The following is a 115,343-nucleotide window of genomic DNA, read 5'->3' as shown; positions in this document are numbered from 1 at the left end:
AATATATAAGATGAATATACCACAAGTAACAAAACTAAATAATGGTCTGCGCATAATAACTGAGCGAGTGCATGAAGTTGATTCCGTAGCTTTAAATATACGAATTGGTGTTGGTAGTAGAGCTGAAAGCGCAAGTCAAAATGGAATATCTCATTTCCTAGAGCACATGGCTTTCAAAGGAACGAAAACGAGGACTGCATTTGAAATTGCAAAAGCTTTTGATGATATAGGTGGAGCCTTCAATGCCTGCACCGGTAGAGAAAGCACCAGTTATTACGCAAAGGTTCTTAAAAAAGATATAAAGACTGGCATTGATATATTAATAGATATATTAATGAATTCTACATTTCTAGAGGATGAATTGGAACACGAAAAGGGTGTTGTAATACAAGAGATTTTTCAAACTAATGATTCACCGAGCGATATCATTTTTGATAAGTATTTTGAAGCAGCTTATAAAGATCAACCATTTGGTAGGTCAATCTTGGGTACGCAAGATACTGTCAAATCTTTTACTCGAGCTCATCTAGATAACTACATAAATGAGCATTACTTTGGCGAGAACATTATATTTGCTGTTGCAGGAAATGTTGAACATGAGGAAGTTGCTCAATTAATCAAAGACTTTCTCTCAAAGATTCATTCAAAAGAGCTGAAAAAAAGCGAGAATGCAAGTTATACCGGTGGTGAGTATTTAGAACATCGTAAATTAGATCAAGTACATTTATTAATTGGTCTACCTAGTGTTTCTTGTGATGATAATAGATATCACACATTCAAAGTTCTTGATGCCATACTGGGAAGCGGAATGTCATCACGCCTATTTCAGGAAGTAAGAGAAAAGCAGGGTCTTGCTTACTCCATTTACTCATTCAACTCTAGTTATGCTGATACAGGAATGCTCTCCATTTTTGCCGGTACAGATAGTAGTAATCTAGATAAGCTTTTAAAATCCATAACGACAGAGCTAAAGAAATTGTCCACAGACGATCTGAAGGAAGAAGAAGTAAATAGAGTAAAAGAGCGAGTAAAATCCCAAATTTTAATGTCACGCGAAAGTGTTAGCTCGCGTGCTGAAACGTTAGGACACTACTACGGCAACTATAATAAATACATCAGTAAAAACGAATTAATAGAAAAAATTAGTGCTGTTACTATTTGCGATATAAAAAAAGCAGCAGAAGAATTGCTATCTCAGCATGAAAAAATTACTTTAGCTACGATTGGAGAAATTAATTCACTGCCAAGTTACGATAAAGTGGTTTCTATGCTTAGTGTACTTTAGTTATGTTGCTTATGCTCACTAAAAAGTTCAATGAATGGTTGCAAAATTCTTTCTATAAAAAGTTTGCTTTCTGGTTCATCGTATATACCACTAATCATTTTATTGAAAGTTTTTTCGCTGTTTTGTAAAAATAAATAGCTTTCTACTGATTGCACAATAGACAAGGCAGTTAAAATTCCTCCTGTCACTAAACAAGAAGCTATAGCAGGTACAGTACCCACTGCAATTCCAGTTGCGATCAATGATAAACCAGCTAAGGGTGTAAAGGCTGAAACGCAAAACGCTATTTGATGTTTTTCTTTATTTTTAACCATAAAATGCCTCACAAAATTATATTTCTAGTATACCCGTATATATACGGTACTGTCAAGTTTTTAAAGAAGATTAAAAAATGCAACGCACATTTACAAAATATGAACTAGGTATATAATTCACAATGCAACGGTATTTCACTAATCCAATTATTTTTTTCCTGATCTAGCCTATCATTCAATATTGCTTGTCTTATTGATTCCATCAACTTATTCATGAAGAAAACATTGTGAATGGTAACGAGTGTGTAAGCCAGCAATTCCTTCGCTTTTAGTAAATGGTGTATATAGGCTCTTGAATGTTTTCTGCAAGTAAAGCACAAACAGTCATTTTCAATTGGGTTATCATCTAGTTCGAATCGTTGATTTCGCAAATTAATATGCTCTTTACACTTTGAAGAAATAGAATCTCTGTTTTTTACTTTAACAAGTGCGCCACCATGTCTTGCGAGGCGAGTTGGATGCACGCAATCAAATGTATCAACTCCAAGCTCTACTCCACGAAAAATGTCTACAATTCCACCAATACCAAGCAAATGAGTAGGCCTATCTTTTTTTAAATGTTCCATAGTAAAGGAAATTACATCATACATCTGCTCTTTACTCTGACCAAGCGATCCACCTATTGCTTGACCAAAAAACGGCAAGTTGTTGATAAAATCACAACTTTCTCCACGTAAATCTTGATACACTCCGCCTTGGCTAATTCCATACAGTGCCTGTTTGCCATTATTATTTTTTTCAAACTCATTTAAAGAACGTTCAGCCCATCTATGGCTCATGAGCATTGATTTTCTTGTGTATTCTTTACTGACATGGAATGGAGTACATTCATCTAAAACTAGGATTAAATCTGCACCTAATTTTTGTTGAATTTGTATAGACTTTTCAGGAGTTAGACAATAAGTTTTACCATTTATGTAAGAACGAAAAATTGCCCCATCTTCGTTAATTTTGATCAGAGTTTTTTGCTTCTGTCTTATTCCCTTTATTTCTTCCGAAATTGACCCGTGCCCTAAACTAAATATCTGATATCCACCAGAATCAGTGAGCATTGGTCCACTCCATCCCATCATCTTGTGCAAGCCACCAAGTTTTGCCACAGTATCCTCTCCAGGTTGAAGCATTAGGTGATAAGTGTTGGAAAGTATTATCTGAGTACCTGCTTCTCTGATTTTTTCGATATCTGCAGCTTTAATGGCAGCTTTGGTTGCACAAAATATAAATGCTGGTGTTTCTATGTTTCCATTTTGAGTTTTAATTGTGCCAACTCTTGCAGAACCTGATTGCTTGGTTATCCTAAACGAAAACTTTTCCATCTATTTGCTTGAAAGCTCTGCTATGATATTTTCCGCTTTTTCAGGAGTGAGATTTTCATAAAAGTCATTATTGATCTTCACCACAGGGGCATTAACGCATGCACCAAGACATTCAACTTCCTTTAAAGTAAATAGATTATCTTTAGTAGTTTCACCGATATTGATTCCTAGTTTCTTTTTAAAGGTATTTAACACTTCTTCACTATTGCACAACCAGCAAGGAGTTGTTCTACAAATTTGTATGAGATATTTACCTACTGGTTTTAAATTATACATGGTGTAAAAATTTGCCACTTCATATACACGAATATGTTGAATATGAAGCATGTCAGCAACGCAGCGCATGGCAGATTCAGGAACCCATCCGCATTGTTCTTGAACCAGGTATAGTAAAGGCATGACGGCACTACCTTCTCTACCTTTAGGATACATCTCTATAGACTTTTTCGCTTTTCTGAGATTGTCTGATGTAAAACTAAACTGTTCTTCTTTCTCTTTCATCTAATAAGGTTCGTGTAAATCTCAACAAATTATACTTGAAGAGTTAACAATTGCAATTGTTGGTTTTTTGAGCTCTACAATATTATATCTGTAGAGTGGTATTGCTCGTGCACTCAATTTGTGAATTCTTTACTGCTACTCATTTTCCATATTTCGCTTTGCAGATTATAAATATATTAATTTCTTAATTTTAGTTAAAATTTTCATTGACATTAACACGCAGAAATAATCATAATAGCATTTATTAAGATTTTAAATATAATTATGTCTATATTAAGTAGATTATTTGGAGTTAATACAACTATACTGAAAGTTAAAGAAGCGATAGGTTTTAATCCAAAAAACGTAGGGTTGATTGAAGGAAATGGAGTTACTTATGGACTCAGCTATCAAGATAACGGCAATGGAAGCAGTAGAGTAAAGTTACTTATTAGCTCACTATATCAATCAAAAACATACGAGTGTGATACAGGTGTCAACGTAGCAAATGAATTTAAGGGCCAATTATCTCCCACACTAATAGAAAATTCAGCTGAAGTAGATAAAGTTGGAGTTATCTTTCCTACAGAAGAAATTAACCAAGAAGGAAAAAAATACATAAAAAGTTTAATATTTAACACTTATAAAATTCAACATTCAACTAATGCACCCTCAGTTGAGCATTCAGGAAAAGTAAAATTACAAAAAAACATTAATAACCATAATGATGCAAGTAAAGGCAATAGCTACTTTCAACCAAAAGAAGTGAAAGTTGGTAATGTTGTTGTAGTTGCTCATAATTTAAAGGATCAAGCTTTAGTTTCTTGGTATTTACAATCAGACACGAATGGAAAATTTAAAGCTTTATCTGGAGTAAACGGCATCATAGAAAGAAAATTATTCAAGTTTAATAATCCAGGGCAATTAGTATTGGATGAAAATACGATACTTTATACGCAGATAAAGACTACTAAAAACCAAGAAGTAAGAACAAATATTTTTAAGTTCGATATGGCCAAAGTGGTTGAGGATCTAAAAAGTGGAAAGAAAGATGAATGTTTGCTTAGTAAGAAAGGATGCCAATTAAATATAGCACCATCTACTATCTATAATCCAGGAAAAATAAACTTTTTACAGTATGTAAGACGAACTGAAGGTGATGATTTAGTTGCTTTTCTTGCGAAAAAACAATCTTCTAATACGCAAGAATTGCCTTTAGCAAGGCTTGCTAAGAGAGGACCAAAATCAAATTTTACTGTTTGTGAATGTGAAGATCCTATAGAACAATTGTATGTTAAAGACAATGGCCAAGGAGGTTTTATCGTCACTGCGGTCAGTGGAGAGAGTATTATAACTTTTAATAGAGAGAGCTCTGAAAAATCTTCTGAAGCAACGATAGTACCGATAAGCAGTATCAAAGCTCTCAGTGATTTTGTTAATATCATTAACGGCCAATTGATGCCTAGTATTATTTCCAGCAGTACTGTGGCTCCTATAACTGTTACAGAGATGGTTGTGACTTCTAAGAAAACGATGACTGCTGCAATTACTAGCACAACAGAAACTGACACTGTAAAGACTACCAAATTAACAACAGAAGCATCAACTATCATTGTACCAACTTCCACAATGAGTAAATCTTCAACAGAGTCAACAACTCAGGCAAGCACAGTAACAGTGGAGTCAAAAACAGTAGCATCAACTACCACTGCACCTACTTCTACAACGAGTAGGCCTTCAACAGAGTCAACAATTCAAACAAGTACAGTAACAGTGGGGCCAACAACAGTAGCAAAAACAACTACTACTCCACAAGCGATCACAGTTGCTACAACGTCAACTAGTGCACCGATAGTAAATTCAGAAGCTGAGACAAGTACTGTAAAATCTATAGCCGCGACTGTTGAGTCAACTTTTACAGCAAGCAGTACTACGATGAGTAAGCCTTTAACAGAATTAACAACTAAGATGAGTACGTCATCAGAACCAACAACAGTAGCTGAAACTATTGCGACTTCACAAGCAACTATGATTACTACAATGCCAACTAATGCGCCAACAACAAACTCAGAGAAAAATATACAAACATTGTCCATTATGCCAAGTACTAGAACAAAAGCAACAACTCCTCTGTTCACTACAACTTTACTTCCTCAAACTACTCCTTCACCACAGCCCGCTCAGCTTGCTATAGAGTCTAATAGGGCAGGAATGATAGGTGGGTCTTTGCTTGGAGCGATAATAAGTATTGCTGGAATTATAGGATTCATAGCATACAAATATGTTAAAGGTCGTAATGCTGCTCTTGTGTTAGAACTAACTAATTTCAATGATAGAAGGCGATCATCTTCAAGTGGCAATAGCGATGAAGAAATTTTTATCGCTAATAACAGAATGAGACATATATCTATGCGAACTATGGATCAATCTGAAACAGTGCTAAACAGTATATCGGTGGAGAGTAGTAATCGTTCAAGAAGTAGCTCATCGTCTTCAAGCGGTGGAACAGGGTCTTGACTGACTAAGCTAGAATCTAAAAGTGAAAAAAGCTTATCTTGGGATAGCGATGATGTACCGAAATATCACCTTTAGCTATTTGTCTGAATGTTTTTAGTATGTAGACTGTTAGGAAATTTTCTTTTGCTTTTGTGATTTTAATGTTAAAGTATAATTCCTAGGTGCAATAAGTAGCTGCTATTGTGTGATAAACACAGCAGAGGAAAGTCCGAGCTCCAAGAAAAGGTAGTGACGGGTAACGCCCGCCGGAGGTAACTCCAGTTATAGGGCTACAGAAAATTACCGCCTAAATATTATTAGGCAAGGGTGAAAAGGTGTGGTAAGAGCACACCATAACAATGGCAACATTGGTAGTCAAGTAACCAACACTAGGAGCAAGATTAAATAGAAGTAGATTCTATGTTTTTCTCATATCTACTCGGGTAAATCGCATGAAGTAAATGGTAACATTTACTCTAGATAAATAGCTACATAAACAGAACTCGGCTTACATTTCACCTAGGCAATGCATGAATGTCAGCCATACTATGTAAATGTATCAAACATTTCACATACCCTGTACGCTCAATTTGACCACCTATATTCCTTTTACTTCTTGGCTTATCTCTTTTTTTATTTCCTTTTGAACTTAACAAAGCTTGAATTTTAACCGAGCTTTTCCTTTAACTCGTCATTCTCTATCTCTAAAGCCTTACTTTCTTACCTATAACTTTTTAGCTCCGCTTCCAACTTTTCTATCTTTTGTTGCAAATCTTTGTAAAGTTCTAAAAGACTGACCACGTTACCTCACTTTTAGGATTAGTTTTTATCTTACTAAATCTACCTTTTCGCTTCTTCAATCAACAAGTAAATAAAGCATTTCATGCGCTGTCCTTCACTTGTTCTGCTTGATAGTCACTACTGCTTTCGCTTATATTAGCACTAGAGTATTCTTCATCGTCAACATACTCTTTTAGAACATATCCTTTACCCCAAACGGTTTCTATGTGGCTTATTCCATCATTTGCACTTTCAAGTTTTTTACGTAATTTACACATAAAAACATCAACTATTTTGTTGTCTGAAGGTTCGTCCAAGCCATTGTAAAGATGGTTTAAAAACATTTCTTTTGTCAACACTGCTCCTTTACGCAATGCCAGCAATTCTATCATGGAATACTCTTTGTTAGTAAGGTGAACTGTTTTGCCTTTTACCTCAACAATTCTGTGATCAAAATTGATATTCATATTACCAATATTTATCACTGATTCAGGATGACCTTTAGTACGTCGGACTATGGCCTTAATTCGAGCTAATAATTCGCTCTTGTGAAATGGTTTGGTTAAGTAATCGTCGGCACCATACCCAAGTCCTTTAGCTTTATGGTTGGCAGCGGATATACACGAAAGTATTAAAACAGGAACTTTGATTTTTGCACTTCTTAATCTTAACAGTATATCATATCCATCAATATCACCAGGCAGGTGTATATCTAGAATAACTAGATCGTAATAGTCTCCACCCGAGGAAACCATATTATTGTTATAATCTTGTGCAGAAGTAACAACGTCGCAAAAATGTCCATCAGAAGTTAAGGCATTAACTACAGTCCTTGCACTTACTTGATCATCTTCAATTAATAATATACGCATATTTTACACCCCATAAATAATTTATAATTTTAGTAATATATATAACCAAGGAAAGTAACAAATCAAATTTTTATTAATGAATAATAGAAATTACACTTATTAATTAATAGTTAATGTGTCGTTCCAAAATTATACAAATAGATCTAAAATACAATAGATATACTATAATAATACTATTTTTAGTAAATATTGAATAGAAGCTATTTTTATTAAAAGAATACTTAGGTTAATAGATATTTGAACTATTTTATACTTTTATGTTATATTTTTAATTTACTTATTCTACAGTTTTAAATTATAAGTAATACTTTCAGGAATATTGAGTGATAATATCAGTTTTAGGTGCTGGCGCATGGGGTACAGCAATTGCGATTTCATTAAGTAGTAAGAAAAATGTAATTTTGTGGACTCGCAATAATGCCATGTTTGAATCAATTAAAGAGAAAAGAGAAAGTGACAAGCTACCTGATTGTCCAATTTCTGATAATGTGTCAGTAAAATTAGCTATTGAAGATGCAGTGAATGCTTCAGTAATAATTCTAGCTGTTCCCACTCAGTCTCTAAGGGAGATATGTCATCAATTGAATGATTGTAACCTAAAAAAAAATGTAGCAATAATTTTGGCTTGTAAGGGAATAGAAAAATCTACATTAAAATTACCTAGTGAAGTAGTCAATGAAGTTTTACCTAATAATCCTCTTGCTGTTTTTTCTGGTCCTAGCTTTGCTATAGAAGTTGCAAGAAAATTACCATATTCGATGGTTCTTGCATGTCAAAATGAAGTATTAGGTTTAAAATTAGTATCAGAGCTACAGCAAGAAAATATTAAATTGTACCTTAGTAGCGATGTTATAGGAATACAGGTTTGTGCAGCGTTAAAGAATGTTTTTGCTATAGCATGTGGGGTTGTTCTAGGTAGGTTTGGGTTTAATGCTCATGCAGCATTAATTACGAAAAGTATGAGTGAAATTAAGGCTTTATACTCAGCAAAAGTTGGTGACGGCAATGTAGATATAAATACACTACTTGGACCAGCATGCTTAGGCGATTTGGTTGTGACATGCACATCATTAAATTCAAGAAATCTATCTTTTGGATCTAAAGTAGCTAATAGTAATGGTTCTAGTGCTCAGCAGATTTTATCAGAAGGTAAATCGGTAATTGAAGGTTTTAACACTGCTAAGTCTGCATTTGATTTAGCAGAAAAGCTAAAGATAAAAATGCCCATATGTGAAGCGATCTATAGATTGCTATATGAAAATACTTCTATAGAAGATACTATTTCTGTTCTTGTAAATTAGTTTTATATTTCGGTATATTGTGAAATTTTTATATAAATTAATATCAACATGGTGGCTATCTGGCACGGTAAAACACATGCCAGGTACTATAGGCAGCTTGGCTGCTTACCCAATTGTTCCTATATTACTCAATGACAGAATTTTAGGTACAGCAATTATTTTTTTTTATTCTTAGTTGGATTATGGTCTACAGGCAATTATATACAACATTACAAAGCTCCGCATGATCCAAAAGAGGTAGTAATTGATGAAGTAGTTGGTCAATTGCTGACAGTACTTCTAGTTTCAATATTATTAGAACAAGAAATGAATAGCTCTGTATTATTGGTGTGCTTTTTCTCCTTTAGGTTTTTTGATATAATAAAAGTGTGGCCTATAAATTTGATTGATAAAAATACAAAAGGTCCTTTAGGTATTATGCTAGATGATGTTGTAGCTGCAATTTTAGCCTTTGTTTTTATAGGAGCCTTTTATTGTTTATTCTTGTTTTATGCAGAATAAAAAAATTTGTTATTCAAGCTTAATTATTCAGAACCTAAAGGATTATATACTTTATGCAACGAATTTGTCCAAGTGGGAAATATATGACGAATTTGATAATGTTATATTTACAGTAAATGGTACCAGAGAATCGTTATTTAATTTTGTGTTTTGTGAAGATCAATGTACTGAGCTTTCCATATGCAGAACTCTAGATTATCTCAAAGCACGAAATATAGAAGCAACATGGATAATAAGTCCACGTATAAAAATAGGAGGTATTTTAGAAAAATGCGAAATAAAACACGTTAGCACACCAAAAAAAGTTTTACTCAATATAAAAGATTATTTTTTGCCTGATGATGTTGTTCCAAATTTGAAGTTCAATGTTGTAAATAGTAGTGAGCTCTTAGAGCAATTAGATTTACACACTTCTAAAATTTTTTGTCATAGAATTAGTATTGTTAGCACATTTTTTCGCCAATTATCGAATTATGATGATAAGAGCTCAAGGTTAAGATTTTTTCTTGTAATGCTAAATAACGAAATTGTTGGAACATGCGGTCTTTATATTCAAGACAGCATAGCTGGTTTTTATAGCGATGGAGTTTTACCAATTTACAGGGGTCGTGGAATAGGAACTCAAATGGTTCTAGAAAGAATAAAGATAGCTAGGCAATTTGAATGCAAATACATAGTAGCACATTGCATGAAATCTTCTGTAAACCTTTATAAGAGATTAGGCTTTAGGGTATTAGGCAATCTTCACTTATATACCTCTTCAGTACAATCTCTTTGCTGAGAGGTACAAATTTTTATATTTGTTTTAGAATACTATGTTTTTTTTGTATGAAATAGTTTTACTACTAATTCTAGTATTCTTCTTTTTCTCATATTCTAAATTAAAAATTAGTAATAAAATTAAGGACTTACAACATCAAAATGTTATCATAAATAATTTAATAGATACTGTGAATGATGGATTTTATATTTGGGACGCAAAAAAACGTATAGAAAAATTTTCTCCCAATTTACTAGTTTTGCTTAATACTGTTTTTTATTCATTTAATGAGTTTGTAAATTTTTTTGAGCAATCAGAAAGCTTAATTAAAAGTTTTGCTGAGGCAAAGGAAATAAATAAATCTTTTACTCTAGATTTAAAGTCAAAAGACAGTGAGGTTTATTGCACATGTTATGGTAAAAGCATAATAGATTATTCTAATAATGTGATTGGTGTGTTGTTATGGATAAGGAATATCTCCGATTATAAGATAAAAGCTAATGAACTTGAATTAGAAAATAGTAAGCTTATGCGAGAATTGGAGAACTATAAAAAAATTTTTGACTCTTTACCATTTCCAATACTGAAGCACAATAAGAATAAAAAAGTAAGGTTTTATAACTTATTTTATGATAAATATATAGGCAGCTCTAAAAAATTTACTGTTGCGAGTGGCTCCTATAACGTAAAACCAGGAGAGTGTGTAATAACTTACAAGAATGAACCTAAGGTTTTTAATTTTGTTGAAGTTCCAATGCAAAATTCTAATAGCATAGTAATGTATGGAAAAGATATTAGTGATGAAAAAAAATTACATACTGAGCTAAGCAATTGTTTAGCTGCACAAGAAAGTTTGCTTGAGAAGCTATCGATTGCTGTAGCGATATATAGTAAGAATCAAAAGCTAAAATTTTATAATAATGCTTTTATAAAAACTTTTCAGTTTGATCCAAAATTTTTGGAGTCTTATCCAACTTATCACGAGATTATGCTTCACCTATTTGAATCTAAAAAGCTTTTAGGAAAAAAGGATTTTCAAACTATTAATAATCAAAGACATGAGTTGTTTAAAAGATTACTGGAATCATATGGTGAAACAATACATTTCATGAACGGAAGAACGTTTAGAGTATTAACAATACCCTATGCTTCAGAGGGTCTACTATTTTCTTACGAAGAGTGCCAGAAATAACACTCAAATTCCTTCTCTCTCTACCATAAGCTGTTTTACTTTCGCTATCGCTTTTGCTGGGTTAAGCCCTTTCGGGCAGGTTTTTGTACAATTCATTATTGTATGACAACGATACAACTTAAATGGGTCATTTAAAGAAGCAAGTCTTTCTTCTTTCTTATTATCACGACTGTCAGCAATCCATCTATAAGCTTGCAGTAATGTCGCTGGCCCTAAAAATTTATCACCATTCCACCAATAGCTTGGGCAACCAGTAGAACAGCAAGCACATAGTATACAATCAGACAGACCATCCAATTTTTTTCTATCTTCAGGAGATTGAAAGTATTCTTTATTTTGCAAGGCAGATTTATCTGTTTGTAACCAAGGTTTAATCGATTTGTATTGCTCATAAAATTGGCTTAGATCTGGAACTAGATCCTTTACTATATACATATGAGGTAGTGGATATATTTTTACTTCACCTTTTATATCATGTATAGATTTAGTGCATGCAAGAGTGTTGGTACCATCAATATTCATTGCACAAGATCCGCATATTCCTTCTCTGCAAGAGCGTCTAAAAGTTAAGGTTGAATCTATTTCATCCTTTATTTTTATTAATACATCAAGTACCATAGGGCCACAATTATCCATATCGATAAAAAATGTGTCTATTCTTGGATTTTTATCATCATCAGCAGACCAACGATAAATTTGAAATCTTCTAATATTTTTTGCTCCAGTAGGAGTAGGATAAACCTTGCCCTTTTTATTAACTTTAGAATTTTTTGGTAAAGAAAACTGAACCATATTGCTTACCTTTTACAGCTAAAACCCCTTTTTTGTAAATAACATATTTTGGTATTATCTACCATACTTTTCCTTTTCAAATTCAAGCAAAGCTAAAATCTTCCTCTCTAAACTTTTCATTATAATTTCTTCATCTTCTTTTTGATGATCATAGCCAAGTAAATGCAGCAATCCATGAACTAACATGTGTGCAGTGTGAGTGAGGATAGATATACAGTACTCATGAGACTCTCTTTCTATTGTATCTACTGCAATTGCTATGTCTCCTAGATCACATTCACTAGATAACTGTTCGCATGGAAATGATAGTACATTAGTTGGCTTATCTATTTCTCTAAACTTGAGATTAAGTTGATGTAGCAAATTATCATCAGCGAGAGCTATTGATATATTTGGTTTATAATGATCTATTTTTAATTCTTTTAGAGAAGCGTTAATAATATTTAATACAAAACTCTTTGGCTCCTTAGTAATACTATGCCACCTCTTATCAAGAATATTTACTTCTAACATGAATAAAGCACCATAAAGGACATTATCCCATCACTTGACATTGGAACCCAAAAAAGAAGAATTATAGACCATCGTATCATACACACAACTATACGAATATTGTACACTAGAAGTATGTCACCCCAGTGCTCCGATATTGGAATCCAGGAATTCTTATTAGACATTAGGTGAGTGAATATAAAAGCTATATTAAAACACAACATTTTTAATGTGGTTGTATTACAGCTGGATTCCAGTGTCAAGAACTGCTTTGTGTTTGATGAAAAATCGGCTACTTCGAAACAAACACTCATACAGCTGTATGTTGTGTGCTGAGGTAATATTGTTTGGAAACTGAAACAACAGGTATTACACATCACTCATCCTTATTATTTCATTCCACTCAGTCTCTAAAACTGGAGAAACTGATAAACGTGATTGTTTTAATATAACCATATTTTTCAAAAGTGGGTTTTGTTTTATACTGTTTAACGTCACTTGGTTACTTAAAGGTTTCAAAAGTTTTACATTCACTAGTCCAAATTTGGAATTATAAACATGATAATACTCCTTTAATACTTCAACTATTCCAAGTATAACTCTTTCTTTACCTGTATGATAAAAAAATGCAAGATTGCCTAATTTCATAGCTCTCATGTAATTTTGAGCTTGATAATTGCATACACCATTCCACTGCGTCACCTGCTCCTTTCCCATTTTTTGCCACGAGTATTCACTTGGCTCTGACTTGAGTAGCCAAAATTGCATTATTTTTTTCTTCTTAAATAAGCTGGTATATCATAAACATTGCTACCCCACTTAACTCTTTCGTTTGTTTGCTCAGTTGAAGCATATTCTTTTGTTTCTAATATTGGAATTTGATTATAAGGCCATTTAAAATTTTTTTCCTCTGCTGGGATCTTGTTTTGATTAACAGATGAATTGTCGTTACAGCTATCAATGCCAGTTGCAAGAACAGAAACTCTAACTCTTCCCTCCATCGCCTGATCAAAAGTGGCACCAAATATTATATTTGCATTTTCATCCACTTCTTCACGCACTCTATTGGCTGCAGCATCAACTTCAAATAGAGTCATATCTCCACCACCAGTAATATTAATCAATATTCCTTGCGCACCTTTCATTGATACATTATCAAGTAATGGATTAGATATCGCAGCCTCTGCAGCACTAATTGCCCTATCTTCTCCTTCTGCCTCTCCAGTACCAATCATTGCTTTACCCATCTCACTCATTACTGTTTCTATATCAGCAAAATCAAGATTAATCAGTCCTGGCATTATCATCAAATCAGTTACTCCTCTTATGCCAATATGCAGAACATTATCGGCGAGTTGAAATGCGTCAGCAAATGTAGTTTTCTCGTTAGCAATTCTAAATAAATTTTGATTGGGAATGACAATAAGTGTATCTACGTATTTTTGCAACTCTTCAAGTCCAAGCTCTGCAATGCGCATACGTCGCACACCTTCAAAACCGAACGGCTTAGTTACAACTCCAACAGTCAGTATCTTTTTTTCTTTTGCTCCTTTATCTTTAACTACCGCTCTTGCTTCTCTGGCTGCTTTTGCAATTACCGGTGCAGCACCTGTTCCAGTACCACCACCCATCCCTGCTGTGATAAAGAGCATATGGCTATCTTTTATATGCTCCATAATTTCATCAATTGATTCTTCTGCTGCACCTTTACCAACATCAGGCAAGGCACCAGCACCAAGGCCCTTAGTTAAGTTGATACCAAGTTGAATTTTTTTATCACATAATGACTTCTCTAACGCTTGAGCATCGGTATTTGCTACAACAAAATTTACCCCTTGCAAATTGGATTGGATCATGTTGTTTACAGCATTTCCGCCAGCACCACCCACTCCCACAACGGTAATCCTTGGGTGTAATACAGGTAGCTCTGGTAAACTAAGGTCGATTGACATTTAAATTTTACTCAAATATTAGTGAATTCACTTGATAACAAGTTACTGCTTTTTTAACAATATGCAAACATTTTTCATTTTGATATATGAAAATAGTAAACAAGATTTACTTATTCTTAACATTATTAATCAGTAGATGTAATGATTAAAGACTTTCAAATAACACTGCTTAAGATGTAAAAAAAAATTGTAAAAAAGGGATAGAAGCCTACCCCTTTTTATTGGAAGTTGCTACTAATTAAGCAGTATGTGTTGGTTGCTGGACCCTAAGTATTTCTTGAATTGTACCTACTTCTATCTTACTACTTGGTTCTTTATCCGCAACTAATTTACTTACTTTTTCAATCTGACCTCCCTTACCACTTTTTTTATATGCAAGCACAGGTGCAGTTATTAAAGCTGCTACTGCAGCAAGAACTACCAAACTAGCAATGAGTGGATGAGCAACTGCAAATGCAGACATTGCAGTAATAGCAGGACTAACAAGTGCTGCAGCTTTTGTTCCAACTGTACCAACAAAAGTTGCATAAGCTGGACTTAAAAAATAAGCAGCCGTAAGCGAAGCTACTGCTGCAATTGCCACAAAAGTGGCAGCTGTTTTATACGGATGTTTTGTTACAAAACCATAACCCTGATTATAAACTTCTTTAACTTTACTTTTGATTGTTTCTACTGTCGGCATAACTGTACTCCTAAAATATTAAAATTTCACTAATCGTAGTATATGGCAAAAAAAAAGTTTTCTGTCAAGCAGATTAACTTATTTACACATTCTTATTCTGTAATTCAGCGCTTCTGCAATGTGTGCTCTTTTTATTTCCTTACTTTTCGCAAGATCTGCAATGGTTCTTGCGACTCTTAATACACGTGTATAGCCTCAATTGGAAATATAATTTTCTTTCAGTACGTATTTTAGCAATTCTAACCCTTCCTGATCTGGTTCAGTGAATTTATTTAATACTTCACCACTGACTTCTGCATTGCAACGAATATTAAATTTACTATAACGCTCAGTTTGAATTTTTCTCACTGCTATCACCCTTCCTCTTATAACCTCGGTACTTTCTCCCTCCACAGAGATTTCAGGAGAAAGTATGCTAAAGTTTGGCATTTCAATTCATATGTCTATTCTATCAAGCAATGGTCCTGATATTTTGTTTTTGTAATCTGTGACACACTTTGGAGCTTTGTTGCATGATCTACTTGCATCACCTAAGTAACCGCACCTGCAGGGATTCATTGCAGCTATAAGTTGAAAATTAGCTGGATAAGTAATGTGAGCATTTGCACGTGCAATAGTAACTTTTCTATCTTCAAGTGGTTGACGTAGAGAATCAAGCACAAGCCTTGGAAATTCAGGTAGCTCATCAAGAAATAACACACCATTGTGAGCCATGATGATTTCCCCAAGCTTTGCATTTTTCCCTCCTCTTATCATCGCTGACATCGAGCATGAGTGATGAGGTTCACGAAAGGGACGAGTTACTTTAAATGTTTCGTTATCGGCTTTTGTTATGCTAGAGATAATATTAAAATCAATCATCTCCTGCTCAGTCAAATCAGGTGATAGCCCTATTAAATCGCTTAGCAAGCATTGACTTTCCAGTATCAGGAGGTCCAACAAGAAGCATATTGTGTCCACCTGCTGCTGCAATTTCAGCTGCTCTTTTTGCAACAACTTGACCTTTAATATCCTTTATATCTGGAACTGAATTTTTTTCTTTGGGTGCAGCACTATAGTTAAAAGTTACCGGCTGAATTAACTGCTCACCCTTAAAATGTCTGATAATATCGGTTAATTTCTCTATAGCCAGAATAGAAATACTCTTTACCCATGAAGCTTCTACTCCATTTCCCCTTGGGCAAATTACTCCTTTATTTGCCTGTTTTGCATTGATTGCTGTTGGAAGTACTCCTGAGATTGGTATGACTCTGCTGTCTAGTGCAAGCTCGCCCATAATTATATAAGACTGAACTTTTTCAACTGGTATCATATTCATTACAACAAGTAACCCAACAGCAATAGCTAAGTCATAATGACTACCTTCTTTAAGCAAATCCGCAGGGAAAAGATTAACCGTAATCCTTTTTGGAGGTAACAGAAGATTGATTGAATTTAACGCTGCCCTGATACGCTCTCTGGATTCTGCAACAGTTTTATCTGGCAGTCCAACAATATTGACTGCTAGTACAACATTGCATAATTCTATTATGGCTATTTTGATCAAAATTTGCAAGACTTTTTATTCGAAATACTATATACAAGTGGTTATGGTTGAAAAGGAGATGGTAATGCCAGGAGACAATGTAAGTATAGAAGTGGAGTTGCAAGTACCAATAGCAATGGATAAAGGATTGCGTTTTGCGATAAGAGAAGGTGGTAGAACTGTTGGTTCTGGCGTTGTTTCAGAAATTTTAGAGTAAATTTTGAATTATAGGAGTGTAGCTCAATTGGTAGAGCGCTGGTCTCCAAAACCAGAGGTTGTAGGTTCAATTCCTATCGCTCCTGCATTAATATTATGGTAGAAATGTTAAAAAACCTGTATGTTTTTTTTTGCGATATAAAGCAAGAAATAAGGAGAATTGCTTGGATAAAAAAACAGCAGGTATTGTCATCTTTTTTTATTATAATAATTGTTATATTATGCTTTTCGATTTTCTTTTGCTTCGTAGATTTTATGTCTCTTTACATAATTAAGACTTTATTTAAAATTATTTATGAAATATAAGTATAAATGGTATATCATTAAAGTCGATTACGGGTATGAAAAGGATATATGCGAGTTGGCAATCAATACTGTTTACTTTAAGGAAGTGTTTATTCCTTATCAGACAGTATGTGATGTAAAATCTGGTATAAAAGAGTTATGTGAAGTATATATATGTATGCATCTGTGTGATGAAAGCAAAAATATTTTGAATCAAATGATTGGGTTTTGTGGTGATGAGTCTAGTCATTTTGAGATGATTTCAGATGATGAAGTAATTTTAAAACGTAAGGAATTTAATAGGTATAAGTGGTACATTTTAAGAATTGCCTCTAATTATGAAGAGAAAGTGCGCCAATATATATTAGAAAATTCTATGAGATTGAATATTAATAATTATTTTAATAAGGTTTTTCTTCCTTGTGAAGAATTAAGTGAGATGGATTTAAAATCTAAAAAAAATGCTAAACGAAGGAAGTCTTTTCCTGGTTATGTCTTTTTATACATGAATTTATGCGATGAGGTATTAAATTTTATTAATAATATACCAAAATCTCTTAAGGTTTATGGATTTTTGAAAAATGGTAATATTCCAAAGGTGATTGAGGATAATGAGATTCGTTCAATGTGTAGTGCGCTTTACAATGCTCAAGAAACGAAAAAATTGAGTTATGGTTATGAGAAAGGTGAAAAAGTAAAAATTAATGATGGTCTTTTTCAAAATTTTACTGGTAAGGTAGATATGGTAAATGACGAGAAGAAAATTATTAATGTTGAAGTATCAATCTTAGGTAAGCCAACAATAATAGAGCTTGATTTGGCTCAAGTAGAGAAAATAGAGGATTAATTATGAGTAATATAGTTGCTAAGATTAACTTACTTATGGAAGCTGGGAAAGCACTTCCAGGACCGAAAATTGCTTCAGTACTTGGCCCGCGTGGTATACCTGTTCCTAAATTTTGTGAAGCTTTTAATAAAGCTACTAGCGCTGCTAACGCTAGTTATAAAGTAGGTGATTTAGTAACAGTGAGAATTTCCATAAAGGATGATCGCTCTCATGATTTTACTGTCAGCGGTCCGCCTGTGGCTTATTTTCTTAAGCAGGAAGCTAAATTAAGTAAAGGTTCTGGTAATTCTGGTAAAGAATTAGTGGCTAAATTATCTATGTCTGCTATCATTAAAGTGGCAAAGTGTAAGATGGTTGATATGAAAGTGGATAATGAAGATTCAGCAGTGAAGATGGTTATAGGCACTGCAAAATCTATGGGTATAGAAGTTGTGGAAGGTTAGATAAATGAGTACATATAATGATAATTCTAAGCAGTGTTTGGAGAAGATTGTTGAGTCTGCTTCAGTAAAATTTAATGAATCAGTTGATATCGCAGTCAATTTAGGTGTGGATTCACGTAAATCTGAAGAGCAGGTGCGTGGTACAGTAGTTTTGCCTAAAGGTATCGGGAAGAATATTAAAGTAGCTGTTTTTGCTCAAGATAAACATTTATTAGAAGCTGAAAAAGCTGGTGCTGATATTACAGGAGGAGAAGATTTGGTTGAAGAGATAAAAAAAGGTAGAAAGTTGAATATTGATTGGTGCATCACTACTCCTGATTTCATGGCAAAAATCACTCCTATTGCAAAAGTATTGGGTGCTAAAGGGCTGATGCCTAACCCTAAATTTGGTACTGTGACTTCTAACATTGCAGAAGCTACTAAAACCATTAAGTCTGGTCAAATAAAATTCAGGACGGATAAAAATGGGGTTATTCATGGTAAATTAGGAAGTATTAAATTTGATATTGATGATTTGCTGGAAAACTTAAAAGCCTTTCTTAAAGTAATTAGAGACAATAAACCTGCTTCTGTGAAAGGAGTTTACTTTAAAAGCGTTTTTTTAAATTCAACTATGGGTAAAGCTCATAAAATAAACAAAGTAGAAGATATAATTTAAGGGAGCGAAATTGTGAAGCGTAAAGATAAGGATGAATTTATACAAAATATAATGAATGTGTTTGTAAATAATGATTTCTTAATATTGGTAAATTTCAAGTCTATGAATGTTAGCAATTCATTAATTCTTAGGAATAGTCTAAAATCTGTAATGGGTGGGATGTTAGTAGTTAAAAATACTCTAGCTTGCTTGGCTTTGGAAAGGACTGGTAAATTTTCTTATTTATCGGGTAAATTTTCTGGTTCTGTTGCTATTATATATTCTAGTGCTATAGTAGAAGCTGCAAAGTTAATAGTTGATTTTATTAATACTAACAAAGAAAAAATGTCTGTGATTTGTGCAGCTCATATAAATGAATTATTAACAATGGAAGATGTTAACAAATTGGCTAAGCTTCCCTCTATGGATGAATTGCGTGTTAAAATTATGCGTTTAATATCTTATGATATTCCTGCTCGGTTAGCATTGTCTATTAATTCATCTTCTATGAGGCTTATGAGAGTTTTGGATTACTATAGTTCTAAAAAATAAATTTGTTGTTAAATGGTGGTAAGTATGAATAATGTAACAAGTGATTTGGTTGATAAAATACTATCTTTAAATCTATTAGAAGCTTCTGAACTTGTAAAAGTTCTAGAAGAAAAAATAGGGTTGCCTAGCGGTTCTTTTTTTGGTGGAGCTTTTGGTGCTGGGGTGCCTATTAGTGATAATGCTAATGCTCCTGTTGCTCAAGAAAAAGCTGAATATAAAGTTGTAATCAAAGAGATTGATGCAAGCAAAAAAATAGGAGTGATTAAAGCTATTAGAGAAGTTAATTCTACATTGAATTTAAAAGAAGCGAAAGAATTAGTTGAGTCTTTACCCAAAGATTTGACTGCTAATGTTTCTAAAGATGAAGCAGAAAAAATAAAGCAAAAACTTATTGAAGCAGGAGCAACTAAAGTTGAGCTTGAATAAAATGTTAGTATATTAATTTTATGTTGATATAGCTCTTTTAATTAGTGAAGGTATTTTAATGGTTGATTCTTCTTATATGTGTGCTTCTAGTGCTTTTGTTCCTAGAGTTTCTTATTCCAGGTCAATTGATTTAAAAGATTCTTTGTTGGACTTGGTTAAAGTCCAAAAGGGGTCATATAATTCCTTTACTCCTAATAATGAAAGTAATGAAAGACTTGAAGCTATCTTTCATACAATTTTTCCAATATCTGATCCTTTACATAGGGCTACTATCGAATTTTTGAATTGTAGGGTAGATGATCTTAAGTATAGTGAATCTGAATGTATAAAACGTGGTATAACTTTTTCTGCTCAGGTTATTGCTTCTATACGTCTTGTTATTATGCAGGATGGTGTTTCTCTTGAAAAATATCAAGAGATTAAAGAAGATGATGATCATCATTCTAAGCTTGCAACTGTTATAAAATCTGCTGAAGAGCAGGAGGTTCGCTTTTGTGAACTGCCTATGATGACTGATAAAGGTACTTTCATCATCAATGGCGTAGAGAAAGTTATCGTTTCACAAATGCATAGATCTCCTGGAGTGTTTTTTGATAGTGATAAGGGAAAAACTTACAATTCTGGCAAATTGATCTATTCTGCTAGAGTTATTCCTTATAGAGGTTCTTGGCTTGATATTGAGTTTGATGTTAAAGATCATTTGTATTTTCGTATTGATAGAAAGAGAAAGTTGCCAATATCAGTTTTATTAAAGGCTTTGGGCTTATCAAATAATGACATACTTAATAAATTTTATGAAAAAATAGAGTATATAAAACATAAAAGTGGCTGGAGAGTACCTTTTTTTCCTGATAAATTCAAGGGAGTGAGGCTTCCTTTTGATTTAAAGAATGTTGAAGGCAATGTGTTACTTAAAGCTAATGTTCGTATTACTTCAAAATTAGCTAAAAATCTATATGATAACGGATTGAAAGAGTATCTAATTCCTTATGATTCTATATGTGATTTATTTCTTGCAGAAGATTTAATAGATAGTGCTAGTTCTACAAAAGTCTTATCTGCTGGTGAATCTATAAAATTAGAGGATATAAAAAAGCTTGAATTATTATCTATAGATAAAATATCAGTGCTGAACATAGATAATGTTTCTGTTGGACCTTACATATTAAACACACTTTTCTTAGATGAAAACATGTCTTATGAGAACGCTCTATATGAAATATATAAGGTTTTGCGTCCTGGTGAAGTTCCTGTTTTAAAGATAGTAGAGGAGTTTTTTCGTAATCTTTTCTTCAGTCCGGAATATTATGATTTGTCTAACATTGGTAGATTAAAACTTAACTCTTGCCTTGGGTTAAATTATGAAGAAAATTTAACTACTTTAACACATGAAGACATTATTGAAATTATAAGAAAAATAGTATTGTTACGTGATGGTCAAGGATCTGTAGATGATATTGATCATTTAGCAAATAGAAGAGTCCGTTCAGTTGGAGAGTTTATAGAAAATCAATTTAGAACTGGATTATTAAAATTGGGACGGGCAGTAGTTGATTCTATATCTACTTCTAGTTTAGATAAAGTCTCTCCATCTGATTTTATAAATCCAAAAGTGTTAACCAATGTCTTAAGAGATTTTTTCAACTCTTCCCAATTATCTCAATTTATGGATCAGACTAATCCATTATCTGAAATAACACATAAAAGAAGGTTGTCAGCGTTAGGTCCTGGTGGTTTAACAAGAGAGAGGGCGGGATTTGAAGTGCGTGATGTTCATCCAACTCATTACGGAAGAATTTGCCCTATTGAAACTCCTGAGGGGCAGAATATAGGATTAATTAACAGCTTAGCTATATACGCTCGTATTAATAAATATGGGTTCATTGAAAGTCCTTATAGGAAAGTAGTTAACAAGGTTGTTACTGATCAAATTGAGTATCTGTCTGCTATAGATGAAGGTTTATATTATATAGCCGATACCAGCGCAAAGCTTGATGAGAACAACTGCTTTGTTGATGATATGTTATACTGTAGGTATGCTGGTACCTTTGTAATGGTAAATAGTAATCAAGTAAGTTACATTGATTTATCTCCTAAGCAGGTAATATCGGTTGCTGCTTCTTTAATTCCATTTTTAGAAAATGATGATGCTAATAGAGCGTTAATGGGTTCAAATATGCAGCGTCAAGCTGTACCTTTATTGAAGCCTACTGCTCCTTTGGTTGCTACTGGCATGGAGTCTTTCGTAGCTTCTGGCTCTGGTGCTGTAGTTTTAGCAAAACGTGGTGGCATAGTTGATAGCTCAGATAGTAACTCTATAGTCATACGTGCTTTTGACAAAGGAGGAATTAACTACTTGGATGTAGATATTTATCATCTAAGAAAATTTCAGCGTTCTAACCATAATACTTGTATTAACCAGAAACCACTGGTGCATGTAGGTGATTGTGTTAAGGAAGGTGATGTGATAGCTGATGGTCCTGCTATTAATAACGGTGAATTGGCACTTGGCCAAAACTTGCTAGTCGCTTTTATGTCTTGGCAAGGTTATAATTTTGAAGACTCAATCATTATTTCTAGTGAAGTTGTTAAAAAAGATCTATTTACTTCTATTCATATAGAAGAATTTGAATGTGTTGTACATGACACTCCTTTGGGGTCGGAAAAAATAACTCGTGCCATACCCGGTGTTAATGAAGAAAATCTTTATCACTTGGATGATAGTGGTATAGTAAAGGTTGGTACAAGAGTTGGTCCAGGTTATATTTTGGTGGGGAAAGTTACACCTAAGCATTCTCTTTCATTGCCTCCTGAGACAAAATTGTTAATGACAATTTTTGGTGAAAAGTCATTTGATTGTGTGGATTCTTCTTTATATACATCTCCAGATATTGAAGGGATAGTGATTGATGTGCAGGTCTTTACACGTAGAGGGGAAGAAGAAAACGAAAGGGCGTTTCTTATTAGGCAAAAAGAGGTAAATGATTTTGAGAAAGAGCGGGACCATATAATCAATGTTATTAATCAATATTTCTATGATGAATTAAGAAAAATTCTTATTAATTCTGGCTCTCAAGATCGAGAAAGTATTAATTTTATTGAACGTGAGGGATGGTGGGATATAGGATTGAAAAACCAATCTATTTCTAAGCAAATTGAAAGCTTAAAAAAAGATTTTGATGAAAAAGTATCACATGCAATAGCAAACTTTAAGCAAAAAATAGAAAAATTGCATGAAGGTTATGATCTGCCTCAAGGTGTGTCGATGTCAGTAAAAGTTTTTATTGCTGTAAAACATAGTTTGCAGCCAGGGGATAAAATGGCTGGTAGACATGGAAATAAAGGTGTGATTTCTCGAGTTGTTCCAGTAGAAGATATGCCTTATTTAGAAGATGGTACTCCTATTGATATTATTCTTAACCCTCTTGGCGTTCCTTCACGAATGAATGTAGGGCAAATATTGGAAACGCATGTAGGTTGGGCTTGTAAAAAATTAGGAGAAAAAGTAGGCAATATTCTTGATGAGATCAATAAAATCAAACGTGCTTTTTGTGAGGGAATTAGATCTCTCAGTGATGATGATTTTGTAAAATTTGCAGCAGTATATCTTGATAATAAAAAATTTGAGGATATTAATGATGATGAAATAACGGCTTCTATTTTAGATACGCCTAATAAGGATGAATTAAATAATGAATTGACTACATTAGTAGAGAATTATTTTAACTCTTGTAAAGATGCACACAGTAGTTTACGTCACTTCCTGATTGAGGTTTATAGTTGTGGCAGTAATTTATCTATTTGTAATAATATTCGTGATATTAATGATAATCACCTCATTGAATTTGCGCATAAGTTGCGTGATGGCATTCCTGTTACTGCACCTGTATTTGAAGGTCCAAAAGATGAACAAATAGTAAAGCTATTTGAACTTGCTGGATTGGATAACTCTGGGCAAGTTGTATTATATGATGGTTGCTCGGGTGAGAAGTTTGATCGCAAAGTTACAGTTGGTTACATGTACATGCTTAAGTTGCATCACTTAGTAGATGGTAAAATTCATGCGCGTTCAGTAGGACCTTATAGTTTGGTTACTCAACAACCTCTTGGAGGAAAGTCTCATTTCGGTGGTCAGCGTTTTGGTGAAATGGAATGTTGGGCATTGCAAGCCTACGGTGCTGCTTACACTTTGCAGGAAATGTTAACTGTGAAGTCTGATGACATTAATGGCAGGGTTAAGATTTATGAATCGGTAATAAAAGGTGACAGTAACTTTGAATGTGGAATTCCTGAATCCTTTAATGTCATGATAAAAGAGTTGCGTTCCTTGTGTTTTAATGTGGATTTGAAGCAAAATGAAATAGTAATTGAAGATATATCTCACACTAATATCGCACAATCTTTTAATGAGGTTAGCATTTCCATTGCTAGCCCTGAAAGTATTAAACGTATGTCTTATGGAGAGATAACAGATGTTTCAACTGCAAACTATCGTACATTCAAAGTTGAGAAAGGTGGATTATTTTGTCCTAAAATTTTTGGTCCTGTCAATGATGATGAATGTTTATGTGGAAAGTACAAAAAAAGAAGACATAGGGGCCGTATATGCGAAAAATGTGGAGTAGAAGTTACATCTTCTAAAGTAAGAAGAGAAAGAATGGGTCATATAGAGCTTGCATCTCCTGTTGCTCATATATGGTTTTTGAAGTCACTTCCTTCAAGAATTGGAGCATTATTAGATATGTCTCTTAGAGATATCGAAAGTATTTTATATAGTGATAATTATGTTGTAATAGATCCCCTTGTTTCCTCTTTTGAAAAAGGTGAAATTATTAGTGAGAAAGCTTATAATGAAGCTAAAGATAGCTATGGGGTCGATAGCTTTATAGCTATGCAAGGTGTTGAAGCTATAAGAGAATTGCTAACACGCCTTGATTTACATGAAATTAGGAATAATTTAAGACAGGAGTTAGAGTCTGTTGCTTCTGAAGTGAGAAGAAAGAAAATTATAAAGAGATTACGTATTGTTGAAAATTTTATCAAGTCTGGAAACAGACCTGAGTGGATGATACTTACAGCTATACCTATTTTACCACCTGACTTGCGTCCCTTGGTATCGCTTGAAAGTGGTCGACCTGCAGTTTCTGATTTAAATCATCATTATAGAACTATTATTAATAGAAATAATAGATTGAGAAAATTGTTAAGTTTAAATCCTCCTGAGATTATGATTCGTAATGAAAAAAGAATGTTACAAGAGGCAGTTGATTCTCTTTTTGATAATTGTCGTCGTAATGCTCTGGTAAATAAAGTTGGCGCTACTGGATATAAAAAGTCTATTAGCGATATGCTGAAAGGAAAGCAAGGTCGTTTTCGTCAGAATCTTTTAGGAAAAAGGGTAGATTACTCTGGACGTTCTGTAATAGTTGTTGGTCCAACTTTGAAACTAAATCAGTGTGGATTACCGAAAAGAATGGCTCTTGAGTTATTCAAACCTTTTGTTTACTCAAGGCTTAAAATATATGGAATGGCTCCAACTATTAAATTTGCTAGTAAGTTAATAAGAGCAGAAAAGCCAGAAGTTTGGGATATGCTTGAAGAAGTAATAAAAGAGCATCCTGTTTTGCTAAATAGAGCGCCTACGCTACATAGGCTTGGTATTCAGGCTTTTGAGCCAGTCCTTATTGAAGGTAAAGCAATACAGCTTCATCCACTTGTTTGTACAGCATTTAACGCTGACTTTGATGGTGATCAAATGGCGGTACATGTGCCAATTTCATTGGAAGCTCAACTTGAAGCTAGAGTGTTGATGATGTCAATTAATAACGTTTTAAGTCCTTCTAATGGAAGACCGATTATAGTTCCTAGTAAAGATATAGTGCTTGGTATATACTACCTAACTTTACAGCAACTTAAGGAGGATGATTTACCACTTTTCTGTGCTTTTTGTGAAGTTGAGCATTCCTTAAACAACGGTACTCTACATATTCATTCTCATATAAAGTACAAAATGAAATACATCAATAGCGATGGAAACATTCAGTATAAAACTATTTTTACAACTCCTGGACGTTTAATATTATGGCAGATTTTTCCTAAACATAAGAATCTAAGCTTCGATTTAATAAATCAGGTATTAACGGTTAAGGAAATAACTAGCATTGTTGATTTAGTATATCGTAGCTGCGGTCAAAGTGCTACAGTGGTATTTTCTGATAAATTGATGACACTTGGCTTTGAGTATGCTACATTTTCCGGTACTTCTTTTAGTCGTTGCGATATGGTCATACCTGAAACTAAAGCTACACACGTTGATTATACAAGGGGTGAAATTAAGAAATTTTCTGCACAATATCAAGACGGACTAATCACTAAAAGTGAGAGGTATAATAAAGTTATAGATGAGTGGTCTAAGTGCACAGATATAATAGCGAATGATATGTTAAAAGCGATATCTCTGTATGATGAAAATAGTAAGTACAATTCAATATATATGATGGTTAGCTCCGGTGCAAGAGGTTCTACTTCCCAGATGAAGCAGTTAGCAGGAATGCGAGGGTTAATGACCAAACCTTCTGGTGAAATTATAGAAACACCTATAATTTCTAATTTTCGCGAAGGATTAAATGTATTTGAATACTTTAATTCTACTCACGGTGCGCGTAAAGGTTTAGCTGATACTGCACTTAAAACTGCAAACTCTGGATACTTAACTCGTCGCTTGGTTGATGTATCTCAAAATTGCATAGTTACAAAACATGACTGTAAAACGAAAAATGGCCTTATTGTAAGAGCTATAGTTGAAGGTAGTACTATAGTTGCATCTCTAGAGAGTGTTGTACTGGGTAGAACAGCTGCAAATGATATATATAACCCAGTAACCAAAGAGTTATTATTAAAAGCAGGGGAACTAATTGATGAAGATAAAGTAAAGCAAATCAACATTGCAGGTCTTGATGCTATAAAAATTAGATCGCCTTTAACTTGTGAAATAAGTCCTGGTGTGTGTTCTTTGTGTTATGGAAGAGACCTTGCAACTGGTAAAATTGTTTCAATAGGTGAAGCAGTTGGTGTTATCGCTGCTCAATCTGTTGGAGAGCCAGGTACTCAGTTAACGATGCGTACTTTCCATATAGGTGGGGTAATGACTAGAGGTGTTGAATCCTCAAATATTATAGCTTCTATTAATGCTAGAATAAAACTAAACAATAGTAATATAATTATAGATAAAAACGGAAATAAAATTGTGATAAGCCGTTCCTGTGAAGTCGTTTTAATTGATAGCCTTGGTAGTGAAAAATTGAAGCACAGTGTGCCTTATGGTGCTAAACTTTATGTAAATGAGGGTGAGTTAGTAAAAATTGGTGATAAAGTTGCGGAATGGGATCCGTATACACTACCTATTATTACGGAAAAGAGTGGTACAATATCTTACCAGGATTTAAAAGATGGAATTTCAATCACTGAAGTGATGGATGAATCTACAGGAATATCAAATAGAGTAGTAAAAGATTGGAAATTGCACTCTGGTGTAGCTAATTTACGTCCTCGTATTGCACTGCTTGATGATAATGAAAAAGTAATAACACTTTCAAGTGGTGTGGAAGCATGTTACTTTATACCAGTTGGTGCAGTGCTTAATGTACAGGATGGCCAAAAGGTTCATGCAGGTGATGTTATCACAAGAACGCCGAGAGAGTCAGTTAGAACTCGTGATATTACTGGTGGCTTGCCTAAGGTTATAGAATTATTTGAAGCACGTCGTCCTAAAGAGCATGCTATCGTTAGTGAAATAGATGGCTATGTAACGTTCTCTGAAAAAGACCGTAGAGGAAAACGAAGTATAGTAATTAAACCTGTAGATGAGCAAGCTTCTCCAGTTGAGTATTTAGTATCAAGAAGTAAGCATGTAATAGTCAATGAAGGTGATTTTGTGCGTAAAGGTGATTTATTGATGGATGGCGATCCTGATCTTCATGATATTCTACGTGTGCTTGGGTTAGAAGCGTTAGCACACTATATGATTTCTGAAATACAGCAAGTTTATAGATTGCAAGGTGTGCGCATAGATAACAAGCATTTAGAAGTGATCTTAAAGCAAATGCTACAAAAAGTAGAAATTACCGATCCTGGTGATACTATGTACTTAATTGGAGAAAGTATCGACAGGCTGGAAATTGATAGAGAAAATGATGCTATGAATAACTCTGGAAAACGACCTGCTCATTACCTTCCTATTCTACAGGGAATTACTAGAGCAAGCCTTGAAACTAATTCCTTTATTTCTGCTGCCTCTTTCCAAGAAACAACAAAAGTACTTACGGAAGCAGCATTTTGTGGAAAAAGTGATCCTTTGAGTGGGTTAAAAGAAAATGTTATAGTAGGAAGATTAATTCCTGCTGGTACGGGTTTGGTTATGAATAAGATGAAAGCACTTTCGCTTTGTGAAAATATAGATAAATATGAAAAATATTTTGATATTGAGATTTATGACGAAAAATTGCTGAGTGATAATAGTTATCAATTACATTCTGATGAAGAAGAGAGTGTGGTGGTATCGCACTATGATCAGTCAAGTTGAATATAGCTAATGAGGTAGTATATTTAATCTGTTTTTAACTAAAAAAATCAATTATATTTTCTTTCACCTCTGTGCTGTCTATTATGTTATTTACTCTTACACGAAATTCAGATGAGTTTTGAAGCCCGCTACTGTACCATCCTATATGTTTGCGGGCCATCTTTATTCCTGTATCGCTTCCATAGTACTCAAGAATACTGTCATAATGCTTGAGTATTATGCTTAATCTCTCTGAGGCTGTTGGCTCAGAAATTTTATTTTCACTCAAAAAGTTTATTGCTTGATTAATCAGCCAAGGTTTGCCGTAAGCACCACGACCTATCATTACTCCATCTGCCCCAGATTCTTTAAGTGCACTTTGAACATCATTCAAACTCTTAATATCTCCATTTACTATAACTGGAATTTTTACCTGCTCTTTAACATTTCTAACGAATTTCCAATCTGCTTGACCATTATAAAGCTGTGCCCTTGTCCTTCCATGTACAGTAATCATCTTTGCTCCCAAATCTTCTGCAATTTTTGCCAAGCGCGGAGCATTACGATTTTCTTCATTCCATCCAGTACGCATTTTTACTGTAACTGGCACACTCACTGCCTTGACTACAGCTTCTATTATCTCAGCAGCTTTTTTTTCATCACGCATAAGTGCTGACCCTGCGTAACCGTTTACAACTTTTTTAACTGGACAACCAAAATTTATATCTATGATTTTTGCACCCATGCCCTCATTTAATTTTGCAGCTTCCGCCATAACATCAGGCTCACAACCAGCAAGTTGTACAGCGGTTAGTTCATCGACTTTTGCTTTTTGCATGCTCTGGCGAGTTTTCATGATCATAGCTCTGCTTGTAATCATTTCTGAGATTAGCAAACTTGCACCAAGTTTCTTTACAATACTCCTAAATGGATAGTCAGTCACTCCAGACATTGGCGCTAAAATAACTGGAGAATCAATCGTCAAACTTCCTATTTGTAGGGACATAGATTTTATAGATTAATTACTTAAGCCCAAACGTCTTGCACACGTTGTAATAACATTTTGAATAATCGAACTTATGGTAGATTGTGCCTCCTCTTTCTTACTATCTTCAGAAATGAGCTGCTGTATAGTATCATGTAAAATTCCACCTTCAGCAATGGATTCTTTCCACTCTTCATCCTCCATAAGTGCTTTTGCGAACTCTCTTCTCTTCTCGTGCAATTGTCCTGGCCTAGGCTTGTACTTTGATAACTCTCTGTCAATTTCATCAAATGATTTATCCTTGTTGAGCATTTCCGTAATCCTATGAGCATTTTCTAAAGCAAATACTCCACAATTACAGCCATCTTTTTGCTGATCAACCGCAGAACTCTTTATGCTATCATTTCCTATCTCTAAGGTTTCCTGCAATATGCTCACTATATAACTAGTATCAATTGGCTTACTAACTAACTTATTTCTATCTTCTCTTGCATGACCTAATGTTTTTTCAACATCATCTTTTTTCTCTTTAAGGCTATCATTATCTGGATTATTTTCTCTTTCCCGTATTAAACTTCCCACCTCATTACTTAAGGGTACTAGACACTTCTCAGCAATCTCATTAGCAAGACTTATATCGTCTTTTACCTTTCCTTCAACCTCATTTGGTAATTTATTACCAAATGAGTCACAATAATAAGCTCTAAATTGTCTGTTACCATTACATGTGACTATCAGTTTTACCCAGTAATTTTCTCCTAAATTAATAATCGAGGCAAAGATTTTTTTTGTGTTCCCTTGTTCTATTTTATACTCTTTCAGTTTTGAGTTTAAAGTACTAACATCACCAGGAATACAAAAAAGTACATTGCCACTTGAATTTTCTGAATAGTTATATACAGCTCTTGCAATATGAGAAATATCATGTTCTTGTAGCCAGTAATAGTAATTTTCTCTATTTGTCTGATGCATAAGAGTTTGTAGATCTTCATGAAACTCTTTGCCACCCAAACCACTATCTCCTGAAGCATTAGAATTTCTACGACTATTGTTACTTGAGGCAGGTTCACTTCCTGGTACAATATCACTATCCCCATCTGGGGTTTTTGGATTTCCTTGATTATTTACATCTTGCTCTTGCTTTGGTGATTTTAATAGCTCATCACTTTTAGCATCGCTTTCTTTTCCCTCTGAAACTCCTTTTCCATCAACATAATCTTTTACCAAGTAAAATAAAGGTTCAATAACCATTTTGTATGTTGCTGTAAGCACTATTCTCATTAAAATCCAAACTATAGGGTTGGAGATGAGCGTAGCAAGTGGTAAGGTTAAGAGGAAAGATCCCATTATCAATCCCAAACAGCCAATGGTAAATGTAGTCGCCAAATATATACAAAAAGCGTAAACAGCAAATCTTCCACTAGCCTTAAGTTTAGTGAAGTGAGTACTCTCTTTAAATGTATTGTACTTTTCTCGGATGCCCAACATGTTATATTTTATGAATACTACGTTAACTAATTCTAGCAAATTATGAAGGTAAAGTCAATATTAGCATTTATATGTAAAAATATTGAGCATTAAAAGCTTTTGAAGTACAGTAATGATGTTAGTAATAGCACAACATATGCATGATATAGAACATATACGCAAAAACCCTGAAGGATTTGAAAAAGCAATAAAAAGCAGAGGGGTGAAAGAATTTACTACAGAAGAAATATTAGAGATAGACCATAAAAAAAGATCACTGACTACTAAATTGCAAGCTTTAAATAAGCAACGAAACGAGGTCACGGAAGAAATAAAGAGGCTTAAAATGAACAAAAGCCCATGTGAAGAACAAGTAAAGTTATCAAAAAGCATCACAAGTGAGATAGAGACAATCAGCCTCAAGGAGCAAACAGAAAAAAATAAGTTAGTGGATATTTTATCTAACTTACCAAATATTTCTGCACAAAATGTACCAATAGGTGAAGATGAGAGCTCCAACGTAGAAATCAAAAAATATGGAGAAAAAAGGCAATTTAGTTTTATGCCAAAATTTCATTATGAACTCGGAGAAAGGTTAGGCTTGATAGATTTTGAGCAAGCAGCAAAAATTTCTGGATCAAGGTTTACAATATTAAAAGGACAGTTAGCTAAGCTTGGACGAGCATTAATAAATTTTATGCTGGAAACACATGTTAATGAATTTGCCTATACTGAGGTTTATCACCCAGCTCTGGTGAAAAACGAGGCGATGTATAACGTTGGTCAGCTACCAAAATTTTCTGATGACTCATATTTAACTACCGATAAATTAAGATTAATTCCCACAAGTGAAGTAGTTTTAACAAATTTAGTTGCTGACAAAATAATAGAAGAAAAAGAGCTGCCTATTCGTTTTACTGCATATTCAGAATGTTTTCGTAAAGAAGCTGGCAGTGCAGGACGAGATACAAGAGGTATGATAAGGCAACACCAATTTGGTAAAGTGGAATTAGTAAGCATCACAATTGAAGACCAGTCAAATGATGAGCTTGAACGCATGACAAATGCTGCTGAGGAAATATTAAAAAAATTAGAACTACCGTATAGAATAATGCTGCTTTGTAGTGGTGATATGGGCTTTGCTGCACAAAAAACTTATGATATAGAGGTATGGTTACCTGAGCAAAATAAGTACAGAGAAATATCAAGCTGCTCAAATTGCGGTACGTTCCAGGCAAGAAGAATGAACACTAAATACTTCTTAGAAACTGACAGAAAAACAAAAAAATACGTTCACACTTTAAACGGCTCAGCTTTAGCCATAGGAAGAACAATTGTTGCCATAATGGAGAACTATCAAAATTCCGATGGGTTAGTTACAATACCAAACGTGTTGCAAAGATACATGAGTAATGATACTGTTATAAGCAAACAATAATTTTGACATATAGAAAAGCGAGGAAATAAAGATGAAGGTTTTGGTTATAGGTTCTGGTGGGCGTGAGCATGCTTTACTTTCGGCTTTAAAGAAGTCTCCTACCTTGACTAAGTTATATGTTACTCCTGGTCGTCCGGCCATGGAGAATTTTGGAGTTCTTGTGAATATAAATATTCAAGATTCAGTGGATGTTACACAATTTTGCAAGAAAGAAAATATAGAGCTAGTGATTATTGGTCCAGAGCAGCCGATAATTAATGGGCTTGCTGATGATTTAACTGCGGAGAGGATAAACGTTTTTGCTCCAAGTCAAGCAGCTGCAAAACTTGAGGCATCAAAGTCTTTTACGAAGGAATTATGTAAACAATATGGTATACCGACCGCCAAGTATGAACGTTTTATTGATGAAAGGTTAGCTAAAAATTTTGTCCGTAGTAATAAAATAAAATTTCCGCTTGTAATTAAAGCAAATGGAATTGCAGCAGGGAAAGGCGTCATAATATGCCACACAGAAAATGAAGCCTTTTCAGCAATAGATTCAATGCTAGTGGAGAAAAATCTTGGTGAGTCAGGTGAAGAAATAATCATAGAAGAGTTTTTAATTGGAGAGGAAGTAAGTTTTTTTGCTCTTATTGATGGGTTGAAGGTAGTACCCCTTGGGTGTGCAAAAGATTACAAGAGAGTTGGTGAAAATAACGAGGGACAAAATACTGGAGGCATGGGGTCATACTCATCACCTTCGATTATAAGTAAGGAGATGGAGCAAAAAATTATCCAAAAAATAATATATCCTACAATTCAAGCACTGACTAACATCGGAACATCCTATAAAGGAGTACTCTTTGCTGGTTTAATGATTTGCAAAGATAGTCCAAAGCTTCTTGAGTATAATGTTAGGTTTGGGGATCCGGAAATACAATCTATTTTACCTAGACTTGATCCAATTTGTGATTTGTTAAAGTTGATGTTGTCAGTTGCAGAAGGCAAGTTAAATACAAAAATGGTGGAGTTTAATCACAAAACTACAGTTTGTGTAGTTGTTGCAAGTAAAGGCTATCCTGGTGATTATCAAAAAGGAGAGGTAATTAAAGGATTGGATAAAATTGAAAACATTCCTGGTGTGCTAGTTTTTCATGCTGGTACTAAGTTGGATGAAAGTGGTAATTGGATTTCCGATGGCGGAAGAGTGCTAAATATAGTAGGAGAAGGAAACACTGTGGAAGAAGCTAAAAGTAAAGTGTACTCAGCGTTAAATTTTCTAGAATGGTCAGGTGGGTTCTTCAGGTATGATATTGGTAGTTAATTTAGCTCATGCAGAAACAAAAAAAGTCACTTTGTAAGCAGTAAACTAAAGAAAAACATGATATCTGTTCAGATTCATGTGAAACCAGTGCTTCTTTTCTTGTCATGAAAGTAGCTGACACTGGGATCCAGGTTGATGAAAGCACACTAGCATAGAAAGTGGTTATAACGTTTTCGATGAGATTATATGGAAAATTTGATTCCAGTGTCAAGCGCTGGAATGACACCGTTTATTATGCAAATTACCTGCTAATTGCAATGTTCGTACAGATGTGGGTCACGCGCTGAAATAACACCTTTGGTGGTAACAACTAAAGAAAAATATCAACTAGGTTTATAGTCTATTACTACTGTTTTTGCAATTTTATCGTGAAGAAATTGTTTACGCTGGTCAAGGATCTTAAATAAGATGATTAAGATTGATACAACTATGAATAGACTAGAAATATTGAATAGTGTGTAGCAGATTATAAAATATAATACTCCAAAAACTGCTGTTCTGCTTATTGCTTGTATTAGAGTGATTTTTTCAAGTGTATTTTCGTCTTTTACACGCATGCGAAGTAACAATTGTCCTGGAGTACCACCAAATTCTATTATCGTAAATACATAAAATATTACTTCCAATATCAACCCTATTACTTGTGTAGCTACTGCTTTATCTAAAATCATTTCAGTTACATTGAGTGATAGAGAATATGCTAAAGTAAATCCAATGATAAATCCGATAACAAACCCCATTCCCTGTACTAAAATATAATCGATTGCAAATTCAAAAATACGTCTTGTAATCCCTGCATAACTTATTTTAGTATCCATACACTTTCCATATTTTGCAATTCTATAATTAGTATAAAAGTGCATTATTAAATAACAGTAAATATTCTATTTTAGCAACATTGACCCACTCTATCATTTGAATTAACATTAAATCATTTACAGTTAAGGAAGTTATGTCAACATCAGTCACAGTTGCGTATGGTGATGGTATCGGACCAGAAATTATGGAAGCGGTGCTGTCGATATTGCGTGAAGCGAAAGCAGAGATCTCAATAGATATTATTGAAATAGGAGAGCGTGTTTATAGTAAGGAATGGTCTCATGGAATTTCTCCGAGTGGTTGGGAATCTATCGAAAGGACAAAGATATTACTCAAATCTCCAACAACAACCCCTCAAGGTAAAGGGCACAAAAGCTTAAACGTTGCGCTCAGAAAGAACTTAGGGCTGTATGTAAACATTAGACCATGCATTTCGTATCACCCTGTTATAGAAAATAAATTCGATAAATTTGATGTTGTTGTAATACGTGAAAATGAAGAAGACGTTTATACGGGAATAGAGCATAGGCTCACTGGTGACTCGTACCAATGCACTAAAATTATTACTAGATCTGGCTCAGAGAAGATATGCAGGTATGCTTTTGAATACGCGAAAAAACACAACAGAAAAAAAGTAACTTGCCTGACTAAAGACAACATAATGAAAATGACTGACGGCGCTTTTCATGCAGCGTTTGATCGTATTGCAAAAGAATATCCGGATATAAAGGCGGAACATTATATAGTTGATATTGGAATGGCACGTGTTGCCACAGAACCCGAGAATTTCGATGTTATAGTAACTGAAAATCTATATGGCGACATATTATCAGACATAGTAGCACAAACCTCAGGTTCTGTAGGGCTTGCAGGAAGTAGCAATATAGGTAATGAATATGCAATGTTTGAAGCAGTGCACGGTTCTGCTCCTGATATTGCAGGAAAAAACATGGCTAATCCTTCAGGGCTTTTAAATGCTGCAGTGCATATGCTAATTTACATGGGTCAAGTAGATACTGCAAAACTAATTTACGATGCGTGGCTGAAGACTTTGGAGGATGGAATACACACTGCCGATTTATATAAGAAGAAAAGGAGTAAGCAGAAAGTTGGTACCAAAGAATTTGCAAAAGCTGTTATAGATAATCTAGGCAAAAAACCCACAACGTTATCTGAGCTTATAATTAGCAGTGATTCGGATAGTAAAATAAATAAAGTACAAGACAATTACGAACAAGATTACAAAGTTAAAAAGCTAGTGGGTAGTGATATAACGCTTGCCTGGGACAAATCCAACAATTTTGATCAAATAGTAGGATTATTTGAATCGAGTAATCTGCAAATGATAGCAATATACTCAAAAGGTCTTGCAGTTTGGCCAGGAAGTTCAGAATCTTCAAGTGACCAAATAACCTGCAGATTTATAGCAAATAATGAAAAGAAAACTATCACAAATATTGATGTAAATAACTTGCTAATCAAACTCGAAGAAAATAGCTTTGATGTAGTGAGAATGGATAAATTGTATTTATATGATGAAAAAGAAGGTTTTTTCTCTTAATGATTGCTTTAAATATACTAAGGATATAGCTTGTTTATTTGAGATATAGTCATGGGTCAACATTTTAAGTTAACTAGTCGGGAGTTTGATGATAACGCTGACTTGTTTAAAGTATTAGAAATAAAGGCTAAGCAAGTTGTAGACAAGAATTATGAAGAGCTTAGTGCAATTTTGAAGAAACAGAATAAGAAGTTGATTCTTGTAAATCATCCTGACAAGGGTGGAGATAAAAATAGATTTGATCAAATTTATAAAGCCTATTAAGAGCTAAAAAATATATTGAACTTTTGGAATTAGGAAATCCTTGTGTTAAAGTTAGTGTTGGTGCTGAAAGTGATGGGAGTTTAACAGCGCGTGAATTTTATTATAGGAAGAAATTATTTGAAAAATTAAATATCACTGAAGAGGAAGTGATAGGAAAGAATTTTGTTGAGCTTGCTTCCATATTGAAAAAGAAAAATAGCTCACTAGAAGACTTGGAATGCAAAGATAAATTAATTTATGATATAAATTATTGCGCAAGATATGGCTCACTTTTCGATTATGAAGTCAAAAAGCTAAGAAATGAGCTTGATAAGCACTTATTGAAGCTTAACATGCAACTGTTTAGTTATATTTCTCCTTTAGAAAAGTGTAGGAGTCTAATAAGGGAAGATAAACAAGCACTAATGCAAAAGTTTATAAAGCGTAGAGACGATTTGCTATCTAGTATTTTAAAGGCTAAAGTATATACCTTACTTCCTTTAGCTCTTGCTGAAGCAAGTTATTGTTATTATTTCTTACCTATTTGGTTAATTGCCAGTAATACCTTGGTGTGTTTATGCTTGCCACTAGTAGCATTAAATTCTATTATGGTGCAGTTTTTGGCTTTGTTAACAGAACATTACGAAAAAAATACAAAAACTATGAGATTTCTACTGACAAGTATGTAAGTAGAATGAATTGTATTTACTTATGCTATAGTTTTTGTGTTTTTTTACCCTTTGCCTGTCTTTTTTACTTCTAAGAGACTGTACGTGATCTCAAAAAAGGGATAGAATGAGAGGATAAAGTAGGATATGGGAAGTTTATATCCAAGTGATATAAGTCGAGGAAAGTTTGAGATTATTGTAGCAGATCTGAAGTCTTGCAGGAAGAGGACTTCTTTTTTACTCACTTTTTTATTTGTGGGTAAAAGTGAGGATTTAAATCCGATTGAGAAGTTCTGATCAAGCACGCCATAAGAAAGGCTCTACAAACCTTTTGGCCCAATATTAATTCGGCTATTGATTTTGTTTTTCAGCAATCAGCTAAGCCTTTCTTGGGTTAACTGTAGAATAATAAGCTACTAATATTCTTCATCTTTTTTATCTTTAATCCTTCGTAGATAGCGATACAACAAAGCCTGCTGGAATCCAATTTTTTGATCGAAAGTGTTGTCTTGTTTTCGATCAATTTTGCTGGATGCCAGTGTCAGCTACTTGCATGACACCATTTATTTTTATGGTTTTGTCTATTTTATTTTGCCACTCTGCTAAACTGATACATTTAATTCCATTTTTATCGAGCAGATAATTGTCATATATTAGCTTAGTTCTCCTGTTATACTTAAATATAAATCAGCATAGCCCTAATTTTTTTATATATTTTACTTCTTTCTCTATATTTAATAATAAGCTTGAAAATAAATGGTAAACCTATAATTGTTAAGCTTAGAGCTAGGATTGAAAGTACACAAAAGGCTTTGTGTTTACTATGTAGCTCTTTCAAGTAAAGCATCAAAAACTTACAAAATTTTTTGTAATTTTCTTCAATATTTTTTTTTGCTATGAGCTTTGTCAATAAATAATCCTATTATAGTATAATCTTTACTACACTTAATTGCCCCTTTTTCTATTAATAGCTGAGCTATATCAAAATGATCCTTTTGAATAGTAAGATGTAGAGGTGAAAAACCTTGTTGATCACAAATATTCATATTGGCCTTTACTGCTAACAACATTCTTACAATTTCTACATGGCCTTTTTTAGCTGCAAGTAGCAGAGGAGTTCTGTTGCATCTAGTGACGGCATTAACGTTTACCTTAAGCTCCAATAAGAGACTGTACATGATCTCAAAAAAGGGATAGAATGAGAGGATAAAGTAGGATATGGGAAGTTTATATCCAAGTGATATAAGTCGAGGAAAGTTTGAGATTATTGTAGCAGATCTGAAGTCTTGCAGGAAGAGGACAATCTCTTATTGCTGCTAACGCTTCATTTGCTTGCTCTCGGTCGATCAAACCATCCTCCAACTCAACTATTCCTTTTTTTACTAAATAACAGACATATTGCTTTGAAACTCCTAGTTCTTTTGCCCATTCCGTCTGCGTGATTTTTTCCACTCTTTTCCTCCTCTCTTTTTGAATTTCCGCAAAAGTTTTACCAGTACCAGAAAGAATTGCCTCCCTGCCTGTGTACACTTGCCAACGTTTTATCGTTACATCTACAAACTTTGAATCTAGCTCTATTGTTCTACAAATTCTTCCTGTTCTCTCACATGCAATCAGTGTACTTCCAGAGCCGCTAAATGGATCAAGAACTATGTCTCCTGGTCTACTGCTATTAACTATTGCTCTCTCCATTAACTCTACTTGCTTCATCGTTGGATGTAGTGTATTGTGCGTTGGCTTATCATAAAACCACAGATCACTTTGATTTCTACCTCCATGCCACTCACGTTTATTGCCCCTTTTCCATCCATAGAGCATTGCTTCGTATTGTCTTTGATAATCAGACCTACCTAGCGTAAAGTGATTCTTTGCCCAAATGATAAATGTCGACCATTTTCCTCCTGCTTCCTCAAATGCTTTTTGCAACGTTGAAAACTCTGATGATGATATGCAAATGTAAATTTCACCTTTCGTATATGCTAAAATATGGGAACAGATATCGTAGAGAAAAAGTTCGTACTTTTCACCTTGATTATCGTTTAATATTTTTTTATCTTCTCTCTCTTGGCTACGACCATAGTCAACGTTATATGGAGGATCACAAACAGTAATGTCTGCCATTTTATCATCTAACAGCACTTTATATGATTCAACTACAGAGCTATCACCACAATAGATTCGATGATCACCTAAAATCCATAAATCCCCTGGTTTTGTTATTTCTACCCTTTTTTCATCACCAACCAAGTCAGAAAGATCTTCTTCTTCATTATCTAAATCATCAAGAAAGTTTTGAACTTTTTCTAGCTCAAATCCAGTCATTTTAAAATCAAACTGTAAATCTTCTAGCTCTTGAATTTCCACCCTCAAAAGATCATCATCCCACTTTGCCCAGTTAGCTGATTGATTAGCAAGTAGTCGAAAAGCTTTAGTTTGTGGTTCATTTAAATTATCACTGAGGACTACTGGAATACTTTCCATACCAAGTTTTCTTGCTGCTTTAAGTCTTAAATGACCATCAACCACAGTGCCATCGCTTTTTGCAACTATTGGAATACGAAAGCCAAATTCCCGAATAGAAGCACACATTCTGTTGACCACATCGTCATTTTTATGTGGATTACGCGCATATTCGACTAGATTTCGAGTAGGATAGTAGTGTATTGCTAAATTCATATAATTTAAGTTCTTAATAATTAAAAAGTTAATATTCAAAATATCTCTGACACTAAAGAACGCCTGAGGTCGAACCCACTAAATCTGCCATTATGGAAGAAAGGACCCATTTTTATGGATTTTTCAGCTTATTAATATCTTTACTAAAATCCATAACGTAGAACATTAATGCCAAAGCATCCCCCTCATTATCATCTCGAGGTGAAAAACTTTTTTCACGTATCGCTTTAATAACTTCACTCTTACTTGCATTGCCATTACCAGCTATAAAGCGTTTTATAGTCTTTACAGAAACACCTTTGTATGGCACATGATGTTCTTCACACCAAGCAGATAGAACTGCAAGAAAATCACCGTAGCAATGCGCTGCATCAGTTCCTAGGTGTCTTCTCACTTCTTCAAAATACACTGCTTCAATGTTTGAGAACTTTTCCTTCATTTCATTTAGCCAGCTACGAAAATTTAAGAAGCACATACCACCTCCACTGAAACGACTACCATGAAAGCTTTCACTACCACTTTGAATCACTCCATCTGTTAGAATTATCCAGCCAGTCTGCTTGCCAAGGTCTAGTGTTAAAACGGACATTTATATTCAGAGTTTGTTTCGCTAGAGTGCTATATAATATATATTCAGGACTTGAAAAATTTTTGTCCAAAAAATCTTCTTCTTAAGTAAACTTTTTAGAAAAAACTTGGTTAAAAATCAGTAAACAGCCATTGTATAATTATTGGTCAAGATTTTCAGATTTCTATCTTAACTATTTAAATAATTTATTATTCTATTATGGTGTGGTTAGTTTCTTATGAACATTTATCCAAATCGTAAATTTTGGGAAGATGATTTAGAGATACCAGTTACTTACTTACTCGAGCGTTTTAGTAATACTCAAATACGTCAGTCCTGGATAAATTCACTTTGAGGTAGGCAGTTAAATGTTATCTTTCAACAATCCTTTTCACATAAATTAAATGCTCAACTCTTTGATGATGAAAACTATGATAATATATCTGTACAATATAAGCGTAAAGTTATTACTCACCATCTAGACTCTCTCGTTGTTTATTATCTGATTAGCTGTTTTGAATTTGCAAAGCTTAAAGCTACTATCAGTGAAATTGCAAGATCTACATTAACTGAGCAAATCATGCAATCCTACCTTCTAAAGAGTAGTAATAAATACGATAAAAAGTCTCTGTTATTTCTATTGTTTCATATAGATCATAATCTTCTCAAGTCTGTCTATCATTTTGAAAAAATACAAAGGAAAGATTACGTCTACTTTGCTCTATAAAAAACTCCACGACAGCCAAGTATTTCATTTAAGAACTTTATCTCAGAGCAAATCATAAAACAAATTCTCAAAGAAGATGACATTAAACGCAGTGATGGTTGTGAAAATCAGTTAAAAGACCTTTTTCATCATCAAAATCGTTTATATGTATTAAGTACGGAGCATATATTTTAAAGTCTTCATTTTTTAGGCGATCAATATTATCTTGGTTTAACTGTGCACAATATACACACAAAAATATCGAATCGATATTAGAAAAATATTTTGGTGATGATACTCTACAAAACACTTTAAATAATGTACTGCTTACCAGTTACAACATTCAGAATAACTGCCCATTTTTCTTTAAAAGCTGGAAAGAAGGTAATATTAAGCTGAAAGATGCACTCAGAGCTGCAACAGCTGCACCTACTTATTTCATACCACAAAACATCTAAAAATTGACCAGATAGACAGAGTATTAGTGGATGGTGGGGTATTTGCTAATAATCCAGCGGCTTGTGCATATGCAAGTGGTAAGAGGTTATTTCCAAATGATGATATTCTACTGTTATCGATAGGTACTGGAAGAACAGATAGAAGCATAGAGTATGCCAATTCAAAGAGATTAGGAAAAATAAGTTGGATAAAACCACTACTACATGTGATGTTTGCTTCAAGTTTAGATGCAGTAAACTACCAACTTAATCAAGTTATAGCTGATAAATATATACGTATACAATCGCAATTAAAAATTGCATCACCTGATATGGATAATATTACATCAAAAAATATCAAATCTCTTCAGCAAGAAGCAAATGCAATGATAGAGGATAATCAGAAAGTGATAGAGAAATTCTGTATAGAAATATTAAATACATAACTATTCTCTCTAATATTTTAATATGTTATTTATGAGTCAGTAAACTACTGCTGTTTTTAAACCAGGTTAAGTCTTGAAAGCATAATTTTCAAGCTCCTCAATAGATAAATCTGTTATTTTAGAAATAGCATTAATAGAAACATCCAACATACGTAGATTATTTGCAACTTTTATTGCCTCTGCTTTGTAAATCTTTTCTTTGTAAACTTGCTTTCTTTGCGATAAAAATTCTACCCATATATTCAGTTCATCTCGTGATTCTTGATTGTCAATCTTTTTAGACTCTCTCATCCAACTTAATAGCTCGTTTTCTGCTTTATAATTATCTTCTTCATATTTCTTCATCAGATCTTCAGCATTCACTGATAACTTTTCTACTATTTCCCATAATCTTTCACTTAAAATGGTAACACTACCTTGTTCGTAGTGATGTATCTGCGATGGTCCTATATCTAGCTCTCTTGCTAAATCCTCTTGAGTATACCCTCTTATTATTCTCCATTTTTTATCTCTTGTCCTTCGTTTGAATGCTCAGAGCCTTTTTTCTCATCATATTCATCAGTTGATAAACCAGTTGCCCGATAGATAATATCAGTATCAAACCCTACTTTCGCTAAGTTCTTGGCCATGCTTACCCTTGCAGCTTTTACATTATTTTCCTCTTCAGCTTGAATAAACCCAGTTAAGCCGCGAATTAACTTGCATGACTCTTGTCCCTTTATTTTTGATATGAAGTTGTACATCCATTCTTTGTTAAAAGAACAATTTTCTCTCAGTACTTTTTGTCTAGGAAATAAGCTACCAACTTGGACTGATAATGCTTCCGCTATGACTTTTAATTTTTTAGTTGGAATATCACATATCCCTTGCTCATATCTTAGTAATGTATGATATTTTATGCCTGTTTTCTCTACTAAATCTTTTAGGGTATACTTTTGTTTAACCTACAGCTTCTTATTTTTTGTGCTATTTTACACCTTATAGAGATATTTGCCATATCGCAACAATTTTACCGAAATAAACATCTGTTATTTTACTATAACTTAAATTTAGCTTATAAAGAGTTCGCAATTTTGTGGTTGTAAGTAAAAAGGGAAGAAAACCTCCCTTCGTTTAAAATTTCCGAGAAGTTTCTTTACTACCTCCACATACCTTATCAACCCACGATAATGTTTCGCTATTACTAATTGCCTTTTCAACCTTATCTTTACTCCACTTGCCACTCCTAGGAAAACTTCCTTTTTCTACCGCTTCTGCGACTGTCATTCCTCCAAAAAGGCAGCCTTTTCCTATAACTTCCCCTCTTTTTTGTAGTTCAGACCACATTTCTTTATCTACTACTCTAACCTCTACTTGATGGTCATTTCTTGCATTATGGTATATTATAATTTTTAGGCTACCAATACTTGTAGAAAATGTTATCTCAAAAGAACTATTATCAGACACATCAACGTAATTCCTCTCACCTTTTCACTTCTAACCTCAACCTTACTATTTCCCATTTCTATAACATCACCTCCTAATTTTACCTCTCCTGTGGTTAATCCTAAATTTTTTGTACCTTCCAATACTCTTGCAATATTTACCTTACTATTTTCAGAAAATTTCATAAAAAACGTTTGATTATCCATTTCCACGTCTTCTATGATTACTTCATTTTCAATAGCACTTTCACCGATTTCTCTCAGTTCTTTAAGCCACTCATCTATCTGTGGACGAATCTCTTGATACAGTTTGTTATGCATTTCACTTATTCCCTTATCCTGCAATAGATCGTAACTGAATATTGCTCCATTTAGCATCAATTCACATATTATGTCTTCCTTCTCATTTTCTTTGCATTTGATCAAAGGCATTTTCGATATTACTTCATTCGCAAAACTCTTCTGTCCTTCGCTATACTCATTTATCCTTATTCCAGCGCTTAGTGCTTGGTCTATAGTTTTATTCAGTTCATCTATGCTTTTTGCCTTTACTACTCTACTTTTAAACCATCTCAATTCTGCATTTTCACTTGCACTTGCTTGCTTAAGGCTGGAATAAACGGATTTAAATTTTGACGATTTGAAGATTCTTTGTTATAAACCTTACGTCCTTCTCCAAGATTGATTGATTTTTCAGAAGCATCGCTAAGGGAAGGCACACCTTCAGGATTTTCAAAGATAGGCCACCTACTTTTATCATCAAATATTTTCGGATCAATCTCGTCTACAAATACAGGCTGCTGATTTTTTTTTGCCAGTACGTCTTATACCTTTAATAGCACTATATAGTCCTTTTGGTAACTTTTTAGAATCAATGATTAACTCATAAGTATTTCCATCTGTATCATCAAATGATACTGTTTTTTTAGTAGTCATATAGCCTCCTATTAAGCATATTATTCAAGTCTACAGAGCAATTTATTGCTTTATAATTAACTTAATACGCAAATTATAAAAAGATCTTTTATATTGTGCAGTTCTTGCTCTTCAGATTCTTGACTAAGTTTTTTTGCTACTATGTAGTAGCCAAACTTCTCAAGCAATTGAAATTTGGTTTATAACAGCTCCCTTTCCTTAAAGCTGCAATATCCTTTGTCTGTCATAATAATGTGATCCTCTAACTCAATTCCCACTTCTTGACATGCTGACACTAATTCTCTAGTCATAACCTTATCATCTTTTGATGGCTCTAAACTTCCTCCTGGATGATTGTGGGATAATATTATCGATGCTGCTTCCATTGATAATGCCTTTTTTACCACTTTCCTTTCAGATAGGTGTACTTCACCTATTGTACCAAAATACACTTCGTCTCTTATCAAACTGTTCTGTTTATCCAAATATATTATCTGAACAGCTTCTTTTGCTGAAAAGCCTATATTTACCCTTACATACTCTATCAGTTTTTCTTGGCTATCCATTGCCGGTCCTCTTTTTAACCTTTCTCTTAGTGCCCTCTTGTAAGCTTCTTTAACACATTCAATTGCTGCAGCTGCATGTTCGGTCATTCCTTCTATCATTTTCAGATCATCGATTTCTCGACCTAAAATTTCTCCTATTCCTGGGCAATTATCCATTAAAGTTTTAGTAACATCTTATGCTTGCTTTCTGTCATGAACTGCTCCTAGAAGCACTGACACTATCTCACGATCAAATAGAGCACTTCCTCCTCCACTCTGTAATACTCTTTCTATTTCTTCTGTAAGTTTTTCACTATTATTCATAAAATATACTCCTCGTTAATAACAAATTGTTTTTAATTGTTTACTGCTACTTTTTTAGCAGTCTTGGCATAAAGCCATAGCTTCCGAGTGAAGTTAAATCAATTTTTAAATCTTTTTTACTTATTTTTTCATGAATAAGTTAAGATATTAATACATATTTATTTTCAAGTTATGTAAAAAGGTTGTTGTTAATCAATTATTTTAGAAATAACATCAATAGAAAAGCCTAATTTAAGTAAATTATTTGTAACTTTTATTTTCTCTACTTTATCAATCTTCTCTTTGTAAATTTGCTTTCTTTGCAATAAAAATTCTACCCATATATTCAGTTCATCTCATGATTCTTGATTGTCAATTTTTCTATATTCTCTTGCCAAACTTAATAATTCATTTTCTACTTCACCATCTTCACCATCATTTTCTTTGTATTCCTTTATCAGATCTTCAGCATCTACTGACAATTCTCTTGCTATCTCCCACAACCTTTCACTTAAAAGAGTAACGTTACCTTGTTCATAGTGATGTATCTGTGCGGGACCTACATCTAGCTTTTTTGCTAATTCTTCTTACGTATATCCTCTTATTATTCTCCATTTTTTTATCTCTTGTCCTCCGTTTGGCTCGTATCTCTCTTTATCAGCATATTCTTCAATTGATAAGCCTGTTGCTCGATAGATAATGTCATTATCAAACCCTGCTTTAACTAGATTCTTTGCAATTCTTATTCTTGCTGCTTTTACATTACTTTCTTCTTCAGCTCGGACAGATTTGGTTAATGCATAAATTGCTTTGTGTCCTCCTGTTTTTTCTATGAAATTATACATTTCCTCGGTCTTAGCTTTCTCGAAACAACTACTTTCTTTTAGCACTTTTCGTCCTGAAAAGAGATTTCTAATAGGAATTGACAATGCATCTGCTAAAATTTTTAACTTCTCAATTGGAATGCCACATGTTCCTTGCTCGTATCTTAGCAGTGTGTGATAGTTTATGCCTGTTTTGCCTACTAAATCTTTCAGAGTATATTTTCTCTTTAACCTCCAGCTTCTTACTTTTTGTGCTATTTGGTACCTTATGGAAACAGTAGTATACTTTGCCATACAGAAATAAATATTATACAGGTTAACATAAATCAACTACGTTTAATTGTAGAATATTTCTACAGAATTGTGTATAATTATTAATGCTTTTTATCTTACTTTCTCATGGCTCTTTCTAAATTTCTCGATCCAAAAAATGATGTTGCATTTTGGCGTATCTTTGGTAATGAAAAGAATAAAGATATCCTCATTCACTTTCTAAATGATATTTTGAGCTTTACTGGCAAAAATGCAATACAGGATATAGAGTTTTTAAGTATTATTCAAGATCCTGATATTGCATCTAAAAAGCAAAGTATTGTTGATGTGCTATGTAGAGATTCTACAGGAGTGCAATGGATAATTGAGATGCAGGTCGCTAAAACCAAAGGCTTTGAAAAACGTGCCCAATACTACGCAGCTAAAGCTTACTCAAGACAAGCGGATAAAGGTGATCAATACCATGACCTTAAGAAAATTATCTTTATTGCTATAGCAGATTGTATACTATTTCCGGATAAGGCTGAGTATAAATCAAAACACACCATTCGGGATGAAGATACTAATGAACATGATCTAAAAGATTTTTATTTTGTATTTATTGAGCTGCCTAAATTTCCAAAAACCAAAGAAGATCAGCTTTCAAGTATAGTTGAAAAATGGGTCTACTTTTTTAGATATGCAGATGAAATTAGTGAAGAAGAGTTAGAAAGAATAATAGGAAGTGATCTAATAATTAAAAGAGCGTATGAAGAACTAAATAGGTTCAACTGGTCAGAAAAAGAATTTATAGCCTATGAACAAGAGATCAAGCGTATTCGTGATGAACAAGCTGTCCTTGCTCAAAAACTCGATGATGCTAATCATAAAGGTAGACTAGAAGGCATCCAAATCGGCGAAGAAAAAGGTGAAATGAAAGCTAAAATTGCTGTGGCTAAAAACCTACTTAAAGCTGGCGTATCTATCGACTTGATAGCTGAATCTACTGGCCTCCCTCAAGCTGAAATAAAACAACTTCAGAAAGAAATAGCCTGAAATAGTGGTTAGTTGTCCACTGTTGGATCATTCAAACAGGTTCTAGGTTTATCGTCTGCCTTTTTTGGCAACTGACTTTTTAATCGACTAGCGCTAGTAAGAGAAGCAGTAGTAAGTATAAAATTAATTATTCCTTTAATTAACTCTAATAAAGGCTTACGTGTTTGCTCTGCTTCTTCAATTTCACGTTTACAACCTATAAAAGGGATTGCTTTGGTTGCTTGTACTACCCCTTCCATATCCTTACTATTTTTCAAGCTATCAAGATATTCTCTAGCTGCCATACTAACTTCTTTTTTATCTAGGTGATCTTGGAATTTTTTGCTACTTAAATTCATATCAGCATTAATAAGTAATGGTACACTACCTTCTACGTTAATTTTAGTTCCAAAGTCATATAACTGAACTCTGGATAATTCTAGACCATTAACCTTAATAAGGCCAAGCTCTTTATCCTGCTCTGCTAGAAGTTGACGCTCTGTTTTAATTTCCCTTGTTAGAATTTATTTATCTTCATCAAACAGTAAGCTATTGGCTTTATCACCATCAAAGTGCTCAACAAGAAAGCCTTTTTCCCCTACTTTATATTCAGCAGACTCTACCCCTTTTTCTACAACTTTCATAAGCTGGTCGACGCTTTTTAATCCAGAAACAAACGCTGTATTACAATCAAAATAATCATAATTATCACCTGTTCTATAAATTGCAATAACGTGATTACTTGTTACTAAGTGAATAGCAAAATCACCATTAACTTCAGTTATATAATTTGATAAATCACTAAGTGTTTTGTAGCCCTGAGTCTGAATTAAACTTGAAGGTAGATTATTCGTAGTAGAATCTAGCTGTCTTTCAAAATTAGAGAGCAATGTACTAAAAGTAAAAACTTCTCTTTCTTCTCTTTTAGATATCTGCTTACCCTGTGCTACACGCTCATAAATTTTGGCTGAAGTTTTTAAATTACTCAAAAATGACTTGCTACTCTGTAAAAGTAAAGCTTGAGATAAGCCACGTTTAATTGCAGTACATTTATCATTAATTTTCACATTCCTTGCTTCAAAAGAAGGCAAATAAAGACCTTGTTTTACCAGCTCAATCGATGCATTTTGTAAATTATGTGATATAAATTGTGATAAATGTAAATAGGTTTTCTGTTGTTTTTGATAGGACTGTATTATACAACCATCTTCTTCCCTTCTCACATGTTCCGTTTTCTGGTAGTAGTGAAGAGATCCTGGTTGTGCCCCTCCCGCTACTGCTTTCCAATCTCCCCCGTCGCTCTACATCATATTCAGATGGTTCTGCTGTTGCAGCATCTGCCACCTCTCCCACATATGCAGCAACTTCATTTAAAGAATAATCATTTTCATAAAGTAATTTCTCAACACTTGAATGATTTCTCTCTCTGGCAAGGTCAATTGGTTTTTTACCATCCTTATCTTCAGCATATACATCAGCTCCTTTATCAATTAGAAGTTTTGCAACTCTCGATTCATTTTCTTTTGCAGCCCAATGTAATGCTGTCATATCATCATTATTTTTTACTTCAGTATTTGCACCATGATCTAATAATACCTCTGCTGCATTTACTCTTCCATATTCAGCAGCCCAAATCAATGGCGTATCACCTTCTGTATCCTTAGCATCAATATACTGGTTCTGCGTTTCTTCGATTTTATTTAAAACTAATTTTATTACTTCTTCATTATTACCACTAACTGCTGAATGTAATACTGTATGATGACTGTTCCTTGCCAATACATTAGTTCCTTCATTAAGACATCTTTGCACTCTATCAAGATTGCCTTGCTCTACAGCATCGAATAATTTTCTATCAATTCCTCTCATAAACCCTCCAAAGTTGCTGCTAAATTATGTAAAATACATTATCTATAGCATAGATATTTTTGGCATACAATAACTTTTTTCTCATAAAAAACTAACCGTTACAGCTATATGCAATTATTTTAGAAAGAAGTTTCTTTTTCGTTTCAAAGATTTTGTCTGTTCAGGACTCTTAAGACTAATTTCTATTAATTTAGAAAATATATCATTAATAACTTAAATAGTATAATCATTTCCAGCGCTCAAAACCAAGGGCCGTGAGAAGAGTTTGTTTTGGGATGGCATGGTCTACCAAGTGTACCATACGAACTTTTTTATATGGTGATTTTTTTATACTCTAAAATGTATTAAACAAGATTTAATCTTACACTTTAAAAAAGTAAGTTATAAAATAATAAAAGAAAGGAGTGTTAGAAATGAATACAATACAAACAAAAATATTAAAACCAAAACTAGGTTTATTAGAGCTAGCAAAACATGTTGAGAGATCTTCTTTTGCCTGGTTGCAAAAATGTAGGCGACTTTGGAAAAATTGCGAGCGGAAACTCAACACTAGCCTGCAAATGGTCGTTCTTGCTTTCGCTGCTTTGCTTCTGAAAAGATTGTGAACAGGTTCTTATGTATACTGGTGCTTTTTCCATTTCACCAATATAGGATTCTTCTCCGATTAGTTGACGTTTTCTATTCAAATACAATATTTTTACACATTCCCTCTCTGAGTGGCCTATACTTACGTTTAAGTACTTTACTAGCTCTTGTAAGTCCATTATTGGCTCATTTTTGAGCTTTTCTCTCAGTACTCTTTCTAGCGTTTCCTTAACGCACATAATCATTGCTATTGAAGAATCAGTCACCCCTTCTATACCTTTCAGGTCATCCATTTCTCTACCTAAAATCCTTCCTACTCCCGTATAAGTATTCACTAGATTTTTAGCAATTTCTTGAGCTTGCGGCCTTTCATGTACTGCACTTAAAAATGTTTCCATTATTTCACGATCAAGTAGTGCTTTGCCTTTGCTTTCTAATATTCTGAATTCTATTTCTTCTTTATTCTTATTATTATTCATATAATTTACCCTTCACTAACAACAAATTTTTTTTAAATATTTACTGCTGTTTTTTTATCAGCATTGGCATAGAGCAATAGCTTTTGAGTGAAGTTAAATCAATTTCTCAATCTTTTTTACTTATTTTTTCATCAAGAAGCTAAGATATTAATATATGATGATTTTTTTATTTTAAACTTGTTGAATTTCGTCTAAAGAGAGGCCTACCGCTTGCAAAATAATATCAATAGAAATTCCTCCTTTTACTAAATCCTTTATCTTTTCTGCTCTTTTCACTTTCTCTTCGCAAATTTGTATGCTTTCAAACAGAGATTTTATTAGTGCATTACTTGACTTTCAATCTTTTTGTATTCTTTTATTAAATCAGGTACCACTTTATCATCTGTATCCTCTGTTAATTCAAGTAGGTCCATGATATTAACCGATAACGCTTCTGCCATTTCATATAATTTATCAAGAGGAACAGCAGTCCTTCCTTGCTCATAGTTACTTATTTCGTCACGTGTTGTAACCATTTTCTCTGCTAAATCCTTCTGAGTATATTCCCGTCCATTCTTTTATCTTTTTTCCTATTTGGCAGTAGATAGAATCAACTTTTTCTTCAACACATTCATCAGCAGATAGACCAATTGTTTTTGCAACGATATCAACAGAAATTCCTTCTCTAACCAAACCCTTTGCAATTTTTACTTTCTCTGCTTTCCTACTACTTTTTTCACTGACTTGGACAAATTTGATTAGCAAACAAAACATTCTACGTAACTCCTGATCATTAATCTTTTTATATTCTCTTACTAGATTTAATATCTCCTCTCCCTCATCTTCAAGGCAGATTTTTTCATTTGATACAGGAATAAGATCCGTAATATTAATTGATAATACCTCTGCCATAGCGTATAATTTCTCAATCGAAATTTTACGTATTCCTTTTTCATATTGTAGTACTATCTGATATGTTACGCCGATTTTTCCCGCTAAATCTTTTTGAGTATATCCCTTTGCTAACCTAAAACTTCTTACCTTCTCTCCCACTTCGTGATCTAAAGAATTAGTATAGCTAACAGACATTCTTTTTCAGAATCTGCCATTTTAAAAGTTTTAGATAGAAATTTTGCTAGCATATGTTACCTTTGTTGAGAACTAGTATATTAAATGCCTATACTATGACAAGCTAAGAAGTTCACACTTTAAATAGGTATCTTTGGAGGCTGCTAAATCATGAATCCATTTGTTGGCATTTTAATATACCTTATAGAAGAGTTGATAAAAAGATCTACAAAAGGGCGTCTAAGGTGCATACTAGGGTTATCTATGAAGGTAATTTTTCCCAACTCTTGAAATTTTGCTAACTTTAATAGGCTTTAGTATAAAAACGTTGTATATTTCTTCACAATTGTGTATAATTATTAATGCTTTTTATCTTACTTTCTCATGGCTCTCTCGAAGTTTCTAGATCCCAAGAATGATGTCGCATTTCGGCGGATCTTTGGTACTGAAAAGAATAAAGACATTCTTATTCACTTTCTCAATGATATTCTGGGTTTTACTGGCAAAAACGCAATACAGGATATAGAGTTTTTAAGTACTATTCAAGATCCTGAAATTGCCTCTAAAAAACAAAGTATTGTTGATGTCCTCTGTAGAGATTCTTCAGGTGTTCAGTACGTCTGCGAGATGCAAGTCGCTAAAACTAAGGGCTTTGAAAAACGTGCCCAATACTACGCTGCTAAAGCCTATTCAAGACAAGCTGACAAGGGTGATCAATATCATGATCTTAAGGAAATTATTTTTATTGCCATAGCAGATTGTATACTGTTTCCTGATAAATCCGAGTATAAATCAAAGCATACTATTCGCGATGAAGATACTAATGAACATGATCTAAAAGATTTTTACTTTATATTTATTGAGTTGCCTAAATTTACAAAAATCAAAGAAGATCAGCTTTCAAGTATAGTTGAAAAATGGGTCTACTTTTTTAGATATGCAGACGAAACTAGTGAAGAAGATCTAGAAAAAATAATAGGTAGTGATCTAATAATTAAAAAGGCCTATGAAGAGCTAAATAGATTCAATTGGTCAGAAAAAGAATTTATAGCCTATGAACAAGAGATAAAGCGTATTCTTGATGAACAGGCTGTCCTTGCTCAAAAACTTGATGATGCTACTCAAAAAGGTAGACAAGAAGGCATCCAAATCGGTCATGAAAAAGGCAGAGAAGAGGGCAAAAAACAGGCTAAAATTGCTATGGCTAAAAACTCACTTAAGGCGGGTGTTTCTATTGATGTTATTGCTGAAATAACAGGCCTTTCTGTTGATTATATTAAGAAAATTCAAGAAAAGGAGTTTTAGCCATAACGTTTTTTTATTAAATCCTCTATATCTAGTAATTTTAATATTGCAATCCATTCTAATGTCTGTATAATTCCTTATTTATTAATACTTAATAGGAGGGGTTAATGCCAACACAAGAAGAGCTTCGAGCTGAAATGTCTAAAAAATTACAGGAAGCTGTTAAACATCCAGATCCAACAGTTGCTGTTGAGAGGAAGTCAGCTATCAAAAGATGGGTAGGATTCCTTCAAGATAACTTTATGGATGACATAAAATACTTTAAGGTTGATAAGCTGAAGTTTTTGCACAATGTATTCCAAGATGAAGGTTGCTGGTCAGGTATAAGGTTGAATAATGCTGCTTTAGGTCAAAGGCTTACTGAAAAAAAAATAGGTGGAATAGATAATCTACTTTCAGAACATAATATAGCTTGTAGGTATTGCGTAGTAGATAAAATTCACCATCTCTTTCAAGAGCAGTTTGAATCTTACAAAGGTAGTTTTCCCTCGAATTCAGTTGATGGTTATGGTAATCCTGTAACTGACATATACATAAGAAACTCATTGTTGGACGGTATGAAAAGGGAAGATCCTGTATTAAATTTCTGGATTGATAGAGAATCTGGGGAATTAAAGCAGTATGATGCAGTAGAAGGTTTTGATAGTGCTGTAAAACTTAAGTGGAGTGAAGGAGTAGAGTATTTTTATAATCATTTAAAAGAAGAAGATAAAGAAAAGAAACTTACAGAAGCTATTCTTGCTCTTTCTCGTCCTCAATCTGTTGAGAAAGACGCTCCTATTTTAGATTTTTGTGTAAGGAATATAGCTGACAAAGATACTCTTTTACAGAAATTATTGCAGAAAGATAAAGCAATATATTCCTTTCTTGCTGAATTAATAGATTCATGTTTTTTTGATACAGTTCATGATTTAATACATTGCTGGTGCTATAAAGAAGTTGCAGTAAAAGCTGATAAAATATTCTCACATCAAGACTATGAACTTCTTTTTTTCTCACTTTCAGACGCAATGTTAAAAAATCCTGAGTTAAGTGTTCAAGCTAGATCTCTTATTATGAAGATTTGGGAATGTGATCACTTGTATCAACACAAGAAGGCTGCCGTTAATACTTCTAATTATACAGTTCCTACAGATAATTTATTTGCAGGGTTAATAGTAAATTGGAGACGAGAAGACATTTATAAGACTGATGAAGAAAAAGAAATAGAGAAAAAAGAAATATTAGATATGATCTCATTTACCAAAGATTGCTTTCCTGAAAAGTTTGAACTTTTTAAAGAAGTCATGATAGAAAGCCTTAGATTATGCGGTACGGAAGGAATGGAAGAAAGTATAAACTACGATGATTTGGCAAAAGAATTGTTTTCTGAGTTAGAGAAAACAACTTTACCTCCTGTAGGTGATGGTCCTTGGAATAATTTACGGTCACGATCTAAAGCTCATAGCAGTAAGAAAACAACTTTGCCAGTTGATGATGGTCCGCAGTCTGAGCTTGGAACTCCTAGTGTAAGTGGTGTTTCTTCTTATAAGAAAAAAAGCGTCTTTACGCGTAGTGGTAATAAGTAATCCACTTATGAACCCTTGGTGTTTCTGGTCGTAGTAAATAAGGGGTGTTTTATATGAGTAATGGTGATGGGCTTATTAGGAGTTTGGTGGATGGAGATCTTGAAGGATTCAGACAAAGATTTGAATCTTTTTTAGATCAATGTCCATCTTTCTTGCATTATGTGAATGCAGGTCGTTTTCTTCCTGTATTCTTTTTTAGCATGTTTGCTACTGCAAATGATGCTGGTATCTTGACTGCAAATGAGAGAGTCCATTTTCGTTTTGATAATCATGGTATTGATACACACGGTAGAAACAGAAAGACAGGAAATCTAAAAGTTGTTATTTTAATTCGTAATCGTGACGGGCAGCAAGTTGTCAGATGCTACAGTATTTCTGATCGTCCTAATAGTGATGGGTTGAGGTTCAGTACAAGGGAGAGAAATGCTCTAGTGCGAGAGATTAGACGGCAACATCCAAATTTAAGGGAAGAAGACCTAAATTTTGAGCAATACAAAGTATGCATGCATGGAAAGGGCAAGAGTCAGGGAGAGGCAATTGCAATAGTATTCGAGGTGATTCGTGAAAAGGATCTTAGAGGTAGAGATAAATTTGCCAAGTATTCAGCATCTGAGATTAGTCTTATTAGACAACCCTTAGGAGATCACAGATTAACAATTCAGGAAATAAATGGAATACAACTCGATCAAAATCAGCTTAGACTACTTGATAATTCAGTCAATTTTACACGAGTAGAACCAGATCAGCAGAGGATTGGTGATTTTATAGAAGTGCTAACAAGCAACCAAAGACAAAATGTAAGAAATAGAATACACAGGAAAATCTTGCCATATATAACTCGCATCTATAATAGTTATAGACAAGTACTAGAAAATAATATTGAAAATCGCAGTCAAAAATTTGAGAGTCACGGGTTTTTATTAGGTTTCTTAGCAAATTTTAGTCATCGCTACACAATAGGCATCGATCTTGACTTATCTCCTAGAAACTCACATGTTGCTTTTCTTGTACGTCACCAAGCAGAAAGAGAAAATGTTCCTATTGTTGTTAATATTGCTACAGGAGCAATATTGTCCAGTACCGCATTAGACTGCGCCAGAGGTTACGCTAAAAGATTACATGTTTCTTCATTTATACCTATTCATACCACATCAGAGCATACTGTTTGTGTTGGATTAAATTTTGATTTAAATCGAATTCCTTTTAGGGTTGATAAAGTAGGGCTTCAACAGGGTAGGTTTCCTTTAGTACAAAGATTGTTTGAGTATATAGAAGATGAAGAGGTTGGAGAGAATATTAGAGATTTCTTGCTTCAACATCTTCCTGGTGAAATACCAAGAAATGCAGAGAATTATAATAGAATATTTGATTGCGTAACTGGCTTTGCTTTTGGAAGTAGTGCTTTTGATAATGGGTATATACCAGTACAAAGGAATGGAAAAAGAAGTAGTTTGCAGGCAACAAAACACATATTCAGATATGATGATCCAGATTTAAGAAGATGTTTAACTATGGTCTTTCACGTTCAAGATTTGCCTATAGTCATACTTGACGTTAGAGCTTACAATATGCAACAACAAGGGGCAATCAATTTAGAAAATCTTAATGTTGGTAGAAATAATCCTAACGTTTATAGAGTATCATGTATACTTAACAATCAAGATAATCAAGTGCACTTAAATACCCGTGTAGATAATCTTGGTTTATATCGCGGTTATCAAAATGCAAATAATTTTCTTGCTGGTGATCTTGTACAAGTGCCTAATGCTAAAAATGTACATGGTATTTCAGAAAGGGTTATGAATGATGGCTGGAAAAATGTAGGTCAGCATAGAGAACTATTTCAAGAGATCTCTGGAATATTGATGCCACTTAGGAACGCAATAAATGTTAATAGTGAGGATAAGTTTCGTTCTATACTACATGGTACATTTTATGCTAGTGATAATCCTTATAAAGTGCTTGCTATGTATAAAGTTGGTCAAACATATAGTTTTAAAAGGGGTCAGGAAGAAGAAGGAGAAAGGGTAATGCTCACAAGAATTACAGAACAGACATTAGGCCTTTTATTATTAAGACAACCTACAGAGAATGATCTAGATACTCATCCAATTGGATATGTATTAAGATTTGCTGGTAATGCAGAAGAAGTAGCACAAAAGGAGAATAACGCAGAAGATCGAATAAAAGAACTTATGAACAAGCAAAGAGGATATTTGCTTATTACTTCTGGAAATGAGGTGGTTTTATCTTCTGCTGTATTTAATGCAGGTGCACAGAGAGTAGAAGATCTTATATCTATTCCACAAGAACTATATATACATAGGCTTGACCGCAGTACTATAGGATTAGTGAGACCTGAAAGCGTTATTGATGAAAATCCACCAGAGGGTCTATTATCAGATCAGACTCGTGAAAATTTCAGGCGCTTTTACACTGAAAGAAAACCAGGACAGAACTTGATTTTTTTGCTTGATATAGATGATAATCTGCACGTTACATTTAGTTACTTGCAAGGTACTAGAGCACAGGCAATAGAAACACTAAAGTCAAGAATAAGGGGAGGTGGTACTCCTCAAGCACAAGGAATATTACAACAAATAAATGCTATTCTTGGAGATGGTAATAGCATACAAGATGTTAATGATCTAATTACACTAGATTTTGCTACAGATAATGGCTATTATGGTTATTGGCTTCAACAACATGATATGTCTTATGCTGCAAGGGCAGGAAGATATAATTTTCCAGTTGGAGATGAAATGCAGTTTCATATTATGGGTATTGAAAATGACCAGGTCGACGTTTTGAAAACTCATATTAGACATTTTAAAAATGAGGGAGATGTAGAACCTCGAAGGTCAATTTTAATTATTAATTTAGGCAGTAATCATTGGGTCACATTAGTGATTGATTACCGAAATGGGAATTATATTGGTTACTATGCTGACTCACTTGGTCATAATGTTCTAAATAGTGTTAGACGAGTTTTAGAAGATAATAATTTTACTCTCCATAATATTCTTATTGATCAGCAAGGTAATCGGTTAGTACAGCAAAGAGATGGATATAATTGTGGCTTCTGGGCATTAGAAAATGCTAGAGATATTAATGAAGTTTTAGAACAAAATAATAATCTTGGAAACCAAGGTAGAGGTGTGTTAGATGAAATGCGTAACTCTCTTACATTAAATGTTCCAGGCCTGAATAATATAGTTGATGAAAACAATCTTAGAAATGAAGAGTACTTTAAAGGTCTGAGAAGAGATATCTCAAGAGAACTTCAAGACGTTAATATTGATGCTGGTAGAGCTCGTTCTAATGATGCTAGTAACCCTAATAGCGTCATGTTTTTTATTATAAACAATCAGAATAAACCTGAAATCCTTCGCTTACTATTAGAATATTTAGCGTCTCTTCGTCCACAGTTATCACATTTCAATAAAGAGAAACAGGCAGCGCTTTTGCAATTTGTATCCAGCAGCTTTCCAAATGTATCCACTAAATCAGTAAAACAAGGTCTTTATTTGCCTTCTTTTGAAGAACGTGGAATTGAGGTTAATGGTAAATGCGTAGCAATTACACGTGGCTTATCTCAAACTTTATTTTTACAAGGTGAAAAACCATTTCTAAGTAATTTAGAAACTTCATCTGAGATTTATGAGCGTATAGCACAAGGTAGGCAGGTATCTGAAAGGGAACAAAGAGAAGTTTTTGCTTTTATTGCATTGCTGAATAACTTCGAGAGACAACTAGATTCTATTATAAATAGCCTACCCTCAAACTTGATCCATACTCAGAGTTACAAAACACTTGATGATTTATCACATTATATGGCTAAAGTTAAAGGTGATTTTGCCATTCATTTAGTGACGAGTAATCACGTTGTTGCTGTCTATAGAATTGGTAATAATTATACGTATTTTGATAGCAATGCGACATTTATTTCTGAGATAGAAAACGTTGATCAGCTTATGCAAGTTGTGGAAAAAGGAATAGAATTTGCTGGCTATGAAATGGGAGAAAAAGGCTTTCTCATTGAACACTTTAATGTTAATCAAGCTAATGACCTATTAGATGATAAAGATAAGCAAACCTTAAAAAAAGAAATACAAACAGAACGACAACTTCTTGCAAAACAAGATAAAGAGCTTGGTCTTATTAAAATTAATGGTCAAGAAGTATCCAGAGTACAATTATATGACTTTGGGACTAAAATTAATGTAAGAGGTAGCGTACCGTTACTTATTAATGCTGATATGAAGTTAAATAGCGAAAAATTTCTGGATTGTTTAGATAAAAAAGAAGTAAGCATGACAGCTAGAGAATACTTTGATAGCTTTAAAAATAGCAAAAATGTAAAAGAGGTAGTGCAAGCAACCAAAGCAATTCCTTTTAAAGGTTCAAGTCGAGAAGTTAAGGAGGCAGAACAAAAACGTAGCCCAGAGCTTAGGTTTTCTATGAAGCAATTAATAGAATATCTTTTGACCGCTGTAATTAATAGTAAGCAGAAAAGCCAACTGCCAGAGAATAATAGCAAAGCAGATAATAATCCTAATCATCATTTGAGTAGTGTAACAATACATGGTCAATCGAAAGAGTCAAAAAGGTATCAATCTATTTCTTTCTGAAGTTGTAAAATTTCATCTACAGAAAGATGCCGTCTTGTAATTTAACAAGAAAATTATAAAAATTGAATCTTAAGTTATGTTGTGAAATAAAAAATACTTTCTATTTGTACCATGTGTAGAGGTGTATAAATTATAGTCAGTGTATATTTTGTGTGGTAGAGAAGTTAAGAACATTTTTCACAAAAAGGACGATACCAATAAAAAGGATTCTATTCTATTGGGGATAAAAACTGTTATAAATTTTCCTGTTATTTCCGAGTTCAATAATGTTAATTTAGCAATATTTTTATTAATATCTTAAGTAATATAATCATGTTTAGCAACCCAAAACAGGTAAGTGTGAGAATCGTTCGTTTTGGGATGCATTGGTCTACCACGTAATACATACGAACTTTTTTATATGGTGATTTCACTGTACGCTAAAACCAACTATATTAACCTACTTTAGCTATGTTTACATACGAACTGTTTTGTATAACTTTGTTACAATAATTTCACATTCTTATTTACACAACGCCGCTTTTATTTAAATTGTTCTCACGAAGGTAGGTACTTTCTTGTGATTTTTGGAAAGAGTAAATGATCAAATTCCTTATAACACTAATTAGTATGGTCTTTTCATTAAATTTATCCTCTCAAAAAGACTGTGCTTTATCCATCTACTTTAATGGTGTCATAATATTTTACACCTAAATCTATTCTATAAAAATTCACAATACGAATTAGTAAATAGATTATATTCAAACCGATTGTATTTATGATATATAGCGCATACAATATATTACTTGTTTATTTTAGTAGGGGGTATAGGTATGTTTATTTCGAAGCAGGTAGTACAATATAATTTATTTGGTAGTAACGTCCTTGAAGGCATTTCATCTTGAAAATTTGCACATTTTCCTGAAGAGGTATTTGAGATTAGCAGTGAAGAAAATCAAGTAATAGATAATTTAGAAAGCAAAATAGAAAATCTACAACAGGAAAATTTTGATCTTAAAAAAAATGTAGAGTTACAAAAACACTATAAGAAAAGAGTAGAAGAGTATCAGATCTTGTTCATAATCACGACCAATGACATATCTATTTTTTTTGCTTCTTGCATAATCATTTAAAGTTCTACAATAATTTTGTAGAACTTCTTCATCTTTTAATAATTCACCTTTATTTGCTACAGTAGAGATATCGTTATTCTTATCAAGTTTTATCTTGCGATTAGTTACATATTCTTCTATATCACCTGAATATTTTATATTGGATATGTTATAAATCAAATTAGAATCCTTTGCATTCTGTTTTCGTAATAGCTCTTCAATGTATAAATCTTGCTCAGACAGAATCTCTAATAGAATACTTGCTCCATTTATTTCTTTTCTTCCCAGACGATGAGCTCGTATCATGGCTTTATGTATTATGCGTTGAAATAGCACATCAGGCTCAACTTTATTGACAGTTAATTCGGAATTGTCTTGTAAAAAACCTTTTGTATTATTATCATGATCATTCCTTAATATAATATTATCTATATTTATGATTTCACCAGCTCTGATGTTACATCTTGATAAAACATAATTTGCATCCACATCTTTGGTTAATGCTAGCAACAAATGTTCCACTTTTGCATATTTAAGCTTACAATCAGAAGCAATCTGTAACGCTCTATTTAAACTTGCCTCTAAATTTTTAGAAATCATCTATTCTCTTTAAAAGAGTAAATTTATATATAATTAGTAGCACACAATTATTAAAAAAACTGAAATCTAGCAGCTCATTGTAGCCAAATTGAATGAAGCTACAGATTATAGTCCACACAGCCTAACATTATACCGTTGTGATAATCTCAAAACGTTATAAGTAGCAGAATTAAGATTATCAAATTGTAGGTAAATCTAATTTGGGCTAGCTATATATTCTTTCTACCATCCTCCAATCACTTCACTTTGCAGCAAGCTTACTGGAGCTTTTAAAGAATAGAAGAATAGTTAAGTACATTAATACGCTTTTTCTAGTACTCTGCTTTTCTTCTTAAATACATTAATCTTTTTTCTACCGTATTTAGCCTTTAACGTACTTGGCCTTTTAAAGATCTTTTTGCCGTTACGTTTTTGAGATTGCATACTACAATCAAAATTTGGCTCTCCTTCTTTATCTGCTAGTGCAGGCAGTCTTCTCTTATCTTGAGGTGTAACAAAAGATAATGCAAATCCTTCAGCTCCCGCACGTGCAGTTCTACCTATACGATGAACATAATCAGCTTGCGATTGTGGTACATCATAATTGATAACATGTTGAATGTGCGGAATATCAAGACCGCGAGAAGCAACATCTGTTGCAACCATGATTTGATTGCGGCCACGACGAAAAGAATTAATGACTCTTTCACGCTTGTGCTGCCTTAAATCACCATGAATTGCCAAAGCGCTATAGTCATCTTTGTGCAATTTGTCAGCTAGCTGATCCGCTCCTCGCTTTGTTTTGACAAAAATAATGATCGATCCTTTGCGCTGACATAATTGTGTAACAAGTTTTCCATATTTTTCTGATTCTGATGCATAAACAATTTCTTGCTTAATTTTTGCAGAAGTTGTAGCCTGACAATCAACAGAAACACGCTCTGGCTGATTAAGGTACTTCTCAGTAAGTTTAACTATATCACTAGGAAGAGTTGCAGAAAACATAAGAGTCTGACGTATTTTTGGCAGATATTTCATGATCCCTTCAATTTGAATTCCAAAGCCCATATCAAACATACGATCCGTTTCATCAAGCACAAGAGTGATGACATTACGAGTAATCAAAGCTTTACGCTCAATATGATCTATAATACGACCAGGAGTACCTATTATGATTTGTGGTTTTTTCTGAAGCTGATTTAGCTGCCTAAAAATAGGCTCACCTCCAATCAACAAAGCGACTCTTAGTACAGAATTTTGAGATAAGAGTTTTCTTATCTCATTTGTTACCTGATGAGCAAGCTCTCTGGTTGGCACGATGACTAAAGCTGAACCAATGCTTGGCTCATTCAGCAATTTAGCAACCAGTGGAATAGCAAATGCCAAAGTCTTTCCAGTTCCCGTTTGAGCAGATCCAAGAATATCTTTGCCCTGGAGAGCTAGAGGAATCGCTTGCATTTGAATCGGGGTTGGAACACAAAGATTATTTTTACTTAGAGCTTGCCTAAGCAAAGTTGGAAGCCCCATTTCATGAAAATTACTCACAATACATTACCCTATTAAAAAGCTTCACGATAGACTAATCTTCTAATCTTAAATTTATTGCAGACTTTTTATCTTCCCCATTCCTACCACGCTCCTCTTTAAGCTCATAACTTACTCTTTCCCCTTTTATTCCTTTCTTTTTATCCTCTCCTCGAAGTGCATCAGATCTTATTCCTGAACGTTCTAATGTACTAATATGTACAAAAACGTCCTCACCTTTACTTTCTGGCTTGATGAAACCATAGCCTTTTTCAACATTAAACCATTTTATGCTACCAAATTCCATATGGATAACTCCTAAACTACTAACTAATATTATTAATGTGATGAAAAACTTTGAAATTACGATTTAGAATGCTTTAAGCTTAGTTACTGCAACTAAACTTCTATACTCCATAGTCTATTCTTAACATTACATAGTAATAGTACACAATTATTGTACTTAATGCAACTAAAATTTTTAATCACTAAGTGAACCTGCTACTGTCATTTCGCTAACTTTAATCGTTGGTGAATTAAACTGCCCACAGAAAGTTAAGTCATTTGCAATAACTAAATTGCTAAACATATTTTTCAAATTGTCGGCAACAGTAATCTCGTGTATTGGATACGTTATTTTACCATTTTCTATAAAAAATCCGCATGCACCTTGACTATAATCGCCATTGATTAAATTAACACTAAAACCAAATAAATCAGTTACATATATTCCTTCTTTTACTTCTTCAATTAATTCCTCAAACGATCTATTACCATTTTTGAAATAGAAATTACTAGCTGAAGGAATAATTGCAGCATTACTTGCACGAGTTGCATTTGCGGTCGTTTCCAAGTTTAATTTCCTAGCCGAATATAGATCTAAAATCCAGTTTTGCAGTACTCCATTTTTTACAAATTCATTTCTTCTGCTCATTATTCCTTCCCCGTCAAACGATCTTGATGTTATACCCCTTGGTAACAATGGGTCATCAATAATGCTAATCTCAGTATTAAAAATTTGAGTATTTAAACTATTTCTCAAAAAAGAGCTATCATTTACAATATTGCTACCATTTATGGCATAAGCAAAGCTCTTTACTAGCTCTTTTGCTGCTCTTTTTTCAAAAACAACCGGAAATTTGCCTGTCCTAATTGTACATGAATCCAATTGATCTATTGCTCTTTTTGCTGCTTCTTTCCCTATTGACTCCGGTGTTTTTAAATCACTGAAGTTGCATGCTACATCGTAATCGTAGCCTATTTTCATTTCACTCTTTTCTCCAGCAACAACAGAAACCTGATTAACAAAAGTTGACTTACTAAATGAACCAACAAAACCAGAAACGGTTGATAATACTGTATTTACTGAAGTATGTGAAGATGAAGCTCCTTCGGAATTAATAATATTTTTATGTGCAAGAGCTGAATTTTCTGTAGCTTCAGTAATTTTTTTTAATTTATCAATTGTTACAACATTATTATCTGAGATATTTAAATCTGCAGAAGAGATATAATTACTGCCATCTACAGCAAAACTAATATAAGGATCTTCCTGGGCATTCTTTGCCATTTCTACCACTTGGCTCACTGCACTATTAAGATTATTCAAATCGTTTGTGGAAATATACGCAGCTTTGTTCTTACCTGCTATAGCTCTAATTCCGACAGTACAATTTTTAGATTGTGATATTTGTTCAATTTTTGATAGACGCTGAGAAACCGAGGTCTTATTAGTTTCATATATTGAAACTTCTGCGTCTTGATTCTGCTTTTTTATTAGTTTAGTGATATCTGCTGCAATATTTAATATATTCATTTTTCATTCCTTGAGTTTCTATAAATATTCTGCACCACCTATAACTTCAATCAAATCAGTTGTAATTGCTGCTTGACGAGAACGATTATAAAGTAATGCTAGTTTATTTAGCATTTCTTTTGTATTTCTGTTTGCTGATTCCATAGCAACCATCCTAGCACTATTTTCACTTGCTGCACTTTCAAGTAAAGCAGAATAAAGAGCAGCTGTAACATAATCTTTAGTCAAAGATTTTAAAATAAACTCAATATTTTGTGGTTCATACTCATAGCTGTAATCTGTTAGAGAACTAACTACAGAATTATCAATTAATAATGAGTCTTTACTCCATGGTTTTATTGTTTCTAATATTGGCTTTTGCATGAAGGTATTATAGAATTTACTGTAAAAAACCTTAACTTTATTGTATTTACTTAGATCTATATCACTAACCAAGGCTTCCACACGGTTTAGTGTGATTCCCTTACTATTTTCAACCTTCAAGATATTTTTAGAATTAAATCTATTTTTGCCTGTCTCAAAAGCTTTCTTACCAAAAAAAACAATGTCTACTTTCTTATCATTTGCAATTAATTTGTTTATATGCTCCTGACTGAATTTAACAACAGAGGAGTTGAAGCTGCCACATAAACCACGATCAGATGCAATAATAAATACTAGGAAAGAATCTTCATTATTGATATTTAGAATTCTTGCTAGTAACTCTTGATCCGCTGATAGCGCTAGTGAAGAAATAATGCTATGCAGCTTAGATATATGCAATTTTGAATTTGATAATTTCTTTTGGCTTTGTAATAATTTTGCTGCAGAAACCATTTGCATTATTTTCGTGATTTTCTGCACAGACTTAATATTTTTAATTCTTAAGGATAATTCCTTTAAGCTCTTCATTTTATATATAATTCTAATTTATTAAAATATATAACTGGTAATGTCTAAAAACAAGTTTTTTTGACATTGGAGTCAAACCTGCCTAAGAGACTGTACGTGATCTCAAAAAAGGGATAGAATGAGAGGATAAAGTAGGATATGGGAAGTTTATATCCAAGTGATATAAGTCGAGGAAAGTTTGAGATTATTGTAGCAGATCTGAAGTCTTGCAGGAAGAGGACAAAGCCAAGGCAAACTTTTCTTGATAGCAAACAAATTGCTTTTCAGAAAAATATTAGTAACATTAAACAAAAGACTGATATTAGTTTTAACCACCTAAATTCTTCTGTCAGTTAATTCTCACCTGTCAGATTAAGTTGTGTCTAGTACATATTAAATCAATTTGGCTTCCTTTCTAAAACCATCGTTCCCTTTTGGGGTGGAGATTCTCCATATTTAAAAGCTTCTGGTAAGCTTTGCCTTCTTTCATCTGGTGCATTGAATTCTTTCATTAGCTGATTCTCAAAAGGACTTGGCCTTCTTTCGTAAAATTCTTTTTGACCCTTTACTTCTCTGCTTTTTCCATTATTAACACGCTCATTATTCCTTTGACTTTCACTAACATCAAAAGGTGAACCACCCAGTTCTTCTCCAATACCTTGACACCTAGATCCATCAATATCACTTACTGAAGAGGTACCTATTCTCATTGACAACGCTTTTATTAGCCCTCTTCTCACTATTTCATATATTAACCTCTTATTTTGAAATCTTACTTCCGATTTATTTGGATGCACATTTTGGTCATATGGTACTTCTAAATGCAACACTGCAAAAGGATACCTCCCAACTGGAATAAAATCGTGATACGCATATCTAATTGCACCTATAAGTAGATTGTCTTTATATTGGCTTGCCATTAACAAACGTATAGATCTGAGTTGAATTGCCACGACTAATAGTTGGTTTACAGATGTATCCCGTAAGTTTGATGCCGTCTTCTTCCTCTTTAACTTCCAGTGAATTGCTTTGAAATTCTTCTTCTATTTTACATAATCTGTTGAACAGCGAAGTTTGCTTAACATATTTTAAGAGCTTTTTATTACCGGAAGTGAGAGTAAACCCAATACTATAATTAATCATCGCTAAGTTATTCACAATATCAACAATACTTTGTGTTTCTGCCCTTTCGGTTTTTAGAAACTTTAGTCTATTTGGTGTAGCAAAAAATAAGTCACGAACTTCAATATATGTACCTTGCAACAAAGAACAAGGGGTAATCTCTCTTATTTTTCTCCTCCCTCATATCTTATAGACCATTCTTCCTTTGCTCCACTTGCCTTGGATGATAATTTTATTCTGCTTACTGCTGCAATTGAATTCTCCTCTAAACCCAAGGTTTCTATTAACTCACTATCGCTTAATTTTGAAGTGGCATGCCTCGTAAGTGCTAGTTCCAGATCGTTCTTTTCTATTCCATTTCCATCATCTGTCACAGTTATAAGGTTACGTCCACCACTTTCTATTTTGATCTCTATCTCTGAACTTCCAGCATCTATTGCATTTTCTACTAATTCCTTTTGCTGGCCTTTCGATTACCTCTCCCGCTGCTATACGGTTTATGGTTTTTGTATCTAAAAGAATTATTGCCATAGAAGCTTTGATTGAAAGTAAAATATACCCTTCATGACTTACTTTGTCTAAAATTTATATCTCTTTTTTGGTGTCTCTGATTTCTGTATTTTAGTTTTCTTCCTATAGCTTACTTTCTAATTATACATATTACCCATTGTAAGCTTATACTATGTTGTAAAGCAGTTTCATCTAATTTTTGCCATGTTTTCAACCTGAATTCTGGATTAGATTTTGGCAAATTATTGAAAATCTTGTCTTTTTTAATTAAGTCTGATCAAATTTAAAAGTGGCAATTTATTGCGTGTTTCATGCTGCTAAACTATTAAAATTCTTAAATTTTACTGAATTATAGCCCTTCTAATAATAGTGGAAACAGGATAAAATAGAGACTTAGGGTAATAAGAAGGTAAAAGTGCCAGCAGCATACAGTTATGACTTAAGGAAAAAAGCCATGCAGGCGTTAGATGAAGGAGAGAGTAAAACAGCACCAGATTTCAATAAAATTGAGCATCATTGGTTTGCTATAAAAAACAGAGCCAGAAATAATGTACCTCTGTTCAAATCTTTTCATCAAGCTGTCGATTCTGCTTTTCTTCATTTGTTTCCACTATTATGAGAACAGCTATACTTTAGTTTTGGGAGAATAATTGGGAAAATCTGTCTAGTTATTTTAAATATTCCGGCCCTGTAAGAAAATTAATTTATACCACAAATCCTATTGAAGGGTTACATAGACAGATCAGAAAATTTACTAAAACTAAGGGCTCATTTACTAGCACAAATGCCTTGTATTAACAGGTATATTGTGCTATAAAAAAGGTAGGAGAAAAATGGGCTATGCCTATACATGATTGGGCTTTGACTATGTCTCAACTTGATATCTTTTTTTCTTGTAGAGTTGAATTAAAAATGCGGTTTGACACAATTTATTTAACACTCCCTTTTTGAAAGTTACAGATCGCTAAAAATATTTAAACAACTAATTTTTATAACTTTATACCAATAAAACTATTCCCACCTTAATTATCAAACAGTAACGTATAGAACTACAAACTTTTGTATATTAAGAAATTGTTTAAATTGCATACCTGTCTACTATGTCCCCTACTTCCAAGATAAAGTACCTTTCACTAAAAAATATTGAATTTAATTTTTGTAATCACTTAAGTCTAGTATTATTTTGTTAATGTATCGTTCATTTGCATCCTTGATGATAAATTTTATACCATTTTTATATCTTATAACTTCATCTACAGAAGGTACCTTACCAGCAATTGAAAGAACCAAACCAATAAGTGTGACATAATACTCTTCAGAGTCACACAACTCTATTTTTAGATTTCCCTCTATATCCTTTATAAGGACCCTTGCCGATATTTCAAACTTATTTTGAGATAATTCAGTAATGGTGTGTTCTGAATTTACCTCATTCTCGTTATCAATATTTGGTATCAATTCTTCTATAAGATCATTTATCGAAATTAAACCATCAGTTCCGTCATATTCATCCAGTACAATAGCTAAATATGACTTGGAAGATTTCATTCTAACAAAAAGATTTGTTGCTTTCATTAAGGCTGGGACAAGTATTACATTTTGTATAATATTTCTCAGATTAAAATCTTTATTCTTATTGAAAATGATATCTTTTACGTAAAAAAAGCCTATTACGTTGTGTTATTCTTATAAGTTGGTATCTTAGCATGGTAAGTGTTTTTCACCTTCTTTATTACCTCATCCTTGCTCGATTCAATTTCTACTGCACATATCTCCTTACGTGGAGTCATTATATCTATGATACTACAATCACGGAATTTTAATAGATTATTAAGTATGTCAAGACCTGACAGATCACCCATTAATGCCTCAGTCGCACATTTTTTTAACACAGAAGTTTTGTTGAAGAGAAAGAGAAAAATTCTGTATGCTATTTTTTCTACTAAAGTTCTTTTCTTATTCAATTTATTCCCTTTAATGGTGAAAATATCTTTAGATAAGGTCTATCAAGAAAACTGTTATTAAATGTTTAATAAGCATGTGAATAATGTCAAATTAATTTGTGAATTATTTGTTGAAATAAAATACTAACAATTGATCAACAATTTTTTCAATGACATATAAATAATTATATAACTATCCATGATAGTAAAGCTTTTCTCCATAAAAGAAAATTACTAACATTCTAAACATCTTACTTATACACATAAATCATAAAGGAAAATCAATAGTATAGAGAAGTTATTAACATATTTACCCACAAGCTAAGTAATACTAATTTTTACTGAATTTAAAGTTAATAACAATTTATTGATAGAACTACTACTACTGTTATACTTTAGTTTAGATAAAAAGTAAATAAAGTAGATTGAAAAGAAGTAAAGCAAAAATAGCAAGAATCATCAGCCAGAACGAGTCAAATGAAAAAGTCCCTATTTGGTTAATGCGTCAGGCTGGTAGGTCTCTTCCTGAGTATCGGAAGGCAGTGGAAAACATGAATAATTTCATGGAGATATGTTATAGCACAAATTTGGTAACAGAGTTAACGTTACAACCAATAACAAGGTTCGACATGGATGCAGCGATAATTTTTTCTGATATTTTGATAATAGCTGACATTTTAGGTTGTAATGTAAATTTTACTCGAGGTGTGGGTCCAATACTAAGACCTATAGAAAGTGCTAAAGAATTGAAGAGTCTACAAGGAATTGAATCTAACACATTACCAATCCTAAATGCTATAAAAGAAGTAAGAAGCCAGTTGCCAGAAGAAAAATCGCTTATAGGCTTTGCTGGAGGGCCGTGGACGGTAGGTTCATACATCATAGAGGGCGGTGGTAGTAAAACTTTTTCCAAGGTGCTAAGTTTTTGTCCGTTGGCACTAGAGGAAATAATAAAAAAAATAACGGAAGCGACAATTATTTATCTGATCAAACAGATAGAGTTTGGAGCAGATGTTATTCAGTTATTTGACAGCAATGCTGGTGTATTGAAGGGAAAACTATTTGAAAGATACATCATCAAGCCAACAAAGGAAATTGTTTCGGCAATAAAGAGTAGATTTCCCAATTTTCCAATAATAGGTTTTCCTCGCTCTGCTGAAAATCTTTATACAGATTACTGCGAACAAACAGGCGTATCTGCAGTAAGTATAGATTATAATATTCCAATAGAATGGGCGAAAGAAAATCTAAAAATTCCTCTGCAAGGGAACCTTAATCCTAGTCTTTTGGCCTACAATAAGTCAGAAGCAATTGAAGAAGCAAAGCGTATAATAGATTGTTTTAGAGGGTTACCTTTTATATTTAATCTTGGACATGGAGTGCTTCATGATACTCCGGTTGAAAATATTGCTGAATTAGTGGATTTAGTAAGAAATTACTAAAACTCTTGTATGAAAAGCCTTTATGAGGGTGGAATGAAAACCTTACTTGACAAACCTCATTCTCTTCCTTACTATAACGATAAGAGTATTCATCCTTGTTTTTGGGCTCAACGACAAAATTCAGTAAAAAAACTCAAATATTTACTGGCAAATTACAAAAAATTATAACGGCCGCATGTCTTTTTTATTTTTTCTACATTCAGCCAAATCGCTCTTATTTTAAGCGTTAGCACATTATTACAGTGCCAATTTACATTATTAAAACTCGCTATACAGAGGTTTATTTGCCTTTTTCAATTTATTAAGCTTTTTGTGTGCCGTAGAGACACAAGGAATGTTCAGGAAAGAGCAAACTAAGTGCGAAAGCTGCACAATAGATGAGGGTGGACCTCTCGGAGCCGGTTTACAAGAGCAGGCTTCAAACAACCATAAACTGCTTTGGTAAAGAGCCAAGGTAGTGAGCGTTATGGAAAAGGAGTAATTATGCGTCATGTGTGAAATAGAGAGATGAACGCAAGTGAACCACTGATTACACGTCGAAAGGTAATGCGATGATGTCAAAACCAGGGGAGAAAAAATAACTTGGGATCAGCCTATCGGGAACTTGTCTACTGGGTATGTGGCATCCGTCATATAGGTGGTATGAACCTATTTCAGGCTATTGTGTGGAACTACGGGAACCTGTCGTTTCGATGATAAGGGAGAAGTTTAAGGAGCTGAACTCTAAGGAAGAGAGTACTGATGCGAAAAACAGGGGCGGATTAGCTTGTAGTAGTGAAGAAGTTTTTGTAATGGAAATGGAGCGAAGGGGCTGAGTTATTTAGTTTTAATTATTTATCAACCGAAAGGGAAGAGTTAATGAATAAAACAAAATCTTTTGACATACCAAAGCAACTGATTTGGAAAGCTTATAAACAAGTATCCAAAAACAGAGATGCGGCAGGTGTAGATGAGGTCTCGATAACAAAGTTTGAAGAAAATCTAAAAGATAATTTATACAAACTGTCGAATCGGATGTCATCCAGAAGTTATTTTCCAGAATCAGTAAAAGCTGTTGCGATACCAAAAGATACAGGAGGACAAAGAACTTTATGTGTTCCTTCAGTATTCGACAGGATAGGGCAAACAGCAGCTACTATGTATCTCGAACCGTTAGTAGAGCCGGAATTTCACGAAGATTCATATGGTTATAGACCAAACAAGTCTGCACTGGATGCGGTAAGTACAGCGTGTAAGAACCTGTTCACAATCTTTTCAGAAGCAAAGCAGCGAAAGCAAGAACGACCATTTGCAGGCTAGTGTTGAGTTTCCGCTCGCAATTTTTCCAAAGTCGCCTACATTTTTGCAACCAGGCAAAAGAAGATCTCTCAATTGCCAAAAAGATGGGTTGTTGAGAGATCTTTTGCTTGGTTGCAAAAATGTAGGCGACTTTGGAAAAATTGCGAGCGGAAACTCAACACTAGCCTGCAAATGGTCGTTCTTGCTTTCGCTGCTTTGCTTCTGAAAAGATTGTGAATAGGTTCCTAGGCGCTTTCTATGACCTTTTTTGTAATCTTTCATTATCCATGAATTACTTATCTCTTATAATAAGAAATTGAATTTTTAAGTAAAATATTTAATAAAACACATGAAGCATAATTGTAAATTTTTGAAGACAGCAAATGAAAGTAGCCCCTCTCTTGTCATCCCCTGCTCCCTCCTTCTTATCATTCAAATCTCAGTGCTCTTTCTATGTCATCCCAGTGCTTGACACAATGGGATTCAGCCTTTCTTATCAACAAAAACCTAGCATAACTTTTGTGCTCAAAAAATTTCCAGCATCAAGTGTTGGCCTGAAGCTTTAGCTATAAATGTTAAGAAATTTACCAAGCAAAAAAAAAGGCAAAAAAATCCCCGTGTAACGAGTTTTGACCCTATAATAATGTAAATTGGCGCTGTAATAATGTGCTAACGCTTAAAATAAGCGCGTTTTGGCTGAATGTAGAAAAAATAAAAAAGACATGCAGCCGCTATAATTTTTATGTAATTTGCCAATAAATATCTGAGTTTTTTACTGAATTTTTGTTGTTGAACCCACGCGGATCGAAAACAAGGATAAATACTCTTATTGTCATAATAAGTGGGCTGGCGCAGTTTGTCAAGGAAGTTTTATGCGAGAGATCTATTGAAATGCTCGTGCAAAATCATACTATTAATTAGTACACTATAAATTTAAAATTATAAATATGTTAAGCAAATTAGTAACTTTGCTATTAATTTTTATATTTCCTTTTTACTCATACTCATATCAGTTTAGAACTAAAGCAAAGCAAGCAATTGTCTTAGATTTAGCTTCAGACTCGTTCATTTTTGAACACAATTCCAGGGAAAAAATGGCCCCATCTTCAATGAGCAAATTGATGACTTTATATGTAGCTTTTGATTATCTAAAAGCTGGAATAATAAATATGGAAGATAAATTTCGAGTGAGCAGAAAAGCGTGGGAAAGAAAAGGCTCTTCTATGTTTTTGAAAGAAGGTCAATTTGTTACGGTAAAAGAACTACTTGAAGGAGTTACAATTACCTCAGGTAATGATGCATGCATAGCGCTAGCCGAGGGTATTGCAGGATCAGAGGAGAATTTTGTTGCTGAAATGAATGAAGTTGCACAAGATTTAAATCTTAATGATAGTCATTTTGTTAACTCAAGCGGGTGGCCAGATGAAAATCATTTTATGAGCGCAAAAGACTTGGTAACACTGGCAAAAAGAATTTTCACCGATTTTCCTGAATACTATGATCTATTCTCTGAACAATATTTGACATATAACGATATTGTACAAAAAAATAAAAATCTTTTACTTTTCCATGATATTGGAGTTGATGGTCTAAAGACAGGTCATACAAGTGCTGGTGGTTATGGCATTATAGCATCTGCAAAACGGAACGATAGAAGAATTTTTGCTATCGTGAATGGTTTGGACACCGAGAAAGATCGAATAGAGGAAGCAAAAAGACTAATACAATATTCCTTAAATCATTTTAATACCAAAAAAATATTTGCTAAGGATAGCGTAGTTGAAGAAATAAATATTGTTTATGGAAAAGATAAAAAGGTGCCCGTTACAGTTGCAAACGATGTTACCATAACTTATAACCGCAGATTACATGATAAAATTAAAGTGCGTATTGAGTATAAAGATATGGTACCCGCACCAATTAAAAAAGGTCAAGAAGTGGGCAAAATTTTTGTAGAAATACCTGGTACTGAGCAAAAAACTATACCTGTTTATGCAGCAAATGATGTGCAGAAATTGAGCTATATAAAAAAAATTTTTAGAAAGTTGTTTTAATCAGCAAATGTAAGTTAAGGAGACCTGAAATACTAATCTACTTTCAACCTCTCAGCATGTAAACTGCGTGGTAAAGATTCCAACTCTTTTGCAGCAGTGAGTTCTTTATTTTTTGCATGTATACCAAGCTTATTGAATTCTCGGGCAGCAGGAAACACTCTTGCCTCAAGCGAACCAGCAGTTTTATTGTAATGATCAACAGCACTTTTTAAGCTTCTGCGTAAATTATCAAAATTTTCGCCCATTGTGCAGATTCGCTCATATAAAATATGGCCTAGTTCACTTATTTTCTTTGCATTTTCAGCTATCATCTCTTGCTTCCATCCATAGGCTACTGACCTAAGTAGCGCGATTAAAGTGATTGGTGTTGCAATAATTACTTTTTTTTCTATTCCAATTTCTATCAAAGCTGGTTCACATTCTAGTGCTGCGCTGAAAACCCCTTCTCCTGTTAAAAAAAGCACCACAAACTCTGGCGTATTTTCAAATTGGTTCCAATATTCCTTTCTGCCTAGATCATTTATATGTTTTTTTATTGCCAGAGAATGATTCCTCAATTTTTCCTTTTGTATCTGTAAATCATTTTGCGACATAGCATCCATGTAAGAATCAAGTGGTACTTTAGCATCTATTATTATTTGCTTTCCTGATGGCATTTTGACTATTAAATCAGGACGTAACAAATTGTCCTCATTTTTATCAATTACTGAGGCTTGAGTAAAAAAATCGCAATATTCAATCATTCCCGCCATCTCTATCACTCTTTTGAGCTGCATTTCACCCCACTTACCTCTAATGTGAGGTTTCCTCAAGGCGTTAGCAAGGCTAGAAGTTTGGTTCATTAATGCTCCAATTTGCTCCCTTAAACCTTCGTAGGCCCCTACCCTCTCTTTCTCTAGCTCACGTATTTCACTGTCGAATTTTTCTAATTTTTCTTTTATTGGAGTGATAACTTCGTTGATCATTGCTTGCCTTTTTTTGAAATCACTTTCTGTTTCTTTTAGCTTATTATCGATCACTTCTTTTGCTAAGTTCAGAAAATTATTATTGTTTACCTGAAGAGCATCAAGAGAAAGTGCTTTAAAAGTGTTCGTAAGCCTCTCCTCTGCTTTTGTTAGTAATTCTATTTCCTTTTTCTTTTCTTCACGCTCTTTTTGAAGAATTACTTCAAGTTCTGCGTTCCTCACTTTCAAATCAACTATTTCCTTATTTTTATCTACTAAAGCCTGTTTTGCCTCTTGAAGTTGATGTTCTACTTTAAGTAAATTTTTCTCAAGATTCTCACTAAATTTTCTGTTCTTTCTTACAAAAATATAGAGAAATAGTAGTAAAAAAAGGAAATTCAATACAAAAGCTATAGAATTGAAAAGCATCAGAACACAGAAAAAACCGCACTCACAATACTATCTAATTTTTTTATATATAAAAAAGAAAAAAAGAGCACCTAAAGAGATGCGCTTACTGAAGGGCTTGGTTTGCTAATTAATAACCGTTTTCTTCTACACTTGGATTAGTAACAGAATGTCTTTTTATTGAAAATCTTATGTAATAGTTATTTTTATAATATCAAATAGCACATATATTAACAACTCAATTTTACTCTCATTATTACAATACTTACATACCAGTTACTTCACTAAAAACTTATCTTCAATCCGGCCAAAAGCACATATCCGGAGTTATTATCTTCCACTGCAAGCTCCTTAGTACTAAATCTTACAATATCAAAGTAATATGAAGTACCAACAACTAATGGATATTCAAGACTGAAAGCCTGTGATGTTAATTCGTTTGTACCTTTGTCTGCAATATCCCTAACACTATTAAAATATGTTAAGCTCACTTTACGAGAATCAGAATGATAAGCAATACCTGCATTTACATAATGCATATCATTTGCTTCAGGGCTACGCTTCTCACCAGATTTACCACCATTCCCGTACGACAAAATGCAATCAAGTTCAAAAAGTTTTAGTTTCACACCAAAATTCCAGTTTAGTAATGGATTATGACACTGAAGATCGCTAGAATTTTTGTTTGTACAATCAGTTAAATTTTCCCTTGCAAATTCACCAGTTAAAGCAGTAGTAAAATTTATTTCATCTGATAGGGCATTTTTATAGGAAAGACCAGCGGCTATTAAATTATTATATTGTAAATTATTTTTACCTGGAACATAACTGAATCCAAGTTGAAAGTTATGAATTTCAGGAGAAATATAGTTTAACATTGGTTGTTTTAACTTCAGCTCTAGTCCATTATAGTCGCTGTAAACATTGGGTTTTACCCAAAATACCTTGTCCTTATCGTACCCAGAGTCATCATCTTTTTTTCCATTACCGCGCAAATTTGCATAGTTTGTCCAATGACCATTTATTCCCCCAGCAGCTGTATAAATTTTTGAAGTGTTAATTAACATACTCTGACTAACTAAACTTCCTTTACCATGTTCAAATGATCCAAACTCCTGATTCTTTATGATAAAATACCACTTCTCCATTTCTAACTTTTCTATGTCTAGTGCCTTTAAGTTTGCAATACCAGAAACTCCTGCCTTAACATCAAAACCCATTTTAGTATTTGGATAAACTTGCTGTAAATAAAGCAAGCGCAGGTCTGAATAACTTGAGGTCTTGTCTTTGGTAGAGCTAAAAGAATCTCTATTGAAAGCGTAGCCAAATCTTAAATCTACTTTTCCATCTAGTTCTACATAAGACATCTCCTTATCCAGAATTACCCTAGCGTTAGCACTTCCTCCCACGAGTAATGATAAAAACAGTGTGATTAATAACCTCATAGGTAAGCTTAAATTCTTAATATAAGCTTAACAGAAATAAAAAACAATCCTTATATTGTGTAGAACTTAGATACTACAAACCAATTAATGACAAAAGCGTTTAAGCATTCTTCACACTATGCTTTTGAATTATATTTCCATAAATAATCGATATATTTGGTAGTTTTCGCTTTAATAACTGCTTATTAATAGCAGAGCGTATACGATTCACTATTTTAGACGTGTTTTTTGTACCACAGTTCATCAAAATAAAAAGTACCTTATTCTCATCAATAAATCCCAAAAAATCATCACTACGGCAATTTTTATAAAAATGCTCTATGATAACGTTTAATGGATCGTTCGTCTCACTCAATTTACTATTGAAGCCTATTATCCCTATAACTGCATTAATTTGATATTCAAAGGCAAAATTTAATACAACATATAACTCAAAAATAGTGGACTCATTGTCTGGTATGTTAAACAAATTGTGGTTTTTATATTTTTTACCTATCAGGTATTTATCCCTAAACATTCCTAGCTTATGAAACAGGCTAATGTCACGTATTAATAGCTCATAATTAATCTTGATATTAGTAAATTACGTTGTACGAAAAACTTTTACCTTTGTTTTTATATCTTCTCCTTTAGCGTCGATTAAAGAAAAGCCTATCACTTTTGGCAATATATCGGGCAAATCGCGCCCATCTTCAGTATACTCCAAATAGCTTTTCATATCTTCAGCTGCTTTTTTACTTAAAATATTGATTAACGGCTTATTAAGTAAATTCTCTTCCTCACATTTTAATAAATTCCTTGCAGCTTGATTGAGTCCCAAGATTAATACGTTCTTTTTCTCATTATCCTGACAAACAGATATCACAGCATCATCTTTCCTTCTTTCAATTATAAAATCTTCCATATCTTCTCACATATAACGTATTTATAAGTATAATAAGATTGTATTAAAATTCATTTACCCATTAATATACTTGATAAAGTATAGACAAATCGTCATGTTGCTGCATGTTCTAAGTCATGATAAAGGAAGCAAAATTACAAATATAATTTTGCTTATTCTCTTTATACCTTCACTACAACAACTTATTTTGCTGTATTGGATTAGATAGTTGAATATAACCTAAACTACTGTAATACGATTCTTCGTATGAAGGTAGTAGTTCCTCAAGCGGTGCTAAAGGTTGTACTTTTTCATAATTGTCAGAAGGAAAATTGTCTAATTCTTTATTATTAGTTGCCTTATCCATACATTTTATTGATTGCTCTATATAGTCTTGTATTTCTTTTGTAAAACTATGATTTAGATAACAACTTGTTAAGTAAGCTACACCTGCTACTGTTAGTGCTAATGCTGCAAAAACTAAAGGTGAAGCTCCTATACACCTAAAAACCTTTACTTTATACATACTCATATGAGCAGGTGGGTCAATGGTTGTTGCTAAAAAAATAAAAAAAACAAGTGAAAAAAATATTAATACGCAAAATCCACCCAATGAACAAGATCCTAACGCTACTTCTTTTAATGATTCTTCATTTTTCTTGTTATTATTAAGGCTTCGATACATTTTATTAACGTTAGTATTGCTAATATAATCTTCTAGTTCTTTTAAAATTTTAGTCTTTAACTCTTCAATCTCGTTATCTATTGACGAATAGTATTTTTTATACCGCTGCTTCAATTGAACATCTAATACTGATTTACCACTATTTAGAAGATTTAAAATGTCTTTTTTGCATAACTCAATCTCCTGAGAAATTTTAGAATCGTTTTGTTCTTTTATATCTTGATCCATTTTAGCCTGTAGTTTTTGACCAAAATCTTTAAATACAGTTCTGCAAGAAAGGTATTTTAATATAATAGGTAAAGCCAGCTCATTTCCCTTACTAAGCAAAGATAAAAGATTCAAAGCGAAAGAATTAGGTACTGCTTCTCTTGGTAGAATTAAGGTGAAATCTTGGAGAGTAGACCGGCGGAACTTCCCCAGCTAGTCTCTCGCAAAACTGTACGTAAATCTCTCGATTTATACAGCTTCCATTATTCAGCCTTTTGACCTAACCCTAATGTCCAGTGGTAGAAAGTCTTTGGATTCTCTTCTTTTATTTTTCCTAGAAGTTGCCTTGCTAGTCTTTTTCCAAATTTCGGATATTTCTTTCTTGTCCACTTTTCTAGATGTTGCTCTACATTGTTAAGAAGTTTATATACCTCCGATTGGTAAAACCTGCCATAGTATTGATACCAGCCTCTGACTATTGGATTTACTTTCTTTGATATCTCCTCTAATGTTATGTGTGTTTTTCGTAGTATTTTCCATGACCTTATGGTTGTAGTAATCTTTTTCTTAACCTTATTGCTAATTGCTGAAAGAAATGCAACGAAATATTTCCCTATCTTCCTCTTTGCTTTTTTAGGTCTAAAAGTATATCCTAGGTAATCAAAGCTTTGTGTAGGAAACATATTCTTCCTGTTCCCATCCTTACAATACACAATTTGTGTTTTATCAAGATGTAACTTTAGCTTATATTTGGCTAATCTTTCTTCGATCATTACTCTCATAAATTCTGCCTTTTTTTACGTCTTGCAGTCCACTATCGCATCATCTACATATCTCTCAAATGGTACTGTAGGGTAGTTCTGTTTCATCCATATATCAAATACGTGATGCATGAATATATTCGAAATGATTGTGCTAACTGAACCTCCTTGCGGAACTCCCTTTTCCCTAACTACCTTACTGCCATCTTCTAGCTGAATAGCGGCTTTCATCCACCTTTCAACATACAGTATGATCCATTTGCAGTTTGTATGCTTCTTGATAGCTTGCAATGCCAACTCGTGATCCAAATTGTCGAAAAACCCGGATATATCTAGATCTATCGTCCAATCATACCTCCAGCATCTTTTCCTTGCCGTATCTACCGCATCCAGTGCTGATTTATTTGGTCTATAACCATATGAATCTTCATGGAATTTTGGCTCTAATAGCGGCTCAAGATACATAGAAGCAGCCGTTTGCCCTATCCTGTCGAATACTGAAGGAACACCTAAAATTCTTTGTCCCCCTCCCGTATCTTTCGGTATTGCAACAGCTTTTACCGGCCCTGGAAAATAACTTCCGGATGACATTCGATTCCATAATTTGTATAGATTATCTTTTAGATTTTCTTCAAACTTTATTATCGATACCTCATCCACACTAGCAGCACCTTTATTCTTCGATACTTCTTTATAAGCCCTCCAAATAAGTTGCTTTGGTATATCAAAAGACTTTGTTTTATTGATTAACTCCTCCCTTTCGGTTGATACATAATTGAAACTGAATAACTTAGCTCCTTCGCTCCATTCCCATTACAGAAACTTCTTCACTACTACAAGCTGATCCTCCCCTGTTCTTCGCATCGGTACTCTCATCCTTGAAGTTTAGCTTCTTGGATTTCTCCCTTTTCATCGAAACGACAAGTTCCCGCAGTTCTACACAATAGCCTATAATAGTTTCACACCACCTTTATGCCGTACGCCACCTACCCAGTAAGCAAGTTCCTTGTAGATCTATCCCAGGAGAGATGGGAGCTCCTGGTTTTGACGTCGTTTCAGCCCTTTCGACACTTCATCAGTGGTTCATTTTCATTCGCCTCTCTATTTCGTACATGACACGTATTTATGCCTTTTCCATAACTCTCACTATCTTGACTCTTTATCAAAGCAGCTTATGGTTGTTTAAAGCCTGCTCTTGCAAGCCGACTGTGAAGGACCTTCCCTCATCTATTGTGCAGCTTAAGCACTTAGTTTGCTTATTTCTGATCTTTCTTTGTGTCTTTACGGCACACCCCATCCTTGGCAAACTAATTTTATTGAAGAATCTTTAAACCCTTTTGTACTAAATTTTAATGAAGCAAAAAATTCTTCTAATTCTTCAAAAGGACAACTATTCTTCTCTAATTTTACTTTTATAATATTGCTTAACATTGTAACTCCACTAACCGTTTTATACATGTAGCTTAACACTATTTTAATAATTTATTAATAAAGTTTAATTATTAATTATAATATTTAATAAAATAAATAGACTCTTTTACATTTCATCTGCAAGAATCTTTTCCTTAGTTTGTAAATAAAGATTTTCTGAATCTAATTGCCGCAGGTTACGTTTAGTAATATAATCTCATATTAAATAAAACTTTACCTAAGTTTATGCCAGACTCTACGTTAGTTTTAACAACTATTCTTATATTCTTCATCTTTACGTTGTCACTTTTTTTTATAAAAAGGATATTTGGATCAACGAACAAGAAGATAATAAAATCCTTCAGAAAAATTGCTCAGCAGATTAATGCGCTAGAGCAAGAAATGCAGAGCTTATCTAATGAGGATCTTGCTAGTAAAACTGCGGAATTAAAACAAGAACTGAAAAATGGAAAAACACTAAATGACCTTCTCGTACCTGCATTTGCGATTGTACGAGAAGCATCACGAAGATTCCTTAACATGAGGCATTTCGACGTTCAGCTAATTGGTGGCATGGTTCTCCATAATGGCATGATATCAGAAATGAAAACAGGAGAAGGAAAGACACTAGTCGCAACTTTAGCTGCATACCTAAATTCTTTAGAAGGAAAAGGTGTGCACGTCGTAACTGTTAACGACTATCTTGCAAAACGAGATACAGAGTGGATGAGTAAATTATATAATTCTCTTGGAGTTTCTGTTGCATTTATTACAAATAATTTGAAAGACGACGAGAGAAAAAAGGCTTATAGCGCAGATATAGTATACTCAACAAATAATGAACTTGCCTTTGATTATCTACGAGATAATATGAAATTTTCTCAAGAAGATATAGTTCAGAGAGGCTTCAATTATGCAATAGTAGACGAAGTAGACTCCATACTGATTGATGAAGCGCGTACTCCGCTCATTATTTCTGGACCACTTGAGGAAAATAATCAGATATATAAGCATATCAATAAAATAGTAATCAAATTAGTTGATTCTGACTATGAAGTCGATGAAAAGAGTAGAGCAGTGTTCCTCACTGAAAATGGTATTTCACGAGTGGAGGAATTACTAAAATCGTATAACCTCATTCCTGGAAATTCCTCGCTCTATGATACTAGCAATATTATACTGACTCATTATATAGATCAAGCACTTCGTGCACATAAGCTGTTTACTGCTGATAAAGATTATATAGTGAAAAACGGTAAGGTGGTAATTATTGATGAGTTTACTGGGCGCATGATGGAAGGTAGGAGATATTCTGATGGTCTTCACCAGGCACTGGAGGCAAAGGAGAATCTTGAAATTCAGCATGAAAGTCAAACTTTAGCATCAGTCACATTTCAGAACTACTTTCGTATGTACAACAAACTTTCTGGTATGACAGGAACAGCAGCAACAGAGGCAGAAGAATTTCGTGATATATATAGATTAAATGTAGTAAAAATTCCAACTAATTTGCCTGTTAAAAGAATAGATGTTGATGATGAAATTTATGGCACAGAAAAAGAAAAATTTAGTGCTGTATTGAAGTTTATAGCGGAATGTCACAAACGTCTTCAACCAGTGCTTGTTGGCACTGTGAGTATTGAAAATTCTGAAAAACTTTCCGATCTTTTGAAAAGCCATTCCCTTAAGCATTCAGTATTGAATGCTCGTTATCATGAACAAGAAGCGTATATAATAGCGCAAGCTGGAATACCAGGCAGCATTACTATAGCAACAAACATGGCAGGACGTGGAACTGATATTCAGCTTGGTGGAAATGTTGAAATGATTGCAAAAATAGAGCTCGAGAAAATAAAAAATGCTGATGAAAGAGAAAAAAAATATCAAGAAATAGTCGAAAGAGTAAAAAAAGATAAGGAAATTGCTATAAAAGCTGGTGGCTTATGTGTTATTGGAACCGAAAGGCATGAAAGCAGGAGAATAGATGATCAATTACGTGGACGTTCTGGCCGCCAAGGTGACCCTGGAATTTCTAAATTCTTTCTATCACTTGAAGATGATTTAATGAGGATATTTGGTTCTGATAGAATGAGGAATTTTTTGCAAAGAGTGGGACTAAAGAACAACGAGGCTATTCATCATCCATGGATTAATAAAGCACTTGAAAAAGCACAGAAGAAAGTTGAAGTTAAAAATTATGATGTGCGAAAGTCTTTGCTAAAGTTTGATGATGTAATCAACAATCAACGTAAAGTTATTTTTAAGCAGAGAAATCATATTTTAAACAATGAAATCAATGATTTAGTTGAAGTATATAGTGAAGTAAATGAGGATATAATAGAAGGTATATTACAAAATGGTTATTACGAAGATTATGTTGAAGATATTGCAAAAGAATTCCACATAAGATACGGGATAACGCTTAATCTAGCAGAGTTTTTGAATAAACAAGAAGCCTTGGATTATATAAATGACAAGATACAAGAATTTTTTACTGAGAAAGAAAAATATTTCAATAGTCAACAAACTACAGATTTGTGGAATACGATAGTGAAACAAGTGATGATCATGACACTTGATCATTTATGGAGGGAGCACCTTTCGGTCTTAGAGAGCCTAAGACAAAGCATAAATTTGCGTGCCATGGGGCAAAAAGACCCACTGAATGAATTTAAACGCGAAGCTTTCTTAATGTTTGAGTCGATGCTTGAAAAGTGGAGGGAGCTTACCATTCACCGCCTAGCGCACTTTAAGTTGCTAGACAATCAAGAAATAGGCAATAGGTCACGCTCTACTAAAAATAGCAGACTTCCAAAAGTTTCAAGAAATGACAAGTGCCCTTGTAACTCTGGAAAAAAATACAAACACTGTCACGGTGCAGTTGCCGTAGTGAATTAGTTGTTGCAAGCACATTATAGCTGTTATAGCTAACCGAAGTAAGATCTGCTCGAGCACTCTGAAAAACAAAATCAATAGCCGAATTAATATTGGGCCAAAAGGTTTGTAGAGCCTTTCTTATGGCGTGCTTGATCAGAACTTCTCAATCGGATTTAAATCCTCACTTTTACCCACAAATAAAAAAGTGAGTAAAAAAGAATGCTACAATAATCTCAAACTTTCCTCGACTTATATCACTTGGATATAAACTTCCCATATCCTACTTTATCCTCTCATTCTATCCCTTTTTTGAGATCATGTACAGTCTCTTAGATCTTACTGAAAAACAGGCTAATTAGTGGAAAGACCCAACCATTGCACCTTGATGTAGCGCATAAATAGTGCTGGATGAGGCAAAACTACCCAACAATACCATTTGAGAGATATGTAGATGATGCAATGGTGCACTGTAAAACCCAGAAACAGGCAAAATTCATAAAAGACAAGATCGAAGAAAGATTGGCTGAGTTTAAGCTAAAATTAAATCCTGAAAAGACACAAATAGTGTACTGTAAGGATGACAATAGGAGAGATGAATTTCCAATACAGAGCTTTGACTTTCTGAGTTACACGTTCAGACCTAGACTGGCAAAGAACAATAAAATAGGAAACTATTTTGTCTCATTTCTACCTGCAATTAGCAACAAAGCCAAGAAGAAGATCAACCAAATCATAAGGTCATGGAAAATACGTAGGCAAACATATACAACACTAGAGAAAATATCAAAGAAAATAAATCCTGTAATCCGAGGCTGATATCAGTACTATGGCAGGTTTTATAAATCAGAGATGTATCCATCTCTAAGAAATGTAGAGTGGCACTTAGTAGGATAGGTCAGAGCCAAATATAAGAAACTTCGAAATCATGGAAGACTAGCAAAGCAATTTCTAGCAAAAGTGAGAAAGAGGTTTCCAAATATTTTCTATCACTGGACACTAGGATTGGGATCAAAAGGCTGAATAACGGGAGCTGTATAAATTGAGAGGTTTACGTACAGTTCTGCGAGAGACTGATGGGGAAGCTCCGCCGTTCTACTCTCCAATATCTATATTTAATAATACAAAAATATCAACCTTTATGTAAAATAATAAAACTTCTAGCTTTTTTGTTGTGTAGAGTTTATCATTTTTATTTAACTTTAGTGAGATTATGTCAGACCTTGCAAAGAGGATGTCTCTGATAAAACCGTCGCCTACAATTGCTGTGATCGATAAGGCAAACAGATTAAAAAGCGAAGGAAAAAAAATTTGCGTTTTAGCTGCGGGAGAGCAGGATTTTGACACTCCAGATTATATAAAAAAGGCAGCTATTCAATCGATAAATGCAGGCAAAACTAAATATACTGCTGTTGATGGAACGCATGAGCTTAAAGAGGCGATAATCAATAAGTTAAAAAGGGATAATAATCTAGAATATACACTGAACCAAATTTGTGTCGGCGCTGGCGCTAAGCAGGTGTTATTCAACTTATTTATGGCAACAATTGACCCTGGAAATGAGGCTATAATACCAGCTCCTTATTGGGTTTCGTATGTTGATATGGTAAATCTTTTTGGCGGGCTGCCAGTTGTTGTAGAGTGCAAACAAAACTTTAAGCTGATACCGGAGTTACTAGAAAGCAATATAACTGAGAAAACTAAGTGGTTAATTCTCAACTCACCAAATAATCCAGCAGGAATTGTCTATACATATGATGAATTGAAAAGCATAGTGCAAGTATTGCTTAAACATCCACATGTGAATGTTGTTACAGATGATATTTATGAGCACATAGTATACGACGAAAAGTTTTTTACCATTGCTCAGGTTGAGCCAAAACTTTATGATAGAGTTTTTGTGGTCAATGGAGTATCAAAAGCCTATGCAATGACTGGCTGGAGAATAGGCTATATTGCAGGTAGGAGTGATATAGTAAAAGCTATTTCTACACTGCAGTCTCAAAGTACTTCTAACCCAAATTCAATAGCACAAGCAGCAGCAGTTGAAGCGTTAAACGGTGATCATAGTTTTTTGAAAGAAAGAACAAAAATCTTTAGGGACCGTAGAGATTTTGTAGTAAAAAAGCTAAATTCTGCTTCAGGCTTGTCAGCATCTATTCCACAAGGTGCATTCTATTTGTTTGTCTCATGTGAAGGTTTATTGGGTAAGAGTACAAAAAGTGGTAAAGTAATAAATAGTGATCTTGATTTTGCCGAATATTTATTAGAAGATCATTTAGTTGCTGTTGTTCCAGGAATTGCATTTGGTCTGAAAAATTTTATCAGAATTTCTTATGCAACCTCTCAGGAACAATTAGAAATTGGATGTGATAGTATTACTAAGGCATGCGAAATGCTAAGTTAACTTTTTAATATTCCTATATATAATATTTCAGTAAGATAGAGTTGATTTATGGCTTGGGTGTATTTGCTATTAGCTGGTTTGGTTGAAATAATATGGACCACAGCACTGAAATATAGCAATTGCTTTACTCGTGTTATACCTGTAGTAATTATTTTAGTTAGCGGTTCTGTGAGTCTTTACTAGCTATCGTTAGCAATGAAGTATATTCCTCTTGGAACATCTTATGCAGTTTGGACTGGTATAGGCTCTATAGGTGCAGCGATAATAGGAATAATGTTTTTTAATGACACAGTAAATTTTGGGCGTTTATTTTCCCTTACTTTGGTAGTGCTGGGTATCATAGGATTAAAAGTATTTTCCAATTAGGAAAAGTTAAGTACGTCTATTTTACCATCTCAGGACTTTCTACTAAAGTTGCTTTGGATTTTTCAGTTCTCGAAGAGGGCATTCCTATTGATTTAGAAAGTACCTTTCTAATGTTCAATATTTCATTTTTCTCATTTTGTTGGATTAAGTTAATGTCGTTTATTTTATTCACTAAATCTTTTCCTTCCTTTAAAATTTTTAAATCGCTTTCGTTGATATGATGTTCATTTTTAAATTCTGCAACGATTTCTTTCTTCTTTGGATGGGTATTCAGAAATTCTAATATCTGGTGTTTAGCAACAGCTTGAATAAATTTCTTATCGTGAAATATTGAATTGTTATGCAATTCTTCTAGGCTTTTATCATATTGTTTTGCTTCGTTTACAGTAAGTTTTATTATTTCTTCTGCGCTACTTAAAAGTTCCCTGTATAACTTGTCGTATCTATTCCCTGTGTGTGCGGCAAATGTTTGTTCAATGTATTTTGTTATGTAGTTTTGTAGCGTATTGTCTATTGTACCTATGTTCATTCACTCACCTTGCTTTTATATTATATTTTACACACGAAAAGGTTAATATTTAGTTAACTGCAGCGTTTCTGATACTGAATTTCATTGAAAATTATATTATTTAAAGTATAATCGGTATCACGAAATGAAAGCGTAAATAAAATGAACTTTGTAACAAAACTAAAACTTATAATAAAAAAAATAAAGCTTAAGATGAACAAGGGTAAAATTATAAAAATCCTTATCATCTGTGGTATAATTTTTTTCATATACCTTATCCATGAACCAGTTATAGATATGCTAAAAAGTCTCTTTTAGAAAGATATTCGGATTAGAGTAGCTATCTACAAAAGTGTTGCTCTTTGCTGATAAAATACATATAATCCTGTTTTTTAGGTAATATTAGCATTGCAGAGAAACTTTTTCATATGGTTGCTAGCATCACTATTTTATGCATACCAGTATATATTACGTGTAATTCCAAATATAATCGCGCCTGAATTAATAACGAAATTTAACATAAGTATTACAGATGTTGGTCAATTTGGTGGGCTATACTATATAGGCTATACGCTTGCTCACATACCTGTTGGTCTTGCCCTTGATAGATTTGGGCTAAAGTTTGTTTTGCCTGCGTGTATTGTCTTAACGTTTGCTGGGACATTACCACTAATATGCTTTGATGAGTGGTATTACTCAATACTTGGTAGAATGATTGTTGGAGTTGGGTCATCTGCTTCGGCAGTTGGGCTCTTTAAAGTTGCAAGTATGTATTTCTCACAAGAAAAATCAGCAAGGATGGCTAGTTTATCTATAATAATAGGGTTACTGGGAGCTATTTATGGTGGATTACCTCTAGACTTTTTGCTCAATAAATTTGGTTGGAATTATGTTATATATACTTTCTCAGCGTTTGGTTGTTTGCTTGCTCTGTTGTTGCTTTTAATAACGCCAAAAAGTAACATAGAGGAGAGTAGAAATGACAACATACTTCAAGATTTAAAGACTGTACTTTTCAATAAACATATCATTCTAATCAGCTTTTTTGGTGGCTTAATGATTGGACCATTAGAAGGTTTTGCTGATGGTTGGGCAAAAGCGTTCTTATGTGAAGCATATCAAATGACCGGGGATCTGGCATCTTCGCTTTCTTCCCTTATGTTTATAGGTATGGGAGCTGGATCATTCTTTTTAGCTTATTTACTAGAAAAATACCCAGACAAACATTACGAGGCAATAATTGCCTGTTCTTTTGCAATGATTGCTAGCTTTATCTTGCTTTTTATACAAGCTGGAGGTTTATATATTGCACTACCTGCACTTCTTGTTATCGGCTTTGCGTCTGGTTATCAGGTAATTACTATTTACAAAGCAATAAGTTATGTGAACAATAACTTGGTAGGCTTGGCCACAGCCATATCAAACATGATAATTATGGTTTTTGGCTATTTTTTTCATACAGGAATTGCAAAAATAATAGATTTATGTTGGAATGGAATGGTAGTACAAGGAAATCCTGTGTATGGTAATGAGTTATTAGTAAAAGCAATATCAATTATTCCTATATGTTTGCTTTTAGCTGTTTTTGGATTTATGTGGTTAAAGAAAAGTTCTTATGACAAGTGTTTCAGAAAGAATTTGTGACTCTAAAAGTAGTCTGAAGTCTTTTGATGATGAAGTTTATCAATCTATAGAGAAAGAACTGCGGCGACAAAAATCACAATTGCAACTGATTGCATCAGAAAATTTTGCGAGTAAAGCAGTGATGGAAGCACAAGGTTCTTTTTTGACTAATAAATATGCAGAAGGTTATCCTGGTAAGAGATATTATTGTGGTTGTGAGTATGTAGATGAAATTGAAAGTCTAGCTATGGAGAGGCTCTGTAAGCTGTTTGGTGTTAAATTTGCAAATGTTCAACCTCATTCTGGTTCTCAGGCAAATCAAGCAATGTTTGCTTCGCTGCTTACTCCGGGCGATACTATACTTGGATTGTCACTGAATTGTGGTGGACATTTAACTCATGGTGCAGCACCAAACCTTTCTGGTAAGTGGTTTAAGTCGATTCAGTATACAGTTAATAGAGATACTTATCTACTCGATATGGACGAGGTAGAAAAGCTAGCGCTGGAGCATAAACCGAAGCTAATCATTGCTGGTGCTTCTGCTTATCCAAGAGAAATAGATTTCGAGCGCTTTCGCAAAATTGCGAATAAAGTTGGTGCATATCTGCTTGCAGATATTGCTCACTATTCAGGACTTATTGCTGCAGGTTGTTACCCATCACCTGCTGAATATGCGCATGTTATGACTTCTACAACTCACAAAACTCTACGTGGTCCTCGTGGCGGAGTGGTAATGACAAATGATGAAGCATTACATAAAAAAATTAGGTCTGCGGTTTTTCCAGGGTTGCAAGGTGGGCCGCTTATGCATGTGATAGCTGCAAAAGCTGTTGCATTTAAGGAAGCATTAACGCCAGAGTTTAAAACTTATAGTAAAAAAGTTGTAGAAAATGCAAAAGTGTTAGCTCAAGCGCTGCAAGAACATGGAATAAAAATTATAACTGGTGGCACTGACTCTCATATTGTACTAGTTGATTTAAGATCACAGAAGTTGACGGGAAAAGACGTTGTAAATAGCCTTGAGAGAGCTGGCATTACCTGCAATAAAAACTCTGTGCCATTTGACACGGAAAAGCCAACCATTACTTCAGGGCTACGTTTTGGTACCGCTGCTGAGACAACGCGTGGACTTGAGAGAGAAGATTTTAAAGAGATAGCTGATCTAATAAATGAAATAATTCAGGGATTGATCAATGGAAATAGTCCTGATATTGAAAGAGCAGTAAAAAATAAAGTTGAAAAGATTTGTAGTAATTTTCCTATTTATTAATTTATTTAGCATTCAAATTTCCTTTCTTTACTTTGGATTAAACTATTGTATAGTGATTTTATAGCTCTTTAATTTTATGATAAATGTACTTAGCATAGAGAGTTGTGATTTTCACAATAAAAATGTTCTGCTCAGGATTGACTTCAATGTTCCTATAAAAAATGAAAGAATTTGTGATGCCACTCGTATTTTAAGAGCGCTACCTACCATTCAGTATTTGGCAAATGTGGGTGCAAAAGTTATTATTATCTCACATTTTGGGCGTCCAAAAGCCAAAGACAGTAACTTATCGCTAAAAAACGTAGCTGAAGCTTTATCGCAGCTTCTAAGCAAAAAAGTGAAATTTATTGATGATTGTATTGGTGAGAGAGTACAAAGAGTAATAAATGCGATGAGTGGAGGAGATGTAATATTGCTAGAGAATCTTAGGTTTTATAAAGAAGAAGAGCAGAATGACTCAAATTTTGCTAAACAATTAGCATCTCTAGCAGATATATATGTAAATGATGCATTTTCTTGCTCTCATAGAGCTCACGCTTCTATTTCACGCATTACGGAATTTTTGCCTTCTTATGCAGGATTTTGCTTGCAAGATGAGCTAAAGTATCTTGAGCAAGCCATATCGTTTGACGCTAAACCTATTATTGCGATAGTTGGTGGAGATAAAATATCAACTAAAATAAAAATGCTTATAAAGCTAGCAGAAAAGGTTGATTACCTTATTCTGGGCGGCGCAATTGCTAATAATTTTTTGTTATTTAATAAAGTTAATATAGGTAAGTCTTTTTTTCAAAATGGCGTTGATGATCTTCTGCACGATCTTGTTAAGACGGCAAATAAAAACAATTGCAAAATAGTTGCGCCAGAAGATGTTTTGGTTGCAGTAAATTCTGATTATAGCACTGGCGTTTTAAGAAAAACTGAATCCATTTTGGACGGTGATATAATTTTAGATATCGGACCTCAAACTTTAAGCACAATAAGCGGTATAATAGCAAGCAGTAAAACTCTGCTGTGGAACGGACCTATTGGTGTTTTTGAACATTCAGCTTTTGCAAATGGTACAGTAGAGGTGATGAGAGTAGTAAGTAATTTGACACATGAAGGAAAATTAACCAGTGTAATAGGAGGAGGAGATAGCCTATCTGCAGTAAATGCAGCAGGTCTTACTGATAAAGATTTTACATATATTTCAACTGGTGGGGGAGCGTTTTTAAGTTTGCTAAGTGGTGATGAGATGCCAGGACTGCGATCGACATTAGATTAAAAATTTTTTAAGTTGTTACTTATATCCTAGCTTTTTTATGAATATGATTATGTAGAAAATAGCTAAGTTAATCTTGTGCTTGATAATACCAGCAATCGAATTTGTTTTTTACATTAAGGAGCATTATCTCAACGATACAAATTCACAAATTAGCTTTGAGCCGTTTTTCAAAACAGATTCTTCAGGTCCAGACTACGCTCCACCACTTCCAGAGTTGAATGATTTTGATAGAGGAGCGTTAAGGGTTTGTGAAGATTGGGGAACACAGCCTGATGAAGATAGATTTCAGAATTTTGCTTGATTGTCCGCAGCATCAAGAAGTGGTGAAAAAGATATACGATAAGCTTGATCATCAGGTGATTACACCTAGTGCAGATTTGGAGTTATTTAAAGATGAATTGACTAAGATTTGGTTTACAAATAGTGGAATTGAAAAAGGAACCGTAGGATTTGGGCATATTTTCTGTGGTGAATCAGATAGATTGGGGCTTGGTGGTATGCATTTTGTAGGTAGATATGTTGAGGCTCAAGAAAATAAGTAGGCGGGTGCGATTTGGGATAATGAATCTCTGTGCAATAAATTAGATATTAAGCCACCTGTTTACACATTTGGAATGAAATATCTAGGTAAGGATGGAGAAGTGAAAGTTAAGTGCCCAAATGGGTACGCGTATAACCTTCATGCTGATGATATTTTAGTTTTTGCTACTAAGGCGTTTAAGGAACTGGGAAAAGATGGAATGTGTCTATATAAAATGGAAGATGACAATTATCAATCGGTTTTTGTGAGAAAGAATGACGCTATACTTACGTTCTATCCTGACTTAACACCAAAATGTAATGATAAGAGTATTAATTGTAGCTGTAGTAAGTCTTGATTGGCTGAAAAAAAAGTAAACATTTTATGTGTATTATGCTAATTTAGTTATATTGAGGGCAATTTGTAGAGCTACATGAAACTTATAGTAAAAAAATGTTTGTCTGTTTTATTTCTGTTGCTGCTTGTAGCGCCTCTTGTATACGGACAACAATCTTGTTTAAGTGATATTGAGAACGATTTTCAAGATTTGAAAACATCATTAAAAAATCCAATATTTTTAGATCCTGCACCGAGTTTAAATTATGATGATAGAGAAGGCAAAAAAGTGTTGATGGTGGTGGTGCACCATACCGAATCACCAACATTAGAAAGTACAAAATACGCATTAAATTCTTCAGGGATATCAGTACAGCTTATTGTTGATAGAGATGGTAGCATTACTCTGATGGTTCCACTTGAAAAACGAGCATGGCATGCTGGTATAAGTTATGCAAAAGTTCAAGTAGATAATGTGGTTGAAGAGCTACGAAAACTTAATGATTATTCTATAGGTATAGAGATTGTAAACACAGGGCTTGAGCCTTTTCCAGAAGAGCAAATGAAATCTGTCAAAGATCTGATTTTGTACCTCATGAAGCGCTTTAAGATTAGAAAAGATATGATATTTAGTCACGCTGAGATAGGCACTATAGTGTACAACTCAGCAATTGAAGGTTACGCAATGCGTAAGCCTGATCCACATAAGTTATTTGATTGGGAGTTATTAGAGAAAAGTGGTATCGGATTGCATATAGGTGATAGAATCAGTCCTCAAGACGCAGAACAAAAAGTAAATGAGGTTTTGTATAAGGTAGGCGATAAGAGTGAAAATATTTTGAAATTAAAAAAAAGGTTAAACGGTTTTTTTTATAAAATATTGCCTTGGAATGATAGGGAAGTTAATATGATTTTTCCTGACAATAATGCTAATTACTCAAATGAGTTTGATGAAAATTTTTCGTGGGTTATCAATCAGTTTTCAATGCACTACTTGCCAAAAGAGATTAGAAAAGACTTGCCTCTAAAATTAGAACAAGAGGATATTTTGCCTGAATTTTTAGTTAAGTATAGTAATCTTATTTTTAGTGAATTCTTATCTTTAAGTGATAAAACTAAATTAAGCTTAAAGCCACCATTTTTGAATGAAGAGGATTATAAGCATTTATTATCTTCTCTTGCAGAATATGAAAATAATATTTCTTCTGATGCATTTGCTATGCTCATGTACAAGATTAAGCTATATTATGACTCTTATCTAAGATACAATATAAGATCTTCACTTTATATTCCATTTAGACTTAATTCATTTGAAAAGCTAGATGTTTTAAAGAATGAAATATTATCTTTTAAGTCTATAAGCCCTGAAAAGGCTATAGAAGTCTTGAATTTGATTAATGAGTTTAGGTCGCAAGTTTTATCTAATTTCCAAAATTTTGAGAAGCAGTGGTTTCAAGAATTTAAGGACACTTGGAAACAAAAATTTATACCAAATATGGAAAAGCAAATGTCTTGGACTGCGCTACATGAAACTGTGTTGGAATATTTAGAAAAGGCGAAGAAAGAAGTTTAATGAGTATTACAATGACCAGATGCATGGGCAGAGAAAAATAAAGGACTAGTTTCACATGCATCTGGAAGGATACAAAAATTTCTAAATGAGATTAATATAGTATTGGGATGACAGAGTTTAAAAAATAAGTTACTTTTTTTATTTTTGGTAAAAAGTAGTCTATGGGTATTAAAATTGCACCTTCTATACTTTCAGCAGACTTTGCAAAATTAGGAGAGGAAGTAAAAAGAATTAGCAACTTGAATGTAGATTATATACACATAGACGTTATGGATGGAAATTTTGTTCCAAATATTACAATAGGTCCGAATGTTATCTCTGCGATACGTAAATATAGCAATCTTCCTTTTGATATACACTTAATGATTAAATCTCCTGGTAACCATATTGAAAGTTTTATAAATGCTGGTGCTGATATTATCACTATACATGCAGAAGCAGAGATACATCTTGAGAGGCTAGTAAGAAAGATAAAATCATATAAAAACAATACAAAAAAAATAATCCAAGTTGGAGTTTCAATTGTTCCTTCAACTTCTCCAAGCGTGCTTGAGTATATAATAGATGAGCTAGATATTGTACTAATTATGACAGTCAATCCTGGATTTGGAGGACAGGAGTTTATTCATTCGCAGTTGAGTAAGATATCTACCGTGAGGAAAATGATACAGGACCGTAATCTTAAAACACAAGTTTCAGTAGATGGTGGAGTTAACTTTTCTAACGCAGCTGATATAATAAAAGCAGGTGCAAATATATTAGTTGCTGGATCAGCAATATTTAAAGCTGAAGACATGAAAAAGGCTATAAACGATCTTAAAAATCTTTCGTTATAACCCTACAGATAACACAAACCATTTTTATTATCTTGTCAGTTTTAAAAATTCCTATTATCCCAGTGCTTCGACACTGAGATAATAGAAAGTAAGTTCAACCTCAATAGAAACCTGATGATGAGTCATTATTACCAAATTTTGGTCTGTTTCTATTACTAAAACCAGAACGAGGACGAGTAGGTCTATTACTATGATAATTATCTCCAGGTTTTTTATTAAACGAGTTGTTATAATAATTATCCCTATTATTTAAACCATCTCTCCTTTCTTCATTGTAAAGCTTACCTTCAAAAAATTCACCTGTTTCTTGATCAACACGACGTCTTGATAATTTTGGACATCCACCTTTTTCAAAGTCAATTATCAAAGCTTTGAAGGTATCACCCTGTTTAAATATATCTTCAATGGACTCTACATGTTGATTAGCTACCTCGCTTATATGCATTTTTCCTTTTCTTCCATTAAGAAGTTCTAACTCTACAATAGACTTCTCTATCTTTACAACTTTAGCATCAATTATAGAACCTTGTTCTAGCTCTGTTATTGAATCAATCATCATATTCTTTGCAGCTTCAGCTTCAGTACTACTAATGGCAAAAACAGAAACTTTACCGTCATCCCCTATTTCAATTTTTGCATTACTTCTTTCACATACACTGCGTATATTTTTTCCTTTAGCACCAATAGCTGCAGAAATTTTATCTTTATCTATATAAAACGATAACACTCTTGGTACATGATCTTTTATATCCTTACGATGTTCTGAAATTACTGCATTCATTTTTTCTAAGATATGTAATCTTCCAACTTTTGCTTGTTCTAAAGATTTTTCAACAATTTCAAAGCTTATACCAGGAATTTTCATATCCATCTGCAGTGCTGTAATCCCTTCGCTAGTTCCTGCTACTTTGAAGTCCATATCACCAAGATAGTCTTCATCGCCCAGTATATCAGAAAGTATTATATGCTCATTTTTGTCTTTGATGAGACCCATAGCAATTCCTGCAACGGGAGCCTTTATTGGCACACCTGTATCCATTAATGCAATGGAAGTTCCACAAACTGTTGCCATAGAAGAAGAACCATCAGATTCCATAATCTCAGATACTACCCTTATTGTATAAGGAAATTCAGATTTATCAGGTAAAACAGGATGAATTGCTTTCCAAGCAAGTTTACCATGACCAATTTCTCTCCTTCCTGGTGCGCGTATAGCAGAAGCCTCTCCAACAGCAAATGGAGGAAAATTATAATGCAACATAAAATGTTCACGTCTATCCCCTTCAATGTCATCCACAATTTGCTCATCTTGTGTAGTACCAAGAGCAGTAACAACTAGTGCCTGAGTGGTACCCCTTGTAAATAGTGCAGAACCGTGAGTCTTGGGTAGAATGTCAGCCTCAATTTCTATCTGGCGTATTTCATCATACTTACGGCTGTCTATTCTCACACTTTTCCTTCTAATCATTTCACGCACTAAAGATCTTTCAAAGCTTTTTACTGCATAAGTAATTAACTTTTCGTCTTTTCCAGCCTCTTTAAGAATATTCAATATATTATTCCTGACCACTTCTAGAGCTTGAACTCGCTCTTGTTTTACTGTTTTTGAATATGCTTCTTCAAAGTCTTTTCGATATTTTTCAAGTTCTTGAGTTATATCTGATATATCAATAGGGGCAAAGCTTTCAGGTTTATTGCCTACTGTATCAGCAAATTCTTTTATAAGCTTAATAATAGGTTGAAGATGTTCATGGCCGAATTTTATTGCACTCAAAACATTTTCTTCAGAGAGCTCTTTGACTTCCGATTCGACCATTAAGATCGAATTTTCATCACCAGACAAAAACAGATCCAAGTTGCTTGCTTTCATCTCTTGAACGGAAGGATTGAGTATATAATTGTTATTTTCATCACAACCTACCATAACTCCAGCTATAGTAAAGTGGAAAGGAACACCAGAAATTGCAAGAGCTGCGACGGTACCTATCAATGCTGGTACTTCAGGAGAATTGACCGTATCGTAAGTTAATAGATTACATACTACACTAATTTCATCATGAAAACCTTCAGAAAATAACGGCCTTATACTTCTATCTATTACTCTTGAAATTAAAGTTTCTCTATCAGATGGTTTTCCTTCTCTTTTAAAAAAACCACCAGGAATCTTACCCATGGCATAACTTTTTGCAATAAACTGCACATTTAAAGGGAGAAAATCAACACTTTCTTCCTTCTTTTTTCGTACAACAGTGACTAAGATAGAAGTATCTCCATAATTTACAACTACTGAACCATCAGCTTGACGTGCTATTTTCCCAGTTTCTAAAGATAAGGTACGCCCCTCCCAATCTATAGATTTTTTTATAATTTTAAACATACAAAATTCCTCGATTATTTTCTAATGCCTAACTTCTCTATTAACTCTTGATAGGCTTCATTACCAAATTTACGTTTTATATAATTTAAGTGCTTGCGCCTTCTACCTATCAATACAAGTAAACCGCGCTTAGAATTATGGTCATGCTTATGCTTTTTAAAATGCTCAGTTAAATTACTGATTCTCTCGGTTAAAATTGCACACTGTACAAAAGATGAACCTGTATCATCTTCTTTAATTGCATATGTACTAATCAAACTTTTTTTCTTTTGGGATGTTATTGACATCTAAACCTCATTTCAAAATATTAAAAACACGAATAGGCTTCACATAACCATGAGTAAAACTGCAAATTGCAATAGGTACATTACCCACTATGGTACAAAAAATATCATAATTCTTTAAACCACGCAAGTTATTTAATATAATTCCTTGACCTTTTCTGATTTTCTTCGCTTCCTCTAGGGAAATTTCAACTTTGAACATCGATTTTAAAGCAGATTCAATGGGGATGATGAAACTTTTTGTATTACCTCCATCATCTTCTGCCATCCCACCTCCCTCTGTCATCCCAGTGTCAAGCACTGGGGAGAGTAAGTTGTTGTTGTTTTTTTAGTAAGTTGCTCAATTGTCACTTATTCATCTTCCTTAAAATCACCTACCATCGTTCTTCTTAATTGTGTAATATGTCCAAAACAATTTAATTCAATTCCAAGATCTCTTGCAATTGATCTTACATATACTCCGCTACCGCAGATCATAGAAAAATCGGCAATATTATTTACGGTGTCCAAAAATATCAGCTTCAGTTCATGTATTTTAACTTGTCGAGGTTTTATATTTACCTTTTGCCAACTTCTTGACAACTTATATGCTCTTGCTCCCTTGATTTTCACTGCTGAAAATTGAGGAGGATTTTGTGTTATCTCACCAATAAAATCCTTAATCGCACAGTTTATTTGATTATATTCAGGTTTTATAGTGCTAGTTCTAATAATATCACCATCTAAATCGTCCGTAGTTGTTTGTTTTCCCCATTTGATTGTGAAATTGTATGCCTTTAAGTCACAAGATAAATACGATATAGTTTTTGTTGCTTCACCAAGAGCGATTGGTAATACACCTGAAGCCAAAGGATCAAGTATTCCCAAATGTCCGGCTTTTTTTATTCCAAAAATCCTTTTAATTTGAGTTACAGCTTGTGCAGAACTCATTCCTGTTGGTTTATCAAGATTCAGCCAGCCATTTACCATGTATCAATCTAAGAGACTGTACATGATCTCAAAAAAGGGATAGAATGAGAGGATAAAGTAGGATATGGGAAGTTTATATCCAAGTGATATAAGTCGAGGAAAGTTTGAGATTATTGTAGCAGATCTGAAGTCTTGCAGGAAGAGGAACAAAAACTGACTATATGTTACAACTACTAGCAGGTAGCCATACATACGATACAGATTACGTTAGTTTTTATCGGCCAAGACAACTAAGTTTTATAGAGGGAAGCAAGGGAACATTTATTTACGGAGAGTTATACACAAACAATTTTTCTGGTAGTTATGATCAAATATACTATTACCCATATGCTGCACTTGGAGTAGTATTTGTAAAAAATACAACCAATGTGAACATAAATAAAGCAATAGAATTTGTTGGATCATCGTATACGAGTACGGAGTATGGGGGAGCAGGATTATTTGTAGGAACTCCTGATAATACTAATTCTAATAAATCAAGTATTTCAAAAATAGTATGGAAAAATGTTTACCAATACACGAGTTCTGATAGCAAGTTAGCCGGATCTGGCAGTGTAGAAATTTCAGCAGGAAAAACAGTTGCAATATTACTTTACACATCATCTTACCTGTATTCCAGAACACAAGTTAGTCAAGGTATGCTTGCATCAAATTATGTACATAACTATGGTCAATTTATTCAGTGGGGGATTTATAACATACTTAGCAATGTTCTAACTACAGGACTTGAAGTAGATGTGGAGAGAACGCTAAAAGCTTGGCAATATCCAGGTTTATCTAGCACATATGAGATTTGGCAGTAAATCAAATAGGGAGGGAGAAAACTGTGAGCATTTACATACGTTTTGAAAACCACAAGCAGATTGAAACAACAACACTTGAAAGCAAGCCAACTGGAAATGATTGGTATGAAGCACCAGAAGATTTTGATTGGCAAAAAAGTTATTGTTTAACAGAGGGAGGCGAAATTGCTCAGCGAAACCAAGAAGATATTAAATTGGAATTACTACAAAATGCGAAGTTTTCTGCACTTTCTAATCTTCGTGCTTATTATGATAACTATACTAACCAATGCACAGGAGTATCTCATCAAAAGTCTAAATCTTATCAAATACAAGAAAAAGCCGCAAAAAGTATTCTAGCAGCACCAGAATCTATAGATGAAAAGTATAAAGAAATTATAGAACCTTTAGCAAAAGTCCGTGGTATTACGGTTGTTCAAATGGCAGGAATAATTGAGGAAAAAGTGAAAAAAGCAGTAAAAGAAATAATGAAATGCCAAGAGAAAGATTGAAGAAGCCAAGAGTGAAAATGAGCTACAGACTTTGCTCGATGATTTCAGGAAAAAAATACAAAGAAATGGCTGAAGAATTTTTACACGGCGTAAATGTTATTGAGGTAACCTCAGGAGAAAAGACAGTACGTACAGCTAAATCATCAGTGATAGATATAATTGGTACTGCTGCTGAAACTGATGAGCAAAAATTTCCGCTAAATAAACCGGTGTTAATTGCAGGAAGCTTAAAGGAAGCAGCAAAGCTCGAAAAGAGTGGCAGTTTACCTTCTGCAGTAAATGGAATATTTTTCCAAATCGGTGCAACAGTAGTAGTTATTCGAGTTCAAGAAAGTGAAAACAGCGATATAAAATTAAAAGAAGAAGAGACGCTGAAAAATATAATTGGCGGAGTTGATAAAGAGACTGGATTCAAGCATTTCTCAGTAGTGAAAGTATAGTTCATGTTGCTCCAAGAATATTAATTGCACCTCAATTTACTCACCAACTACCAGAAGATGCAGTGGTTGGTGCATTAATTTCTATAGCAGAAAAATTAAGAGCAATTATTGTTGCAGATGGACCAAATACTAATGATGAAGAAGTAATAAAATGGAGAAAAAATGTAGGCAGCTCAAGAGTTTATGTTGTTGATCCGTGGGTTAAGGTATTTATTGAAGGAAAAGAAGAAACTTTGCCATCTAGCCCATTTGTAGCTGGTTTAATAGCAAAAGTAGATAGCGAACAAGGATTTTGACATTCTCCTTCAAACAAAGAGATAAATGGTATTTTTGGAACAAGCAGGACTATTGATTTTACGCTCGGTAATACAAATTGTAGAGCAAACCATTTAAATGAAAATGAATAATTCATCAAAATGGCTACAGGCTTTTGGGAAATAGAACATGTTCAAACGATTCGAAATGGGCTTTTCTATCAGTGAGGCGCACTGCAGGTTTAATTAACGATAGTCTACTTCGAGCTCATTTATGGGCAGTTGATCGCAATATTACCAAAACTTATATAGATGATGTGATTGAGGGGGTGAATTCTTATTTGGCCAATTTAAAAGCAGTTGGTGCTATTCTTGGAGGAAAATGTTATGCAAACCCAGATTTAAATACTGCAGCAAGTATTGCCGATGGTAAAGTCTACTTTGATTTCAACTTCACTCCACCTTATCCTGCTGAGCAGATTACTTTCCGCTCACATTTAATTAATGATTACATTGAGGAGTTAATATAATGCTACCAAAAATTTTAAAGAATTTTACTGCCTTTGTTGATGGCCGAGGCTATGCAGGGCGTATTGATGAAATTAGCTTACCAAAACTTGCAATTAAAACTGAGGAATATCGCGGAGGTGGAATGGATATACCAGTCAGCATTGATATTGGTATGGAAAAATTTGAAGCAGAGCTCACTTTTGCTGAATATGACTCTGAGCTCTTTAGATTTTTCGGATTGATAAACAATAATCCAGTCTCTCTTACTTTAAGAGGAGGGTTGCAGGGAAGTAGTGATGCCGAATCAGTAGTAATTAACTTAAGAGGGCTCTTTAAGGAATTTGATTTTGGTAACTGGAAGGCTGCTGAAAAAGCAACACTAAAATGTATAATTGCTGCCAACTATTATAAGCTTACCATTAATGGCAGAGAATTGATTGAAATTGACGCTGAGAATATGATTCGCAAGATCGATGGTGTTGATCAAATGACTTCTATGCGCACAGCTTTAGGAATTTAACTAAAAGGGTAAAACAATGCAAAAAATTAAATTAACTTAACTAATAAAAATCGATAGAATTTTAGTTTCAGAGCTAACTCTACGACGTCCAAAAGTTCGAGATCGTTTAGCTGTTGAACGTATGGGTAATAGCGATGCAGAGAAAGAAGTAGCACTGATTGCAAATCTTGCAAATATTTCAAGAGAAGCAGTAGAAGAATGTGATTTAGCAGACTAAAATAAGATTCAAGAAGCGTTACAAGGTTTTTTGTCTCAGGAGAAGACTTGAGACTGAGCATATTGTCACTTAGCTCAATGGTTGGTGATGGAATCAATCAGTGGCTTGATATGGATATTGAAGAGTTTATTACGTGGTTTGAGAGTAGCAAAAAGTTATATAAATGAAAGCAATTTCTATAGTAATTGGAGCAACACTGCAAAGCAGTTTTAATAGTGCGATGGCAGGTAGTACGAAGCAGCTTTCTCATATTGGTAGTACGATAAAACAACTTGAATCATCAAGTAAAGCGGTATCGAAGTTTAAAGCGCTCAGCCAAGATGCTCTACTTGCTCGGCGTTCTTGGAATGAACTAGAAATAAAAACAAAATCTCTTGCTCAGCAGATAAAAAATACAGAAGTACCAAGTAAGAGTCTGCAAAGTGAATTTACAAGATCTAAAACTGCAGCACTGAAAGCTAAAACAGCTTATTTACAAAAAAGAAGTGCTCTCCATATACTACGCACGGAATTCAATAAAAGTGGTAGAGATATAAAATCTCTTATTGGACACCAAGCTAAACTTGGCTCTTCTATTGAAAAGCTTAAAAATAACTATACGGCTTTAAATTCCATAATGCAAAAACGTAAAGGAGTTTTGGCACAAAGAGCGAATCTCAGAGCTCAAATGATGGATGCTGTCGCACTTGGACTCACGCTTGCAGCACCATTTAAGGCTGCAATTAGTTTTGAGAGTGCCATGGCTGATGTAAAAAAAGTTGTGAAGTTTGAAGATAAAGACGTAAATGGTTTAACAAAACTTGGGGAAACATTAAAGGAAATATCACGAACAATTCCGCTATCTGCAGCAGAACTTGCACAAATTACTGCAAGTGGTGGTCAGCTTGGTATTGCAGCTAAAGATCTTACAATTTTTATAGATACTGTGGCCAAAATGGCAACTGCATTTGATATGTCAGCAGAAGAAGCAGGTGACGCTATTGCAAAACTTTCTAATATTTATCAAATTGAAATTGGTGAAATGAAAAGCATTGGTGATGCGATAAACCATATTTCTGATAACACTGCAGCAAAGGCTCAGGACATTGTTCCAACGCTAAACAAAATTGGTGGTACAGCAAGGCAATTTGGCTTAACTGCAGTGGAGGTAAGTAGCTTTATTAGTCTTGGTAAAGCTCCTGAAAAGGCAGGCACAGCAATCAATGCCATGCTTAGCAAACTACAAACAGCGAATAAACAAGGTGGCAATTTTCAAAAAGCTTTTCAAGTGTTAAAAATAAATGCTCAGGAGTTTGAAAAAGCAATCGGTAAGAATGCACAAGATACATTACTTAAGTTTTTAGAAACAGTTGCAAAATTAGATAAGCAAGAACGTTCTAGCGTTCTCTTTGATCTCTTTAGCCTTGAATATCAGGATGATATAGCGCTACTGACTGGTAGTCTTGATGAATATAGAAAATCTTTGCGATTAATAAACGAAGAATATTAGGGCTCAATGCAAAGAGAGTTTGAGAACAGAGCAAATACTACAGCAAATAATCTTCAGTTACTTAAGAACTCAATAGCAGAAGTGGGAATGAATCTTGGCTTTGTATTATTACCATTTTTAAATTTTACTGTTAATCTTCTGAGGTCAGCAACTACACAAGTAGCGTTATATGCAAAAGAATATCCAATACTGACCACAGTAATCATGAGTACTACTACAGCGTAGATTAGCATTAAAATAGCAGCTATATCTCTTGGATATGCTTGGACTTTTGTAAAAGGTTCCTTATTCGCTTTTTTGTCTACTTGGAGAATGTTTATTACTTTAGTAAAAATAGGTCTTTCTGCACTTTTTCCAGCGGTAATTGCTGGATTTAAAGCACTGACAATTGCTCTAATGAGTAACCGTATTGGGCTAATTATCGGAGATCTTGCTGTTGCTGCAACTTTGATAATTACCAAATGGCAAGCGGTGAAGAACTTTTTTGTTACTATCTAGGAATCGGTAAAAATTGTATGGAAATCTTTTTCTGATTTGGTAGGAAAATTTTGGAATAATATTACTCAGCCTTTTAAAACAATCAATGCTCTTTGGAGCAAGAAAAATGAGGCTAGACTAGAAATTAGATCTGTAAAGAATGTGGTAAATGCTTCTCTTAAGCACCCGATTGCGGCACATAGTAAGACTGTAGAGAATAAAACACACAATAATCACTTTAATATTAATATTCACCCAAGCTCTGGACAAGACGTACGTAGTATTGCTGATGAAGTAATGGAGCGAATTAGAGAACAATTTAGTGGCGCACTTTACGATATAAATTGAATTATGTTATCTCTTGGTCCATATGGATTTTCATTAACTGAGAGAGGTTTCACACGCAGGAATGAATATTGCTGGCCTGCACTTGAGCGTATTGGAGAAAAGCCATTGCTTCAAAGTATTGGTCCTGGAGAGGATATTATCGAGCTTGCAGGAGTAATCTATTCGCATTTTCTTGAAGGACTGGGGCAAATAAATAATATACGAAATTCATCGAAACCTTTCTTACTCATTGATGGCCAAGGTAACATTTTAGGGCATTTTGTCATCGTGAAAATAGAAGAAACGCAGAAATATTTTTTTCCAAATGGTGAACCAAGAAGATTGAGTTTCACTTAAGTTTGAAGCACTACGATAATGTGTTGTCAGACGGATCACTAAATAATCCCGTTGACGATATACAACTTGATGATGATGTACTACAAAACTAAGGAAAACGATATGTTAGATTTAATCTGCTGGAACTACTATGGATTCAGCTCAGGAGCAGTTGAGATTGTGTTAAGAGCTAATCCTGGGCTTGCAGAGTACGAACTTCTTCCTGCAGGATTAATCATTAAACTTCCTGTTATTAAAAAAGAGACGCAAAAGCAAGTAGTAAAACTATGGGATTAAAATGACACCAGACTTTAGTATTTCAGTAGAAGGAATTTCCATCACTGAGCTGATAAAGAGTCGATTAGTATCGATGCATATTACTGATGAAGCTGGAGTAATAAGTGATACTGCTATAATTCATCTTGATGATCGTGATTCATTATTTGAGATTCCTAGAACTGAGGCAAAGCTGAATATTTTACTTGGGTATAAGGAAACTGGCATTGTGCCAATGGGAGATTACATAGTAAATGAAATTACGCTACAAGATCCACCACAGGTACTAAAGATTAAGAGTCATGCAGCAGATTTAAAACAGTCCTTAAAGGAACAAGTGTTTAGTGAGTGGCATCAAATTACCTTAAATGACTTAGTGAAAAAAATTGCAAGTAAACATGGCTATCAAGCTAAAGTTGCTGCAGAGTTTGCAAATATCATGATATCACATATTGATCAGACTGCAGAGAGCGACATGCATTTTTTGACCAGGCTTGCTCAAATTTATGGAGCAATAGCAAAACCTGCAGGGGGGTATTTACTTTTTGTTTCTAAAGGAAAAGCGAAATCAGTTACCGGAAAAGCTTTAAGCACTATTACTTTAACACCCGGAGGTATTACAGATTGGAAAGTAAGATTTAATGAGCGTAATCAATATGGCTCGGTTATTACCTGTTGGTATGATTACGAAAAAGTAGAGACTATGATCGAAAAAACAGGTGATCAGGAACCAAGCTATACTCTACGAGATGTTTATGCAAGCAGTGATTTGGCGCGTAGTGCAGCTTCTGCAAAACTAAATCAGCTGATGAGTAGCACAGCAACATTAAACATCACAATGCCAGGAAGTCCTGAATTATTTGCCGAAGCAAAGATCAACCTTTCTGGGTTTCGCAAGGGAGTTTATGGTGATTGGATAATAAATAAGGCTGAGCATGTGATTGATAACCTTGGCTATCGTACTATGATCACAGCTGTTATGGGGGCATGAGAAAGTAAATTGATCATTTTCTCATAGATATCTTTTTTTTCTTTATTATTGTTTAATTCCTCTACAGCAAGATCTAAAGGAGTTTTTTTATCTTTGTTTTTAGCAAGAGGATTTGCTCCATTTTCCAGTAGAAATTTAGCAATTTCCAGATGTCCTTTTCGTGCAGCGTAGTGTAAAGCTGTCCAGCTAAAAGCATCAGTAGTATTTATATCAATGCCCTCTTCGATTAGAAATTTTACAACTTCTAAGCAGCCTCCGCTTGTAGCATAGTGTAATGATGTTGCGCCAAAGTGATGAGTAGCATTGATATCTATTACATTTTTTACTAAGAATTTTACAGTATCTAAGTTACAGCTTTTCAGCTGCAGTAGACAATGCTTCCAGATCATTGCCATTTACCTTACTTTTTATTGGTACATTTTTTGATGGTTTGAAGTGCTGAAACAAAAAGATAACACATATTATTGGTATTATTGAATTTACTAACAGTTTTTGAAAAATGCTGAATTTCATATCTATGATATTATTTACATTACCTGCTTAATGCAATGAGTTAGCTTTAAGAAAAATTCTTAAGATTTTTTGGACGTATTTTTGATGAATCTTGTATATATACTTATATACAACTTTTATACAATTCCTTTAAAAAAGATGACAAACGCAGGAAAGATCCCTGTAGCAGTAATTGCTACTATGGTGATACAAACAATAGCATTCATATGGTGGCTTGCCAAACTCGATTTACGGGTGCACATTCATGATAAATTTATAGAACAAAATCAAAGGACTACAGAAATAATCTATCGCCTTGAAGAAAGAGTCAAAAGCCTTGCTGAAGAAGTTAACGAGCTTGAGCAGAGACAAAAATAACTATAAAAAATGACAAAGTACATTTTATCGGTTGATGGAGGAGGAATTAGAGGAATAATCCCTGCCATTATTCTAGCAGAAATTGAATCTAGGACAAAAAAGCCAATTTCCCAGATTTTTGATTTAATGGCAAGAATCTCAACCGGTGGAATTGTTGTTGCTGGACTTTGTAAAAGCAATAAACTTCAATACTCTGCAAATGATTTAGTTGAACTTTACCAAGAATATGGAGCATATATCTTTCAATCATCATTTTGGAGAAGATCAATCACTTCTTGGCTTAGTGGTTCTCAGTACTCATATAAAAATATGGAATTTATTCTCAACAAATACTTCGGCGAAAGCACTATGGCCGATGTTGCGAGTAATCTACTGCTTACCAGTTATGACATTCACAATAGTTGTGAATTTTTCTTCAAAAGTTGGAAAGAAAAAAACATTAAGTTGAAAGATGCACTCAGAGCTACAACAGCTGCTCCAACGTACTTCACACCAAAACGTCTGAAAATTAGTCAAACAGAGAGAGTGTTGATAGATGGCGGAGTATTTGCCAATAATCCTGCTGCTTGTGAATATGCAAGTGCTAAGAGGTTATTTCCAAATGATGAGATTATACTGCTATCAATAGGCACTGGTGGAACAGATAGAAGTATAAAGTATGCTAACTCAAGGAGGTTTGGAAAAATAAGGTGGGTAAAGCCACTACTGAATGTGATGTTTGCCTCTGGATTGGATTGCGTTGATTATCAACTAGAGCAAGTAATGGGTGATAAATATATACGAATACAATCATAACTCAAAGTAGCATCATTTGAGATGGATAATATCACATCTAAAAATATCAAATTTCTTCAGCAAGAGGCAAGTAAAATGATAGAGGATAATCAGAAAGTGATAGACAAATTCTGCAAGCAAAATCCAAAACTATAACTGAGCTAGAAAAACGAAATAAGCGAGTTTTTAGTATCTACTTTAATAAATTTACTAAAATATTTTTTTAATATTATATACTGAATACAGAAGAACAAGAATTTCATCCAGCAATGCATATAATTAATTATATAATCACTTTTGTTGATATTTTAATATATTGTGTAGAAATCAGTAAACTAATGTTGCTTTTAATTCAGGTTAAGTTTTGGAAGCGTGATTTTCAAGTTTCTCAATAGAGAAATCTGTTATTTTAGAAATAGCATCAACAGAAACGTCCAACATACGTAGATTATTTATAACCTTTATTGACTCTGCTTTGTAAATCGGGAATGTTGCTACCAAATGTTGACATTAAACTTTATGATATGAGGTATCTTTGATGTTTTTACGCTACTAAATTCATGATATCCATCTCTTGGCGATTTAAGACTATTTTTAGAGTATTTATAAAAAGACGATAAGACCCCTTCTACATCTAAAGCCTAAAAAGCAATTCTCAGATGATCTCTGACAGACGTTTTTTTTATCAACACATTCAAAACAATAAAAAGATTGAATATTTCTTCACAATTGTGTATAGTTATTAATGCTTTGGTGCACGTAACGATTCTTCTTTAAAAAGAATATTGGCTACTGAGAAGAATGAAGACATCTTCATCAGAAAAAAAAGGGGCAAAAAAAACAGAGAAAATTGATGTAACTACTTAAGGCAGGTGTCTCTATTGCAGCTGAGACAGCTGATCACTCATGATCAAATAAAAAAGTTATAAGCACACAGATTGGATTACAGTATCTTTTTTAAGAGGAAGATTTATCTTGCTTAAAAATTTGTAGATACTATATTTTATATAAATTCTTCATACGAGGCCTTTATGTTTACTGATAGAATATCTAATAATCTGGATCAGCTACAATTTTTTGTAGAGTTTTTAAATGAAAATTATGAAACTCAGAAACATCTTAGTCTTACACCACTACATTTAGCAGCAGGAAATGGTCAGTTAGATTTAGTCAACACTTTATTAAGAGAGGGTTTAGATATTAATTCAGAGATTAAGTACGATGGCTTTACGCCACTGTATTTTGCAATTGCAAAAAATCGCTTAGAGATGGTTAACTTTCTTATTGCTCATGGAGCAGATGTAAACCATAAGACCATTCTAGGCTTTACACCTTTAAGTTTTGCATCCCAGCAAGGATATTTAGATATAGTCAACACCTTGATTGCAAATGGAGCAGATCTTAGTACTAAAACAGATAAACTTAATACACCTTTACACCTAGCAGCAGAGAATGGTCATCTAGATATAGTAAATGTTTTTATTGAAAAGGGATTAGATGTTAATGCTGTAAATAATGATCGAGCAATACCTTTGCATTCTGCAGTACAAAATGGTAACCTCGAAGTAGTTAAAGCTCTTATTTCACAAGGGTCTAATATTAACGCTGGATCTTCAGGCATAGGTAATCGTAAAGTTGATACAAACATTACACCCTTACATCTGGGAACACAAACTGGTAGGTTAGATATAGTTAAAGTTCTGCTTGAAGCGGGAGCAAACGTTAATGCAAAAACAGATGATAAGATTACACCTCTACATTTAGCGTCTCAAAATGGCTTTTTAGAGTTAGTAGACATTTTACCAAAAGCAAAATCTAATGTTAATGCTAAGGATTATAAGAATCTTACACCTCTACATTTAGCAGCAGAACGTAATCACTTTGGAGTAGTTAAGTCTCTTCTTCTCGTAAAGGGAATTGATGTTAATGCTAAGGACCACGATAATTCCACAGCTTTACATATAGGATCTCAGAATGGTCACTTAGAAGTAGTGAAGTTACTAATAGAGAAAAAAGCCAATGTTAATGCTAAAAAAAACGAAGATTTTACACCTTTACATCTAGCAATGCAGCAAAGTCATTTCGAAGTGAGTGATTTTTTAATTAAAAATGGAGCAAACATTAATACCGTGGATAATCAGAATTGGACTCCTTTACATAATGCAGCATATAATGGTTTTTCTTTAAAAATAGTAGAGAGCTTAATTGCAAAAGGAGCAAATATAAATGCAAAGATGGATAATGGTAGAAGAGCTCTACATTTAGCAGCAGAATATAATCACTTGGAAATAATGAATTTCTTGATTGAAAATGGAGCAGATATTAATGCTCTAGATAACAAAAATTGGACTCCTCTACATTGTGCAGCATATGATGGTAATTTAGAAGTTGCTAAATCTTTGCTTGATAAAGGAGCAGACATTAATGCTAAAACAGTTAAAAGTACTACACCTCTACACTTTGCAGTAGACCATGATCATTTAGAGGTGGTTGAATTGCTCTTAGAAAAGGAAGCAGATATTAATGCTTTAGATCACACAAATTGGACTCCTTTACATTTTGCAGCAGAAAAAGGTTATGATCAGATAGCAACCATTCTATTGAAACATGGTGCTGATGTAAGTGTAAAAGAGAGTCAAAGTAAAGGCACAGCCCTACATCTTGCAGCTCAATGTGGTCATCCTAAGGTAGTCAAAACTCTTATTATAAGTGGAGCAAATGTTAATGCAAAAATGGATAAAAATGCTACACCTTTACACTTAGGGGCACAAATTGGTAATTTAGATATAGTTAGGTCTCTGCTTATTAGCGGAGCATACTTTAATGCTAGAGCTGAAGGAGGTAGATATATTTTACCATTACACTTTGCGGAAAGAAGAGGAAACCCAGAAGTCATAAAATTACTAAAATTGGTTGAGAAGTTATTTAAGGCTATAGAAGATAATAATTATTTAGGAATTGAGAGTTCCATTAGAGATGGAGCAATAATTGATTCGAAAAACGTGGATGGAAGAACGCCATTACATTATGCTGTTGATAATGGGCACATAAAAGTTGTAAATATCTTGCTAGCAAATGGAGCTGATGCTACTAAAGTTACTAACAAAGGTAATACACCATTACACACTGCTTCTTCCAAAGGTCATAAAGAAATTATTGAAGCTTTATTACAACGTGTAAGCCACAATAAATTGAGTGATTTTATTAATTCTAAAACAATAGTTAAAGGCGCTACATCGTTGCATGTTGCTACTGAAAATAGCTTTTTCGAAGCTGTAAAATCTTTGTTGAAACATGGTGCAATTTATAACATTAAGAATAAAGAAGGTAAAACACCACTTGATCTTTCTCGAAACCGGAATATTACTAACCTATTGAAATTAGTAAAAGAGCTGTTTGAGAATGCAAAAAATGGTAATGTTGAAATTATCAGTAAGATGAAAGCAATAAAACCTGATGAGCGCGTAGCTGTAACAAATGCTCGTAATGATCAAGACAAGTCATTAGTCCAGGTTGCAGTAATCAATAAACACTCAAACCTTGCAAGTAGATTATTAGAAATATTAAAAAGTCCAGATCAAAGTTTACAAGATGTCAGCGTAGAAAATCGAGTAAAGAGTTTAAAGTTATAGCTCTCTTAAATGAAACTCTAATGAGGGTGCCAAGATCTAGAAAATATATAAAAATTACAGTGGGCTTTACATCTTACTAATTATGAATTAACTTACTACCTAATCAATTCCTGAGTTATGTATGAGTAACATTTTGATAATATTAGCAGCAGGAAAGAGCAGTAGAATGAATTCTGAATGTTCAAAAGCGTTGCACCAAGTGGGAAATCTTACTCTTTTAGAACATATAATTTCTAATGCAAAATCGCTAACTCTAAAAAGCTTATCAATTGTTGTTAACAACTTCCTTCTAAAAGATTTAGAAAGATTTGATACCCTAAAAAGTATAATCGATCAATACAACATAAAACTAATAATTCAAGAAGATATTACAGGTACTGGCACTGCAGTTAAAATTGCTCTAGAAAATCTGGAAGAGTTATCTGATCAAGAAATAGTTTTAATACAGTATGGAGACACTCCCTTTATATCTAGTGATACAGTTATGAAAATGACTGATTGTTTAAAGTATAATAATTTAGTTCTTCTTGGATTCAATAGTCAAGATGAACAATATGGAAGATTAGTAATTGATAATTACGGCAATGTTCAAAAAATCCTAAAAAATGGAGATAAAATGCTTCTTGCAAACTCTGGAATAATAGCTTCATATGCTAAAGATCTCTTTACCTTAGTAAAAGAAATAAAATTTAATAATTCGACTAATGAATATTGTCTTAATGATATAGTGCCCATTGCAGCAAACAATAACTTGAGTGTAGGTTATGTAGTTTCTGATGAAAGAGAAGCAATGGGAGTAAATAATAAGGAGGATTTGATTAAAGCCGAACATTATTTTCAAGAAAGAAGGCAGCCAACTTTTCTTTCATAACTACATTTTTTTATTCATTAATTTAAGTTGACATTTGTTTTATACTGGTTTTATAATACCTTTTAATTCTTACTTGTAAGATAATTGGTATGACAAATTTTCCTAGTTGTAGTAGAGGGTATACATGGGGATATTAATAACAGGTGCTGCAGGTTTGATAGGGTCGACTTTGGTGAAAAATTTAGAAAACCAAGGCCATGAAGTAATAAGCTGCGATATTAGGTTTCGCGATAATCCACTCAGTTTTTTTTTAGAAGATGTAGTACCACTACTTGCTAAGTGTACAGGAATTATTCATCTGGCTGCAATTTCTCGAGTTATACATGGTGAACTTTATCCTCAACTGTGTCAAAAAATTAATGTTGATGGTACAATGCAGTTTTTAGAGTTATGTAAGTCACTTCCAAATAAACCATGGTTTATATATGCAAGTAGTAGGGAAGTCTATGGAGAGCAGAAGGAACTGCCGGTTACAGAATCTGCTAGTATCAATCCAATAAATAATTATGCCAAAGGTAAAGCATTTATTGAGAAACAAATAACAAGCTTAAAAGATTTTAATGTAGCAATATTACGCTTTTCAAATGTATACAGTGGTTTACTAGATCATAACAGTAGAGTAATTCCTGCACTCTGTATTAATGCATTAAGAGGTGATCCAATTAAAATAGAAGGTAAAGAATGTGTTTTTGATTTTACCTACTTGGATGATGTTATAGAGGGTATATGCTTAACTGTTAAATATTTACAAAGTGAAAAATCTTCTCTTCCTGCTATTCATCTTACTACTAATAGCCCATGTACTTTAGAAAACTTAGCAAAAACAATATTAAAAGTCACAAAAAGTGATTCTAGAATTGATTTTTATCCTCCAAGAAATTTTGATGTAACTAAGTTCCATGGTGATTTTACTAGAGCTAAAGAGCTACTTGGTTGGTCTCCAAAACATTCATTAGAAGTAGGATTAAGTAAATTTATAAAAAGTCTACAAAACAATACACAAGAATATCCTAATAATATAGATATGGTAATATATGAAAATATTAAAAGTTATTCATGGTTACCCTCCTTATTATAGTGCTGGTTCGGAGGTTTATAGCCAAACTCTTGCTCATGAACTAGCAAATAACAATGAGGTACAAGTATTTACTAGGTATGAAAATAGCTTTTTACCTGATTTTTATTACACTACAGTCCTAGATAGTAGTGACTCTCGAATCTTACTGCATTTAATTAATATACCCACAGCTAAATATCGTTACAAATTTATCAATGAAGAAGTAGATATACAATTTAAAAGAGTAATAGATAACTTTCAGCCAGATCTTATACATTTTGGTCATCTTAATCATCTATCAATTACTTTACCAAAAATTGCTTTTAAAGAAAATATACCTACAATTTTTACGCTACATGACTTTTGGTTAATGTGTCCAAGAGGAAGGTTTATTCAACGCAATTCTGAAGATTTGTTACGGCTTTGTGATGGACAAAAGGATCAAAAGTGTGCAACTCAATGTTACAAGGGATATTTTACAGGAGATAAAGAATTCCTGAATTTAGACATAAATTATTGGGAACAATGGGTTGCAACTAGAATGAAGCACACAAGGAAAATAATAGACTATATAGATTACTTTATTTCCCCATCAAAATTCTTGATGGATAAATTTACTCAGGATTTTAATGTTCCGATAAACAAAATTTCTTATCTTGATTATGGTTTTGATCTCAATCGTCTTAAGAATAGAAATAGAGCACAAGAAAAAGAGTTTATTTTCGGTTATATTGGTACTCATACTCCCGAAAAAGGTGTTAATCTATTATTGAAAGCTTTTTCTCACTTATCATCTAAAGCAAAACTTAGAATTTGGGGAGCAGCAAGAGAAGAAACTAAAGCTTTAAAAGCGATTGCCGATCAGTTTTCACCTGTTGTTAAAGAAAGAATAGAATGGATGGGAAGTTATGATAATAAGAATATAGTTACTGACGTATTTAATAAAGTCGATGCAATAGTCATTCCTTCAATTTGGGGTGAAAATTCACCGTTAGTAATACATGAAGCACAGCAACTTAGAATACCAGTTATAACAGCCGATTATGGTGGCATGGTAGAATATGTAAGAGATGGACTATTATTTAAGCACAGAGATGCAAGTAGTTTGTCAGAAAAAATGCAAGTCCTATCTACAAATCAGGAGTTATACAATAAACTTACCCAAAAAGGCTATCCTTATACTGAAAATGGAAATATACCTTCTATAAGTGATCATACTGAAAAACTTAACAAGATTTACCGTAATGCTATTGAAAGGAAAGGCAAATCAGTAGCTGTTAAACCTGGTCCTTGGAGAATTACTTTTGATACTAATCCAGATTACTGCAATTTTGCTTGTATAATGTGCGAATGTTTTTCACCATACAGCAAAGTTAAAGAAGAAAAGAAAGCTAAAGGAATAAAACCTAAGATACTGTCGATAGAAACTATCAGAAAAGTAATTAAGGAAGCAGCTGGCACACCTTTAAGGGAAATCATTCCTTCTACTATGGGTGAGCCTTTAATGTATAAAAGCTTTGATGAAATAATCAATTTGTGCCATGAGTTCAGCATTAAGCTTAACCTCACAACCAATGGTTCTTTTCCTATTAAAGGAGCTAGAAAATGGGCTGAACTATTGGTACCAATTTTATCTGATGTTAAGATTTCCTGGAATGGGGCAACTAAAGAAACTCATGAAAGAATCATGAAAGGTTCAAAATGGGAAGTAGTGACAGAAAATTTAAAAACTTTCCTTGAAGTTAGAGATAAATACTTTAGCGATACAGGTGAAAGGTGTACCGTTACTTTACAATTAACATTTTTGGAAAGTAATTTACATGAACTCTATGACATAGTTAAGATGGCCATAAAAAACGGCATAGATAGAGTTAAAGGACATCATCTTTGGGCACATTTTGAGGAAATTAAGGATCTATCTATGAGAAGAGATGAGTTAGCAATTAGTAGATGGAATACAGAGGTGAGAAGGTTATATGAGCTTAGAGATAATATGCTATTACCAAATGGTAAAAAGATAAAATTAGAAAATTTTACAATTCTTTCTCAAGAAGGTATTAATGATTTGGCTCCAGGTGGTCAATGCCCATTTTTAGGTAAAGAGGCATGGATAAACAATGAAGGAAAGTTTAGTCCTTGCTGTGCTCCAGATGAACTCCGTAAGACATTAGGAAATTTTGGTAATGTTAATGAGGTTAAACTCGAGGAAATATGGCAGAGTAGTGAGTACCTAAGCTTACAAAAGAATTATTTAAATTATAAATTATGCAAAACATGCAACATGAGAAAACCTTTGATCAATTAATCAAAGATAATCTTAAATCTATTAAAATTTCACCGTGTGAGAGGTTTCACGAGTTGCTAAGAAATCCTTTGTATGAAAATAGGTTTATAAAGGTTGGTAAATTTCATGAGCCTGGTCTTGCACCGGTTTATGATCAGACAGGTGCTTATCATATCAATGTAAGAGGAGAAGCAGTTTATCATAATAGATTTCTGAAAACTTTTGGATTCTACTTTAATAGAGCAGCCGTAGAAGATGATACAGGGTGTTACCATATTGATCCATCTGGATGTAGAGTATACAAACAGTCTTATCAATGGATTGGAAATTATCAGGAAGATGCTTGTGTAGTTAGAAGACATGATAAATGTTTTCATATTAATTTAAATGGCAACAGAATTTATCAAGAGGAATATGATTATGTTGGAGATTTTAAGGATGGTATCGCTGTAGTCTATAAGGATAGTAAAGCTACACATATTAATCATCATGGAAAGTTAATACATAATAAATGGTATAAAAAACTTAATGTTTTTCATAAAGGGTATTCTATTGCAGAAGATCAACATGGTTGGTTTCATATAGATATTAATGGTGATCCTATTTACCAGCAGAGATTTAAAATGGTAGAAGCATTTTATAATGGGATGGCAAAAGTTGAAACTTTTGAAGGTGTGTTAGGACAAATCGATATTACCGGAAATGTAAAGTTTAGTATTTTTGATTTAGGTAAAGAATCTCAAGTGCATAGGATTTCTGCAGAACTTTCAGCCTTTTGGAAAACGTACCTAACAAGCGTTGCTATTGAACTTGATTTGTTAAATATTTTACCTGCAGCTATGCCAGTTTTATCTAAAAAGTTAAACATTATCGTACCAAATCTAGAAAGGCTGTTAAGGGCGTTGTGGGAAATAGGGTTTATTGATTACGATAAGGACGAGGACTTATGGAAACTATCATCAAAAGGTAAGTGTTTTAAGGAAATACCATTTTTGCCAAAAGCAGCAACAATGTGGGCAAGAGTTGCCGCTGAAAAGAATTGGTTAAAGATCGCTGATATACTAAAACAGGAGTCAATCTCTTCATTTGAATCTTTTAAGGAAAAAGAAGCATCAGAAGATAAGAAAATAGCGTTTTACCAAGCATTGCTAGGATATTCTAGATTTGATACTAAAGAGTTTAATTCTAGGATTAATATAGATGGTGCTAAGAATATATTGCTATTTGGTGTACACTCTTTATTTCTTGCTTATTCTGATATACACAATAAAGGTTCTATAGGCCTATATAACGAACATAAAGTGCCAAGACAGTTAGTAGAAAATTTAAAAGTCAAACTTATAACTCAGGAAGAACTATCAGCTACAAATTATGAATTAGTTGTCTTTTGCCGCTTTCTACAGCATTATGATGATGATAAAGTATTGTCTTATTTAAAATTGGTCAAAGGAATATCTCGTATTTTATTGATAGAAACTATTTTAGATTACCGCTCTCCAGCTGGAGGCTCTGTAGATATTAATGTAATGGTTGAAACAGGAGGTAAACTAAAAACATTAAGCGATTGGGAAAAAATAATCAAACAAGTAAAAGGATTCAGAATTTCTTCTGTTGTACCTTTAACAGATTACTTATCAGTCATTGATGTCAGGTGTTAATCATATGAAAATATTACAAAAAAATGGTTTTTTTATTATCAAAAATCTGGTTCCTTTGAAGCTAATAACTCAGTCTTTA

At 33.7% G+C, this 115,343-nt stretch carries 90 protein-coding genes, 1 tRNA gene, 1 other RNA gene and 25 pseudogenes (2 of these 117 running past the window's edge); 64 read left to right on the top strand and 53 right to left on the bottom strand.

From position 1 onward, the window contains the following. Positions 1–9, top strand: the final stretch of a protein-coding gene (locus tag JSQ73_RS03140) for a superoxide dismutase (RefSeq protein ID WP_214249571.1). Its footprint begins 600 nt before the window's first position; only the last 9 of its 609 coding nucleotides appear in the window; the start codon falls outside the window, past its left edge; its stop codon occupies positions 7–9. A 1-nt stretch (position 10) separates the two neighbouring features. After that, positions 11–1,285, top strand: a complete 1,275-nt coding sequence (locus JSQ73_RS03135; protein WP_214249570.1) for a M16 family metallopeptidase — start codon at positions 11–13, stop codon at positions 1,283–1,285. Here JSQ73_RS03135 and JSQ73_RS03130 read toward each other — a convergent pair. From JSQ73_RS03130 to nuoE, 3 genes are all read right to left on the bottom strand, one after another. Then, on the bottom strand, positions 1,282–1,599 hold the full coding sequence (locus JSQ73_RS03130) for a WD_0736 family protein (protein ID WP_214249569.1): 318 nt from the start codon (positions 1,597–1,599) through the stop codon (positions 1,282–1,284). The two genes, JSQ73_RS03135 and JSQ73_RS03130, sit on opposite strands and share 4 nt — an antisense overlap. Before the next feature lie 104 nt (positions 1,600–1,703). Then, the gene (gene tgt / locus JSQ73_RS03125; protein WP_214249568.1) at positions 1,704–2,915 is read right to left on the bottom strand and encodes a tRNA guanosine(34) transglycosylase Tgt; all 1,212 of its coding nucleotides are present in this window, start codon (positions 2,913–2,915) and stop codon (positions 1,704–1,706) included. Further along, the gene (gene nuoE, locus JSQ73_RS03120) at positions 2,916–3,416 is read right to left on the bottom strand and encodes an NADH-quinone oxidoreductase subunit NuoE (protein ID WP_214249567.1); all 501 of its coding nucleotides are present in this window, start codon (positions 3,414–3,416) and stop codon (positions 2,916–2,918) included. 264 nt (positions 3,417–3,680) lie between these two features. Here nuoE and JSQ73_RS03115 point away from each other — a divergent pair, with 264 nt between their 5' ends. Together JSQ73_RS03115 and rnpB are read left to right on the top strand one after the other, a co-directional pair. After that, positions 3,681–5,912, top strand: a complete 2,232-nt coding sequence (locus JSQ73_RS03115) for a hypothetical protein (protein ID WP_214249566.1) — start codon at positions 3,681–3,683, stop codon at positions 5,910–5,912. A 157-nt stretch (positions 5,913–6,069) separates the two neighbouring features. Beyond that, positions 6,070–6,418: RNase P RNA component class A (gene rnpB / locus JSQ73_RS03110), an RNA gene on the top strand. Between the two features lie 354 nt (positions 6,419–6,772). Here the strand turns inward: rnpB and JSQ73_RS03105 are convergent. Further along, positions 6,773–7,543, bottom strand: a complete 771-nt coding sequence (locus tag JSQ73_RS03105; protein WP_214249565.1) for a response regulator transcription factor — start codon at positions 7,541–7,543, stop codon at positions 6,773–6,775. 323 nt (positions 7,544–7,866) lie between these two features. Here JSQ73_RS03105 and JSQ73_RS03100 point away from each other — a divergent pair, with 323 nt between their 5' ends. From JSQ73_RS03100 to JSQ73_RS03085, 4 genes and pseudogenes are all read left to right on the top strand, one after another. Continuing rightward, positions 7,867–8,844 carry an NAD(P)H-dependent glycerol-3-phosphate dehydrogenase gene (locus JSQ73_RS03100; RefSeq protein WP_214249564.1) on the top strand — a complete coding sequence of 326 codons (978 nt, stop codon included), beginning with the start codon at positions 7,867–7,869 and terminating at the stop codon, positions 8,842–8,844. A 19-nt stretch (positions 8,845–8,863) separates the two neighbouring features. Continuing rightward, positions 8,864–9,345, top strand: a pseudogene (locus JSQ73_RS03095) (phosphatidylglycerophosphatase A family protein). Next, the gene (locus JSQ73_RS03090) at positions 9,335–10,126 is read left to right on the top strand and encodes a GNAT family N-acetyltransferase (protein WP_214249563.1); all 792 of its coding nucleotides are present in this window, start codon (positions 9,335–9,337) and stop codon (positions 10,124–10,126) included. The pseudogene JSQ73_RS03095 and the gene JSQ73_RS03090 overlap by 11 nt, the downstream one beginning before the upstream one ends. Before the next feature lie 34 nt (positions 10,127–10,160). Beyond that, on the top strand, positions 10,161–11,297 hold the full coding sequence (locus JSQ73_RS03085; protein WP_214249562.1) for a hypothetical protein: 1,137 nt from the start codon (positions 10,161–10,163) through the stop codon (positions 11,295–11,297). Between the two features lie 3 nt (positions 11,298–11,300). Here JSQ73_RS03085 and JSQ73_RS03080 read toward each other — a convergent pair whose 3' ends face one another. The 6 genes and pseudogenes from JSQ73_RS03080 to JSQ73_RS06750 form a co-directional block, all read right to left on the bottom strand. Then, positions 11,301–12,089 carry a succinate dehydrogenase iron-sulfur subunit gene (locus JSQ73_RS03080; protein ID WP_214249561.1) on the bottom strand — a complete coding sequence of 263 codons (789 nt, stop codon included), beginning with the start codon at positions 12,087–12,089 and terminating at the stop codon, positions 11,301–11,303. 54 nt (positions 12,090–12,143) lie between these two features. Further along, a complete protein-coding gene (ybeY, locus tag JSQ73_RS03075) occupies positions 12,144–12,602 on the bottom strand; it encodes an rRNA maturation RNase YbeY (protein WP_214249560.1) in 459 nt (152 codons plus the stop codon). 348 nt (positions 12,603–12,950) lie between these two features. Then, positions 12,951–13,349, bottom strand: a complete 399-nt coding sequence (locus JSQ73_RS03070) for an EVE domain-containing protein (RefSeq protein ID WP_214249558.1) — start codon at positions 13,347–13,349, stop codon at positions 12,951–12,953. After that, complete coding sequence (ftsZ, locus tag JSQ73_RS03065) at positions 13,349–14,533, bottom strand: cell division protein FtsZ (RefSeq protein WP_214249557.1); 1,185 nt, start codon at positions 14,531–14,533, stop codon at positions 13,349–13,351. The genes JSQ73_RS03070 and ftsZ overlap by 1 nt, the downstream gene beginning before the upstream one ends. 238 nt (positions 14,534–14,771) lie before the next feature. Then, positions 14,772–15,215, bottom strand: coding sequence for a hypothetical protein (locus tag JSQ73_RS03060; RefSeq protein WP_214249556.1), 444 nt, complete (start codon positions 15,213–15,215; stop codon positions 14,772–14,774). 78 nt (positions 15,216–15,293) lie between these two features. Continuing rightward, positions 15,294–16,770, bottom strand: a pseudogene (locus JSQ73_RS06750) (YifB family Mg chelatase-like AAA ATPase). A 46-nt stretch (positions 16,771–16,816) separates the two neighbouring features. Here JSQ73_RS06750 and JSQ73_RS03045 point away from each other — a divergent pair. The 9 genes and pseudogenes from JSQ73_RS03045 to JSQ73_RS03005 all read left to right on the top strand — a co-directional run. Continuing rightward, positions 16,817–16,957 (top strand): annotated as a pseudogene (locus tag JSQ73_RS03045) (EF-Tu C-terminal domain-related protein); the annotation flags it as partial. A gap of 12 nt (positions 16,958–16,969) precedes the next feature. Beyond that, positions 16,970–17,042: transfer RNA gene (locus JSQ73_RS03040), tRNA-Trp, on the top strand. A gap of 10 nt (positions 17,043–17,052) precedes the next feature. Further along, entirely contained in the window at positions 17,053–17,262 is a 210-nt protein-coding gene (secE, locus tag JSQ73_RS03035; protein WP_214249541.1) for a preprotein translocase subunit SecE, read from the top strand. Beyond that, the gene (nusG, locus tag JSQ73_RS03030; protein WP_214249540.1) at positions 17,252–18,088 is read left to right on the top strand and encodes a transcription termination/antitermination protein NusG; all 837 of its coding nucleotides are present in this window, start codon (positions 17,252–17,254) and stop codon (positions 18,086–18,088) included. Before secE ends, nusG begins: the two co-directional genes overlap by 11 nt. A gap of 2 nt (positions 18,089–18,090) precedes the next feature. Next, positions 18,091–18,531: a 50S ribosomal protein L11 gene (locus JSQ73_RS03025; protein WP_214249539.1), complete on the top strand. Its 441-nt coding sequence runs from the start codon at positions 18,091–18,093 to the stop codon at positions 18,529–18,531. A gap of 4 nt (positions 18,532–18,535) precedes the next feature. After that, complete coding sequence (gene rplA / locus JSQ73_RS03020) at positions 18,536–19,189, top strand: 50S ribosomal protein L1 (protein ID WP_214249538.1); 654 nt, start codon at positions 18,536–18,538, stop codon at positions 19,187–19,189. Positions 19,190–19,201: 12 nt separating this feature from the next. Next, positions 19,202–19,720, top strand: a complete 519-nt coding sequence (gene rplJ / locus JSQ73_RS03015) for a 50S ribosomal protein L10 (RefSeq protein WP_214249537.1) — start codon at positions 19,202–19,204, stop codon at positions 19,718–19,720. A gap of 24 nt (positions 19,721–19,744) precedes the next feature. Beyond that, a complete protein-coding gene (rplL, locus tag JSQ73_RS03010; RefSeq protein ID WP_214249536.1) occupies positions 19,745–20,146 on the top strand; it encodes a 50S ribosomal protein L7/L12 in 402 nt (133 codons plus the stop codon). Between the two features lie 58 nt (positions 20,147–20,204). Further along, entirely contained in the window at positions 20,205–28,727 is an 8,523-nt protein-coding gene (locus JSQ73_RS03005) for a DNA-directed RNA polymerase subunit beta/beta' (protein ID WP_214249535.1), read from the top strand. A gap of 34 nt (positions 28,728–28,761) precedes the next feature. On the opposite strand, the gene dusB is transcribed toward JSQ73_RS03005, so the two are convergent. Further along, the gene (gene dusB, locus JSQ73_RS03000; protein ID WP_214249534.1) at positions 28,762–29,712 is read right to left on the bottom strand and encodes a tRNA dihydrouridine synthase DusB; all 951 of its coding nucleotides are present in this window, start codon (positions 29,710–29,712) and stop codon (positions 28,762–28,764) included. A 12-nt stretch (positions 29,713–29,724) separates the two neighbouring features. Next, positions 29,725–31,038, bottom strand: a complete 1,314-nt coding sequence (locus JSQ73_RS02995; RefSeq protein WP_234301899.1) for a hypothetical protein — start codon at positions 31,036–31,038, stop codon at positions 29,725–29,727. A gap of 277 nt (positions 31,039–31,315) precedes the next feature. On the opposite strand from JSQ73_RS02995, the gene serS reads away from it, so the two are divergent. Together serS and purD are read left to right on the top strand one after the other, a co-directional pair. Further along, the gene (gene serS / locus JSQ73_RS02990; protein ID WP_214249542.1) at positions 31,316–32,596 is read left to right on the top strand and encodes a serine--tRNA ligase; all 1,281 of its coding nucleotides are present in this window, start codon (positions 31,316–31,318) and stop codon (positions 32,594–32,596) included. A 31-nt stretch (positions 32,597–32,627) separates the two neighbouring features. Beyond that, positions 32,628–33,899, top strand: a complete 1,272-nt coding sequence (purD, locus tag JSQ73_RS02985) for a phosphoribosylamine--glycine ligase (protein WP_214249533.1) — start codon at positions 32,628–32,630, stop codon at positions 33,897–33,899. 323 nt (positions 33,900–34,222) lie between these two features. On the opposite strand, the gene JSQ73_RS02980 is transcribed toward purD, so the two are convergent. Beyond that, positions 34,223–34,717, bottom strand: coding sequence for an RDD family protein (locus JSQ73_RS02980; protein ID WP_214249532.1), 495 nt, complete (start codon positions 34,715–34,717; stop codon positions 34,223–34,225). A 134-nt stretch (positions 34,718–34,851) separates the two neighbouring features. Here JSQ73_RS02980 and icd point away from each other — a divergent pair, with 134 nt between their 5' ends. The 4 genes from icd (at position 34,852) to JSQ73_RS02960 (ending at position 37,487) form a co-directional block, all read left to right on the top strand. Continuing rightward, on the top strand, positions 34,852–36,279 hold the full coding sequence (gene icd / locus JSQ73_RS02975; protein ID WP_214249531.1) for an isocitrate dehydrogenase: 1,428 nt from the start codon (positions 34,852–34,854) through the stop codon (positions 36,277–36,279). A 51-nt stretch (positions 36,280–36,330) separates the two neighbouring features. Further along, positions 36,331–36,543 (top strand): hypothetical protein, encoded by a 213-nt coding sequence (locus JSQ73_RS02970; protein WP_214249530.1) that lies wholly within the window; start codon positions 36,331–36,333, stop codon positions 36,541–36,543. Between the two features lie 23 nt (positions 36,544–36,566). Continuing rightward, on the top strand, positions 36,567–37,211 hold the full coding sequence (locus JSQ73_RS02965) for a hypothetical protein (protein ID WP_214249529.1): 645 nt from the start codon (positions 36,567–36,569) through the stop codon (positions 37,209–37,211). A gap of 126 nt (positions 37,212–37,337) precedes the next feature. Then, the gene (locus JSQ73_RS02960) at positions 37,338–37,487 is read left to right on the top strand and encodes a hypothetical protein (RefSeq protein WP_234301898.1); all 150 of its coding nucleotides are present in this window, start codon (positions 37,338–37,340) and stop codon (positions 37,485–37,487) included. A gap of 379 nt (positions 37,488–37,866) precedes the next feature. Here the strand turns inward: JSQ73_RS02960 and JSQ73_RS06745 are convergent. The 4 genes and pseudogenes from JSQ73_RS06745 to JSQ73_RS02940 form a co-directional block, all read right to left on the bottom strand. After that, a pseudogene (locus JSQ73_RS06745) lies at positions 37,867–38,356 on the bottom strand (ankyrin repeat domain-containing protein); the annotation flags it as partial. Positions 38,357–38,474: 118 nt separating this feature from the next. After that, positions 38,475–38,642, bottom strand: a pseudogene (locus JSQ73_RS02950) (MarR family transcriptional regulator); the annotation flags it as partial. 6 nt (positions 38,643–38,648) lie between these two features. Beyond that, positions 38,649–39,866: pseudogene (locus JSQ73_RS02945) on the bottom strand (DNA modification methylase); the annotation flags it as partial. A 112-nt stretch (positions 39,867–39,978) separates the two neighbouring features. After that, positions 39,979–40,455 (bottom strand): RuvC family protein, encoded by a 477-nt coding sequence (locus JSQ73_RS02940; protein WP_214249488.1) that lies wholly within the window; start codon positions 40,453–40,455, stop codon positions 39,979–39,981. An 858-nt stretch (positions 40,456–41,313) separates the two neighbouring features. Between JSQ73_RS02940 and JSQ73_RS02935 the strand changes: the two are divergent. Next, positions 41,314–42,023 (top strand): annotated as a pseudogene (locus JSQ73_RS02935) (patatin-like phospholipase family protein); the annotation flags it as partial. Positions 42,024–42,089: 66 nt separating this feature from the next. On the opposite strand, the gene JSQ73_RS02930 reads toward JSQ73_RS02935, so the two are convergent. From JSQ73_RS02930 to JSQ73_RS02885, 11 genes and pseudogenes are all read right to left on the bottom strand, one after another. Continuing rightward, positions 42,090–42,473, bottom strand: a complete 384-nt coding sequence (locus JSQ73_RS02930) for a transcriptional regulator (protein WP_234301917.1) — start codon at positions 42,471–42,473, stop codon at positions 42,090–42,092. Positions 42,474–42,514: 41 nt separating this feature from the next. Next, entirely contained in the window at positions 42,515–42,766 is a 252-nt protein-coding gene (locus JSQ73_RS02925) for a hypothetical protein (protein ID WP_234301896.1), read from the bottom strand. Positions 42,767–42,874: 108 nt separating this feature from the next. Continuing rightward, positions 42,875–42,922, bottom strand: a pseudogene (locus JSQ73_RS06740) (hypothetical protein); the annotation flags it as partial. A gap of 214 nt (positions 42,923–43,136) precedes the next feature. Beyond that, the gene (locus JSQ73_RS02920) at positions 43,137–43,469 is read right to left on the bottom strand and encodes a hypothetical protein (RefSeq protein WP_234301895.1); all 333 of its coding nucleotides are present in this window, start codon (positions 43,467–43,469) and stop codon (positions 43,137–43,139) included. After that, the gene (locus JSQ73_RS02915; protein WP_234301894.1) at positions 43,442–44,023 is read right to left on the bottom strand and encodes a hypothetical protein; all 582 of its coding nucleotides are present in this window, start codon (positions 44,021–44,023) and stop codon (positions 43,442–43,444) included. Before JSQ73_RS02915 ends, JSQ73_RS02920 begins: the two co-directional genes overlap by 28 nt. After that, the gene (locus JSQ73_RS02910; RefSeq protein WP_234301893.1) at positions 44,020–44,166 is read right to left on the bottom strand and encodes a hypothetical protein; all 147 of its coding nucleotides are present in this window, start codon (positions 44,164–44,166) and stop codon (positions 44,020–44,022) included. Before JSQ73_RS02910 ends, JSQ73_RS02915 begins: the two co-directional genes overlap by 4 nt. Positions 44,167–44,221: 55 nt before the next feature. Further along, entirely contained in the window at positions 44,222–44,383 is a 162-nt protein-coding gene (locus JSQ73_RS02905; protein ID WP_234301892.1) for a hypothetical protein, read from the bottom strand. Positions 44,384–44,562: 179 nt separating this feature from the next. After that, positions 44,563–45,084 carry a JAB domain-containing protein gene (locus JSQ73_RS02900; RefSeq protein WP_234301891.1) on the bottom strand — a complete coding sequence of 174 codons (522 nt, stop codon included), beginning with the start codon at positions 45,082–45,084 and terminating at the stop codon, positions 44,563–44,565. Between the two features lie 18 nt (positions 45,085–45,102). Further along, on the bottom strand, positions 45,103–45,231 hold the full coding sequence (locus JSQ73_RS06620) for a hypothetical protein (RefSeq protein ID WP_255701052.1): 129 nt from the start codon (positions 45,229–45,231) through the stop codon (positions 45,103–45,105). A gap of 335 nt (positions 45,232–45,566) precedes the next feature. Next, positions 45,567–45,785, bottom strand: a pseudogene (locus JSQ73_RS02895) (WO male-killing family protein Wmk); the annotation flags it as partial. 12 nt (positions 45,786–45,797) lie between these two features. After that, on the bottom strand, positions 45,798–46,328 hold the full coding sequence (locus JSQ73_RS02885; protein ID WP_234301889.1) for a helix-turn-helix domain-containing protein: 531 nt from the start codon (positions 46,326–46,328) through the stop codon (positions 45,798–45,800). Between the two features lie 105 nt (positions 46,329–46,433). Between JSQ73_RS02885 and JSQ73_RS02880 the strand changes: the two genes are divergently transcribed. Then, complete coding sequence (locus JSQ73_RS02880; protein WP_214249487.1) at positions 46,434–47,342, top strand: Rpn family recombination-promoting nuclease/putative transposase; 909 nt, start codon at positions 46,434–46,436, stop codon at positions 47,340–47,342. Between the two features lie 8 nt (positions 47,343–47,350). Here the strand turns inward: JSQ73_RS02880 and JSQ73_RS02875 are convergent, their stop codons facing one another. The 3 genes from JSQ73_RS02875 to JSQ73_RS02865 form a co-directional block, all read right to left on the bottom strand. Further along, a complete protein-coding gene (locus tag JSQ73_RS02875) occupies positions 47,351–47,680 on the bottom strand; it encodes a hypothetical protein (protein ID WP_214249486.1) in 330 nt (109 codons plus the stop codon). Positions 47,681–47,845: 165 nt separating this feature from the next. After that, on the bottom strand, positions 47,846–48,388 hold the full coding sequence (locus JSQ73_RS02870; RefSeq protein ID WP_234301888.1) for a hypothetical protein: 543 nt from the start codon (positions 48,386–48,388) through the stop codon (positions 47,846–47,848). 67 nt (positions 48,389–48,455) lie between these two features. Then, complete coding sequence (locus JSQ73_RS02865) at positions 48,456–49,190, bottom strand: ankyrin repeat domain-containing protein (protein ID WP_214249484.1); 735 nt, start codon at positions 49,188–49,190, stop codon at positions 48,456–48,458. 476 nt (positions 49,191–49,666) lie between these two features. Here JSQ73_RS02865 and JSQ73_RS02860 point away from each other — a divergent pair. Further along, positions 49,667–49,795 (top strand): annotated as a pseudogene (locus JSQ73_RS02860) (IS5/IS1182 family transposase); the annotation flags it as partial. Positions 49,796–50,425: 630 nt separating this feature from the next. Here JSQ73_RS02860 and wmk read toward each other — a convergent pair. Beyond that, positions 50,426–51,322 (bottom strand): annotated as a pseudogene (gene wmk, locus JSQ73_RS02855) (WO male-killing family protein Wmk). A gap of 363 nt (positions 51,323–51,685) precedes the next feature. On the opposite strand from wmk, the gene JSQ73_RS02850 reads away from it, so the two are divergent. From JSQ73_RS02850 to JSQ73_RS02840, 3 genes are all read left to right on the top strand, one after another. Then, entirely contained in the window at positions 51,686–52,606 is a 921-nt protein-coding gene (locus tag JSQ73_RS02850) for an Rpn family recombination-promoting nuclease/putative transposase (protein ID WP_214249878.1), read from the top strand. Between the two features lie 107 nt (positions 52,607–52,713). Beyond that, complete coding sequence (locus JSQ73_RS02845; protein WP_214249877.1) at positions 52,714–54,174, top strand: cytoplasmic incompatibility factor CifA; 1,461 nt, start codon at positions 52,714–52,716, stop codon at positions 54,172–54,174. Between the two features lie 53 nt (positions 54,175–54,227). Continuing rightward, positions 54,228–58,805: a C48 family peptidase gene (locus JSQ73_RS02840; RefSeq protein WP_214249876.1), complete on the top strand. Its 4,578-nt coding sequence runs from the start codon at positions 54,228–54,230 to the stop codon at positions 58,803–58,805. Positions 58,806–59,860: 1,055 nt separating this feature from the next. On the opposite strand, the pseudogene clpA reads toward JSQ73_RS02840, so the two are convergent. From clpA to atpG, 5 genes and pseudogenes are all read right to left on the bottom strand, one after another. Next, positions 59,861–60,496: pseudogene (clpA, locus tag JSQ73_RS02835) on the bottom strand (ATP-dependent Clp protease ATP-binding subunit ClpA); the annotation flags it as partial. A 297-nt stretch (positions 60,497–60,793) separates the two neighbouring features. Beyond that, a complete protein-coding gene (locus JSQ73_RS02830) occupies positions 60,794–62,020 on the bottom strand; it encodes a DEAD/DEAH box helicase (RefSeq protein ID WP_214249875.1) in 1,227 nt (408 codons plus the stop codon). Positions 62,021–62,054: 34 nt separating this feature from the next. After that, positions 62,055–62,306 (bottom strand): cold-shock protein, encoded by a 252-nt coding sequence (locus tag JSQ73_RS02825; protein WP_214249874.1) that lies wholly within the window; start codon positions 62,304–62,306, stop codon positions 62,055–62,057. Between the two features lie 174 nt (positions 62,307–62,480). Continuing rightward, positions 62,481–63,815: a TldD/PmbA family protein gene (locus tag JSQ73_RS02820; RefSeq protein ID WP_214249873.1), complete on the bottom strand. Its 1,335-nt coding sequence runs from the start codon at positions 63,813–63,815 to the stop codon at positions 62,481–62,483. A gap of 18 nt (positions 63,816–63,833) precedes the next feature. Continuing rightward, entirely contained in the window at positions 63,834–64,706 is an 873-nt protein-coding gene (gene atpG, locus JSQ73_RS02815; protein ID WP_214249872.1) for an ATP synthase F1 subunit gamma, read from the bottom strand. A gap of 138 nt (positions 64,707–64,844) precedes the next feature. Between atpG and JSQ73_RS02810 the strand changes: the two genes are divergently transcribed. Continuing rightward, positions 64,845–65,042 (top strand): hypothetical protein, encoded by a 198-nt coding sequence (locus JSQ73_RS02810; protein WP_234301919.1) that lies wholly within the window; start codon positions 64,845–64,847, stop codon positions 65,040–65,042. Between the two features lie 259 nt (positions 65,043–65,301). Here JSQ73_RS02810 and mutL read toward each other — a convergent pair. Then, a pseudogene (gene mutL, locus JSQ73_RS02805) lies at positions 65,302–66,338 on the bottom strand (DNA mismatch repair endonuclease MutL); the annotation flags it as partial. Positions 66,339–66,732: 394 nt separating this feature from the next. Here mutL and JSQ73_RS02800 point away from each other — a divergent pair. Together JSQ73_RS02800 and JSQ73_RS02795 are read left to right on the top strand one after the other, a co-directional pair. Continuing rightward, positions 66,733–66,936 (top strand): hypothetical protein, encoded by a 204-nt coding sequence (locus tag JSQ73_RS02800; protein ID WP_234301918.1) that lies wholly within the window; start codon positions 66,733–66,735, stop codon positions 66,934–66,936. Between the two features lie 20 nt (positions 66,937–66,956). Continuing rightward, positions 66,957–67,268 (top strand): annotated as a pseudogene (locus JSQ73_RS02795) (transposase); the annotation flags it as partial. A gap of 198 nt (positions 67,269–67,466) precedes the next feature. Here JSQ73_RS02795 and JSQ73_RS06735 read toward each other — a convergent pair. Continuing rightward, a pseudogene (locus JSQ73_RS06735) lies at positions 67,467–68,281 on the bottom strand (transporter associated domain-containing protein). A 404-nt stretch (positions 68,282–68,685) separates the two neighbouring features. Here JSQ73_RS06735 and hemE point away from each other — a divergent pair. The 3 genes from hemE (at position 68,686) to JSQ73_RS02770 (ending at position 71,001) form a co-directional block, all read left to right on the top strand. Beyond that, on the top strand, positions 68,686–69,702 hold the full coding sequence (gene hemE / locus JSQ73_RS02780; protein WP_214249753.1) for a uroporphyrinogen decarboxylase: 1,017 nt from the start codon (positions 68,686–68,688) through the stop codon (positions 69,700–69,702). 617 nt (positions 69,703–70,319) lie between these two features. After that, positions 70,320–70,517 (top strand): hypothetical protein, encoded by a 198-nt coding sequence (locus JSQ73_RS02775; RefSeq protein ID WP_214249754.1) that lies wholly within the window; start codon positions 70,320–70,322, stop codon positions 70,515–70,517. A 43-nt stretch (positions 70,518–70,560) separates the two neighbouring features. Further along, complete coding sequence (locus JSQ73_RS02770) at positions 70,561–71,001, top strand: reverse transcriptase family protein (protein WP_234301884.1); 441 nt, start codon at positions 70,561–70,563, stop codon at positions 70,999–71,001. On the opposite strand, the pseudogene JSQ73_RS02765 reads toward JSQ73_RS02770, so the two are convergent. Then, positions 70,946–71,074: pseudogene (locus JSQ73_RS02765) on the bottom strand (IS5/IS1182 family transposase); the annotation flags it as partial. The gene JSQ73_RS02770 and the pseudogene JSQ73_RS02765 overlap by 56 nt on opposite strands. Here JSQ73_RS02765 and JSQ73_RS02760 point away from each other — a divergent pair. Both JSQ73_RS02760 and JSQ73_RS02755 read left to right on the top strand, forming a co-directional pair. Continuing rightward, positions 71,074–71,217, top strand: a pseudogene (locus JSQ73_RS02760) (transposase); the annotation flags it as partial. The pseudogenes JSQ73_RS02765 and JSQ73_RS02760 sit on opposite strands and share 1 nt — an antisense overlap. 710 nt (positions 71,218–71,927) lie before the next feature. After that, a complete protein-coding gene (locus JSQ73_RS02755) occupies positions 71,928–73,034 on the top strand; it encodes a D-alanyl-D-alanine carboxypeptidase family protein (protein ID WP_214250176.1) in 1,107 nt (368 codons plus the stop codon). A gap of 32 nt (positions 73,035–73,066) precedes the next feature. On the opposite strand, the gene JSQ73_RS02750 is transcribed toward JSQ73_RS02755, so the two are convergent. From JSQ73_RS02750 to JSQ73_RS02715, 8 genes are all read right to left on the bottom strand, one after another. Then, positions 73,067–74,407, bottom strand: a complete 1,341-nt coding sequence (locus JSQ73_RS02750; RefSeq protein WP_214250175.1) for a DNA recombination protein RmuC — start codon at positions 74,405–74,407, stop codon at positions 73,067–73,069. Positions 74,408–74,670: 263 nt separating this feature from the next. Further along, positions 74,671–75,831 (bottom strand): porin, encoded by a 1,161-nt coding sequence (locus JSQ73_RS02745; RefSeq protein ID WP_214250174.1) that lies wholly within the window; start codon positions 75,829–75,831, stop codon positions 74,671–74,673. Between the two features lie 100 nt (positions 75,832–75,931). Further along, positions 75,932–76,348 carry a hypothetical protein gene (locus JSQ73_RS02740; RefSeq protein ID WP_234301883.1) on the bottom strand — a complete coding sequence of 139 codons (417 nt, stop codon included), beginning with the start codon at positions 76,346–76,348 and terminating at the stop codon, positions 75,932–75,934. A 66-nt stretch (positions 76,349–76,414) separates the two neighbouring features. After that, a complete protein-coding gene (locus tag JSQ73_RS02735; protein ID WP_234301882.1) occupies positions 76,415–76,735 on the bottom strand; it encodes a hypothetical protein in 321 nt (106 codons plus the stop codon). Between the two features lie 172 nt (positions 76,736–76,907). Next, the gene (locus tag JSQ73_RS02730) at positions 76,908–77,627 is read right to left on the bottom strand and encodes a hypothetical protein (RefSeq protein WP_234301881.1); all 720 of its coding nucleotides are present in this window, start codon (positions 77,625–77,627) and stop codon (positions 76,908–76,910) included. A 242-nt stretch (positions 77,628–77,869) separates the two neighbouring features. Further along, positions 77,870–78,379, bottom strand: a complete 510-nt coding sequence (locus JSQ73_RS02725; protein WP_234301880.1) for a group II intron maturase-specific domain-containing protein — start codon at positions 78,377–78,379, stop codon at positions 77,870–77,872. A 24-nt stretch (positions 78,380–78,403) separates the two neighbouring features. Continuing rightward, the gene (locus JSQ73_RS02720; RefSeq protein WP_234301879.1) at positions 78,404–79,027 is read right to left on the bottom strand and encodes a reverse transcriptase domain-containing protein; all 624 of its coding nucleotides are present in this window, start codon (positions 79,025–79,027) and stop codon (positions 78,404–78,406) included. 621 nt (positions 79,028–79,648) lie between these two features. Then, positions 79,649–79,798, bottom strand: coding sequence for a hypothetical protein (locus JSQ73_RS02715; protein WP_214250171.1), 150 nt, complete (start codon positions 79,796–79,798; stop codon positions 79,649–79,651). Positions 79,799–80,023: 225 nt separating this feature from the next. Here JSQ73_RS02715 and secA point away from each other — a divergent pair, with 225 nt between their 5' ends. The 4 genes and pseudogenes from secA to JSQ73_RS02695 all read left to right on the top strand — a co-directional run bounded on the left by secA (position 80,024) and on the right by JSQ73_RS02695 (position 85,424). Next, entirely contained in the window at positions 80,024–82,675 is a 2,652-nt protein-coding gene (gene secA / locus JSQ73_RS02710) for a preprotein translocase subunit SecA (protein ID WP_234301878.1), read from the top strand. A gap of 387 nt (positions 82,676–83,062) precedes the next feature. Continuing rightward, a complete protein-coding gene (locus tag JSQ73_RS02705) occupies positions 83,063–83,470 on the top strand; it encodes a reverse transcriptase domain-containing protein (protein WP_234301877.1) in 408 nt (135 codons plus the stop codon). Positions 83,471–83,864: 394 nt separating this feature from the next. Beyond that, positions 83,865–85,058: a pyridoxal phosphate-dependent aminotransferase gene (locus tag JSQ73_RS02700; protein ID WP_214249750.1), complete on the top strand. Its 1,194-nt coding sequence runs from the start codon at positions 83,865–83,867 to the stop codon at positions 85,056–85,058. A 48-nt stretch (positions 85,059–85,106) separates the two neighbouring features. Beyond that, positions 85,107–85,424: pseudogene (locus JSQ73_RS02695) on the top strand (DMT family transporter). Between the two features lie 16 nt (positions 85,425–85,440). Here the strand turns inward: JSQ73_RS02695 and JSQ73_RS02690 are convergent. Further along, the gene (locus JSQ73_RS02690; protein WP_214249749.1) at positions 85,441–85,953 is read right to left on the bottom strand and encodes a hypothetical protein; all 513 of its coding nucleotides are present in this window, start codon (positions 85,951–85,953) and stop codon (positions 85,441–85,443) included. A gap of 387 nt (positions 85,954–86,340) precedes the next feature. Between JSQ73_RS02690 and JSQ73_RS02685 the strand changes: the two genes are divergently transcribed. From JSQ73_RS02685 to rpe, 6 genes and pseudogenes are all read left to right on the top strand, one after another. Then, positions 86,341–87,576 (top strand): MFS transporter, encoded by a 1,236-nt coding sequence (locus JSQ73_RS02685; RefSeq protein ID WP_214249748.1) that lies wholly within the window; start codon positions 86,341–86,343, stop codon positions 87,574–87,576. After that, positions 87,548–88,825, top strand: a complete 1,278-nt coding sequence (gene glyA, locus JSQ73_RS02680) for a serine hydroxymethyltransferase (protein ID WP_214249747.1) — start codon at positions 87,548–87,550, stop codon at positions 88,823–88,825. Before JSQ73_RS02685 ends, glyA begins: the two co-directional genes overlap by 29 nt. Positions 88,826–88,904: 79 nt before the next feature. Continuing rightward, positions 88,905–90,092 (top strand): phosphoglycerate kinase, encoded by a 1,188-nt coding sequence (locus tag JSQ73_RS02675; protein WP_214249752.1) that lies wholly within the window; start codon positions 88,905–88,907, stop codon positions 90,090–90,092. A 58-nt stretch (positions 90,093–90,150) separates the two neighbouring features. Next, positions 90,151–90,970 (top strand): annotated as a pseudogene (locus tag JSQ73_RS06925) (EndoU domain-containing protein). Between the two features lie 75 nt (positions 90,971–91,045). Then, entirely contained in the window at positions 91,046–92,521 is a 1,476-nt protein-coding gene (locus JSQ73_RS02655; RefSeq protein WP_214249744.1) for an N-acetylmuramoyl-L-alanine amidase, read from the top strand. Between the two features lie 161 nt (positions 92,522–92,682). Next, the gene (gene rpe / locus JSQ73_RS02650; protein ID WP_214249743.1) at positions 92,683–93,357 is read left to right on the top strand and encodes a ribulose-phosphate 3-epimerase; all 675 of its coding nucleotides are present in this window, start codon (positions 92,683–92,685) and stop codon (positions 93,355–93,357) included. A 100-nt stretch (positions 93,358–93,457) separates the two neighbouring features. Here rpe and pnp read toward each other — a convergent pair whose 3' ends face one another. From pnp to truB, 3 genes and pseudogenes are all read right to left on the bottom strand, one after another. Then, positions 93,458–95,734 (bottom strand): polyribonucleotide nucleotidyltransferase, encoded by a 2,277-nt coding sequence (gene pnp / locus JSQ73_RS02645; protein WP_214249742.1) that lies wholly within the window; start codon positions 95,732–95,734, stop codon positions 93,458–93,460. Between the two features lie 14 nt (positions 95,735–95,748). Continuing rightward, entirely contained in the window at positions 95,749–96,021 is a 273-nt protein-coding gene (gene rpsO, locus JSQ73_RS02640; protein ID WP_214249741.1) for a 30S ribosomal protein S15, read from the bottom strand. A 7-nt stretch (positions 96,022–96,028) separates the two neighbouring features. Further along, a pseudogene (gene truB, locus JSQ73_RS06830) lies at positions 96,029–96,987 on the bottom strand (tRNA pseudouridine(55) synthase TruB). A 146-nt stretch (positions 96,988–97,133) separates the two neighbouring features. On the opposite strand from truB, the pseudogene JSQ73_RS02625 reads away from it, so the two are divergent. From JSQ73_RS02625 to JSQ73_RS02585, 9 genes and pseudogenes are all read left to right on the top strand, one after another. Next, positions 97,134–97,790, top strand: a pseudogene (locus JSQ73_RS02625) (hypothetical protein); the annotation flags it as partial. A gap of 23 nt (positions 97,791–97,813) precedes the next feature. Beyond that, positions 97,814–98,354: pseudogene (locus JSQ73_RS02620) on the top strand (hypothetical protein). Next, positions 98,347–99,505, top strand: a pseudogene (locus tag JSQ73_RS02615) (phage tail sheath C-terminal domain-containing protein). Before JSQ73_RS02620 ends, JSQ73_RS02615 begins: the two co-directional pseudogenes overlap by 8 nt. Beyond that, complete coding sequence (locus JSQ73_RS02610; RefSeq protein WP_214249481.1) at positions 99,505–100,005, top strand: phage major tail tube protein; 501 nt, start codon at positions 99,505–99,507, stop codon at positions 100,003–100,005. The pseudogene JSQ73_RS02615 and the gene JSQ73_RS02610 overlap by 1 nt, the downstream one beginning before the upstream one ends. A gap of 43 nt (positions 100,006–100,048) precedes the next feature. Then, entirely contained in the window at positions 100,049–100,222 is a 174-nt protein-coding gene (locus JSQ73_RS02605; RefSeq protein WP_234301915.1) for a phage tail assembly protein, read from the top strand. Between the two features lie 163 nt (positions 100,223–100,385). Next, positions 100,386–102,536 (top strand): annotated as a pseudogene (locus tag JSQ73_RS02600) (phage tail tape measure protein). A gap of 3 nt (positions 102,537–102,539) precedes the next feature. Further along, positions 102,540–102,872, top strand: a complete 333-nt coding sequence (locus JSQ73_RS02595; protein ID WP_234301873.1) for a phage tail protein — start codon at positions 102,540–102,542, stop codon at positions 102,870–102,872. 69 nt (positions 102,873–102,941) lie between these two features. Further along, positions 102,942–103,148, top strand: coding sequence for a tail protein X (locus JSQ73_RS02590; RefSeq protein WP_214249480.1), 207 nt, complete (start codon positions 102,942–102,944; stop codon positions 103,146–103,148). Position 103,149: 1 nt separating this feature from the next. Beyond that, a complete protein-coding gene (locus JSQ73_RS02585) occupies positions 103,150–104,118 on the top strand; it encodes a phage late control D family protein (RefSeq protein WP_214249479.1) in 969 nt (322 codons plus the stop codon). Here JSQ73_RS02585 and JSQ73_RS02580 read toward each other — a convergent pair. Continuing rightward, positions 104,082–104,513 (bottom strand): ankyrin repeat domain-containing protein, encoded by a 432-nt coding sequence (locus JSQ73_RS02580; protein ID WP_234301872.1) that lies wholly within the window; start codon positions 104,511–104,513, stop codon positions 104,082–104,084. The genes JSQ73_RS02585 and JSQ73_RS02580 overlap by 37 nt on opposite strands. A 256-nt stretch (positions 104,514–104,769) precedes the next feature. Here JSQ73_RS02580 and JSQ73_RS02575 point away from each other — a divergent pair, with 256 nt between their 5' ends. From JSQ73_RS02575 to JSQ73_RS02540, 8 genes and pseudogenes are all read left to right on the top strand, one after another. After that, the gene (locus JSQ73_RS02575) at positions 104,770–104,988 is read left to right on the top strand and encodes a hypothetical protein (protein ID WP_214249483.1); all 219 of its coding nucleotides are present in this window, start codon (positions 104,770–104,772) and stop codon (positions 104,986–104,988) included. Between the two features lie 9 nt (positions 104,989–104,997). Further along, positions 104,998–105,918, top strand: a pseudogene (locus JSQ73_RS02570) (patatin-like phospholipase family protein). Between the two features lie 875 nt (positions 105,919–106,793). Then, positions 106,794–109,394, top strand: coding sequence for an ankyrin repeat domain-containing protein (locus JSQ73_RS02565; RefSeq protein ID WP_214249478.1), 2,601 nt, complete (start codon positions 106,794–106,796; stop codon positions 109,392–109,394). Between the two features lie 121 nt (positions 109,395–109,515). Then, positions 109,516–110,265 (top strand): NTP transferase domain-containing protein, encoded by a 750-nt coding sequence (locus JSQ73_RS02560; RefSeq protein ID WP_214249477.1) that lies wholly within the window; start codon positions 109,516–109,518, stop codon positions 110,263–110,265. A 124-nt stretch (positions 110,266–110,389) separates the two neighbouring features. Then, positions 110,390–111,343 (top strand): NAD-dependent epimerase/dehydratase family protein, encoded by a 954-nt coding sequence (locus JSQ73_RS02555; protein WP_214249476.1) that lies wholly within the window; start codon positions 110,390–110,392, stop codon positions 111,341–111,343. After that, positions 111,300–113,627 carry a glycosyltransferase gene (locus tag JSQ73_RS02550; protein WP_214249475.1) on the top strand — a complete coding sequence of 776 codons (2,328 nt, stop codon included), beginning with the start codon at positions 111,300–111,302 and terminating at the stop codon, positions 113,625–113,627. The genes JSQ73_RS02555 and JSQ73_RS02550 overlap by 44 nt, the downstream gene beginning before the upstream one ends. Next, positions 113,588–115,264 (top strand): WG repeat-containing protein, encoded by a 1,677-nt coding sequence (locus JSQ73_RS02545; protein WP_214249474.1) that lies wholly within the window; start codon positions 113,588–113,590, stop codon positions 115,262–115,264. The genes JSQ73_RS02550 and JSQ73_RS02545 overlap by 40 nt, the downstream gene beginning before the upstream one ends. A gap of 4 nt (positions 115,265–115,268) precedes the next feature. Then, positions 115,269–115,343, top strand: the 5' end (the start) of a protein-coding gene (locus tag JSQ73_RS02540; protein ID WP_214249473.1) for a phytanoyl-CoA dioxygenase family protein. It continues 915 nt past the right edge of the window; 75 of the gene's 990 nt are visible here — the first part of the coding sequence; the start codon lies at positions 115,269–115,271; its stop codon lies off the right edge, out of view.

The organism is Wolbachia endosymbiont of Anopheles demeilloni (assembly GCF_018491735.2).
Classification (GTDB): Bacteria; Pseudomonadota; Alphaproteobacteria; order Rickettsiales; family Anaplasmataceae; genus Wolbachia.
Note: the sequence above shows the minus strand (reverse complement) of the source record. Positions and strands in the feature narration are given on the sequence as shown.

Bases quoted from the DNA above. Each gene is read 5' to 3' on its own strand.
- JSQ73_RS02705 (WP_234301877.1), top strand. From the start codon at position 83,063: ATGAGGCAAAACTACCCAACAATACCATTTGAGAGATATGTAGATGAT.
- JSQ73_RS02550 (WP_214249475.1), top strand. From the start codon at position 111,300: ATGAAAATATTAAAAGTTATTCATGGTTACCCTCCTTATTATAGTGCT.
- JSQ73_RS03025 (WP_214249539.1), top strand. From the start codon at position 18,091: ATGAGTAATATAGTTGCTAAGATTAACTTACTTATGGAAGCTGGGAAA.
- JSQ73_RS02655 (WP_214249744.1), top strand. From the start codon at position 91,046: ATGAAACTTATAGTAAAAAAATGTTTGTCTGTTTTATTTCTGTTGCTG.
- JSQ73_RS02770 (WP_234301884.1), top strand. From the start codon at position 70,561: ATGAATAAAACAAAATCTTTTGACATACCAAAGCAACTGATTTGGAAA.
- JSQ73_RS02905 (WP_234301892.1), bottom strand. From the start codon at position 44,383: ATGACTACTAAAAAAACAGTATCATTTGATGATACAGATGGAAATACT.
- JSQ73_RS02610 (WP_214249481.1), top strand. From the start codon at position 99,505: ATGCTACCAAAAATTTTAAAGAATTTTACTGCCTTTGTTGATGGCCGA.
- JSQ73_RS02740 (WP_234301883.1), bottom strand. From the start codon at position 76,348: ATGTTTAGGGATAAATACCTGATAGGTAAAAAATATAAAAACCACAAT.
- JSQ73_RS02850 (WP_214249878.1), top strand. From the start codon at position 51,686: ATGGCTCTCTCGAAGTTTCTAGATCCCAAGAATGATGTCGCATTTCGG.
- JSQ73_RS03115 (WP_214249566.1), top strand. From the start codon at position 3,681: ATGTCTATATTAAGTAGATTATTTGGAGTTAATACAACTATACTGAAA.
- JSQ73_RS02925 (WP_234301896.1), bottom strand. From the start codon at position 42,766: ATGTACAACTTCATATCAAAAATAAAGGGACAAGAGTCATGCAAGTTA.
- pnp (WP_214249742.1), bottom strand. From the start codon at position 95,734: ATGTTTAAAATTATAAAAAAATCTATAGATTGGGAGGGGCGTACCTTA.
- JSQ73_RS02750 (WP_214250175.1), bottom strand. From the start codon at position 74,407: ATGCTTTTCAATTCTATAGCTTTTGTATTGAATTTCCTTTTTTTACTA.
- ftsZ (WP_214249557.1), bottom strand. From the start codon at position 14,533: ATGTCAATCGACCTTAGTTTACCAGAGCTACCTGTATTACACCCAAGG.
- JSQ73_RS02900 (WP_234301891.1), bottom strand. From the start codon at position 45,084: ATGGATAATTGCCCAGGAATAGGAGAAATTTTAGGTCGAGAAATCGAT.
- JSQ73_RS02885 (WP_234301889.1), bottom strand. From the start codon at position 46,328: ATGGCAAAGTATACTACTGTTTCCATAAGGTACCAAATAGCACAAAAA.
- dusB (WP_214249534.1), bottom strand. From the start codon at position 29,712: ATGTCCCTACAAATAGGAAGTTTGACGATTGATTCTCCAGTTATTTTA.
- rpsO (WP_214249741.1), bottom strand. From the start codon at position 96,021: ATGTCAATAACATCCCAAAAGAAAAAAAGTTTGATTAGTACATATGCA.
- JSQ73_RS02735 (WP_234301882.1), bottom strand. From the start codon at position 76,735: ATGGAAGATTTTATAATTGAAAGAAGGAAAGATGATGCTGTGATATCT.
- nusG (WP_214249540.1), top strand. From the start codon at position 17,252: ATGAAATATAAGTATAAATGGTATATCATTAAAGTCGATTACGGGTAT.
- JSQ73_RS02820 (WP_214249873.1), bottom strand. From the start codon at position 63,815: ATGAATATATTAAATATTGCAGCAGATATCACTAAACTAATAAAAAAG.
- JSQ73_RS03090 (WP_214249563.1), top strand. From the start codon at position 9,335: ATGCAGAATAAAAAAATTTGTTATTCAAGCTTAATTATTCAGAACCTA.
- ybeY (WP_214249560.1), bottom strand. From the start codon at position 12,602: ATGTTAGAAGTAAATATTCTTGATAAGAGGTGGCATAGTATTACTAAG.
- JSQ73_RS03130 (WP_214249569.1), bottom strand. From the start codon at position 1,599: ATGGTTAAAAATAAAGAAAAACATCAAATAGCGTTTTGCGTTTCAGCC.
- JSQ73_RS02590 (WP_214249480.1), top strand. From the start codon at position 102,942: ATGATGATGTACTACAAAACTAAGGAAAACGATATGTTAGATTTAATC.
- JSQ73_RS02810 (WP_234301919.1), top strand. From the start codon at position 64,845: ATGGGAAGTTTATATCCAAGTGATATAAGTCGAGGAAAGTTTGAGATT.
- glyA (WP_214249747.1), top strand. From the start codon at position 87,548: ATGACAAGTGTTTCAGAAAGAATTTGTGACTCTAAAAGTAGTCTGAAG.
- JSQ73_RS02875 (WP_214249486.1), bottom strand. From the start codon at position 47,680: ATGAATTTAAGTAGCAAAAAATTCCAAGATCACCTAGATAAAAAAGAA.
- JSQ73_RS02970 (WP_214249530.1), top strand. From the start codon at position 36,331: ATGGGTCAACATTTTAAGTTAACTAGTCGGGAGTTTGATGATAACGCT.
- JSQ73_RS02560 (WP_214249477.1), top strand. From the start codon at position 109,516: ATGAGTAACATTTTGATAATATTAGCAGCAGGAAAGAGCAGTAGAATG.
- rplL (WP_214249536.1), top strand. From the start codon at position 19,745: ATGAATAATGTAACAAGTGATTTGGTTGATAAAATACTATCTTTAAAT.
- JSQ73_RS02690 (WP_214249749.1), bottom strand. From the start codon at position 85,953: ATGAACATAGGTACAATAGACAATACGCTACAAAACTACATAACAAAA.
- JSQ73_RS02730 (WP_234301881.1), bottom strand. From the start codon at position 77,627: ATGGATCAAGATATAAAAGAACAAAACGATTCTAAAATTTCTCAGGAG.
- JSQ73_RS02940 (WP_214249488.1), bottom strand. From the start codon at position 40,455: ATGTCCGTTTTAACACTAGACCTTGGCAAGCAGACTGGCTGGATAATT.
- JSQ73_RS02825 (WP_214249874.1), bottom strand. From the start codon at position 62,306: ATGGAATTTGGTAGCATAAAATGGTTTAATGTTGAAAAAGGCTATGGT.
- atpG (WP_214249872.1), bottom strand. From the start codon at position 64,706: ATGAAGAGCTTAAAGGAATTATCCTTAAGAATTAAAAATATTAAGTCT.
- tgt (WP_214249568.1), bottom strand. From the start codon at position 2,915: ATGGAAAAGTTTTCGTTTAGGATAACCAAGCAATCAGGTTCTGCAAGA.
- nuoE (WP_214249567.1), bottom strand. From the start codon at position 3,416: ATGAAAGAGAAAGAAGAACAGTTTAGTTTTACATCAGACAATCTCAGA.
- JSQ73_RS02745 (WP_214250174.1), bottom strand. From the start codon at position 75,831: ATGAGGTTATTAATCACACTGTTTTTATCATTACTCGTGGGAGGAAGT.
- JSQ73_RS03005 (WP_214249535.1), top strand. From the start codon at position 20,205: ATGGTTGATTCTTCTTATATGTGTGCTTCTAGTGCTTTTGTTCCTAGA.
- JSQ73_RS02755 (WP_214250176.1), top strand. From the start codon at position 71,928: ATGTTAAGCAAATTAGTAACTTTGCTATTAATTTTTATATTTCCTTTT.
- JSQ73_RS02840 (WP_214249876.1), top strand. From the start codon at position 54,228: ATGAGTAATGGTGATGGGCTTATTAGGAGTTTGGTGGATGGAGATCTT.
- JSQ73_RS03070 (WP_214249558.1), bottom strand. From the start codon at position 13,349: ATGCAATTTTGGCTACTCAAGTCAGAGCCAAGTGAATACTCGTGGCAA.
- JSQ73_RS02580 (WP_234301872.1), bottom strand. From the start codon at position 104,513: ATGGCAATGATCTGGAAGCATTGTCTACTGCAGCTGAAAAGCTGTAAC.
- JSQ73_RS02775 (WP_214249754.1), top strand. From the start codon at position 70,320: ATGTGGCATCCGTCATATAGGTGGTATGAACCTATTTCAGGCTATTGT.
- purD (WP_214249533.1), top strand. From the start codon at position 32,628: ATGAAGGTTTTGGTTATAGGTTCTGGTGGGCGTGAGCATGCTTTACTT.
- JSQ73_RS02585 (WP_214249479.1), top strand. From the start codon at position 103,150: ATGACACCAGACTTTAGTATTTCAGTAGAAGGAATTTCCATCACTGAG.
- JSQ73_RS02715 (WP_214250171.1), bottom strand. From the start codon at position 79,798: ATGTTAAGCAATATTATAAAAGTAAAATTAGAGAAGAATAGTTGTCCT.
- JSQ73_RS02865 (WP_214249484.1), bottom strand. From the start codon at position 49,190: ATGAGAGGAATTGATAGAAAATTATTCGATGCTGTAGAGCAAGGCAAT.
- JSQ73_RS02725 (WP_234301880.1), bottom strand. From the start codon at position 78,379: ATGATCGAAGAAAGATTAGCCAAATATAAGCTAAAGTTACATCTTGAT.
- JSQ73_RS02595 (WP_234301873.1), top strand. From the start codon at position 102,540: ATGTTATCTCTTGGTCCATATGGATTTTCATTAACTGAGAGAGGTTTC.
- JSQ73_RS02575 (WP_214249483.1), top strand. From the start codon at position 104,770: ATGACAAACGCAGGAAAGATCCCTGTAGCAGTAATTGCTACTATGGTG.
- JSQ73_RS02960 (WP_234301898.1), top strand. From the start codon at position 37,338: ATGGGAAGTTTATATCCAAGTGATATAAGTCGAGGAAAGTTTGAGATT.
- rplA (WP_214249538.1), top strand. From the start codon at position 18,536: ATGAGTACATATAATGATAATTCTAAGCAGTGTTTGGAGAAGATTGTT.
- JSQ73_RS03080 (WP_214249561.1), bottom strand. From the start codon at position 12,089: ATGGTTCAGTTTTCTTTACCAAAAAATTCTAAAGTTAATAAAAAGGGC.
- JSQ73_RS02980 (WP_214249532.1), bottom strand. From the start codon at position 34,717: ATGGATACTAAAATAAGTTATGCAGGGATTACAAGACGTATTTTTGAA.
- JSQ73_RS02545 (WP_214249474.1), top strand. From the start codon at position 113,588: ATGCAAAACATGCAACATGAGAAAACCTTTGATCAATTAATCAAAGAT.
- rpe (WP_214249743.1), top strand. From the start codon at position 92,683: ATGGGTATTAAAATTGCACCTTCTATACTTTCAGCAGACTTTGCAAAA.
- JSQ73_RS03105 (WP_214249565.1), bottom strand. From the start codon at position 7,543: ATGCGTATATTATTAATTGAAGATGATCAAGTAAGTGCAAGGACTGTA.
- JSQ73_RS06620 (WP_255701052.1), bottom strand. From the start codon at position 45,231: ATGAATAATAGTGAAAAACTTACAGAAGAAATAGAAAGAGTATTACAG.
- JSQ73_RS02700 (WP_214249750.1), top strand. From the start codon at position 83,865: ATGTCAGACCTTGCAAAGAGGATGTCTCTGATAAAACCGTCGCCTACA.
- JSQ73_RS02845 (WP_214249877.1), top strand. From the start codon at position 52,714: ATGCCAACACAAGAAGAGCTTCGAGCTGAAATGTCTAAAAAATTACAG.
- JSQ73_RS03060 (WP_214249556.1), bottom strand. From the start codon at position 15,215: ATGCCGACAGTAGAAACAATCAAAAGTAAAGTTAAAGAAGTTTATAAT.
- JSQ73_RS02880 (WP_214249487.1), top strand. From the start codon at position 46,434: ATGGCTCTTTCTAAATTTCTCGATCCAAAAAATGATGTTGCATTTTGG.
- serS (WP_214249542.1), top strand. From the start codon at position 31,316: ATGCATGATATAGAACATATACGCAAAAACCCTGAAGGATTTGAAAAA.
- icd (WP_214249531.1), top strand. From the start codon at position 34,852: ATGTCAACATCAGTCACAGTTGCGTATGGTGATGGTATCGGACCAGAA.
- secA (WP_234301878.1), top strand. From the start codon at position 80,024: ATGCCAGACTCTACGTTAGTTTTAACAACTATTCTTATATTCTTCATC.
- JSQ73_RS03085 (WP_214249562.1), top strand. From the start codon at position 10,161: ATGTTTTTTTTGTATGAAATAGTTTTACTACTAATTCTAGTATTCTTC.
- JSQ73_RS02565 (WP_214249478.1), top strand. From the start codon at position 106,794: ATGTTTACTGATAGAATATCTAATAATCTGGATCAGCTACAATTTTTT.
- secE (WP_214249541.1), top strand. From the start codon at position 17,053: ATGGTAGAAATGTTAAAAAACCTGTATGTTTTTTTTTGCGATATAAAG.
- JSQ73_RS03135 (WP_214249570.1), top strand. From the start codon at position 11: ATGAATATACCACAAGTAACAAAACTAAATAATGGTCTGCGCATAATA.
- JSQ73_RS02555 (WP_214249476.1), top strand. From the start codon at position 110,390: ATGGGGATATTAATAACAGGTGCTGCAGGTTTGATAGGGTCGACTTTG.
- JSQ73_RS02995 (WP_234301899.1), bottom strand. From the start codon at position 31,038: ATGGGATCTTTCCTCTTAACCTTACCACTTGCTACGCTCATCTCCAAC.